The organism is Nonomuraea cavernae (assembly GCF_040655715.1).
Lineage (GTDB): Bacteria > Actinomycetota > Actinomycetes > Streptosporangiales > Streptosporangiaceae > Nonomuraea > Nonomuraea cavernae_A.
On record NZ_JBFAKL010000027.1, the window covers coordinates 1 to 110,971 of the forward strand.

Here is a 110,971-nt window from a genome sequence, read left to right on the forward strand (position 1 = left end):
GTCCAGATTCCGGCAAACCCACCAAACCCGCGCTCTGATCAGCCACTACCGCCGACGAGGCGACCCATTACCGCGCGATCTACGGATGTAGTACCAGAAAGTGCTCTCCTGGATCGATCTCCCACAAGGGGCCGCGAGTGCGACCTGGTCGCCTGACGGAAAGAACATCCTGGCCACCAGCTATGACCGGCACCCCGACGAGATCGAGTTCGTGAACGCCAATACGCGCTACGGGACGAAAGGCGTGAGTCCACGTAGCGGGTTCTTCATCGTGGACGCGACCACGATGACGGCGCGGTTCAATTCAGTGCCACGAGGCGACAAGCAGGCGGCGCATCCGCGAAATGACTTCCGCTGGGCTTCGCCCAACCTCATCACCGGCGAAGCCAACGACGCACTCTCCTTCGACCTGGACGGCGAGGCCCGTGCCATGCCCAGCGGCCACGTTGAGCTGTCGGAGGATAAGGCAGGGCGAGCCGGGCTGTCACCGAACGGAAAGCTGCTGGCGGGACCCGCGGGAATGCCGACCAAGGTCATCGACAGAGCCTCCGGTTTCGAAGCCGGAACCCAACCCGTTCTCGAGTTGCTCGCATGGGCCGACGACGAGCATGTGATCGCCCTCGGCTGCGAAGACAGGTGTGCGAACGAATTCCGCAACGCCCTCGTACTGGTCAGTGTGGACGGCAGGGAAGTCACCCGGCTGTCGTCCTATCGCGAGGACGGCGGTTCGGACGCGACGTGGCACCCCATACTGACCCTCCGCTGACCCAGGCGCTCATTCCTGGTCGTCCTGCCTGTGTCGGGTGCACGAACGAGGTACGCGGAGGTCCGTCGCGGACGACGGCTGGCGCGGGGTCAGCTCAGCGGCTGACCGGGAATCAGCCCGGCGGTGGACGCCGCCGGGCGGGCGTGCTGCCTAACATCCAGCCGGACAGTCCCTCTCGGCCGGCCAGGAGGCCCCCGCATGCTCAACAACTCGGTCCGCTTCAGACGCGTCGCGACCGGCTCCTTGCTGATCGTCGCGCCGGTGCTCCAGCTGATCGCGGTCATCGTCGACCCGGGCACCTGGGGCGACGACCGCGAGGCGGTCAGCTTCGGCGACAACCCGGCGCTGGCCCAGTTGCAGTCGGTGCTCTACCACTGGAGCTGGGTGCTCACCGCCATCGCCGCGTTCGGCCTGATGCACCTGGTGCGTCGCAAGGCGGTCGTGTTCGGTCACATCGCCGGCACGATGACGATCGTCGGCTACATCAACCTGTCCGCTCTGCTGCTCACCGACCCGGTGGAGTGGTGGTTCGGCCAGCGCTACCCGGCCGAGGAGGCCCAGCGGCTCGCCGGCGAGGTCCTCGACCTGCCCGGCGTGGTCTTCGGCTTCACGCTGCCGTGGATCTTCTTCGCGCTGCTCGGCCTGCCGCTGCTGCTGGTCGCCGTGTGGCGGGCCGGCGCGGCGCACTGGTGGATCCCGCTCACGGTCGCGCTCTGCGGACTCACCGCGCAGTTCGTCCCGTACGGTCCGCTGACGGTCCCGCTGTGGGCGCTGCCCGCCCTGGCGCTCGGCGCGCTGGGCGTGCGGGTGCTGCGGATGGGCGACGACGGCTGGATGGCGTACTATCCGGCTCCCGCCCCGCAGCCCGCCACGGCCGGCTCCGCGGTGTGACCCCCCGGCGGTAGGCGCCCCGCCGCCTGCCGCCGGGGAGGTGGTGACGACTACGAACCGGTATGGCCCACGGCCCGGGCGTAGAAGGAGCGGTCCACGTAGCGATCCTCCGGCAGGATCTCCGTGTACTTCACCGTCTTGAAGGCGATGAACACCTTCTGCTCCTCCTCACCCGTGCCCTTGCGGATCTCCCAGTCGAAGGTGAGCGCGGGGGTGCGGGTCAGCGACTCGCGGGGCTGCTGGGTGCCGGCCACGATGGCGGCCAGAACGTTCTCCTTCTTGATGTAGTCGCCGTCCAGGTGGGTGTTGATGGTCCGGATGTAGGCGCGGACGAACGCCTGAAGCACCTCCGGCCGCTCCTCCAGCATCGACTTGCCGGTGTAGAAGCCGCCGAGCGGCTCGCCGGGCGCCTGCCCGCCGATCAGGACGTACTTGTCCGGGCTGCTCGCGGCGGTCAGCCAGTACGGGTCCAGCAGCCACGCGGTGTCGATGGCCTTGTTGGCCAGGGCCGTCATCAAGTCCGTCGGCGTAAGCTGCTTGATCTGCATGTCCTGCAGCGAGGTGCCCGCCTCGGTCAGCGCCTTGTTCATCGGGTAGGCGATGGCCGAGGCGGCTCCCACGGTGGAGCCGAGGGTCTTGCCCTTGAGTTCGGCCAGTTTCGGGTTCTGCGGGTCGGAGAAGATGTCGCGGCGGGCCCAGAGCCCGGTCTGCGGCTGGGACAGGTCGGCCGACTTGGGCTCGATGAAGTTGCCCAGGATCCACTTGATGGCCAGGCCCTGGTTCACCGCGTTGAACAGGCCGGCCTCGGTGCCTCCGTAGGAGATGTCGACCCGTCCGGCGGCCAGTTGCGGCATCGCGTCGGCGAACGGCAGCACCGAGAACTCGACCTTCAGGTTCTCCTTCTCGAACTCGCCCAGCTCCATCCCGACGAAGATCGGCGCGAGGCTGCTGGACCTCGACGCGGCCGTCATCCGGATGGTGGCGGGTTCCTTCAGCGGCTGGGGGGCGGGGGCGTTCGCCGCGCACCGCGCGACCTTCCGGGTCGGGTTCAGGTCGGCGGGATCGACGTACGAGTCCGCCCCGCAGCCCTCGACGGGCACGACGGCGCCCAGATCGGCGGGGGCCGCCACCGGCTCGTCGTCAGCGGCGCAGGCGGCCGTCGAGAGCAGCAGCGCCCCGACTCCCAGCGCCGCGGCCAGGACACGTAATTTCGACACAGGTTCCTCCAGTTGGGGGGCGTGAAGGCAGGACCGGGCAGCAGGGGCGCGTGACCGGTCAGGAGGGGATGATCGCGTTGTCGTCGGCCGCCCACCGGATGAACAGGCGCCCGATGAGCTTCACCAGCAGGGCGAAGAAGTAGCCGATGGCGGCGACGAGCACGATGCCGACGTAGCTCTGTTCGAGCAGCAGCAGGGTGCGGCCCTGCTCGATGAGGTAGCCGAGCCCCTGGTCGCTGATCACGAACTCGATGCCGACGAGCATGAGGACGGAGACCCCCGCGGCGATCCGCAGGCCCACGAAGATCTCCGGCAACGCGGCCGGGAGCAGCACGTGACGGAACATCTCCCACCGGTTGGCACGCAGCATCAGGGCCGCCTCGCGGTAGCCGGTGGGCACCGCCATGACCGCCGACATGACCGAGATCCAGACGAAGAAGTACACCGTCATCGCGATCAGGACGACCACCGACGTGTCGCCGAAGCCGAAGATGGTCAGGAAGATGGGCAGCAGCGCGAGTTTGGGCACCGTGTACCACGCCCAGGAGAACGGTTCGAGCGCCGCGCGCAGCACCCGCGACATGCCCATCAGGAAGCCGACCACCAGCCCGGTGACGGCGCCCAGCAGGTATCCGAGGATGACACGGCGCACGCTGGTGACGGTGGCGTCGACCAGCCGGCCGTCCTCCCACAGCGCGGCGATGCCCGGAACGAGCCGGCTCGGCGGCGGGTAGAGGAACGGGTCGACCCATTCGAGGGCGGCGCTGAGCTGCCACACCACCACGAACAGCACCGGCACCGAGACGCCGAGGGCTATCTTGGCCGCGCTCCAGCGGCGCCGGGTGCGCACCGGGTGCAGCTCCGCGACTCCGGGACGCCGGGTCAGCACGGTGCTCATGGCCGGTCCTTTCCTGCGTCGAACTGGGCGACGACCTCCGAGTGCAGGCTCGTCCACAGCTCGCCGCGCAGCTTGGCGAACAGGGCGTCGGTGCGGATCGCGCTGGACCGGGGGCGCTCGAACGGCACGTCGATGTCGGCGATGACGCGGCCTGGGCGCGCGCTCATCACGACGACGCGGTCACCGAGCAGCAGCGCCTCCTCAAGGCTGTGCGTCACGAACACGACCGTGCGCCGGCGGGCCTGCCAGATCGCCAGCAGCTCGTCCTGCAGCACCTCGCGCAGCTGGGCGTCGAGGGCCGCGAACGGCTCGTCCATCAGCAGGACCTCGGGGTCGATGGCCAGCGCGCGGGCGATGGAGACCCGCTGGCGCATGCCACCGGAGAGCGCTCCGGGGTAGACGTCGGCGAAGTCGGTCAGTCCTAGGCGGCCCAGCCAGTCGTCGACGATCTCGCGCCGATCGGCGGGCGGACGGCCGCTGAGCCGCAGCCCGAGCTCCACGTTCGCTCGCACCGTCTTCCAGGGATAGATCCCGTAGTCCTGGAAGACCATGGCGATCGGGATGCGGTGATCGCCGGACACCTCGATCGCCACCTCTCCTGAGGAGGGCGCGAGCAGTCCGGCGATGATCTTCAAAAGGGTCGACTTGCCGCAACCGGACGGCCCCACCACGCAGAGGAACTCGTCGTCCCCGATGGACAGGTCGACCGGTCCCAGCGCGTGGACGGCCGAACGCCCGGTGGTCACGAAGGACCGGGACGCCTCCCGGACGGTGATGCGGGGCGCCGCCGGCGGCCCCTCGCCAGGTGCACCTGAAGGGTTGAGCTGGCCGATGTGATCCATGGATCTCCCTGACGGTCCGTCGTCTGCGGAGGTGACTCGTCCAAGCTATCTTGTTATTATATAGAAGATAGTAATCTTGTGAGTTCAAGTCAACGATCAGGAGTCAAAATGGCGGTGCGCCTGCTGGAGGGTGTCCGGGTCGTGGAGTTCGCCCTCCTCGAAGCGGGAGGCGTCGGCACCGTGCTGGCCGACCTCGGGGCCGACGTGGTGAAGGTCGAACGCCCCGGCGAGGGCGACTACATCCGCAAGGTCGGCTGGCCGTTCGTCCAGGGCGTGTCCCTCATGCACCATCACCTCGGCCGCGGCAAGCGCAGCGTCACCATCGACATCCAGCGGCCCGAGGGCGCGCGCGTGGCCGAACGCCTCATCGGGGCGAGCGACGTCGTGATCGAGGGGATGCGCCCCGGTGTCCTCACCCGGCGCGGGCTCGGCCCCGCCGCGATGCGCGAGCGCCACCCGGCGCTGGTCTGGTGCACGGTGTCCGGCTACGGCACCACCGGACCGTACGCCGACCTCGCCGCGCACGGCGTCGCGTTCGACGCGTGGGCCGGTGGGCTCCGCCTCGGCACCACCGAGCAGGGCTTCTCCTCGGCCGAGCTGAACGTGCCGCTCGGCACCCGGGTGGCACCGCTGCTGGCCGCCAGCGCGATCCTGGCCGCGACCCTGCGCGCGGGCCGGACCGGGCAGGGCTGCGCGATCGACGTCGCGCAGTGCGAGGCCGCGGCCGCGGTGGACTGGCTCACGATCGAGGGGCACCGGGCGCACCTGCGGCCCGAGACGGAGGTGACCGGCAACCCCGCCGACGGCGGCGTGCGCCGCGAACCCGGCACGGCAGGAATGGGTGACAGCGTGCGCTACCAGGTCTACCGCAGCTCGGACGGCCACGTGCTGTTCATGGCGAGCGAGCGCAAGTTCTGGGAACGGTTCTGCCGGGCGGTCGACCGGACCGACCTGCTCGGTGACCGCGACGGCGAGGAGGTCGCCGACCACGCGCTCGGCGACCACCGGCTGCGGGCCGAACTCACCGAGGTCTTCCTGACCCGGTCCACCGCCGACTGGGTCGAGGTCGGCCTCACCGCCGACGTGCCGATCGCGCCCGTCAACTCGCCCGCCACGCTTCCCGCCGACCCCCACTTCGCCGCCCGGACGGCGTGGCTGCCCGCCCAGGAGTACGGCGCCGACCTGCTGCCGCTGCCGGTGCACCTGGTCGGCGAGGAGATGGCGCGGCCGGCGCCGGCGGCCACGCCCGGCCTGCACACCGACGAGGTGCTGGGCGAGCTGGGCGTGAGCGCCGGCGAACTGACCGCCCTGCGCGAGTCGGGCGTCCTCGGTTAGCGCCGTCGTCCGCGCGCGCGGCATCATGCGCGGGCGGCGTGCGCGCACAGGCGGCGTGCGCGCACAGGCGGCGTGCGCGCGCACGCACGGTGCGGGCACAGCACGATGCGGGCGCACGCACGGTGCGGGCGGCCGAGCTCAGAGCACCTCGATCGCCGCCAGCACCGGGTCGCCGACCCGGTGGACCTGCACGTCGATCTGCGCGGCGCACGCCGGGCAGTAGAAGTGCCTCAGCACGAACCGTTCCCCACCGGCGTAGACGGCGCCGAGCGGGCTGCGCCCCGCAGGGGACACGTCGTCGGCGACCAGGTGCTCGTGCACGTTCTCGTGCGCACCGCACAGTACGGTGGCGCACCTGGCGCAAGCCACGACCCCGTCCCGCTCGCCCTGCGCGGACACGGACGCGGCCGACGCAGGGGCAGCCGACGCCGACGCGGCGGACACGTCAGACGCGGCCGACGCGGCCGACGCGGCGGATGCGGCCGACGCGGCGGATGCGGCCGACGCGGCGGATGCGGCCGACGCGGCGGATGCGGCCGACGCGGCGGATGCGGCGGCGGGAAGCAGGTCCAAGGCCGCCGACAGGCGCCGCCCCGCCCTTCCGCCGGTCACCGGGGGCGCCGGTGAGCGGCCGATCCTGAGCCGCCGCCGTTCGGCGCGCAACCGCTCCGTGGCCGCCTCCTCGACCCACGGCTCCCCCGCGTCCGACGCCCTCAGCGCGTCCGTGGCGTCCGACGTGCCCGCCGCGTTCGGCACCTCCGTGGCGCCTGGCGCGGCCGGGGCTCCCAAACCGGGTGAAACCTGCGAGACGGTGGCGATGACGACGCCGTAGTCACGCCGGGCGCCGCGCACTGAGACCAGCCCGTTCATGACGTCGTCCAGGACCGCCGACGGCTCGCGCTCCAGCGGGTCACCGAGCCCACCACCGCCCTGCGACACGGAGATCAGCAGGTCGCCGGCGCCGATCTGGATCGTGGACGACGGCATCGGAAGGCTCCAGCCTTCCTCTGCCGGAAGGTCGTCCGATGCCGGGAGGTCGTCCACGCCGGTACGCGGCGTCACCGCGACGACGCTCTGCCCGCCGAACTCTCCCCCGCACACCCCGGCGGCGAGCGGGTGCTGGAGTCCCTGCCCGAACGACATCATCGTCATCGGCGTCCCGGTCCCGTACGGCGTCAGGGCGTGCAGGGTGCCGGCGCCGCCGCGGTACTTTCCGGGTCCGGCGGTGTCGGCCAGTTCCACGCGCCGCTCGTACAACAGCGGCAGGTAGGCCTCGTTGACCTCCACGTTGGCGCAGGACGCCCCCGGCGACGTGGTGTAGCCGGAGGAGTCGGCGCCGTCGCCGAGCCAGGTCGCCCCGCCACCGCCGGTGATCTCGTCGAGGGTCATGGTGGCGTACGCGGTGCCGTCGTCGCGCAGGCCGTGCACCGTTCCCCCGCCGCCGCCGGCGGCCTGACAGCTCGCCATCACCAGGGGCGCGAACTCCTCGGACGTCTCCAGCATCCGGGCGACGCAGGAGTTGACCGACACCCGGATCGCCTGGCAGGTGGCGGCGGTGCTCATCGCCACGCCGGCGGGCCACCGGGCGTGCACGACCGTGCCCTCCCGGCTGAGGATCCGCACCACCGGCCAGACGCCGCCGGGCACCCACGGAAGCCCTCCGCACAGGTAGATCAGCACGCTGCCGATCGCGAAGTTGGCGAGCGCCGGGTAGGCGGCGTTGATGGCGCCGGGGGCCTGGGGATCGCTGCCGGTGAAGTCCAGTTCGAGGTCGTCGCCGCGCTTGGTCATGGTGAGCCGGACGGCGTAGACCGCTTCGGGCTCGTCGGCCAGGCTGCCGTGCGGCCGGTACTCGACATGGCTCACGTGGCGCCATCGCCCGTCCGGTAGGGCGCGTAGCCGTTCCCGCAGCAGCAGTTCGGTCCGCTCCAGGAGGCGGTCCATCACCGCGCCGACCGTTCCGGCGCCGTACTGGGCGCAGAGCCGGTCCACCTGCTCGACGACGCTGCGGTTGGCCGCCACCTGGCCGAGCAGGTCCAGCCGGTTCAGCTCGGCCGTGCGCGAGCGGGCGAGGTACTCCCGCTCGATGTCGCGGCGCATCCGGCCCGCCTCGACGATCCGGACCGGCGGCATCGGGACCGCCTCGTCGAAGATCGACCTGGCGTCGTAGGTGATGCCGCCCGGATTGGGACCGCCGACGTCGGGCTGGTGCACGGTCGAACCGCACCAGCCCACCATCCGGCCCTCGACGATGATCGGCGCCACCACGACGACGTCGGGCTGGTGCAGCGTCCCGACGTACGGGTCATTGGTCACGAACTGGTCGCCGGGCCCGATGCCGGGATTGTCGGGGTACTGCTCCAGGATGTCGCGCACCACCAGGTGCATCGAGACGACCTGGGCCAGCACGTACCGGCCGCAGCAGACGACCCGGCCGTCGGGCGCCATGATCACCGTGTTGAGGTCGCGCGCCTCGGCCGCGAGCTGGGAGCCGGAGAGCCGGGCCAGGATCGAGGCGGCGTCGTCGTTGATCGCGTCGAGCCGATGCCGGAGCACCTCGAAAGTGATCTCGTCAACCATCGTCGTCCTTCCGGCGTCAGCCAAGGTGAAGGTGTCCATTGGTGTCCATGCGCGCCTGCCGCAGCGGTGGCACCACCACGGTGGTCTGCTCCGACTCGATGAACGCGGGGCCCTCGATCCGCGCGTCGGCGGGCAGCCGCCGCCAGTCGTAGACGGCGCAGCGGTGCTCGATCCCGCCGAACCAGGCCGGCCGCGCGCCGATAGGCTCGGCCGCGCCGGTTTTCCGGAGGACCGGGGGCGGCACCGGCACCGCGACCGTGAGGTCCACCCGGACGCTGACCACCTCCACCACCGACCGCGCGTCGGCCGACCCGGGGCCGACCAGTTCCTCGTAGCGTTCACGGAAGGTCGCGTCCAGGCGGGCGAGCTCGGCCGGGCCGGCGGCCGCCTCCACGGTCAGCTCGATGCTGCGTTGCTGCCGGTAGAAGCGCAGGGCGACGGTCCGGTGCGTGACCCGGCCCCGGCCGGACGCCGCCACGACGTCGTCCACCTCGGCGGACAGGCTCGCGGCGAGTTCTCCGGCGAGCTCCCCCAGCGTGGCCTCGATGAGGGGGCCCGCCCGGTGCAACGGCGTGGGGACGACGCCTCTCTCCGCGCCGATGTTCAGGTCGCTGGAGACGGCTCCGTACGCCGACAGTTCCGCGGCCAGATCCGGGACCACGACGTCGGTCGCGCCCAGCCCGTCGGCGTACCAGCTCGCGTACTGCGGGCCCGCCCCGCCGAAGGCGACGAGTGCGAACGCCGACGGATCGTGGCCCCGCTGGACGGTGGTCCGGCGGATGAGGTCGCGCATCTGGTCGGCGGCGATCCGGACGATTCCCTCGGCCGCGGCCACCACGCTGATCCCGAGCGGGTCGGCGATGTGCTCGCGGATGGCGGCCCGCGCCGCCGCGACGTCCAGCTCGACCGTGGTGCCGAGCCGGGTGATGTAGCCGAGCGCGGCCGAGGCGTCGGTGAGCGTGGGCCGGGTCCCGCCCCGCCCGTAGCAGGCGGGCCCCGGGTCGGCCCCGGCGCTGCGCGGACCGACCCGCAGGGTGCCGAGTCCGCGGTCGAGCCAGGCCAGGCTGCCGCCGCCGGTGCCGATCGACTCCACCTCGACCACGGGGATCGCCAGCGCGTGCCGGTGCACCATCGGCCGGGTCGCGCGCTGCGTCCGGCCGTCGATGATGAGCCCGACGTCGAAACTCGTCCCGCCGACGTCGGTGGCGATGACGTTGGGCCGGCCCAGTGTCCTGGCCAGCCCGGCCGTGGCGGCCAGTCCGGCCACCGGGCCCGAGCGCAACGTGTTGACCGGGGCCCGCAGGGTGTGCTCCACCGGCTCGGCTCCGCCTCCGGTGCGGAGGATCATCAGGACTCCGCCGAAGCCCTGCTCGCGCAGCCGTTCTCGCAGGGCGCGCAGGTAGGTGCCGACGGCGGGTGCGAGGTAGGCGTCGAGCACCGCGGTGGAGGTGCGTTCGTACTCGCCCACGACCGGGGCGATGGCGGCCGAGGAGGAGACGTGGACGCCCGGCATCTCCTCTCCGACGAGCGCGGCCAGCCGCCGCTCGTGCTCGGCGTTCACCGGTGACCAGAGCAGCGAGACGGCCACGGCTCCGACGCCGCGTGCGGCGAGCCGCCGGATCGCCGCACGGGCCTGTTCCTCGTCCAGCGGCCGGACGACCGTGCCGTTGACGTCGATTCGTTCGGCCACGCCGGCGATGTCGGCGCGGGCCACGAGCGGGTCTGGCTTGCGCCAGCGGGTCGGCATGCTGAGGTCGAGCTCGTCCAGGCCGTGGGTCTTGTTCGCCTTGGCGATCGGCAGGGTCGACTCGAAGCCGGCGGTGGTGAGCAGGCCGACCCTGGCGCCGGTGCCGGTGAGCAGGGCGTTGAGCCCGACCGTCGTGCCGTGTGTGAGGATCGCCGTCTGCCGCAGCAGGTCCGGCAGGGTGAGGTCGAGCGCGGCCGCGGCGCGGGTGATCGAGTCGAGCACTCCCTGCTCGACACGGCCGGGCGTGCTGAGCGCCTTGCCCACGCCGAGCCGCCCGTCGGAGAGGGTGACGACGGTGTCGGTGAAGGTGCCGCCCGTGTCGACGCCGATGAGGGCACGGACGGATCCGGCCGTCATGCCGGGGCCCCACCGGCGACCGGCAGGTTCACCCCGCTGACGAACGAGGAGGCGTCGGAGACGAGGAACTCCACCGTGGCGGCGACCTCGTCGGCCGACTGGCCGCGGCCGAGCGGGATGTTACGGGCGAGCCAGTCGGCCAGCGGGATCCCCTCGCGCTCGGCGAGCTTGGCCAGTCCGGGGTTGGGAAATCTCGGGTCGCCCGGGTCCACGCCGAGCGGGCAGACGGTGTTGCAGCGGATGCCGAGCGGCCCCAGCTCGCGGGCGAGCACGGCGGTGAGGTGGTTGACCGCCGCGCGGGCGACGCCGACCACGCCGGCGCCGGCCACCGGGGTGAGTCCGGCGTACGAGGAGAGGCTGACGATCGACCCGCCGCCGGCCGCGGTCAGGGCGGGCACGCAGGCCCGCGCGATCAGCCAGGTGGCGGTGAGATTCCAGGTCAGCCCGCGCTGCCAGGCGGCCGGATCCACCTCGGCGAGCGGCCCGTCGCCCTGCCCCTGCCCGGTGGCGCCGACGAAGGTGCAGCAGGCGTCGAGGCGGCCGAGTTCGGCCACCGCCGCCTCGACGAGCTCCGTCACGGACGCGGGGTCCGTCGGGTCGACCTCGAGCGCCGGGACGGGCCGCCCGCTGATCGCGGACACCTCGTCGGCGACGTCGCGCAGCGTGCCCGCGCCGGCCAGGCCGGTGCCGGTGTCGCCGGCGACGGGGCCGATCGCGTCCGCGAGAACCAGCCGGGCGCCGGATCGCGCGAGCCTCACCGCCACGGCCCGGCCCAGGCCGGGTGGCCTGGCCACACCGACCACCAGCACCGCTTTCTCACCAAGATCCACGGTCGCCTCCCATGCTGGAGCACTGTCATTCAATCTTATACATATTAGCTATCTTTCAAGCTAGAGTCCGGACATGAGATCACGCGGCAACACCGGAGACGCGCTGGACGTCAGCGGGCGTCCGCTGGCCCTGCGGGCCATCGACTGGCAATCACTGTTCGCTCCCGAGACCGTCGCGGTCATCGGCGCGACCGACACCGAGGGCAGCCCGCAGCGGGCCCAGTGGAACCAGGCCCGCGAACGCCTGCTGGCACGGGGTACACGAGCGGTCCACCCGGTTCATCCCACCAAGTCCGCCATCGGCGGGGTGCCCGCGTACCGCAGCGTCCTGGACATCCCCGAAGCCGTCGACGTGGCCATCGTGCTGGTCCGCGACCCGCTCCCGGTGCTGGTTGAGTGCGCCGAGAAGGGCGTGCGGTTCGCGTACGTCTTCGCCGCCGGCTTCTCCGAGCTCGGCACGGCCGAGGGGCAGGCCGCGCAGGAACGGCTGGAGGAGATCGCGCGCGGCCCGATGCGGATCATCGGGCCGAACACGAACCTCAATCTCATCGAACCGTGGCGGGACGGGCTGCCCGGCCGCAAGCTGGCCGTGGTCACCCAGTCCGGCAACCAGGGCCGCCCGATCGTGCAGGGCCAGGAGCTCGGCATCGGCATCCACGCCTGGGCGACCCTCGGCAACGAGGTGGATCTCGAGTTCGCCGACTTCGCCGCCCACTTCGCGCGGACTCCGGGCGTCGGCGCGATCGCCGCGTACGTGGAGGGGTTCGTCGACGGCCGCACCATGCGCCTGGCGGCGGACGAGGCCGTGCGGGCCGGCGTGCCGATCGTGTGCATCAAGGTCGGGCGCACGAGCCAGGGCCGGACCATGGCCAGAGCGCACACCGGGCACCTCACCGGCCCCGACGCCGTGCAGGACGCCGTGTTCCGCCACTCCGGCGTGATCCGGGTCGACGACATCGACGAGGCCATCGAGATCTCCGGCGCGTTCTGCCACGCCCCGCCCCTCGCCGGGGACCGCGTCGCGCTGTGCGTCATGTCCGGCGGGACGGGCTCGCACGTGGCGGACCTGTGCGGCATGGCCGGCCTGCCCCTGCCGCGACTGGAGGAGCGCACCCTCGCCCGGCTGCGCACCCTGCTGCCGGGCTACCTGCACATCGACAACCCGGTCGACACCGGCGGCGTGGCGACGGCCCGCCCCGAGGGCCGCAAGGTGCTCGAGGCGCTGATGGAGGACGCGAACACCGACGTCCTGCTCGCGCCGATCACCGGCGTGTTCCCCGGGATGAGCGACGCGATCACGCGGGACCTCATCGCGCTGCACGCCCAGGGCGGCAAGCCGATCGTGGTCGCCTGGACCTCGCCGATCCGCGACGCGGATCACCGGGCTCTCTGCGAGGCGGGCATCCCGGTGTTCCACTCGTTCCGCACCGCCGTCCGCGGCATCCGGGCGATGGCGGACTTCTGGGCCCTGCACCGCGACTACCGCAGCCCGTTCGCGGACGTGCCGCGCGAGGCCTCCCCCGCCGCCGCCGGCGCGCGGCGGCTGCTCGGCACCGGCACCGGCTCGGGCACCGGCACCGGTTCCGGTTCCGCCCTGGACGAGGTGGCGGCCAAGCGGTTGCTCCGCGAGTACGGCATCCCGGTGGTGGAGGAGACGGTCGCCGCGTCGGCGGACGAGGCGGTCGAGGCGGCGGACCGGTTCGGCTACCCGGTCGTCCTCAAGGCGCTCGCCACCGACCTCGCCCACAAGTCCGACCTCGGGCTGGTGCACGTGGGAGTCGGCGGCCCCGCCCAGGTACGCGAGGCCTACGCGCGGATCGTCGCCGACGCCGGCGCGGCGCCGGGCCTGCGGTTGACCGGCGTCGTGGTGCAGCCCCAGGTCACCGACGCCGTGGCCGAGATCATCCTCGGCGTCAGCCACCAGCCGCCCTTCGGCCCGACCGTCACGTTCGGCCTGGGCGGTGTGCTCACGGAGATCCTGGGCGACGTGTCGTTCCGGGTGCCGCCGTACTCTCGCTCCGAGGCGCTGCGCATGATCGGGGAGACCCGGGCGACGGCGGTGCTCGGCGGCGTCCGCGGACGACCGGCGGGCGACCTCGACGCGCTCGCCGACACGGTCATGCGCCTGCAGACGCTGGCCCTGGAGCTGGGCGACCAGGTGCGGGAGCTCGACATCAACCCGTTGCTGGTGCGCCCGCGCGGGCACGGCGTGGTGGCGGTCGACGCGCTCGTGATCCCGGCCTGACCCCGAGCGCGCCGCTCTCCGTCGCTACTCCGCCCAGTCGCCGGTGCGGTCGGCGCGGCCGGGCTGGCGGCCGATCCGCATCGGGGACAACGGGGCGTCGGCCAGCAGGATCCGCTGGAACGACCTGGCCGACGCCCGCAGGCGGGCCTTCCACCCGCCGGTGGCCTGGTCGGCGTCGTGCGCCGCCTCGAACTCGGCCCACCGTTCGAGGTCGGGCACCGCCCACAGCAGGAAGCACTCCGAGTCGTCGCCGAGCGCGGTCCGCCACGCGCCGGCGAGCACCCAGCCGAACCGTTCGTAGTAGGGGACGGCCTCCTCGCGGACCCGCTCCAGGAAGTCGGCCGCCTGACCGGGCGGCACCGTGATCTGCTCGTGCGCGTACACCTCGCCACGCACGCCCTCCGCGCACAGTTGCTCGATCGTACGCGTCCACGGCGCCGGCAGCAGCAACCGGTCGACGCCGCCGGAGCGCATGTCGGCGGCGGCCGCCCACCAGGACTCGAGCTTGGGATCCTGCAGGGCCGGATGACTCAGTTCGTGGCGGAACGAGGACGCCAGTCCGGCGAATCCGTCCTCCTCCCACAGGTTCACCACGCCGGGCCACCAAGCGGTCGAGCCCACGATGCCCCACACGCCGTAGCAGAGCTGGTGGCGCTCCTCCTGCGCGATCGGGCTGAAGTTGGCGGTCATGTGCTGCATGTACCGGGCCCGGTTGTGCCTGGTGATGGTGATGAACTCGTGGATGTAGATCTTGTCGTTGATGGGGGGACCTCCAGACCCTCGTGGGCGACGGCTCACCTCGGCCGCCGTCCGCGGTGTCAGGGCCGGCCCGCGACCGGCCGTATGACGGGCTCCACCTTGCACCACTTCGGCGACCCGGCCATCGGCGGGGCCCGGATCGGGCCGGCCGGGAGCGTCAGCGGTCCCCGTCGAACAGCAGGGCCTCCACCCGCCGCCGGTAGTCGCGGTAGATCTGCCGGTAGCGCTCGACGGCCCCTTGGCGGTCGCCCCGTTCGAGGAGTTGGAGGGTCTCCCGGTAGCCCTCCAGCCACACCTTCCACACGTCGCTCTCGGCGGTGAGGGCCAGCACCCGCAGGGTGCGGGTGACCACCAGGTCGACATGGGTCTGGAGCTCGCGGTTGCCGCTCGCCAGGATGACCACCGTGCTGAAGTCGGCCCCGGCGGCTGAGGCGACCGTCGCGTTGCCCTGCCGCAGCCCCTCGGCGAACTCGTCGAGTTTGACGCGCAGGGCGGCGAGGTGCTCGTCGGTGATGTTGTCCACGCCCCACTCGAAACCGGCGCAGGCCAGCACCATCATCACGTCGATCAGCTCGAGCGCGCTCTTCTGGGTCACCTGGGTGACCTGCCGGGTCCGGTTGGGCGAGATGTCGATCAGTCCCTCGGCGGCGAGCTGGGTGATCGCTTCGCGCACCGGGGTGATGCTCACGCCGAGCCGGGCCGCGATCTCCGCGTCCTTGATCAACGCGCCCGGTTTCAGCAGACCGCTGACGATCTCCTCGCGCAGCTGCCGCAGGACCGCTTCTTTCCGCGTCAGCGGTACCGCAAAGGACATGGCGACGCCCTCGCTCGGAGGAATCTGACGCGGCCATCCTACGAGTTCTTGACCGGCATGGTCCGCCCCGCCGGCTGGCCGTTAGTCGTTCACATCGCGGGTTCCGGGACTGTTGACGTAATGCAGAATGCATTTTACATTCATGGCACTCAGATGACATGTGCGTGATGTTCGCCCTGATCACCGCAGCGCAGGGCGCCCGCCCCACCTCCCGGCACGACGTGCCGCGCGACAGGGGCCAGATCTCCAGAAGACGGCTCCCCTCCGCGGGCCTCTCCCACCCCTCCGCGGGGCGATGCCCCGCACCCCTCACGGCCGGGTGGCGCCGTGAGACCGCCGCGCCCGCGCCGCACCACCGACGCATGACTCCACCTCACCCAGGAGGACGAATGTCCGCACCCAGCCACGACCCGCAACCCGCCTCCCCCACCGTGCCCTCCTCCGTCGATGTCGCCGTCGTCGGCGCGGGCTTCTCCGGGATGTACCTGCTGCACCGACTCCGCGAGCTGAACCTGTCCGCGATCGTGTTCGAGGCGGGCGGCGACGTCGGCGGCACCTGGTACTGGAACCGCTACCCGGGCGCCCGGGTGGACGTGGAGAGCCTGGCCTACTCCTACTCGTTCTCGGAGGAGCTGGAGCAGGAGTACGAGTGGCAGGAGCGCTACCCGACCCAGCCGGAGATCCTGAGCTACGCGCGGCATGTCGCCGACCGGTTCGACCTGCGCCGGGACATCTTCTTCGAAACACGCGTCACCGCCGCCTCCTACGACGAGCAGGCCAGGACCTGGCTGGTGCGCACCGGGCACGGGGACGAGGTCACCGCCCGTTTCCTCGTCATGGCCACCGGCTGCCTGTCGTCCTCGAAGCTGCCGGAGATCCCCGGCCTCGACCGGTTCGAGGGCCCCACCTACCACACCGCGCACTGGCCGCACGAGGGCGTCGACTTCACCGGCATGCGGGTCGGGCTCATCGGCACCGGTTCCTCCGGCGTGCAGTCGATCCCCGTCATCGCCGAGCAGGCCACCGCCCTCACCGTCTTCCAGCGCACCCCCGCCTACAGCCTTCCGGCCCGCAACCGGACGCTGCGCCCGGACGAGATCGCCGACATGAGGGCGAACTACCGGGCCTTCCGCCAGGCCCAGCGAGAGTCCGGTTTCGGCGTCCCGACCCCGATCCCGGAGAAGTCCGCGCTCGAGGTCTCAGAGGAGGAGCGCGACGCCACCTTCGAGCAGGCCTGGGAGAGCGGCAGCCTGGTCAACCTGCTGACCGCGTTCCACGATCTGAGTATCGACCAGGCGGCCAACGACACGGCGAAGCGGTTCATCCACCGCAAGATCCATCAGATCGTCAGAGACCCGCGCACCGCCGCCGACCTCTGCCCGGAGTACCCGGTCGGGACCAAGCGCCCGTGCCTGGACACCGACTACTACGAGACCTTCAACCGCCCGAACGTGCGGCTGGTCAACCTGCGCCGCACCCCACTCGTGGAGATCACCGACAGGGGCGTCCGCACCTCCGACGATGAGTACGCGTTCGACGCGATCGTCTACGCGACGGGGTTCGACGCGATGACCGGGGCGCTGACGAACGTCGACATCCGCGGCCGGGGCGGCGCCTCGCTCAAGGAGGCGTGGAGCGCCGGCCCCCGCACGTACCTCGGGATCGGCTCCGCCGGCTACCCGAACCTGTTCATGATCACCGGCCCGGGCAGCCCGTCGGTGCTCTCGAACATGGTCGTCTCGATCGAACAGCACGTCGACTGGGTGATCGACGCGATCGAGCACCTCGACCGGCAGGGGCTCAGGACGATCGAACCCACCGAGGAGGCCCAGGACGCCTGGGTGGACCACGTCAACCTCATCGCCGGCGCCACCCTCTATCCCAAGGCCAACTCCTGGTACATGGGCGCCAACGTGCCGGGCAAGCCGCAGGTCTTCATGCCGTACGCCGGCGGCGTCGGGGAGTACCGCAAGACGTGTGACGAGGTCGCCGCCCAGGGCTACAAGGGCTTCGCCCTGTCCACCTGACCGCCCGCGTCCTCGGAGGTGATCGCCCCTTGCCGCCGGGCGGTCACCCGGTGACGCTGAAGACGACCACCTCCACCCCCGTGCGCGGCACCCCACGAGCACCGGATCCATGACCCCCCTGGAGGACTCCATGTCCCGTCGTGACCTGATCGACCCCGAGAGCCGCATTCCCCTGGACGCGCTGCTCGGCATGCTGCCCGGCGGCTTCAACGCCATCCCCGACATCGTCCAGCGCCGAGCCACCGTCCAGGGCATGATGGCCGCCCTCGAAGTGCCCGAGAACCCCAACGTCACCAAGGAGGACCGCACCGTCCCCGGCCCTGACGGGGAGCCCGACATCACGGTGCGGATCTACCGCCCGGTCGGCGCGTCCGGCACGCTGCCCGGCATCTACTACATCCACGGCGGCGGCATGATCCTCGGTGACATCGACGGGGAGGACGCCAACGCCACGATGATCTGCGACCAGGTCGGCGCCGTCGTCGTCTCCGTCGAGTATCGCCTGGCCCCCGAGCACCCCCATCCGGCCCCGGTCGAGGACTGCTACGCCGGGCTGGTGTGGACCGCGAAGAACGCGGCCGACCTGGGCATCGACCCGGGCCGGCTGGCGATCTACGGCGCCAGCGCCGGCGGCGGGCTGACCATCGGCACCGCGCTCCTGGCGCGCGACCGCGGCGGGCCCGCGCTCACGTTCATGATGCCGATCTACCCGATGATCGACGACCGCAACGAGACGCCGTCGAGCCACGAGATCACCGACGTCGGCATCTGGGACCGCGCCGGCAACATCGAAGCCTGGGCCTGGTACCTCGGCGGCAAGGACCCTGACCAGTACGCGGCGCCCACGCGCGCCGAGGACCTGTCCGGCCTTCCCCCGGCCTTCATCGACGTCGGCACCGTCGACCTGTTCCGCGACGAGGACATCGCGTTCGCGCAGCGGCTGATGCGGGCGGGCATCCCGACCGAGCTGCACGTCAACCCGGGCAGCTACCACGCCTCGGAGACGTTCGCCGCCGAGGCGGCACTGTCCAGGCGCATCTGGGCCCGGCGCATCGACGCCCTCAAGCGCGCTCTCGCCTGACCGAGCCGAGCGTCCGGTGCCGTGGGTGGCCTGACGTGCCGCCCACGGCACCGGCGCTCCGCGTCAGAGCACGGGCGGGTCGAAGTCGAAGTCGAGTCTCCGGCTCTGCTGCGCGACCACGACGTCCGGGTGATCAGGCCCGAGGACCCGGATGTAGCGGCCCAGTGTGTCGGCCTTCAGCTCGTCCGCTTCGCCCTGGGCGTTGAGCAGCGCCAGGTCGACGACCAGGTTGGCGGCTCCGGCGAGCGTCAGGGGGTGGTCGGCGCCGAGCAGCGCGCGCAGCCGGTCGAGCGTGCTCTCCCCCAGTCTGCGGGCCTGTTCGTACTCGCCGACGGCCGCGAGGTCGCTGGCCAGGTTGATGGCGCAGGTGAGCGTGAAGTGGTGCTCGCGGGTCAGCCTCCGGTCGAGGCCCGCCAGCGCCCGCCTGTCGAGGTCCACCGCCTCTTCCGCGCGCCCGTTGATCCGCAGCAGCAGGGCGAGGTTGGTGTCACAGCCGAACTTGAACGGGTGCTCGTCGCCGTACATCAGCGGGTAGCGCGGCGTCATGTCCGCCAGCAGGTTGAGCGCCTCGCCGACGTCGCCCGCGGCCCGCTGCGCGTTGGCCAGGCACAGGCCGGCCGCGAGCGTGTCGGGGTGGTCGAGGCCGGTGCCCCGGACCTGCAGCTCGAAGGTGCGCTGGGCGAGGTCCAGAGCCTCGTCGCCCAGGCCGGCCCGCCGCTTGGCGATGGACAGGTCCTTGGCGGTGCGCAGGGTCCACGGGTGCTCGGCGCCGAGTTGCTCCACGCCGAACTCGTAGGCGTCCTCGCCGATGTCACAGGCCTCCCGGTATTCGCCGTTGAGCCTGACCACCCGGGCCAGGCCGTTCCATGAGGCCAGCACGTTGACGATGCTCGCCCCGGATCCGGCCTGCCGTTGCAGGGCGAAGGCCCGGGCCTGCAGGTCGCGGGCGGTCCCGTACTCGCCGAGCAGCAGGTAGTCGAGCGCCAGGTTGTTCATCGCGCGCAGGGTGCGGCGGTGCTCGGGGCCGAAGACGGTCTCGTGCCGGCGCAGTGAGTCGATGTCGTGTTCGAGCGCCGCCGCGAAGTCGCCGCGGAAGCGCAGGTCGGCTCCGTGGCTGTTGATGAGCAGCAGCGTCTCCTCGTGGTCCTCGCCGAGGATCTCGCGCATCCGCCCCATGGTCCGCTGGTTGAGCTCGAACGACTCCTGGATGTTGCCCAGCTCGCGGATGATGATCGCCTGGTGACGCTCGGCCGACAGGACGCCCTGGTCCTCGTCGCCGCTGTCGGCGCGCCACTGCGCGATGAAGCGCTCGACGAGCTCGCGCGCCGACTTGAAGTCGCCCGAGGAGTAGAGGTAGCGCACGATGTCGAGGGCGAACTCGCGGATGTGCGGGTCGCGGCTGCGTTCGACCAGCGACGGCGTGACGTGCCCGAGCAGGCCGCCGTAGCGGGGCCAGGCGGCGATGTCGTCCGGCTCGTACGGCGCCGCCGCGGAGGCCAGCAGCAGGTGCGCCTCGCGCCGCATCGCGGTGCGCTCCGCGGGCGGCAGCTCGTCGCGGAGCAGCGCCTGCACCAGCCGGTGCACCTGGAGCGTGCGGTTCTCGGAGTCCATGCGAACCAGGGCGTAGCGGCCGAGCTCGCGCAGGACGCGACTGGTCTGGATGGGATCGGCCAGCGTTTCGGCCAGCCTCGACCGGCCGGCGAACTCGGGCGGCAGCCGGTCGAACAGGTCACGCGGGATCGGCTCGGGCCCGAAGAACGCGCAGCAGCGCAGCAGCTCGACCGCCACGGGCATCTTCGTGGTGAGCTGCGACACCGACAACGCCCAGGCCGCCGACATCGACAGCGGATAGTCGGCCGGCTTGTTGGCCCCGAGCAGCCGGGTGGTCTGCTCCTCCAGCAGCCTCAGGTAGTCGGCGACCGACATCCCGGCCTCGACCTGCAGCGCGCCCGCCTGCTCCAGCGCCAGCGGCAGATCGCCGAGCGCGTCGGCCAGCTGATCGGCCTCGTCGCCGCTGATCCCGCGCGGCACCCGCTTCAGCAGGAACTCGACGCTCTCCTCGCGCGGGAAGACGTTGACCGCGACGGTCTCGGCCACGCCCTGCCAGCCGTGGTTGCGCGAGGTGATCAGCACGTGGCCCGGCCCTCGGGGCACGATGGAGTTGATCTCGTCGATCTCGTCGGCGTTGTCGAAGATCAGCAGCCATTTCGCGTACGGCTCGCCGCGGCGAAGGGCGTCGAGCACGGCCTCGACGGCGTCCTCGACGCCGGCGGACGCGCTGATCGGCAGGCGCAGCTCCCGGGCGAGCCCGGCGAGCGAGGACTTGACCAGCATCGGCTGGTCGGCGGGAATCCACCAGACGAGGTCGTAGTCGCGGCGGAAGCGGTAGGCGTACTCGATCGCCAGCTGCGTCTTGCCGACGCCGCCCAGCCCGTGGAGGGCGTGCGGCACCACCGCGGTCACATCGGACATGAGGCCCGAACGCAGCTTTTCTAGCAGGTCGGTCCGCCCGGTGAAGTTCTTGTTCTTCTGTGGCACCCGTCCCCAGATGGCAGGAACATGTCCAGAGTCCGGCGAATAGTGCGAAATCGACACGATACTGCCCCAACTCAACCGAGTCTTTTAGATCAGCTTAGACTTCACGTCATCTTCGGTGAACCCTGTTGAGCCGGCCACTATCGCCATGTCACCATCGGCCGTGCGAAGATGAGATCCGCGTGGACATCTTTACAGGTCGAGGAGAGCTATGGGCGAGAAAAGCGCAGGCGAATACGGTGGCGGCCTCATCGACGTGAGCGGGATGAGCCTGAGCGACCTCGACGCGCTCGACCAGTCGAGCCTGGCGACGGCGTTGCGCCGTCTGGTCGAGGAGGCCGGCTCCGGTCCCGTGGCGGGCTTTCAGTCCGCGCTTTGAACGGCCTTGACACGCTCTAACCATGACGGACGAAACTATTGCGACAGCACTGGATTCTCTCTGGACAGCAATGGTCGGGATGACGCGTGAGGGATGCGGACTGGGACCGGCTCGCCAAACAGCTCCATCGGGGTGACTGCACACCCCTTCTTGGTGCGGGGGCGGGTTTCGGACGACTTCCCATCGGCAGTGAGTTGAGTTTATATTTCGCCGAGCGCTACACATATCCGTTCGCCGATCCGGATAATCTCGCCCGCGTCATGCAGTACGCCGCGTCGGTCAGCCAGGACACGGTGGAGTTGAAGCACGAGGTCTGCACCTTTCTCAAGGAGTACGTGCCCCGCTCCACCGTCCCGGCGATCGACCCGCACGAGGTGCTCGCCGAGTTCCCGATCGAGACGTTCCTCACCACCAACTACGACGACCTCATGATGCGCGCCCTGCGACACGCCCGGACCAGCCACAAGGATCCGACCAGCCACACCTCGACCTGGTGGGACATCACGGACGACGAGTCCCCCATCGACGAGCCGAGCGACCAGCAGCCGCTGATCTACCACCTGCACGGCCACTGGGACGATCCCGCCTCCCTGGTGCTGACCGAGGACGACTACCTGACCTACCTGGTCAACCTGGTCGAGGCGCGCGCCTCGGGGGCCCGCCTGTCGCTGCCGGCCACCGTGCTCGCCGCCATGACCGCCCGCCCGCTGCTCTTCGTCGGCTACAGCCTCCAGGACTGGAACTTCCGGGTGCTCTTCCACGGCCTGATCAGGAGCATGCCGATCAACAGGAGACGGCGTCATGTGAGCGTGCAGCTCATGCCCGATCTCAACACGTCCATGGCCGACGCCGACGTGCGCGCACAGGAGTATCTCGAACGCTATCTCGACGGCTGGAGCATCTCGATATTCATTGGTGATACGCAGGAATTCTTCGGTGAGCTGCGGCGCAGAATATGAGGACCGTCAGATGACAGAGCCCGCCCCGCACGTCCGGCCGTACGTGGGGCTACGCCCTTACCACCGCGATGAGAACATCCTGTTCTTCGGGCGCGACCGCGAGGCCCGAGAGGTCGCCACGCTCTGGCAGGCCGCCGGCCTGACGGTGCTCTACGGCGCCTCGGGAGTCGGCAAGACCTCGCTGCTGCACGCCGGGGTGCTGCCGCGGCTGGACCCCGAGCGGGCCGACGTCCTGCCCGTCGCGCGGGTCGCGCCCCGCCTGAGCGGCTCCCAGACCGCCGGCAACCCCTACGTCATGGCCCTGCTCTCGTCGTGGGCGCCCGAACGCGATCCGCGCGGCATGTCTGGCCTGACGATCTCCGAGTTCCTCGACTCCAGGCCCGAGCGCACCGACCGCTACGGCGACCCGGTGCCGATCCTCGCGGCCATCGACCAGGCGGAGGAGATGTTCCACGGCACCCCCGTCCTCGAAGGCGAGCGGGTGGTCTTCCTCGACCAGGTGGCGCGGGCCGTCCGCGAGCACACGGGCCTGCACGTGCTGCTGTCGCTGCGCGAGGAGTACCTCTTCCTCGTGCTGCCCTACGAACGCCCGATCGGTCAGGGCTCGCGGACTCGTTTCCACCTGCGGGCCCTCAGCCCGGACAGCGCCCTGGAGGCCGTACGAGGGCCGCTGCGGCACAGCAGCAGGACCATCACACCCGCCGCCGCCGAGATGCTCGTCGAAGACCTGCGCACCGCCGTCATCGTCGACGAGTCCGGCCACACGTCGACCTTCAGGCTGGACACCGTCGAGCCCGTCCAGCTCCAGGTCGTCTGCTCCGCGCTGTGGGAGTCGCTGCCGCCCGACGTGCACGAGATCACCGAAGACCACGCCCGGCTCTACGCCAACGTGGAGGAGTTCCTGTTCGAGTTCTTCAAGCGCACGGTCTCCGACGTCGCCGGCGAGCACGCGCGGCCGGCCGCCGAGATCCGGTTCTGGCTGCGCAACACCTTCATCACCGAGCACGGCACCCGCAACGCCGTCTACGAGGGGCTGGAGCAGACCCAGGGGATGCCCAACACGGTGGCGCGCGCGCTGGAGAACCGTCACCTGCTGCGCGCCGAGCACCGCCGGGGCATCCGGTGGTACGAACTCGCTCACGACAGGCTCATCGCGCCCATCTCCCGCTCCGACTCCCCCGAGTCCTACCTCCGGGCGGCCCGCATCTCGCTGGCCAAGCGCAACTGGGAGAGCGCCCGCCGACTGGCCGACGCGGCGATACGGGCCGCCGACACCGGCGAGACCTGGGTGCGGGCCGAGGCGGCCGAGATCTTCGCCGACGTGGCGGCGGCCAACGGAGAGATCGAGGTCGCGCGTCGCTACTACCAGGAGGCGGCCGAGATCTTCGCCGAGCGCCAGCGCTTCGACGGGGTCGCCCGCGCGCTCACCGCCGACGGGCTGCTGTGGCTCGCCCAGGGCGATCCCGCCCGGGCCATCGAACGCATCAGCGCCGCGCTCAACTGGGCGCCCAACGACATGTCCGCGCAGGTGGCGCTGGCCGAGGCGCTGCTGAAGTCGGGCACTCCCCGGGCCGCCGCCACCGTCATCACCGGGGTGCTCGCCCTGCTCCCGCCACACCTGCTCCAGCAGGCACAGAAAATGCTTCGGGAGTCGGCGTGAGGTGATTATGCTTGGCGCCCATGAGTCTCGACATGGAGGCTGGTCGGCTTTGCCTGAATGGCCACTGACTCTCGACGCGGCGGCATTGCTCGCCGCTGGTTGGCGGCCGACCCCGTTCAGGCAGTTCATCCTGAAAATCCACAGTAGATGCGATCTCGCGTGCAGCTATTGCTACATGTATGAGATGGCCGACCAGAGCTGGCGGTCACGTCCCCGGCGCATGTCGTCCGAGGTGGTCGCCGTCACGGCCGCGCGGATCGCCGAGCACGCGCGCGCCCACGGCCTCACCTCCGTGGAGGTGATCCTGCACGGCGGCGAGCCGCTCCTCGCCGGGGCGAAGGAGATCGACGAACTGGTCACCACGGTCCGCGCCGCGGTCGACGCCGAGGTCACGGTGAGCCTGCAGACCAACGCGACCCTGCTCGACGAGCCCTACCTGCGGCTGTTCGACCGGCTCGGGATCGGCGTCGGCGTGAGCCTCGACGGCGGGCAGGAGGCGCACGACCGCACCCGCCGCACCGCCGACGGCCGGGGCAGCCACCACAAGGTCACGGCCGGCCTGCGGCTGCTGACCGAGCCCCGGTTCCGCCACCTGTTCCGCGGTCTGCTCTGCGCGATCGACCTGCGCAACGAGCCGCTGGAGACCTATGAGGCGCTGCTCGCGTTCGGCCCTCCGGCGATCGACTTCCTGCTGCCCCACGGCACGTGGGCGCAGCCGCCACCGGGCCGCGCGCCCGCGGACCCGGCCACGCCCTACGCCGACTGGCTCATCACCGTCTTCGACCACTGGTACTCCATGCCCGCCCGCCCCACCGGCGTGCGGCTGTTCGACGAGATCATCCTGCTGCTGCTCGGCGGGGCGTCGGCCAGCGAGCAGATCGGCCTGTCACCGGCCGCCATGGTGGTCGTCGAGACCGACGGCGAGATCGAGCAGTCCGACATCCTCAAGTCCGCCTACGCGGGCGCGCCCAGCACGGGCCTGCACGTGTCCCGCGACAGCTTCGACGACGTCCTGCGCCTGCCGTCCGTCGCCGCCCGCCAGATCGGCGAGCTCGCCCTCTCCCCCACCTGCGTGGCCTGCCCGGTGGGCATGGTCTGCGGCGGGGGGCACTACGCCCACCGCTACCGGCCCGGCAACGGGTTCCACAACCCCTCGGTCTACTGCTCCGATCTGCTGCGGCTCATCAGCCACATCGGGAGCACCATCCAGCGTGACATCACCGCAGTAGTGAAGGACGCATCATGAACCTGGCAGAACACCGCATCCCGGCCGAGGCGTTCGACGAGCTGGCCGCGGGCGCCGGCGGGGTGGAAACAGTCGAACGGCTGATCTCCGCCCAGTACAGCAAGCATCTGCTGCTCCTGCGCGGCGTCCTCGAGGCGGCTCGCGGCGCGGGCCATCCCGCCTGGCCCCAGGCCCGCCGGGCCTACGACCTGCTGGCCAGCATCCAGTCGTCGCACCCACATGCGGTCGACGCCGTCCTGCGTCACCCCTCGGTGGGCGCCTGGGCGCGCCACACGATCGTGACGCTCGACACGCCCGAGCAGATGGCCGCGCTGGCGGCGGCCGCGGCGATCCGCGCCGGGGTGGCCTGCGAGGTCGACGTGGCGGTGATCGACCGGGTGATCAACCTGCCCTCCCTCGGGCAGCTGACCCTTGATCACGACGCCACCGTGGCGACGGTCCACTGCTTCCCCGGCGGCAGCGAGGTGACCACCGGCGGCGGGTTCATGCGGATCGGCGGCGACGCGCGCGGCTGGCGGGGGCTGCGCTCGCTGACGGCCGAGACCGACAGCCGGCGGCTCGATGTGCTGGTCGACGACCTCGACCCTCATCGCATGCCCGGCTCCGACGCGTTGCGCGGCCCCTTGACCACGCAGGAGGCCGGTCACTGGCAGGAGCTGCTGGATGACGGGTGGGGGCTGCTGGTCCGCAACCACCCGTCCGTCGCCGAGCAGGTGTCGGTGGCGATCAGCGTGTTCACGCCACTGGCGCCGCCGTCCGGCGGCATGTCCAGCGCCACCTCCCGCGAGACGTTCGGCTGCGTCGCCATGTCGACCCCGCCCGACGGCCACGCGCTGGCGGTCACGCTGGCGCACGAGACCCAGCACGCCAAACTGTCGGCGCTGCTCGACATCGTCCCGCTGACCAAGCCCGACGACGGCTCGCGCTACTACGCGCCCTGGCGCGACGACCCCCGGCCGGCGGCGGGTCTCCTGCAGGGCGCGTACGCCTATGTCGGCGTCACCGACTTCTGGCAGCGTCAGCGCCACCACGAGGACGGCGAGGCGGCGATCCGGGCCAACGCGGAGTTCGCCCGCTGGCGGTCCGCCGCCCGTCTGGTCACCACCACGCTGCTCGACAGCGACGCGCTGACCGGGCCCGGCGTGACGTTCGTCGGGGGCATGGCGCGCCGGCTCGACCAGTGGGCCGGCGAGCCGGTGCCCGCCGCGTCCACCATGCTGGCGGCCGGGGCCGCCGACCGGCACCGTTCTCTCTGGCGCGAACGCAACACCTGACGGGCTCCGCCCGCCTCCGCTGGTCGGAGCACCCTATCGGCCCGCTGGAGCGGCGATGCGACCTTCGGATGGGGGATGTCATGCTCCGAACAGCACGGCGGGTCCTTCGGGACGTACGCGAGCGCAGGAACATCGACGCCTACGTCATCGCGCTGCTGTCGGTCGTGTTAGCCCTCCTGACGCTGGTCGGCGAGAAGGTGGACGAACAGTACAAGTGGGCGGTGCTGCTGGCGGGCATCGGGGTGCTGGTGCACCGGATCACCGTGCCCGACGCCGGCGGCGCGACGGCCGAGCGCGTCCTCGGCGACCGGACCTCCCTCCAGCGGATCCCGCTGAAGGACCGGTTGAAGGCCAGCCGCGAGGTGTGGATGTTCGCCCCGTCGGGCGTCAACCTGCTGTCGGAGGACCACTGCGCGGCGATCCGGACGACAGTGCTCAACCGGCCCGACGGCGTGGTCAAGGTGGTGATCCTCGATCCCGGCGCGGAGGCGTCCCTCGGCATCGCGACCTTACAGCTGGACGGCGGGCTGGAGTTCCCGCTGCAGAGCCTGGCCGACAGCATCGCCACCACGCTGCTGCGGATGGACGCGATGGCGTCCTGGCAGGTGCTGGGGAGGCGGGAGTTCAGGCTGTTCGGCTACAACCCCGGCTTCAGCCTGGTCGCGTTCGACCCGGGGCGGGCCGGCGGCACGGTGATCGTGGAGACGCACGGCGTGGGCAACACCTCGACGCCGAGCAGGATGCACCTGGAGCTGACCCGCCAGTCCGATCCGCACTGGTACCAGTACTGGCTCGACCAGTTCGAGCACATCTGGCGCGCGTCGAAGCCGGTCGGCGACGACCCGCCTCCCCCGGACGACGGCCGCTGACGGCGCGCCGGCCGCGGCCACCCGGACGGTGGCGGGCTCCCTGAACGGCCGGGTCAGCGGCCACGCCACCCGGCATCCGACGGATCCCGCCAGCGCGTCAAGAACCGGGGCACGGCCGGACTGCGATAGATGAGGTGTGAGACCGTTCAGCTTCCGAAGGCGTGAGCCTCCTCCCGAGGTCAGCCCGGAACATGCCTCCGACATCGAGCTCATCGCCGCCATCGCCGCGCAGAGCACCTCCGCGCTGCGTGTCCTCCACCAGCGTCACGCCCCCTGGCTGCGCGCCAGGCTGGCCCGCCGCTGCGCCGACCACGACGTCGTGGACGACGCGCTGCAGGAGACGTTCCTGGCCGTGTGGCGATCGGCGGGCCGGTTCGAGGGCGGCAATCCGGCGGGCTGGCTGTGGACGATCGCCATCCGCCGGCTCGTCTCGGCGCTCCGCGGCCGAGGATCCCGCTGGATCGGCACCGGCGACACCGGCGTAGATCCGGTGTCGGCCTCGGCGGAGGACGTCGTGCTCCTCGCTGTCGAGCACGGTGACCTCGGCGGCGCCCTGACCAGACTCGCGCCCGAGTTGCGCGCGGTGATCGAGGCGACCGTGCTCGACGGTCTCACCACCAAGGAGGCCGCGCGCCTTCTCGGTATCCCCGAGGGAACGGTCAAGTCCCGCGCCACGCGGGCGAGGGCCCGGCTGCGTGAGGAGCTGTCATGAGCTGGCATATCCCTGATGACCTGCGAGGACGCTATCTCGCTGGAACACTGGAAACCGCCGCGGCTCTGTCCGTGGACGCCCACCTCGCGAGCTGCGCGCGGTGCCGGGCGGCGGTGCCGTACGAACAGGACTGGCTGGAGGGGTCCTGGGCGCGGCTGGAGACCGCGCTGATCCGGCCGCGGCCGAGTCCGGCCGCGCGCCTGCTGCGGTACGCGGGCTTGCCCGATCACGTGGCCAGGCTGGTGTCCGCGACCCCGACGATGAGCCGGGCCTGGGTGGTGGCGGTGGTGGCCGCGCTGGCGTTCGCGGTGCTGGCGGCGCGTCAGGAGGCGGACCTGCTGCCCGCGTTCCTGACGCTGGCTCCGGTGCTGCCGCTGACCGGGATCGCGCTGGGGTACGGGCCGCACGTCGATCCCGCCCACGAGCTGACGGCCGCCACCCCGCTGGCCGGGCCGCGGCTGCTCCTGACCCGGGCCGTGGCGGTGCTGGCGGTCGCGACCGCGCTGGCGGCGATCGCCTCACCGCTGCTGCCCGCGCCGCCCGGCCTGAGCGCCGCCTGGCTGCTGCCCGCGCTGGCCGCGGCCTCGGGCTGCCTGGCCCTGTCGACCCGGCTGCCGGTGCCGATCGCCGCGCTCGCCGTGGGCGGGCTGTGGCTCGCCATCGTCGGTGCCGGCCGGCTGACCGGCGGGTGGCTGGCCGCGTTCGGGCCTGTCGCCCAGATCGGGTACGGGGCGGCCGCCCTGCTGCTGATGTTCCGCCTCTACAGAATGAGCTTTCGATGATTCACATCAAGGACCTGAGCAAGAGCTATGGCCGTCGGCGCGCCCTCGACGGCCTTGACCTGACCCTGGGCATCGGCGTGACCGGCCTGCTCGGCCCGAACGGCGCCGGCAAGACGACCTTGCTGCGCTGTCTGGCCACCACCCTGGCCCCGTCCGGGGGCTCGATCGACGCCTACGGCCTGAACCCGGCGAACCCCGTACAACGGACCGTCCTGCGCCGGAGGTTGGGGTACCTCCCGCAGGATCCCGGCTTCTATCCCCATTTCACCGCGTTCGACCTCGTTGACTACGTCGCGATCTTGAAGGAGATGACCGACCGCGAACGGCGGCACATCGAGGTGCGGCGCGTGCTGGCCGAGGTGGGCCTGACCGAACAGGCGAGAGTGCGGACGGGCAGGCTGTCGGGCGGCATGCGACAGCGGCTCGCGCTGGCGCAGGCGCTGCTGGGCGAGCCTGACCTGCTGATACTCGACGAACCGACCGTGGGGCTGGACCCCGAGCAGCGGATGTCGTTCCGGGCGCTGGTGTCGCGGCTGGGCGAGAGCCGTACCGTCGTGCTGTCCACGCACCAGACGGAGGACGTCGCGGCGCTGTGCGAGCGGGTGGTCGTCATGCGGGCCGGGCGGGCCGTCTTCGACGGCACGCCAGGAGAGCTGGCGGGGGTCGCGACCGGGCAGGTGTGGCTCTCGGACGAGGCGCCAACGGCGTCCAGGGTGTTCTGGCGTACAGCGGACGGGCGATATCGAACGCTGGGTCAGCGGCCTCCGACGGGAGACGCGACGGCGCCCGGCGTCGAGGACGGCTATCTCGTGCTGCTCGGCGAGGAGGTGGCGGCGTGACGGCCACCCGTGGGATCGGTGGAGTGACGCGGCAGTTGTTGTGGTTCGAGACGCGGCGGCTGCTGCGGCATCCACTGGTGTGGGGCGCGACTCTGCTGGTGCTGGCGTTGCAGACGTACCTCAGCCGGGGTCAGCAACCCCACTGGGGCGTCGATCCCGTTCGCGCGACCGGGATGTCCACCTGCCTGGCGGCGGCGGTGCTGGTCGTGGCGAGCCTGGCCGCCTCACGTGACAGGCAGCACGGGATGCCGGAGAGCCTGGCGGGCCTGCCGGGGCGGGCCGAGCACCGGACGCGGGCGATCCTGCTGGCCACGCCGTCTGTCGCGGGGCTGGCGGCGGCGGTGGCCGTGTTCGGCTACCTGGGGATCCGGCTGCTGAGCGGGCCGGGGGCGGGGCGGTTCGACCTGTGGGAACCGCTGACGGCGATCGCGGCTTCCGCGTTCGCCGCGACGCTGGGAGTGGCCGTCGGCCGGTGGTCGCGGTGGCTGATCGCCGGCCCGATGGTGGTGGCCGTGCTCGGCTACCTGATCTTCACGAACAACCAGAACGGCTCGGCCGGGTGGCTGCTGCCGGTCATGCAGGAGTACCACCCGGACTGGGCCGACCGGCCGTCCGGGGTGCATCTGGTGTACGTGCTGGCGCTCGCGGTCCTCTTCGGCGGGATCGCGCTGCTGAGACCTCGGGTACGGCTCGCGCCTGCCGTGGTAGCGGTGGCGGCGCTGGGCGTCGCGGTGCCTTCGGGGGCCATCGCGGCGGCCGAGCCGCCGTTCGTGCAGAGAACGGCGGGCGCTTTCACGATCGACGACGTGGATCCGCGGGTGCGCGACCGCTACCACGGCCCGGACACCCACCGGTGCTCGGAGCGCCGGGGCATCACCTACTGTGCCTACCCCGGCTACGAGCCGTGGATCCCGCTGTGGGAGGAGGCCATGCGCCCGGCCGTGGACGCGTTGCCCGCCACCCTGCGCACTCATCTGCCACGCGTAAAGCAGACGGCCTGGACCTGGTACACCGGCGAAGACTCCGGCAACCCTCCGCTCAGGACGCCGATGACGTGGGGGCATCCTGACCAGCGCACCGCGCTGGCCACGGATCTGGCCCATTGGGCGACCGGTCTGCACGATTCGGTCTCCGCGCTGTCGAAGGTGAGCCTTGACGCGGAGTGCGACGTACGGGGACAGGCACGCACGCTCGTCGCACTCTGGGTCGCCGGCCAGGTGTCCCCGCCCGAGGCTCCTCGCCGACTCAAGATCGACGACCGTACGGAGCTCGTGTATGGCGCCAGGTGGGGCGCCGCCGAGGTCACCTACGCCGAACTCCTCCTCGCCACTCCTGGCGTCCGCGAGCGGGTGCACGCCCACTGGGACACCCTCATGAAGCCCACCACCACCATCGTCCAGGCCCTGACTCTGCTCGGCGTGGACCATGGTGCCGACGCCCCGATGGGAGCCACGCCATGTCGTTGATGTCGCCTGCCACTCACAAGAGCGGCGTTCCGGTGCGTACTCCCGCCCCTGCCCGGTGGCGCTCGGCCGTCGTCCTGGCCGGGCCGCTGGCCAGGGCCATCGGCTGGGGGCCGCTCGCGATGGTCACGGCGTTCGTGGCGGCCCTGCTGGCGCTGGTGGAGGCCGGAGAGCCGCTGGGGACGGGCGACGCGCTGCTGCTGATGCGCGTCGCGGGCACGCTGCTCGGCTCGGCCGCCGCCTTCGCCCTCGTCGACGCCATGTCCGCCCAACTGGGCGCGGCGGCCCTACCTCGCTGGGTACGGCAGGCGCTGAGGTGCCTGCTGGCCGGCGGCGTCGCGGTCGCCGTCTGGCTGGTGGCCTTCCGCTTCGCCCTGTCCCGGCTCCCCGAGGGTGCCCTCTTCCCGGTCGGCGACCTGCTGATCGAGATGGGGGTGTGCCTCGGGATCGGGTTGGCGTCCGCCGCGACGGCTCTGCGGTACGCGCCCGGACGGCAGGCGGCCATGGCGGCCGTCGTGGTCCAGTTCGCCCTGGTGCTGGCGACCATCCTGCTGCCGGACCAGTTCAGGCTGTGGCCGCCTACCTGCGGGTTCGGATACTGGGACCAGGCACACCGGTTCTGGCTGGCGGTGCTGCCTCTGCCGTACCTGTGGCTGGGGCTGGCCTGCCGCGACGTGCGGCGCTGACCCTCGACATCCTCCATGCGGACCTCGATTTCAGCCGGTTACGGACAGACAGTTACAAATAGGAGTTAGGGGGTAATGGCGGACATAAGGTGCATGAAACCACCATTCAGGAGGTGCACCCATGACGCACAACACGGATATCAGGCAGCATCCGGACATCATGGAGATGCGAGCCCGATACGAGGCAGCCGCCGCTAATCCCACCGCCCAGCTGACGGACGGGATCACGCTGCTCGCCGGCATATATCTGGCGGTGTCGCCGTGGATCGTCGGATTCAACGGCCTCAGCAACATAACGGTCAACAACCTGATCACCGGGCTCCTGGTCGCCCTCCTGGCGCTGGGCTTCAGCTCCGCCTTCGGCAGGACGTACGGCCTCGCCTGGGTCGTACCCATCGTCGGCGTCTGGACGATCATCTCGCCGTGGGTCATCAGCGGCCCGAACAACACCACCGGCGTCATCGTCAGCAACGTGGTGATCGGCGCGATCATCCTGCTGCTCGGGCTCGCGAACATGCAGACGAGCATGGCCGCCGCGAAGCGGCACACGCCGGGATTCGGCAAGGGCCCCACGCCGAGCACCAGTCGCTGACGAGTGGAGTCCGCCGAAGGCGCTCTCCTCTACCGTCCGGCCAGGGAACCTTCGGTCCTCGTGGACCGATCCTGGCCGGGAAACCCGGGAGTGCGCCCTCGGCGTACCATCGCCCACGCGTTCGCTTCACGACTCCTCCGCGCGCTCTCCGGTTGCCGGAAAGGGTCTGGAGGAATGCCGGATCAGCGCGACGGGCGGCTCGCCTCAGAGGAGTCCTCGCGGGTCTGATGACCGCGGCGGGCGTCGCGGTCGAAGATTCCCAGGATCTCGGCCGGGCCGCCAACTGAGCCGATGGCGTGCGGAAGCATGGTGGGGAACTCCGCGGCCTGGTTGGTCTCCACGCGATAGCGGCGGTTTCCCAGGAGCAGGACCGCGGTGCCGGACAGGACGACCAGCCATTCCCGGCCCGGATGGGCACGCAGACGCGAAGGGTTGTCCGGCGGCGGGTCCACCATGCGCTGCCGGATGACGATGATGCCGGGGTCCGCGCGCACCGTCCACCGCATCAGTTGACGGGCCGCGTCGTGGATCGGGCTGCTGACGACATCCTCAGAGGCCGTCTCGACCAGCTGGTCGAGAGAGGTGTCCAAGGCGCGGGCGAGTGTGGCGAGCTGGTCCAGAGCAAGGCGACGCTGACCGTTCTCGATCCGGCTGAGCGTGGACGGACTGAGCTTCGCACGGAGAGCCAGATCGTCGAGGGACCACCCCTGCGCCACCCGCAGAGCACGGATCCGTTTGCGCACCAGGCTGTCGAGTTCACCATCGTCTTGCGTCATAGGCAATATCTTATGCGTTTTGCTCAAGGGCGCCTAGCGTCGTCGTCAGGACGGACCCCGCCCGGGGCTCCGTCGGCTACGAGGAAAGGCCATGCCCATGCCCGCTGAGCACGCGACCGCCCAACTGCCACGCGAAACCGTCGACGCCGTGGTGATCGGCGGCGGCGCCGCGGGCCTTAACGGCGCGCTGATGCTCGCCCGCTCCCGCCGCTCGGTCCTCGTGATCGACAGCGGCACCCCCCGCAACGCGCCCGCCGATGGCGTGCACGGTCTGCTCGGCTTGGACGGCACCCCGCCGGCAGAGCTCCTGCGCGTCGGCCGAGAGGAAGTGCGCAGGTACGGCGGGCGGATCGTGGCCGGCGAGGTGACCTCCGCCGTTCCGGCCCAGCCCTCCGCCGACGGCGATCTCCGCTTCACCGTCACCCTGGCCGACGGCGGCACCCTGCGCGCTCGCCGGCTGCTGGTCGCCACCGGCCTGCGCGACCAACTGCCCGACGTTCCCGGCCTGGCTCAGCACTGGGGGCACGGCGTGGTGCACTGCCCGTACTGCCACGGCTGGGAGGTGCGCGACGAGCCCATCGGCATCCTGGCCGCCGGCCCGGCCTCCGTCCACCATGCTCTGCTGTTCCGGCAGCTGACCGACGACCTCGTGTACTTCACCCGGGGCACCGAACTGGACGAGGAGACCCGCGCGCGCTTCGCCGCCCGCGGCATCCGGGTCATGGACACCTCCGTGGCGGAGATCGAGTCCAGCGAGGACGGCATCACGGGCGTCCGGCTGTCCGATGGGCAGGTCGTGCCCCGCCGCGTCATCGCCGTGGCCACCACGTTGCTGGCCCGCACCGACGGCCTGGCCGGCCTGCGGCTACCGATGGAGGACCTGCCCCACGGCATGGGCCGACACTTCGCCGCCGGCCCCGCGGGCCGCACCTCCGTGCCGGGCGTGTGGGTGGCGGGCAACGCCGCCGACCTGATGGCACAGGTCGGCGCCGCCGCCGCGGCGGGCGCCCTGGCAGGCGCGCACGTCAACGCCGACCTGGCGACCGCCGACACCGACGCGGCCGTGGCCGCCTCGCGTCGTGGCGACACCGCCGCGTGAGCACACTCAGCGCGGCGCCGGCCCGGGGCGCCGGGCGGTGAATCGCCGCGCGGCTGCCGCGGCCCCGGCGGCGAGCGCGATCCCGCCCGCCACGCGCGTCGAGGTGCCGTCGATCTCGACCAGCACCGCCGGTCGGCCGGACTGGGCCGCCCGCAAAGCTCACCTGCTGCGCGTGCGCCCAGCTTCCGTGGAACGTCGTGGCAATCCGCAAACCGAGTGGAGGCCCACGGGAGGACCACTGCTTTCGGAGACGGGAGCCGGATGTCGCTCATGGGCCGGGGGCGAGGGCACCGGCGTCTGCCACGCGCGTGGCCGAGCCGCCTCCCGCTCCGCTTCGCCCGGCCGGTGATGCCGCCTGCGGCTCGGGCAGGCCGGCATGCCGGTCGCGGTATCGATGGAGAAGATACTGCGCCTGCCGTCCCGGGAACGGCGCGGATCCGCGGATGGGCCCGCCGGTGGCCCCGTCGTTTCCGGGTCTACGGCGTTGGCCATGGCTTGAGCATCTTTGTCGTTGAGGTCGCATGCCGGCGCCGCTGTCAGGGCTTGAGCACGTAGCGACCGCGCACCCCGCCCTTGGCCATGGCCCGGTGGGTGTCGGCGACCTGGTCCAGCGGCACGACCGCGTGCACCCGGGCCGGCAGTTCGCCGGACGCGGTGCGGGCCAGCAGGCCGCTCAATCGAGGGCCGTCGGGGTGGGTCACCACGACGGCTACGGTGATCCCCCGCTCAGCGGCCGGCACGGCGTTCGGCCGGACACCGACGAACGCGCCGCCGTCGCGGACCAGGGCGAGGCCCGGCTCCTGCAGTGCCGCGCCGTCGGCGACCGCGTCCCAGCCCGGCTCGGCATGCGTGGTGAAGCCGGCGCCGAGGCCGCGGACGAACTCCTCGTCCTCGGCTCTGGCCAGACCGGTCACCTGCCAGCCGCGAGCGGGCGCGAGCGCGGCGACGTAGCCCCCGACCGCGCCGGCCGCGCCGGTCACCAGCAGCCGGTCGCCGCCGGTTGGCGCATCGCCGAGCAGGTCGAGGATCTGGGCGGCGGCCAGCCCGTTGAGCGGCACCGTCGACGCCACCGCCAGATCCAGCCCGTCGGGTACGACGGCGAGACCGGCGACCGGCACGACGAGTTGCTCGGCGTAGGTGCCGAAGTCGCGGTCGAAGCCGTCCACCAGGCCGGCGACCCGGGTGCCGGCGGCCAAGTCCACGCCGGGGCCGGCGGCGACGACGGTGCCGGCGAATTCCCAGCCCAGGCCGGTGCGCTCGGGCTGGTCGATCAACCCCGCGGCGTGGAAGAAGCCGCCCGCGACCCCGAGGTCGACGGGGTTGACCGCCGCGGCGGCGATCCCGACCCGGACCTCGCCGGGCCCGGGCTCGACGACGGGAACGTCGATGATCTCGATCGAGTCGGGTCCGCTCGGGGTGCGGACAACGGCCGTCCGGAAGGTGGCGGTACGGGATGCGGCAGTGTTCACGGGTTCGCTCCTTGTGGCTGGTGATCGGTGGTTGCCTTGCACCACTGTGGGCTGGGTAACTCCCCAACAGGAAGTGGGCACTTCGAAGTGCGTAGGTCACCCCTCGGTAGGCAGGAGCGGTCGATGCCGACGATGACGGCGGCCCGCAGGGGCCGATGTCGTCGATCGGGGCCTCGATCGTCAGATCGCGCGGTTTTCGCGCCGGGGTGAGGATCGACGCGATCGCCGACACGTCGACCGGTCGCAACGCCGCGTGCGAGTCGGCGGCGACGTCAGGCGGGTGGGCGGCCTTCGAGGGGGTTGGCGGCGATCCGCCCCGCGACGTCGTTCCTGACCGATGCGGCGGCGGCGCTGTCCGGCTTGCGCCCCGCCTGGTCCTCGAAGCACGCCAGGAACTGCGCGCCGAAGCCCAGCCGAGGATAGCTGGCGAGCATCTCCGCCCTGGCGTCCGGCGAGAACTCCTCCGGCCGCCGTCCGACCACCTCCCAGCTTGTGGCGACCTGCAGCAGGTGGGACTCGGGGTCGGTGGCCGGGGACACGTCGTCACGCATGTGCAGCACAATGATCTCGGTGACCCTGGCGGCCCGCTCCGCCGGCCAGCCGGCCGCCACGCCGAAGACCCAGGCCAGCTGCCCTCCCGCCTCCTCGAACGGCAGCCGATGGCTGTCGAAGGCCTCCGTCAGCCCGAGGTCATGGAGCAACGCCGAGACGTAGTAGAGCTCGTCATCGAAGGCGATCCCGTGCGCCGTGCCGTACACCGCTCCCCACAGGTAGGAGCGGACGCAGTGGTTGAACAGCGCGGGCGAGTAGAAACGGGTGGCCACCGACAGCGCCGCCGCGGCGGCGGGAGTCTCCGGAAACATGGGTTCAGCTTTCATCTGGTCGTCAGGTCTCGATGTCCGACCTTGGCCGCATGCCGGCGGTGGTACTCAATGCGGGGTCGTGCTGATCAAGCCCGCGCCGTTGCGCCCAGCCGATCGCGCTACCCTGGCGGGTCGTCGACCTTGAGCTGGTCTCCCGTGTTGGAGACGAAGACGACCAGCAGTTTCGCCGGTTGCGTCCGGCTGGTGTTCTCCGTGAGCACATGGTGGGCGCCCGGCGGCTCGACCCAGTTCTCGCCTTGGCGGTACGTACGCACCGGCTCGCCACCGAGCCGGCTGCGCACAATGCCCTCGAGTACGTAGGCGTAGACGAAAGCGTTGGCGTGCCGATGCGGCGCCGCGCGTGCGGCGGGCGGGAAGTTCACGATCGCCGAGGTGAACGTCTTGCCCTTGACCTGTGGAAGAGCCTGCTCCAAGAGAGGCGATAGCGTCTCGGACGGTGGTTGCGAAACCGTGGCGGCCACTGGCACCTGGTCGGTCGCACGCACTGCTGTGGGCGCGCATGCGACGGACGCGGCCACCATGCCGGCAGCCAGAAGGCCACCGGCAAACCGTACTAGGACCATGACGGCTCTCCTATCCTGCTTGGACCTTCCAGGCGCAACGGGTGATCACTCGGCGTCTCGGATTCCGTCCCCGCACAGCCGAAGTGGTTCACCTGGGAATGGGTCTCGGTCAGGAGGAGTGATGATGACCATGTCCACGCTTTTCGGAGCCTAACCACGGGCGAATTCAAGCCTTGGTGATGGGCTGCTCAAATGCGGTGGTCTGCTCGAATGCAGCCGAGCCGATACACCGGCGACTGAGCCGGCTATTCGCCTTCCGTGACCCGGATGATCGTCTTGCCGGGGGTGCGCTGGGCGGGCGCGAACGCGGAGGGCGCCTCGGCGAGCGTCCGCACGGCCCCGACGATCGGGCGGAGCCGTCCGTCCCGGACCCGCTGTGCCAGGTCCGCCAGCCGGGCACGATCCGACTCGACGACGAAGAAGATCGCCTGCCCGTCACGGGGCCGGACCGTGGGGGCGAGACGATGGTGACGAGCATGCCGCCGGCGCGCACCAGCGCGGCCGAGCGGTCCAGGATGTCGCCGCCGATCACGTCGAACACCACGTCGACCTGACCGGCATCTTCAACGGGATCGGCCTGCAGGTCCAAGAAGGCAGCCACGCCGAGGCCGAGTGCTGTGTCCCTGTCGCCGGCCCTGCCGGTGCCGATCACTCGGGCTCCCGCCTCGCGTGCGAGCTGCACCGCGATGGAACCGACACCGCCCGCGACGCCGTGGATCAGGACGGTCTGGCCGGCGGTTAGGCGGCCGTGGTCGAACAGGCCCTGCCACGCGGTCAGTCCTGAGATGGGCAGTGCGGCGGCCACGGTGTGGTCGACGTCGGCCGGCAGCGGCGCGAGGTTGCGGGCCTCCACCGCCACGTACTCAGCCAGCGAGCCGTTGCGGGTCCAGTCGGTCAGCCCGAACACCCGCTGGCCGACGGTCAGGCCGGTTGTTCCGTATCCCAGCTCGGCGACGATGCCCGACACCTCATGCCCGGGCACACTGGGCGTCCGGTCGTGGCCGGCGCGATCGGTCCACGTTCCCGGCCAGTCGAGCTCTCCGGGGGTGAAGCCTGCGGCATGCACCCTGACGACGACGTCGTTCTCGGTGGCGTGCGGGTATGGCTCTTCCGTCAGGGAAAGCCCGGCCAGACCGGTGGCGCGGTCTCGAACGGTGATGGCTCGCACGACGGGGTCCTCGCTCGTGGTGGGGATGTCGAACAGGACGAACGTACCGACCTTCTCCTCCCGAACGCGTCCCCGCCACGATGTGACGCGCGGATCCGTTCTCAGAAGTGCGGCGCCGGACCCGCCCAGCGCAGGTGACCGCGGCCACGTTCACAGCGGCAGCCGTCTCACCTCCGGCCGGCGGCCCAACCCAGATCCGCAGAGACGTGGGGCTTGGCGGGTGTTCCGCGGCTGGGCCAGGCGATGCCGTCAACGGCGAGAAACGGCTCGCCGGCCACGGTCGCGGGGGTTGCCCCGGTGAACGCCATGACGTCCCGATGCAGGTGGGACTGGTCGGCGTAGCCGGCGTCGGCCGCGACTTGGGCCGCGCCTTCACCTGCGACCAGGCGGTGAGCGGCATGGTCGAAGCGGACCAGCTTCACGGCGCGCTTGGGCGGCAGGCCGAGCTGCGACCGGAACCGGGACCACAGCCGCTTACGACTCCACCCGACCTCGGCCGCAAGTCCGTCGACCCGGACCAGGCCACGGCTGCCGACGATCCGGCCCCAGGCCCGGACCACCTCCGGGTCCACCGGCGGCCCCGCCTCATGCCGGCGGGCGAGCAGCGCGTCCGTCAACGCGAAGCGATCCTGCCACGACGAGACATCGCCCAGTCGCTCACGGATCCGGGACACCTCCCGGCCCCACAGGTCCTCAAGGGACACGACGGCGCCGTCGAAGTCGGCCGGGGAGGCGCCCAAAACCGCGCGTGCGACCACCGGGGACAGGCGCACCTGCACACACTCGACGTTCTCACCCCGAGCCCAGAGCGCGCCACCGGCCCCGACCCCGGGCCCCGCGACGACACTTCCCCGCTGCTGCCGCCCGGCGGCATCGTCCATGACGGGCGAACCGGCGCCGAACTCCAGAAGCAGCGTCACGGCCGGGTGCGGGACCATCCGGAGCGCGTCCAGGTCACGGACACGGAACCCGGCCATGGTGACACCGGCCACCCGGCTGGGCCGTTGCGGGCAGGCCACACCCCACGCAGCCGCACCGTGCATGAACGTCCGCATCGTCCCATGCTAGCGAGCCGGCTGAAGGGAACATTCGTCCAATCCTCCGGCGCGTACCGGCGGCGACAGTGGGCTCATGACTGTTTCCGACGGAGGTCCATACGTGAACGGCGGCCCCCAGACCACCGAGAGTTCGATCCTGCCCCTGGACGACGGCGATATCCACGTGTGCCAGGACGGCCCCCGCGACGCCCCCGCACTCCTGCTCATCCACGGCTCCGCATCCTCGACCCGATCGTGGGACCCGATGGTTCCGCTGCTGACCGGATCTCACCGCGTCATCCGGATCGACCTGCTCGGGCACGGCCGGTCGGCCAAACCGGCCGACCGCAGCTACGCGCTCCCGGAGCAGGCACGCCGGGCCAGCGTGGTACTGGGCCGGCTCGGCGTCGAGCACGCCATCGTCGCCGGCCATTCCAGCGGCGGCGCGGTCGCCACCGCTCTCGCCGAACAGCGCCACGACCTGGTGACCGCGCTCGCGCTCATCAACACCGGCCCCAGCCTGGACGCCTTCATCGCACCGCGATCCGCCGCGATCGGCCCCTCGCAGTGGCCGCCGACCGACGAGCAGCTCCGCCAGTTCGCGAGCACCGGTTTCAGCCGCGCAGGCTTCCAGATCCCACAAGAGCTCCTGGACGAGGTGCGCGCCATGACCTACCACACGCTCACCACGACGATGCAGGCTACCAGCCACTACATGGAGCAGCAGGCGCTCCCGGATCGGCTGACGGCGCTCGGCAAGCCGCTACTGGTGATCTTCGGCGAGGACGACCGCAGATGGCGATCCTCATCCGCCTCCGACTACCGCGTCGTTCCGGGCGCGAAGGTCGAGTTGCTGCCCGGTCTCGGACACTCGCCCCTGCTCGAGGATCCGCCGCGGACCGCCACCTCCCTGCTGGCCTTCACCGCGATTCACGCCGTACGTGGGTGGACTGAATGACAAGGAGGGGCGCCATGCGGATTCTCGTCCGGCGCCGGCGTCGCCGGTCCGGCGCCGGCGTCGCCGGTCCGGTGCCGGCCTACTGGCGCGACCAGGTGTCCATGCGGAGCTGGTTGATCGAGATCTCCGGTAGACGGTCATCCGGTGGGTGCCGGTGGCGGGAGAGGGTGACGCTCGTCGGCGACGCGGGGCGTTGACTTTGTCGCAAGGTATGACGCATCATGTTGCTACAAAGCTTGCGACAAAAGAGGCGCTATGACCCGTGAACCGCTACCGGACACCGACCCGCCGGCGCGCACGACCGATCTGCGCATGGCGGGCGAGTGGCTGGCCCACCACGACCTGGCCGACACCCACCCGACCCCGCTGCTCGCCAGCCGGCTGGCGGTCCGCAGACGCGCCCGCCTGGCCACTTACGTCATCCTGGCCGCGCTGATCATCGTGAGCGCCCTCGCCGCCACTTCCACTTTCGGCGGCCTCCAGCCGCATCGCCCGCTGCCGCTGCTGGCCCTGGCCGCGTCGGTGGCCGGGCTACTGCTGGCACAGTCCCTGCTCGACCGGTGGGTGCGACGCGTCGACCAGCGGGCGGGCGCGACGCTGTCGCGCAGGGCCGCCCATCCGATCCAGCCCGGCTGGCGGACCGTGCTCGGCCGGCCGTTCGCCATTTTCGCCGTCGCCACGTTCGCCGGCGCGATGGTGCTGGTCGCAAGCGCCCTGGCCGTTCCCGAGCCCACCGTGCGGCAGCTGGCCGTCGTCGTGCTGATCGGCCTGCTCGGCGCGACGGCCATCACCGCCATGCAACTGCGCCACCTGCTCAGCTTCCCGGTCGTGGCGGAGGACGAGGAGTCGCTGACCGCCGACGTCATCATGCGCGTCGAAGACACCCGCGAGCTCACCACGCCGAACGTGCAGTGGACGCTGCCGGTGGTGCTGGTCGGCACCGCGCCCGGCTGGTGGAATGCCGCCGCGTTCGCCTACCTGGTCCTGAGCCTGGCCGCGTGCGTCGCGCTCCATGCCAGGACGCCGTCGTGCGCGACGGTGGCCCGGCGGGTCATGGGCGTCCGATGATCGTCATCGACGCGGCCTCACCGGTGCCGCCGTTCGAGCAACTGCGGGTACAGCTCGCCCAGCAGATCCAGGACCGCACGCTGGCCGTGGGCGCCCGGCTGCCGACCATCCGCCACCTCGCGGCCGACCTCGGCCTGGCCGTCAACACGGTCGGCCGGGCCTACCGGGAGCTGGAGGAGGCGGGGCTGATCGAGACGCGCGGGCGGGCGGGCTCGTTCGTGTCGGCCGGCGGCGAGGAGGGCCGGGAGCGGGCCCGCCGGGCCGCCGCCGACTACGCGGCCGTGATCGCCAGCGTCGGCATCGACGCGGGCGAGGCGATCCGCATCGTACAGGCGGCTCTGACGTCCGGCGCGGCGGCACCGGCCTCGCCATGACCGCGACCCGGACGCGGGGTCACCTCGCCGGGCGCACGACGCCGGCGCAGCGGCCGATCAGGCGGCGTCCGAGCCGCCGCATCGGCTCCCACCGTCGCGACGGTGAGGCCCTGGGAGCAGGTTCCCGCGTGACGGGGATGGACCGTTCGGAAGAGATTTTCTATGGTGCGGTCATGAAGGGCCGGTATCAGGTGTACTTCGAACGTGCCCGGATCCCGATCGCCGCAGTGGACGGGCTCGGCCGGGTGAGGGAGAGCAATCCCGCCTTCCGCTCCGTGGTGGACCGTACCGCCGAGGAGCTCGACGGTGTCCTGGCGGAGGAACTGCTCGCGCCTGGTGAGATCGACGCGCAGCGGCCCTTCTGGCGGATGCTGGCCTTCGGGCGGCTGGAGGTCTACCGGACGCGGTTGCGGCTCATGCGCGGTGACGGGGCCGTGATCCGCGCCCGGGTCAGCGCCTCCGTCGAACACCGCGCGGACGGCATGCCGTGGCGGGCGGTGGCCGTACTGGACGAGATCTCCTCCGCCGCACCCGTGCTGGGCCCGCTCCAGGGCGAGGTGCTGCGGCTGGTCGCCGCGGGCGCGTCCAACGCGGAGATCGCCCGGCGGCTGTACCTGACCCGCCAGGCGGTGGACTACCACTTGGTGCGGCTGCGCGCCAAGCTCGGCGCCAAGAGCCGGTCGGCGCTGCCCGGGCGGGCGTTCGTGCTGGGGCTGTTCGTGCCCGGCGTGTGGCCGCCGCTCCTGCACCCGCCCCTGGCCGGGGCGGGTGGGCCGGAGTGAGGTCACTGCACGCCGAGGAACTGAACCGCTGGGTCGTTACGGGCGGAGGTGCCCCAGACCGCGTCGTACTGAGTGGTGTCGTCGTGCAGGTAGTACAGCAGCCAGGTAGTAGTCACCCGGCGGGTGATGGCCTGCTGGGCGGCCCGGCTGATCGAGCCGCTGTCGCAGCCGATGCCGCCGGAGTCGGTGAAGCCGCAGTGGAAGCCGCCGACGATCGTGCGCAGTTGCTTGGGGGCGAGCTTGGCGTCGTAGATGGGGATCTGGTGGCCCGACGGGCCCGCGACGGTGTCCTGGGAGCCGGCGACCAGTTGCATGGGGACGGCTGTGGTCGCCGCGGCGGCCTTGGCGGAGGGGTTGGTCTCGGCGGCGGCCAGGTTCGTCACCGTCCGCACCGACGAGTTGCGCGCGGCGGCCAGCACGCTGGCGCCGCCGCCCATCGAGTGACCCGACAGTCCCAGCCGGTTGGTGCGCACGTGGGCGTTGAACCGCGAGCCGGAGGTGGAGTTCTGCGCCACCATCCAGGTCAGCGCGGCGTTCAGGTCGTCGGCGAAGGCGCTGTGGCTGGGGAACAGGCCGCCCTGTGAGGTCGGCATGATCGTGATGGTCCCCCAGGAGGCCCAGTGCCTGCCCAGGGAGGCGTACTTGCTGATGCTCTGGAAGAACCCGTGGCCGAAGGCCGTCACCGGGAACTGCCCGGAGGCGACGGCCGTGCCGCTTCCCGCCGAGGCCGCCGGGTAGTAGACCCTGGCGCTGAACGACCGGCCGGAGGCGGAGACGCTGACGTCGGCGTAGCCGACGGGGTACGCGCCCGGTGCGGACGGGTCGGCGGAGGCCCTGGCGGGGGCGGCCGTGAGGATGAGGAACGGGATCAAGAGGGTCGCGCAGATCCTGACCAGCCAGGAGCGCATGATGCTTCACCAGCTTTCGCGCGCAGGGAAACTGTTACCCGGATTTTGGAAACGATGATTCCCTTATGGCAACACTTGTGGATGCGGACTAGGCAAATGCCAAAGACTCGGCGTGTCAGCGGCCGGCGGGACAGCCCGCCGGCCGCTGGGCCCGGAGCAGGATCCGTCGATTGATCAACTCGGTGCACCGACACCACCGTCCGAGCCGAAGGCGTCAACACCCACACGAAAAAGATCACGCGACAGATGCGCGGCCGTACCGGGTTCACAGATGCACGGCCGGCACCTGCTCATCGCACCGCGCCTCCCCTGAAGAGGAGAGCGATGATGATCAGCACGGCGATCCAGCAGATGCTGAGGATGGCCGTGCGGTGTCGTGCGAACTCCTTGTCCCACGCGGTGGCGTCACCCGACAGGACCGACGAGAACACCATGATCGTTCGACCGGCCCCGAAGGACAGGCCGAGCAGCGGGGCCAGCCACCACGGCGTGCCGAGCAGGGCGACCGCCACCAGGGCGTGCGGGATGTGAGCGGGCACGTAGGTGCGCAGCCCGGTGCCCATTTCGAACCCGAACTGAAACGCGCCTTGCCCCTCCGCCCTGACGATGATGTCGCTGGGGACCTGCCGGGCGTTCTGCGGCAGCCGCCAGGGGACGATCCTGGTGTCGCAGCCGACGCACACGGCCAGGAAGCCGAGCAGGACCACCAGGCACGCTACGGGCGGGACAACGGCCTGCACGAGTGAGGCGGGCACCAGGAGCAGAACTCCGGTACAGGTGCCGCCGACCATCAGGCCTCGGTTGAAGAAGACCACATTTCGTGAACCCCGCCAGACCGACGAGGTCAGCAAAGCTGCTGAGTTGTGGCTTCAAACCGAACCCGAAGTCGAATACCCGGCCATGATTCCCACCGCGCATGCGCCGACGACGATCGCCGTGAGCCCGCCGACAAAGGCGGAACCCAGAGTGGCGGCGGCGGCGGCGATCGCGGCGGCGGCCGCCATCCACAGCGGAGAGACCAGGCGCCGCTTCAGACGTTCCGAGGCTAGATCGACTTGCAGCATGTCGTGACTTTCCCCTTGTTGACGCCGTTGACGTAGTTGTTGTAGTACCCGTCGAAGCAGGTGACCGCCTGGCCGGTGCTCATCTTCCACGACCAGCCCGCGTAGGTGCCGCAGGCGGCCTCCCAGTTGTATTTGCGGTATCCGCCCGTGATAGTCACCCGGTCCACGCGGTGGTACAGGTCCGAGGCGCAGTAAGACTTGCTGATATAGGTCCGTCCCCAGCAGGGGGTGTCGCCCGACACGTTCACGCCCATGCAGTCGGAGGGGTGCATGGACGTACGGGTGGCGGCGAACGCCGGTAGCCGGTCCGTGATCCACCCGAAGGCGGTCAGGGCCAGCGTCGCCGCACCGGCGAAGGCGACGCGGAGGAATCCGCGTCGCTCCATCTTCGGCACCAGGTGCCGGGGCTCGGCGGCGCCTGCCGGGGTGGTCGAAACGGGAACGGTGGCTCTGGGCTGGATGGTGAGTTCGGGGATCCGGTTGAGAAGCATGGACATGCGTGTCGACCTTTCAGAGGACGAATCAGCCGCTCACTGGCGGCAAAGGATGCTGAGAGCGTCAGCCGAACCGACCGGATCCGCGGAGATCAGGTCACCGGCCGCATCGAAGACGAGCAGGGCGGGCTGAAAGGAGATCAGCAGCGCCGAGGTCAGCTCTCCTGCCTGGACCACCTCTTTGGCGCCACGTTCACTCCAGACGTCCACGCCGTCCATGCTGATGAGCGCCGTCCGGTGGCCGTCGGCCACGAGCTGCTTCTCCAGTTCCAGCCAGGGCTCGAAGACGGTCTCGCAGGTGCCGCAGCTCGTCGTGAGCGCAAGGGCGATCGTGCGGCTCGTGGCCGAGGGCGCGGCCAGTTCGGGAAAGGTGTTCTGCGGGGTGACGGACCTGACGTGCTGATCCTTGATCTGCCTGATCTGCCCGAGCAGGCCGGCGTAACCGAAGGCGAGAAGCGCGATCGCGACCCAGGCCGTCACCAGCAGGGAGAGGAGGACTCCGGTCATCGGGCTAACCCCAGCTGACCTTCAAAGTGGTCAGCAGTTGCTCCTGACCGGCCTTCGTCACCCACGGGAGGACCCCCAGGTCGTCATCGATCATGCACACGGCGGTCTCTCCGGCATGGACGTACTTACGCCCGAGACCGCCGTCCTCACCGCCCAGCGTCTTCTTCCAGACCTCTCCACCCTGGACCGCCAGACCAGGCTCCGTTGACAGCAGGCCGGTCGCCTCCGCGCGCCTGTAGAGGGTGATCGGGCCCGCGTCGGTGACCTTCTGGCCGGTGATGGCCCACATCGTGATGCCGCTGCCGGGGTGGGGGTCGAGGGTCAATCCCTGCGGGACGTCCTTGACGACGAGTTGGTCGAGCAGCGCGACGATCGCCTTCAGCGTCGGAGCCTTGGTCTCGCTGTCCTTGGGGGGAATGGTGCCCGCGATCGTCAGGCTGTGATGCGTCGAGCGCAGGCCCGCGACCCAGTTCTCGTCGGCACGGTCGTAGTAGAGGGTGAGCGACTGGCCGCGGTAAGTGACCTGCTGAACCTGTCGCAGCCCGCCGTCTTCAATGAGGAAATCGAGAAAATCCGCCCTGGCCACGGTCACACCGACCGCCATCGTGCGACTGGTCAGCCGGAAACCCCATTGCCAGTCCTCTTGCATGGTCTCGCTGACACATGTCACCGAGACCCAGCGTCCATCGGGTGCGAGTCCTACATGTGTTCGTTCGACGCCCATGGGCTCTCTCTCCTCGCTCTGCGCGGCAGATCTGACGAGTCGAGTGTGAGGCCACAGGACTTCCGTTTTGTTTCTTCTAACTTTCCGCCGAAACGGGTCGCAGATTATCGAGCCGGGCCAAGATCTCGTTAACCCGTTCCTTCAACGACTCGAGGTCGGAGGCGAGGTCGAGGACCCGTTGCTCACGTTCAAGTGCGATCGCCATACGGCTGCACGGTTCTGGCGGGATCGCGTAACTCCTGCCCCTGAGTATCCATTCCTGAACCCGCAGTAATCTGGCTCCTGGCGCGATCCCCAATTCCGTGGACAACCGCTGGCGTATGGCGTCGAACTCGGCGAGCGCCTCGGCATGCGCTCCGGTGTTCCCGAGGGCTTCCAGGAGAATCGCATGGGCTTCCTCGTCGAACGGATCCTCCAGGCACAGGCCGCGGGCCAGGGTGACACCGGCGTCCGGGGCGACAGCGACGGCGAGCTGCGCGCACCGGCGGATGACCTGCCTTCGCTCGGCTTCCAGCACATCGATGTACGGAGCGTTCTTCCTGTGGTCAGGGACGTCGCTGAGAGGGCTGCCGGACCAGAACTCCAGGGCCCGCGCCAGCCGTTCGAACGCCTCCCGCCCGGCTAGCGCCTCGGCCTCCTTGACGAGACGCCGGAACTCGCCGAGATCTGTTTTCGCGGCGCCTGGCTCGAGGATGTATCCGCCCGCCGCCTTCCTGATGCCGACGGTCGCTCCGGTGATCTGTCTCAGCCATTTTCGTAGCTTGCAGATGCTGAGCTGCAGGGTCGCGGAGGGATTCCTTGGCGGACACATTCCCCAGATCTCGGAAATCAATGCGGGGGCAGGCGCCGGGTTCGGCCATCTGATGATGAGGATACCAAGCAAGGATCTGAGGACCGGTGACGTGATGTGATGACTTCCGTGCGTTGTCGCGACGCAAACCGTACCCAGACCACGCAGGACGATCGCGGCCGATGATGGGTCCGCCATCTATTCCCCCAGTAGAAAACCCTATTTTCGGTGGGGTCAGTAAACAGGCCGCCCGTAACGAGTGTCAAGGTATTTAGGTATTCCCAGCAGGCAAAACGGGTGATCCTCGGGGGTCGGCTGGGATGCCGAGGTGTTGTTGTTCCCCTGACATGACCATGAAGTCCCCGGAAGAAGCGATTGTTCACGACCCGTAATCTCCGAATGACTCCACGTGCTTTCCTGTCGTGCCATCCTCGACATCCCGCGGGAGCTGATTTCCTGCCTTTCCAAGCTGCCGAAGCGCGAGCGACGCCTTTCAAGGCGCCCTCGTCCCGCGGCAGATGGGCGACCTGATGTTGCCGGCGCCTACTTGCCCACTCCCGGTGCTCCGCTGATAGCCGCGATGGGCACGTGGCCGTTCTGGCCAGCAGGGCACAGATAACGCGTCAGCTCCTCCACCTCTGCCGTACGGCCGGTGAAGTCGCTCACCGCAGGAGGTAGCCGTGCCGGGGGTAGTCCTCCGGCGCCCCAGGTAGTGGGGGGTGACGAGGCTGACCTGCTCGTCTTCATCCAGGGTCCGGGGATCGATGGTGTCGTTGGCGATGTCACGCAACCCTCCCACGTCGGGCGGAGGCGGCATGCCGGAGTGGGTGCTGCACCGGCCGGAAGAGCCGCTGCCCGGCTGGCACGGCAACCACCTGATAGATCTGTCGGCCCGGCTCGACAAGCCCGACACCGCATGGGTGACCGACCTGACGGTGATGGCCACGCGGCGGGTGGCCACCGTGCAGGTGCGCTACGCCGGAGAGGTCATCAACCTCTCCGTTCCGCCCGGCGGTCTGGTCACCGTGCCGCATGCGATCCGCCACGTCCACGACAGTGCCGAGTTCCGGGGCTTTGACGCCTCAGGCGGCCTCATCGCCGTCACGCAGTACCGGCCGCTGACCGACGACGACCGTATGCGCAAGTGGCCCGATCCCTCGCTCTGGACCAGCTGACACCCAGCACGCCACCATGCGCATGGCAACCTGGAAATGCCTTCCCCGCCGTAGCTCACACATGGATGAGTCGTCCGGCGGTCTGAGTCGTTCTCATCCAGTGGAACGCCCGGCCTGGAAATCACGGTTTCCGTAGGTTTGATCTCATGACTGATCACCCCTTCGAGGTCATCTGCGAGATCGAGCCGCCGACCCGTCCGGACCTCAAACACGTCCGTCACCAGATCGGCACGCTCAGCAGGGTCGCCGGCTCCTTCCTCATCCCGGACAACCACATCGGCCGGGCCACGGTCTCCAGCGTCGCCGTCGCCCACGAGGTCCAGGCGATGGGCGGGCGGAGCATCGCCTGCCTCAACTCCCGCGACCGCAACCTGCTGGGCTTCCGCCGCGACCTGCTCACCGCCGCGGCGTACGGGGTGGAGCAGTTCCTGTTCGTGTACGGCGACAAACCCACCACGGGCAACCGGACCAGCGACCTGACTGTCCGTTCGATGATCGAGGAGGTCCGCGGACTCGGTGAGGACCCCGCCTTCGCGGGAAGCCCCGCCTTCCGGGTCGGCACCGCCGCCGGACTGCGCCCCCTGCCCGCCTGGAAGCGCGCGGCCGATTTCGTGCTCGTTCAGGTCAGTTTCTCTTTGGACGCGCTGCTGCGATGGCGGGAGGCCAATCCGGTGGACGTGCCGGTCTATGCCGGCGTGATGGTCATCGCCAGCGAGAACCACGCCCGCCGCCTGGCCGCCGCCATCCCGGACATCGACATCCCCGCCGAGCTGGTGGGAAGAGTGGCGACCGACCGGCTCGCCGGGGTCGAGGCGGCCTGTGAGCAGGTCCTGGCCATCCGCGACTCGGGTGCCTTCGACGGTGTGCATCTGATTCCCGTGGCTCGCTACCGCGAGGTGGAGTCCCGGTTGACTGGAACCCTCTGAGAGGTTGCCCGGGTAGGACGATCAAGGGTGGGGCCGGTCACGGAGTTGAGCCGCGTAGCGCACTGGTTACTACCGCCGGGGGCCGCGTTGCGCAGGGTGGTCAGCTCCGTGGAGATCAGGTGGTGAAGCCGCATGGCCGCGCTGACCTGCAGCGGCATGATGGCGCGGTCGATGCTGGCGTTATCGCCGCCGATGGCGATCGAACGCTCGCCCGAGGCCGACCCCCGCCGCGGCGCCTTCGGTGTGGCCTCCGGCGCGTCTGGGGCGGCGAGGGTAACCGGCTGGCCGGGATCAGCGCGGACGGGACCCCGTAACGCCAGAACGGCGATCACCAGCCCGGCTACGCCGATCGCCATGCTGGTGAACATGGCCACCACGCTGGCCCGCTGATCCAGGATGGCCAGCAGTTCGGGGGGCTTGTCCGTAGTCCTCTGCGCTACGGTGCAGTTGTTCCGTACTCGCGACCGCCGCTCCAGGACGACCGCGCCGGATGGGACGCCGGCGGGCTTCGGTAGTGACGCCGATCCGGAAAGGGATCGGCGCTCAGCCCGCCGGCGCCTGGTGTGCTTTCTGAGAGGGTGTCTTCGAACTCATATGCGGTTTTGAGGAACCGAGGGATCGGTTCGAGATCAGAGAAGACGTTAGATAGCGATATCGCGAGGAGGCCGGTAGAAGCACACGTCATCGCAGGTCATCGGGTATGACGTTCTGATTTCACCACAACGAGCAGACCCGCCGTGATCAGCCCGCCGGCGTGCAGGCAGAGCGTCGGGACAATGCCGAGCCGTTCGCCGAGCACGCCCGCCAGCGCCATTCCGAGCAACGACGTGGCAGCCTGGGCGCTGATGAGAAGCCCGAACACCGCGCCCAACCGGTCGTCGCTGGTGGCCGTTTGGGCGAATGTGGTGAGTCCCGCCATCGCCGCCGCGGCCGGTATCCCGGCCAGGGCGATCAGCGCGATGGCCGGCCATAGCTCATGCGTCAGAAGTGGGTAGGTGAACAGTGCCAGGTCAGCCAAGCCGAAGACGACCGTCCCCCATCCGAACAGCGCCCGCGGCGTGGCGTTTCCCGGGCGGGCGGCGACCGCCAGACCGCCGGCGATACCGCCGACCGCCTGCGCCGACAGGAACAGCCCGTACGCGTCCCCTTTTCCGCCGAGCACATCTGCCACGAACGGTGCCGCGAGCGTCGCGAAGATGCCCTCGCCCAAACCTGTGATCACCATGTATGCCATCAGCAGGCGCACGCTGCGGTTGTTTCTGGCCAGCCGCAGCCCGGAGACCCATTGCCCGCCCATTGTCGTCGCGGCCGTGGTGCGTCGAGCGGGCGTCCGCAGGCGGGCCAGCAGGAGTGCGGAGATCAGGAAGCCGGCGACGCCGATCCATACGACGGCGGCCAGCCCGCCCGCGCCGACCGCGACCCCGCCCGCCAGCGCGCCCAGCAGTCTGGCGGCCTGTCCGCTCTGCCCGTGCAAGGCGTTGGCCCTGACGAGCTGCGGGGCAGCCACGATCTGTGGCACGAGGGCTTTCTGGGCGGGGAACAAGACCGTGCTGAGCACGCCCGTCCACAAGGCGACGGCGTAGACGATCCACACCTGCCCCGGTTCACGTACCGCCAGCAGAGGCAGCAGCCCCAGCGCGAGCAGCACGTCCGTGATCACCAGCAGCCTGCGGCGGTCCCATCGGTCGGCGAGCACGCCCGCCAGTGAGCCGAGCAGAACGTCCGGTAACCGGGCGGCCAGCAGCATGGTGGCGCTGGACAGTGTGGACCCGGTGAGTACGTAGACGTGGTAGGCCAGGCCGGTGCTGATGACCCAGTCACCGGTCTGGGAGATCAGCCCGGCCGTGAGTAGTCGCCGGTAGTCCTGGTTCATTCCGAGCAGGCTCCGGATCCCGCCCGGCGCCTCCTCGGTCGACTTCTCCGGAGCAGCTCCCGTGGCCTCCCCTGCCGGTTCCTCTCCCGGCAAGGTGGCGTCCCTGGCGTCAGTCACCGGTGCCGGTGGTCGGGAGCGGAACCAGGAGGGTGGTCAGCAGGACGGGCCGAGCCCCCTCAGGCCGCTCGGACGGATCGGCGATCCGCGCCATCAACGGCTCCAGCAGACGTTCGATCGCGGCGTCGAACGAGGTGAGCTCGTCGCGTGTGACGTAGAGGTACGAGCTACCGATCCCACCGGCCTTCCGCCACTCATCCGGCTCGTCCATGCGGCGCTCCTGCCATTCGGCCAGCCGTGACAGCGCCCGTTCGGCGATGACCTGTTCTAGCAGGCCGCGGGCGGCCGATGCCTCGGGGGTCGACTCGGCGTCGGACCACTCCTGGGTCAGTGACGTCGCCTTCCACGGCCGCTCCCGTTCGTCGCGCGCCTCGGCCTGCTCCACAAAGCCGTACTTGGCGAGTTGCCGTAGGTGGTAGGAGGCCAGTGCCTGGCTGATGCCGACCTCGCGGGCGGCGTCCGCAGCGGTTGTGGCGCCGGCCCGCATCAGCAGCTCGTGCAGTGCCAGGCGGACGGGATGGGCGAATGCCCGCATGGCGGCCGGGTCGTCGAGCACCCGTCGTGGCCGCTTCCTCCAGGATTCCAAAGACATGCTTGGAATCCTGGGTCAATCACGATCAGATGTCAAGGAAACCTTTGGAATATGATGCAGACCGATCAAGGCGTGTTTGATGCACAGATACACATACGGATGTCCCGCAACCTGGCATCGGCTGACGGGGATCCGCACCGGACCGCTGAATGGCGGCAAGTCCACCCCGCCCTGGCTCCCGAACGCCACCGTACGTCGTAACACTGCTCAAGATCCGTTACTGCTCTGCACTGATCCGCCGAAATCGCTCCCCTGGCCAAGCGCCTTCGGCGAAGGGAGCCTGGATACCCATGCGTGCCTTCGCCCACCGGAACAGTCCGTCGAACGTCGTGATGGCCCAGAGGGCCAAGTCGGCATTGAGCAGTTTCACAATTGCGTCTTCGCCGGTCTCAGGAGCGATGAGCTTCCGCTGGACCAGCACCGCGTGAAGCCGATCGCGGACGTTCGGGTCGGCATGCATGAGGTAGTTGCGCCAAGCGCCCATGTAAGCGTGGCTGCCTGGTCGGTACTGAGCTCGAAGTACCTGGATCACGGCCACCGGCTGAGGGAGAAGGCGATCCTCTGCCCGCTCCGTGGCGGCCCTTCACGGCCCCATGGACGCCCGAGCCAGGGCAGACAACCGCGGGTGAAACACGGCGGCGAGCCGAATCTCACCCCCTGGGTGAGGCCGACAGAGCCATCTGCCGCAAGCAACCCACTCAAGATGACCCGCTTAACACCAACGTCCTAGGCGCTGGGTCCGCCGCACACAGCGGGGAGGAGGACAGCGATGAACGTTGGCGCAGGTAACGGCGCTGACCGAGGAAATGTTCCGAGTGTCGTACACCTCATTTCTGCATTCTGAAGTCTCGGAATGCGGCGAGGACGTCGAACCCGGCCAGACCGACCCGGCCCAGACCTTGTGGGTCGACTCCGGGCACCTCACGCTGGGACACCTGTCGGCCGTCCACATGGAAGGTATAGGTCGAGCCCTTCCTGGTCACCTTGAGCGTGTGGAAGTCATCGGGGTCGAAGCCGAACGGCCATGGGATGCGCTCCGCGCTGAACGCACCCTTCTCCATCACCAGGACGGTGAGCTTGCCCTCTGCGGTGAGCGGTTCGACGTAGTAGCCGATGTCGTTGCCCGGCTCCGTGTTGGAGAACAGCAAGCCGTACTTCGGGGTCTCGTCTCGGCGGCCGTACTCGAGCAAGCGCGCGCGGACCGAGAGCGTGAAGCTGGTGCTCATCGGCCGCTTCGTCCACATCAGGAACCCCCAGCCGGGGCCTGTGGGTCCTTCGGGGTATCGGATCAACTTGGCGCTGCGTGGACCGGTGATGTCCCACTCTGACACGTCACCCTTCGTATCCCAGCGTCCAGACACTGCAGGGCGTCGTGTGGGGGTTGTCGTCGGGGTGGGGGTTGGAGTGGTGGCCGACGAAGGGGTCGGGCTTGTGCTCGGAGTGGCCTTCCGGGCGGAGGCCGGCGGGGTCGTGCCGGTTGGCGTGGCAGACGTTGGCGTGACAGGAGCCGGCGTGGCTGAGGCCGGCTGGCCGAGCGTGGTGGTGACCGCTGGGTCTGCGACTGCGGGCGGGCTGGTTAAGGGCGCGGGCCACAGGATGTAGGCCGCACTCACCGTCACCGCCGCCGCCACCACCGCCACCGCAGGCCGTCCCCACGTGGAGGTACGGCGGGCAGCATGGTCTCGTCTAGGCGACGCCGGTGTGGTGTCACGGCGAGCCTCAGCAGGTCCGTTGTCCCTGCGAGAGTTGCCGCCGGGCACGCTGTCCCGGGGAGGTGTCACGGGTACGGCGGCTGGGGAGCCATCCATCAGCGCGTTCCAGGCCGTCTGGGCGTCAGGGCGCAGCGCGGGATCCTTCTGAAGACACGCCGTCAGCACGTCATGCAGCGGCTCACCGATGGCCCGGAGGTCAGGCTCGATGTTGAGCACCCGATGCATGACCGCAGGGATGGAGTCGAGGCCGAACGCGGGCGAACCGGTGGCGGCATAGACCATCGTCCCGGCCCACGAGAACAGATCCGAGGCGGACCCGATCCGCTCGCCCCGAATCTGCTCGGGCGACATGTAGCCGGGCGAGCCCACCACACTGCTGGCGGTGACGGAGGAGGCGTCCAGCGCCCTGGCGATGCCGAAGTCGATCACTCTAGGTCCGTCAGCGGCCAGTAACACGTTGGAAGGCTTGAAATCGCGGTGTACGATGCCCGCCCGGTGGATGGAGATCAGAGCGGTCATGGTCCCCACCGCGAGCCGTACCAGATCGTCGCCGGTCAAGGGGCCACGCGTGCGTACGGCCTGCTGGAGGGAGACGCCCTCGACCAGTTCGGAGACGATGTACGGCACGGCGCCCGCGAATCCGACGTCGAGCACGCGTGCCGTACAGAATTGGGCCACCCGGCGGGCCAGCTCGACCTCACGCTGGAAGCGCTGTACGGCGGCGGTGTCACCGGCGAAGCGGGCGTGCAGGACCTTGGCCGCGATCGCGGTGCCGTCGGGTGCCCGCCCAGCGAAGACGGCGCCCTGCCCGCCCTCACCGAGGAAACCGAGAAGCATATAGGGGCCCAGCGCTGTCGGATCCCCGGGGCGCAGTGGCTGCATGAAGGGGATCCTAGGGTGATCCAGGCGCGAACCAGCACCCGAATCCCTGACGGAACCGACATTTCCAGCAGATCACGCAACTCGTCGGGATAGTCGGTGACGATTCCGGTCACGCAAGCTCCAGTTCGCGGACCCGCGCCCGCTCCGGCCCCGAGGCCGGCCGCTCGGCCTCGCCGTGCACGATTCGGTGCCTGTTTACCCAGCCGCCCAGGGTGCTGGGGTTGATCCCGAACTCCCGCGCCACCGACGCGACCGTCCGTTCGCCCTCCAGCACCCTCCGTCCTTTACGTTGTAGATCAGAACAGAGCCTGCATCCTTCCCTACGAGCCCCGCGCGGCGAGCGAGCGCCAACGAAGGTGGCAGTTGAACATCACAGACCGCCTGGACCGCGCCGAGAGTGCCGGGACCTGCCGTCGCGTGGCGGTCCGAGCGGACAAGTGACGGCCGAGGCCACGGTCCAACGACGGTCCAGACAGCACAAAGGCCGAACTCCGTTCTCGGAATCCGGCCTCTGACCTGCTGCTATGTGGTGGGCGATACTGGGATCGAACCAGTGACCTCTTCGGTGTGAACGAAGCGCTCTCCCGCTGAGCTAATCGCCCGCCCTGTGCGGCACCGTGCGGCGCCGACGGGAAAACCATACCGCACTCTGGCACCCTCTGGCGAAGCGCGACCGGCGGCGAGTGACGCGACGGGCGGCTTCGAGTGAGGCGACCGGCGACGGAGGGTAGGGATTCGAGTGAAAGGCGGTGGTTGCCCATCGGCGTAGGGGCTCGTTGGCATACCATCGAGCTGTTCCGGTAGGCGCCCATCGTGATCCTTTCTCCAGAAACGCTCATGAAGGGGCCGACCGGGACGGGCTCGACAACTCGCAAAACCCTCGCAAATACAAACCGATTGATGCCGTTTAGCCAGGTAGATGCCTAAATGTCCAGCTGTGATATGCGTTACAGAAGGCCTCAGTAGCGGAATCTTTCCTACGGGTTTCTTCGTTCCGCGTCATAGCTCAGGACGAAGTCCGTCAGAGCAGTGAAAGCCCCGAAGAGGGGACCTTCGACGAAAAGGTTTGGCTGACGATGAACAGCACCACCGTCTCCGCCGAGCTTGGCCTTCGGCTTGTGGTCCCCGACCGTACTACCGTCCCCCTGCTCGCCGGCCTGAGTTACACAGCCGACGACCCGTACGCCATCCGCATGGCCTTCCACGTAGGGAACGACGAACCGGTCGAGTGGATCTTCGCCCGCGAGCTCCTCACCGTGGGCATCGTGCGGCGCGTTGGCGACGGCGACGTGCAGGTCTGGCCCGCACGCGCCGACGGCGAGCGCACCCTGCACATCAGCCTGACGTCACCGTTCGGCCAGGCGCTCTTCGAAGTGCCGCTCGCCCCCCTCACCGAGTTCCTCCATCGCACGTACGAGAAGGTGCCGGCGGGGCGCGAGGTCGACTTCATGGACCTCGACGCCGAGCTGACGAACATGCTCTGGCCGTCCTGACGGCCTATCCCGGAAGCGCGTCCAGCACTTTCCGCATCCGGGCGATCTCGATGCTCTGCCCCGAAGAGACGTCCCCGGCCAGCCGCCGCATGTTCGGGTCGCGTCCGCCGGTCAACTGCTCCCCCGCCATCTTCAGCGCGCCCTCGTGGTGCCTGATCATGAGCTCCAGGAACATCCGGTCGAAGGCCGTGCCCCGGGCCGCGCGCAGCGCGTTCATCTCCTCCAGCGTGGCCATGCCGTATCCGGCCGGGCCGTGCGCGTGCTCGGCGGGCAGCTGGCGGCCGAGGGACGACAGCCAGGACGACATGAGGGTGATCTCGGGGCGCTGGGCCATCGCGATCTGCTCGGCGAAGCGCCGGACGCCGGCGTTGGTCGTCCGCTCGGCGACCAGACCGGTCATCTCCAGCGCCTGACGATGATGCGGGATCATGCCTTCGGCGAAGCGGACATCGGCCGCCTCCGGCTGTGTGGCGCCCTGCCCGATGCGTTCGCCGGGCGTGGCCGTACGTGCCGGAGTGCCCGGGCCCTGTGGGACGATCACCGGTGCGTCGGTGCCGATCGGGGACGGCTGGTCCGGCTCCTCAGCGCAACCGGCCAGTACGAAAACCGCCACAATCGTGACAATCAGCGTGCGTGACCGGAATCGTACTGACATAGCTTCCATACTGAATCACAAGACTAGGGGTGCGGGCGTGATCTCTGTGAGGGTACGGGGGGCGGCGTTGTGCGCGGTCTTCCTGCTGGTGGCGGCATGTGGCGGAGGGCCGGGCGCGGCCGGGCCCGAATCGCCGGGCACCGGCCGGGCACCTGAGACGAATACTCCCGCCTCGGGGGACGTGATGACGAGCGACAACGTCAAGCTGGTCGCCAACGTGCCGCGCACCGCTCCACTCGACAAGGAGATGGACTGGAACACCGACCTCGCGTTCCAGGGCGACTACGCGTTCGTGGGCAACTTCGGCGGGTTCTCGATCTACGACATCAGCGACCCGACGGCGCCCAAGACGGTCAGCCAGGTCGCCTGCCCGGCGCAGCAGAACGACATCTCGGTCCACGGTAACCTGCTGATCCTGTCGGTCGACCAGCCGCGGAGCGGTGAGAGCTGCGACTCGGACGACAAGACGCGGACCTGGGAAGGGTTGCGCATCTTCGACATCAGCGACAAGAAGAACCCGCAGTACGTCTCGGCGGTGGCCACCGACTGCGGCTCGCACACCCACACGATGGTCCCGCAGGGCGAGACGCTCTACGTGTACGTCTCATCCCCTGGCCCTGAGCCGGACTCGACGACCTGCCCCGAGCCGCACCAGGTCATCCAGGTCGTGAAGATCCCGACGGACGATCCCAAGTCAGCGGCGATCGTGTCCAAGCCGAACATCTTCCCCGATCGGCAGCTGGGCGCGGGCGGCTGTCACGACATCACCGCCTATCCGGAGAAGAAGCTGGCCGCGGCCGCTTGCTTCGGCGACGGCGTGCTGCTCGACATCTCCGACCCGGTCGATCCCAAGGTGCTGCAGCAGATCCGCGATGAGGCCAACTTTCAGATCTGGCACTCTGCGACGTTCAACAACGACGCGACCAAGGTGATCTTCGGCGACGAGCTGGGCGGCGGTTCCCTGCCGACCTGCGACAGCAAGACGCCGCAGACCAAGGGCGCCAACGCGATCTACGACATCGTCGACGGCAAGCTGGAGCGGCGCGGCTACTTCAAGATGCCTCGCCAGCAGCAGAGGAACGAGAACTGCGTGGCCCACAACGGCTCGCTGATCCCGGTGCCCGGCAAGGACATCATGGTCCAGTCGTGGTACCAGGGAGGCGTGTCGATCTGGGACTTCACCGACTCGTCCGCGCCCAAGGAGATCGGCTACTTCGAGCGCGGGCCCTTCGAGGAGGACGGCGTGGCGGGATCCTGGTCTGCCTACTACTACAACGGCTACATCTACTCCGCCGACATCCGTAAGGGCCTGGACGTCATCTCCATCGACGATCCCCTGACGGATCCCGCCAAGAAGGTCACGATGAAGGACTTCAACGTGCAGACGCAGCAGTCCTACTGAGGCGCCTCGATCGTCCCAGGCCGCCACTTGCCGTAGGTGGTCGTGAACGACGAGGTGACGCGGGTGTTGGAGTTGAGCGCACGCCAGGAGAAGTCGAACAGGATCGGCCTGTCGTGCGCGTCCAGCCGCAGCTTCCAGGTGATCTGGCTATCGCCGAGTTCCTCCGTGGTCCACCCGCCGGTGATCTCGGACAGCTTGTCCTGCACGACCGCGGGGGCCTTGTCGGCGACCAGGGACCCGGAGTAGTCCCGCCCCGCTCCGTTCACCCGGGGCGTGAGGTTGACCAGGTCCAGCAGGACGCCGATCCCGCCGGTCACCGGCACCATGGCGGCGAACGCGAGCGCGGCCGAGTCCTGTTCGCCGGTCACCCGCCGCCCGTTGAGGTAGGTCACGTCGCCCTCCTCCGTCCTGATGAACACCACCTGGGCGGTCTCGCCTTCGGAGGAGGCCCGCATGCTGAAGTCGGTCGCGCTCCCGCCCAGGGTCCCGTAGGCGAGCTGGCCGTTCGCCGTGCCGTAGAAGGCGCTCTGGCTCAGCCCGCCGTCGTAGGAGAAGTCGGCCATGGAGGTCACGGTGACCGCGGCCTCCACCGCGGCGACCAACTCCGACGATCTGGTGGGCGGCGGGCCGACGGACGGTTGTCCCGTCTTGGTCGTAGATGGGCGTGACGTCTCCGCGGAGGGACTCGAAGTGGTCGAGGGCGGCTGGGTGGTCGCGGTGCCCGCCGGGGAGCCGTCGGACGCGCCGGCGACGATCTGGCGCCACAGCAGCCCGCCGGTTACCGCCGTCGCCGCGGCGACGGCGCCGGCGGCGAGAAGCACATGCCGGCGCGAGGGGCGCGGCGAGCCGGCTGCCACGGCGCCCTGTTCGAGCACGTCCATCTCGCCGGCCGGCCGGTCCTCGCCGAGCAGGTCGAGCAGCAGGTCACGGGCCGTGGGGCGGGCCGCCGGGTCCTTGGCCAGGGTTCGCGCGACCACACCGCGCAGGGGCTCGGCGAGCCCGGTCAGGTCGGGCTCGGCGCTCATGATCCGGTAGGCCACCGCCGCGATCGTGTCGGCGAGGAACGGGGGGCGGCCGGTGGCGGCGAACACCATGGTCGAGCCCCAGGCGAACACGTCGGCGGCCGGGCCGGTCGGCTCGTCTCCGAACTGCTCCGGAGCCATGTACGGCGGCGTGCCGGCGAGCCCGCCGCGGGTGGTGGTGAGCCCGGTCAGCCGGGCGATGCCGAAGTCGATGACGCGCGGCCCGCCGGGCGCCATCAGCACGTTGGCGGGCTTGAAGTCCCTGTGCACCACGCCCGCTCGATGGATCGCGGTGAGGGCGGTGGCCGTGCCGATGGCCAGCCGGGTCAGGGCCGCGCCGCCCAGCGGGGCGACGTCTGACAGCGGCGGGCCGTCGACGTACTCGCTGACGATGTACGGAGGGTCGTGGTCGAGGTCGGCGGCGATCACCCGGGCGGTGCAGAACTCGGCGACCTGGCGGGCGGCGGCGAGCTCCCGGGCGGAGGAGCGGTCGATGCCGCCCGTCATGACCTTGATCGCCACCCGCTCGCCGCCGGGAGCCTCGGCCAGGTAGACCACGCCCTGGCCGCCCTCACCGAGCCTGCCCACGATGGCGTGATCGCCTAATCGCCCGGGATCTCCCGGACGTAGCGCACCAGCGGCCACCCAGACCTCACATCTCGCACGAGTGATGCCACGCTATCTCAGGGGTTGAGGTCGGCGGCAGAGCGTTCGGCGAAGACCCGCATCGCCTTGGCGGTGATCGGGCCGGGCGCGATCGGCAGCTCGGTCTCGTCGACCAGCCTGATCGGCTGCACGTCGCGGGTGGTGGAGGTGAGGAACGCCTCCTCGGCGGTGTAGAGCTCGGCCAGGGGCACGTCGACCTCCTCGCCGCCGCACCATTCGAGCACCAGGGCCCTGGTCACGCCGGCCAGGCAGCCGGACTGGAGCGTCGGGGTGAGCAGCCGCCCGCCGCGGACGACGAAGATGTTGGAGCCGGTGCCCTCGCAGAGGTCGCCCGCCAGGTTGCCGAAGATCGCCTCGCCGCCGCCGCGCGCCTTGGCGTGGGCCAGGGCCTTGGCGTTGTCACCGTAGGAGGTGCTCTTGACGCCGGACAGCGCGCCGCGCTCGTTGCGCGGCCAGGGGACCACGGAGACGGCGGCCGCGGCGGGGAACGGCTTCTGCTCGTCGACGATCACCACGGAGGTGGTGCCCTGGTCGCCCCGGTCGGAGCCGAGCGGGCCGGGGCCGCTGGTGTAGGTGATGCGGATGCGGCCGAGCGGCCAGTCGGGCGCGGCGGCCAGGCACTTGCCGATGCCGTCGGCGATGGCCTCGACGTCGGGCTCGGGCAGGTCCATGCGCTGGGCCGAGAGCTTGAGCCGGTCGAGGTGCCGGGTGAGCGCGAACGACCGGCCGTGAACGATCTTCACGGTCTCGAACACGCCGTCGCCGACCATCAGTCCGTGGTCGAACACCGAGACGGTGGCCCGCGTGGGGTCGATCAGGTCCCCGTTGACCCAGACAGGGATAGTCATCAAGTGCCTCCTGAGGATGCCAATGAGATGAGCCTGGACGCTTTCAGCTCGGTCTCCAGCCATTCACGCGCGGGATCGCTGCCCCACGTGATGCCCGCGCCCGTGCCGAACCGGATCTCGCGAGCGGAGATCCAGAACGTGCGGATGCCCACGGCCAGCGCCGCCCGGCGACGGTCGGCGTCGACCCAGCCCACCGCACCACAGTACGGCCCCCGGGGCTCCGCTTCGAGTTGGTTGATGATGCGCGACGCGGATGACTTGGGCGCGCCGGTGACGGAGCCGGGCGGGAACGTGGCCGCGAACAGCTCGGGCCAGCCCATTCCCGGCGCCAGCTTCGCGCGCACCGTCGAGACGAGGTGGACGAGGCCCGGATGCTCCTCCACGACGCACAGCTCCGGCACCTCGACGGAGCCGACGGCCGCGACCCTGCCGAGGTCGTTGCGGACCAGGTCGACGATCATGACGTTCTCGGCGTAGTCCTTGTCCAGCAGGTCGGCCTCGGTGACGCCGGTGCCCTTGATCGGCCCGGACTCGACCACGTCGCCGTCGCGCGACAGGTAGAGCTCGGGTGAGGCCGACACCACGCTGAGCCCCGGCAGCTGGATCACGGCGGAGTAGGGGGCGGGGTTGCCGGTGGCCAGGCGGGCGGCGAGCGCCAGCGGGTCGGCGTCGCCGGGGACGGGCGCGGTGAGCACGCGGCACAGGTTGGCCTGGTAGACCTCGCCTCGCTCGATCTCGTCGCGGATGGCCTGGACGCCGCGCTCATAGGCGGCCCGGTCGAGCGAGCTGCGCCACTGGCCGGGGCGGGGGCCGTGCCAGGGCCGCCGGGGCGCGGGCAGCGGCGCGGGACGTACGCGATCGAAGCGGGCGCAGGTCACCTTGCCCTCATAGTCGACCACGACAGCCCACCAGCCCTCGCCGTCGAGGGCGGCGAGGTCGGTCGTAACGTCGCGGAGGCCCGTGGCGAGGAGACCGGCTACGTGGGCGAAACCGTCGTGCACGTCTCCCATTCTCCCAGCAACCGGACGAACTCCAGCGCCGCCGGAAGCGGTGTCCGGGGCAGGGCGGCGTAGACGCGGCGGGCGGGCGCCTGTCCCCGCAGTGGCCGCAGCACCAGGTCGGCGGGCACGGCCCGCGCCGCCAGCTCGGGGACCAGCGTCACCCCGAGCCCTGCCGCGACGAACCCGAACTTGCCCGTCCACTCGGCCACCCGCAGCCCGCTGCGCGGCGTGAACCCGGCAGCGGCGCACGCGGTCAGCAGCAGCGTCGGCTGCCCGCCCAGCGCGGCCTCGATCCAGGTCTCGCCCGCCAGGTCGCGCAGGTCGACGGTGTCGTCACCGGCCAGCCGGTGCGTGCGCGGCAGCGCGACCAGGAGCCGGTCGTCGCGCAGCGGCACGATCGCGCCGCCCTCGACGGGCAGCCCCGACGGGTAGTCGCTGATCACCGCGACGTCGAGGGCGCCCGCGTCCAGCCGGTCCACCAGCCTCCCGGTCAGCCCTTCGACCAGCCGCAGCTCGACGCCCGGGTGCGCCTCGGCGAAGCGCCGCAGCGTGTCCGGCACCAGATCGACGTTGGCCGTGGCGAACGCGCCGATCCGCAGGGTGCCGCCGCTGCCGCCGTGGATGGCGGCCAGTTCCTCTCCCGCGCGTTCGAGCCGGTCGAGGACGGCCACGGCGTGCCGGTGCAGCGACACCCCCGCGGGGGTCAGGCGTACGCCTCGGGCCAGGCGCTCGAAGAGCGGACCTCCGGCGGCGCGCTCCAGCGCGGCGATGCGCCGGGAGACCGCCGACTGGGTGTAGCCGAGCAGCTCGGCGGCGGCGGTGAACGATCCGCTCCTGGCGACCTCGTCGAAGAGGCGAAGCGCGGCGGCGTCAAAGGCATGCGTTTTTATCATGGCTGCCATGCAATCTAGTCGTTGGTGGAATACCTCGCATCCCTGTTCAATGAGCCACGTGATTGCATTTCTTGGACAGGGACGCATGGGCGTCCCCATGGCCCGGCGGCTCAGCGAGGCTGGGCACGCGGTGACGGTGTGGCGGCGCGGCACGGGGGTCTCCGCCGCCGAGGCGGTGGACGGGGCCGAGCTGGTGATCACCATGCTGCGCGACCCCGCCGCGGTGCGCGAGGTGCTGGCCGCGGCGTTGCCGGGGCTGCGGCCGGGGGCAACGGTGGTGGAGATGTCGACGATCGGCCCCGAGGCCGTACGCGAGCTGCGCGCCCTGCTGCCCGCCGGGGTCGGGCTGGTCGACGCGCCGGTGCTGGGCAGCGTCGGGCCGGCCGCCGACGGCACCCTGACGGTGCTGGCCGGGGGTGACGTGTCGGAGTGCCGGAAGGTGCTGTCGGTGTTCGGCACGGTGCGCGAGACGGGTCCGCTGGGGTCGGGCGCGGCGCTGAAGCTCGCCGTCATGAGCGCGCTCGTCCCGGCCCAGGTGCTGCTCGCGGAGACCTTCGCGTACGGCGAGGCGCACGGCGTGTCCCGCGAGGCGCTGGCGGACGTGCTGTCGGGCACCCCGCTGGGCGGCCTGGCGGAGCGGCTGCGGGTTCCCGCGGCGGAGACCCGTTACGCGCTCGGTCTGGCGGCCAAGGATCTCGCGCTCGCCGCGTGGGACGGCGCGTCGCTGGCCACGGCCGCCAGGAAGCGGCTGCGGGAGGCCGAGACGGCCGGGCTGGGCGACAGTGACCTGACGGCGATCGCGGGGCAGGTCACCGGCCGGCCCGCGCGCCGGACCGTACCGCTCAACCCGGCCACCGTGCCCGCCACCAACGGCGCCTACTCCCACGCCGTGCGGGTCGGCGACATGTTGTACGTTTCCGGGCAGGCCGCCTTCGACGAGCGCGGGGAGGTGGTCGGCGAGGGCGACATGGCCGCCCAGTCGGAGCACATCTTTCAGTGCGTGTCGCGGATCCTCGCCGACCAAGGGGCGACGTTCGAGGACATCGCCTTCATCAGGACGTACGTCACGGACATGGACCGGCTGATGGAGTACGGCGGGGTGCGCCGGAGGTATATCACCGGCACTCCCCCGGCCAGCACGACCGTGGAGGTGTCACGGCTGTTCAGGCCGGGGCTGCTGCTGGAGGTGGACCTGATCGTGGCCCTGCGCTGACCGCCCGGGTCACACACCGGAACCGGTCACACACCCGAGCCGATCACGAACATGCCGATCACGCGAACGGGCCGATCACGAACAGGCCGGTCACGCGAGCGGGCCGGTGACCGACTCGGCCGCCGCGACCACCGAGCCGTCCGCCACCAGGCGGACGGCCGACTCGATCTCCGGGGCGAGGAACCGGTCGGGCCCCGGGCCGGGGACCGCCTCGCGCAGCGCCTTCACCACCGCCGCCGTCGCCGGGGCGGGCTGGAGCGGGGCGCGCAGGTCGAGCGCGCGGGCGGCGGTGAGCACCTCGACGGCCAGCACGCGGGCCAGTCCGTCGACCGACCTGCGTAGCTTGCGGGCCGCCGACCAGCCCATCGAGACGTGGTCCTCCTGCATGGCCGAGCTGGGGATCGAGTCGACGCTGGCGGGCACGGCCAGCCGCTTCAGCTCGGAGACGATGGCGGCCTGGGTGTACTGGGCGATCATGTGGCCGGAGTCGACGCCGGGGTCGTCGGCCAGGAACGCGGGGAGCCCGTGGTTGCGGGCCACGTCGAGGAAGCGGTCGGTGCGGCGCTCGGACATCGAGGCGACGTCGGCGGCCACGATCGCGAGGAAGTCCAGCACGTACGCGAGCGGAGCGCCGTGGAAGTTGCCGTTGGACTCGACGCGGCCGTCGGCGAGCACGGCCGGGTTGTCGACGGCGCTGGCGAGCTCCCAGCGGGCGACGTTCGCGGCGTGGGCGATCGTGTCGCGGGCGGCGCCGGCCACCTGGGGCGCGCAGCGCAGGGAGTAGGCGTCCTGGACGCGGGTGCACGCCTCGGGGTCGCGATGACTCTCCATCACGCCGGAGTTTTGCAGAATTTTCACCATATTGGCGGCCGACAGGGCCTGGCCTGGCTGCGGCCTGAGCGCCTGCAACTCGTGGGCGAACACGCGGTCGGTGCCGAGCAGGGCCTCGACGCTCATCGCGGCGCTGACGTCGGCGGTCCGGATGAGCCCGGTCAGGTCGTCGATGGCCAGGATGAGCATGCCCAGCATGCCGTCCGTGCCGTTGATCAGCGCCAGGCCCTCCTTGGCGGCCAGCTCGACGGGCTCGATCCCGGCCTGCTTGAGCGCCTCGGCCGCCGAGGTGAGCTCCCCGGACGCGTCACGGACGACGCCCTCGCCCATCAGGGTGAGCGCCGCGTGCGCCAGCGGCGCCAGGTCACCGGAGCAGCCCAGGCTCCCGTACTCGTGGACGACCGGCGTGATCCCCGCGCTGATCAGCGCGGCCAGGGTCTTGGCGGTGGCCGGCCGGATGCCGGTGTGGCCGGTCGCGAGCGTGTGCAGGCGCAGCAGCATGAGCGCGCGGACCACCTCGGTCTCGACCTCCGGCCCGTTGCCGGCCGCGTGCGAGCGCACCAGCGAGCGCTGCAGCTGGGTGCGCAGCGCCGGGTCGATGTGCCGGGTGGCGAGCGCGCCGAACCCGGTGGAGATGCCGTAGGCGGGCGTCGCGCTCTCCGCCAGCTCGTCCACCCGCTGGCGCGCCGCCGAGACGGCCGCCATCGCGTCGTCGGTCAGGTGTACGGCGGCGCCGTGGCGAGCCACCCGGATGACCTCGTCGAAGGTGAGGGGTTCCGGACCGACGTTCACGACCTCGTTGTCGCCCATGTGCTTCACTCCTGCTTAGGTAACTGGCGTATGCGATGTTAGCTCCTTACCGGAGAACAACTCCGCCAGCCCTCCCCTGCCCGTGTCGGTCAGGACCACCGCCCTCGGCACCGTCCCCCTGACGTACCAGCCACGTTCGAGGAACACGCTGGTCAGCGCGGCGCCTAGCGCTCCGCCGAGGTGGGCGCGGCGCTCGGTCCAGTCGAGGCATTCGGGCGCGAAGCGCCGCCTGGCCGCGCGGGCCGCCGCCACGTCCACGCCGAGCCCGGACAGCAGCCGCTCCCCTTCGGCGGTCAGCTCGCCGTCCCGCCAGTGACCGCCCTCTCTGAGCCGGTCGAGCAGCAGCACGCCGGCCCGCCCGGCCAGGTGGTCGTAGCAGGTGCGGGCCTCCTCCAGCAGCCGCGCCTGCCGCGACTGGCGCAGGGACCGTACGGGAGGCCGGGCGCTCATCCGGGCCAGCACCTCCAGCACCTCGGCGACCTCGTGCCCGGCCAGCCGGTAGTAGCGGTGGCGGCCCTGCCGTACGACGTCCACGAGCCGGCCGTCGAGCAGGCGGGACAGATGGGCGCTGGCGGTGGCGGCGCTGACGCCGGCGAGCCGGGCGAGCTCGCCGGCGGCGAGCGCCCGGCCGCCGAGCAGGGCGGTCAGGATGGCGGCCCTGGTGGGGTCGGCGATGAGCGCCGCCACCGGGGCGATGTCGGCGTCGCGTGCGACGTGCTCCACTCCCATGCTCCGACGCTAACCCACGGACGTTTCGCCACGCGTCTAAGCATTCCTTGACAGGCAACCGTATGGTTGCTTATATGTCTACATGCATCCATACGGTTGCCTGAGGCGATGAGAGACATGGACGCGGTGTTCAAGGCCCTGGCCGACGCCAGCCGCCGAGAGCTGCTCGACAGCCTCAACCGGCGCAACGGCCAGACCCTGCGCGAGCTGTGCGCGGGGCTGGACATGACCCGGCAGGCCGTGACCAAGCACCTGTCCGTGCTGGAGGCGGCCGGGCTGGTGGCGACGGCCAGGCGCGGCAGGGAGAAGCTCCACTACCTCAACGCCGCGCCCATCAACGAGATCGCCGAGCGATGGATCGACCGCTACGACCGCGAACGGGCGCGCGCGCTCGCGGATCTGAAACGAGCACTGGAGGGCCCGGCCATGTCCGAGACCACGTTCGTCTACGTCACCTACATCAAGACCACACCCGACCGGCTGTGGGAGGCGCTGACCACCCCGGCCTTCATCAGCCGCTACTTCGACGACTCGGGCCCGCGCTCCGAGTGGACGCAGGGCGCCCCGATCGCCTGGAAGGCCGACACGGGCGGCGAGTTCAAGGACTGGGGCCAGCGGGTGCTGGAGGCCGAGCCCGGCAAGCGCCTCTCCTACACGTGGCACAACTACGAGCAGGAGCTGGCCGACATGTTCGGCTGGAGCGACGAGAAGCTCGCCGAGCTCAGGAAGGAGCCGATCTCGAAGGTCACCTTCGAGATCGAGCCCGCCGGTGAGGGCACCGTCAAGCTGACCGTGACCCACGACGGCTTCGCCCCGGACAGCGAGATGCTGAAGGGCGTCAGCCAGGGCTGGCCGGCCATCCTGTCCAACCTCAAGACCCTGCTGGAGTCGGACCAGATCCTCGCCTTCGGCTAGAGGAACGGATCAGTGGGGTCCACGGGGCCCGGTGCTGGTGGTCAGGACTGGGACGCCGCGGTGAGCTTCGCGAGATCAGGGGCGTAGACAGTCATCCAGTGCGGATGCAGCCGGTAGTAGACCACCTCGTCGTCCCAGTCGAAGGCGTCATCGCCATAGAAGTCCTTGAAGTAGGCGAGCAGGTCTGGCCAGTCTGGGGCCGGCTCGCCGCCCTGAGGGTTGAGGATCTCCACCGTGCCGTGCGTGAACACGCCCAGGTCCTCCCCGCGCATGTGCGCGACGCTGGCGGCGGGGCGAGCGGCGAGGTGGCGGGCCTTGGCGGCGCTGCGCGCCGTGCCGAAGTACCACTTTCCGTGCAGGAAGTGTCCGTCCACACCGCTGATCCGCGGCTCGCCCTTCGCCGTCACGGTGGACAGGGCAAGAGTGCACATCCCGGTCAGAATCTGGGTGAGTTGCTCCGCGGTCAGGGTTCTCTCGGTGACGATCGAGCGGAGGTGCGAGGTGGAGCGGGAGAGGGAGGCGTCGAGGAGGGCCTGGAGCTCTCTGAGCTCTTCTGGCGTGTCACGCATGTAGATCCTTATCTATCCGTAGGCCGGCCCACGTCCGTCATCGGCGCCGACCGGTGACACCCATACTCGACATAAAACCCGACACCTTGTGTCGTATTTCCTCACCGTGGCGACGATGCGCCGCATGGTGGGCGCGGAGCGCCGGTTTCCGTTGACGTCGGCCACGAACCTGGAGTGTCACTACAACAGAGGAGCCGGAGCGAGCCGCCGCGCTCGGCGGGTTCGCCCCCGTCGCGCTGGGCGTGCCCGACCGCGTCCAGCCCACGGGCAAGGCCGTGCTCGTCACCGCGTTCCCATGACGTCTGCCGTGAGCGGGTGATTTCGACGGGGGCCGATCATCAGTGGGCTTGGGAGCCACTTACCGGTCACCTGAGCATGATCTGAACCCGAGCTTCGGCGCCAGTTCCCGAGCGCACCAAGCCAGAGATGACCGGACTGCGGCGTTCGATGAGCACGACGTCGCGCCAGATGCCGTGATGGCGGCCGATGCGCTCGCGGGTGCCGATCACTTGGAAGCCCGGCCGGACCCCGCCCGACGCAGCTGTCCCCGCTGACGGGGACGCCGCGCAGCTGGTAGGGCACTCCCTGGGGGCGGTGGTCGCTCAGGCCATCGCGATCCGGCGGGCGGCCCTCGTTCGCAACCTGACCAGACCTGCCGGGAAGACGATCGGCGGCTACGGCGAAGTACGGGCGACAGGCAATTCTCCGACCAGGAAGACACCCGCCGATGACAGAGACAGCGACGTGACCGCGTGACCGCCAACGCGAGCGAGGAAGGGACCGATGCCGATCTTGGTACCGGCCTGCGATCGGAGCCGGAACGGTTCACGGCCGTGCATCACCGCTACTTCCGCGACATCTACCGCTACGCCGCTGGACGGCTGGATGCGCAGACGGCCGAGGACATAGCCGCCGAAACCTTCCTGACCGCCTTCGACCAGCGTGACGAGTTCGACCCAAAACGCGGCGGCCTGCGCCCGTGGCTCTTCGGCATCGCCACCAACCTGATAGCCCGGCACCGCCGAAAGGAGGCCCGCCACTACGCAGCGCTGACCCGCGTCGCTCCCGAACGAGACAGCGAGGGACCCGAGAACCGCGTCGTCACCTCGGTCACCGCCCAGCGCATGCAGCCGCACCTGGCCAAGGCCATGGCCGAACTGTCACCCGGTGAGCGCGACGTGGTGCTGCTCGTCGCGCTCGCTCAACTCAGCTACGAGGAAGTGGCCGAGGCCCTCGGAATCTCCTCGGGCACCGTGGGCTCGCGGCTCAGCCGCGCCCGCCTCAAACTTCGAAAAGTCATCAATCAGGAGGCCGTCCATGGATGACCTGCAGACCCTCGCTACGCTGCTGGCCGCACCTGACCCTTCCCCCCAGGCCGCTGAGCGCAGCCTGCGCCGGCTCCAGCAGCGGATGCGCCACGCGCCACGCTCGCCCCGAACCGGATGGCTCGCGGCCGGCATGGGCCTGGCCGCCGCCGCTGCCGCCGCAGCCATGGTCGTCTCCAGCACGAATGTGCCCACAGCCGTTCCCAACGAGCCGCCGTCCGCATCTGCTCAGTTGACGGCCGATCGGATTCTGCTTGCCGCCGCCGCCAGCGCGGAACTCCTGCCGGAGGGCTCAGGCGACTACTGGTACGTCCGATTCAGCTCGGGCGAAGGTCCTGGGTACGAAGAATGGACCGCCCACGACGGCCGTCGCTGGCTCAGAGGAGAGAAGACGGCTGGTCAGCTCATCGAACTGGGCGGGCCGCCGATCCCGTTCCGGCTGGGCGGCTTGGAGGTCAGTCTTGAGCAACTCCACGATCTGCCCTCCGAGCCCGCGGCGCTGACGGCCTGGATCAGCGATCGCGTGAAGCGCGGCGAGGGCAAGAATGCCGCCGGTCCGCTGGACGCCGCCGAAAGGGCTCAGGAGGTCCTGCACGGCCTGGTCTCCCTGGTCTCGGAGCTCCCGGCCCCGCCTGCGGTCCGAGCCGCGTCCTTCCGTGCTTTGGCCACCTATCCAGAAGTCGAACGCCTCGGTGCGGTCGACGGGGGGCAGGGCCTGCTGATCCCCGCCTCCCAAGCCGAGACTGAGCGCACACGAGTACAACTGGTCGTCGATCCCGACACCTCTCGGGTGCGGAACACCAGCTTCTTCGTCTCTGCTGACGGAGGGGTGGCCTTTGACGTGAGCAAGCCAGTGACCATCGAGGCGCGATGGACCGACACTCTCCCGGACAGCGACTGAATGTTCGATGTTCTTCGTCGACGCTGTGAACGATCGCGCCGCTCGTTCCGGATCAAGATCGTTCGTCCTCCGCTCGACGTCACCACCTGCGGGGGATTTCCAGGCGCTAGGCTCCCTGGGCGACAGGGCGATCGAGCGGAGGTCTTCCGATGGCAGCAGACGGCGTGGCGCTCGTGACCGGTGCGTCCCGCGGTCTGGGCGCCGTGATCGCGCGGCGGCTGGCGGCCGACGGGTGGGCCGTGGCGGTCAATTACCACTCCGACGTCGAGGGCGCCCAGCGGGTGGTCGCGGACATCCGCGAGGCCGGCGGCACCGCCGAGGCGTTCGGCGCCGACGTCACCGACGAGGCCGCGACGGCCGGGCTGGTCGCGCGGGTGGCCGCCCGGCTCGGGCCGGTGAAGGCGCTGGTGCTCAACGCGACCGGCCCGCAGCCGGCCATCGCGGTCGAGGACGTCACCTGGGACGACCACCTCGACCAGCTGCGTTTCTTCGTCAAGAGCCCCACCCTGCTGGTGCAGGCCGCCCTGCCCGGGATGAAGGCTCTCGGCGGCGGCCGGGTCGTCCAGATCGGCTCCGACATCGTCGACCGCCTCGTGCCCGGCATGTCGGCCTACGTCTCGGCCAAGGCGGCACAGTTCGGCCTCACCCGGTCGTGGTCGCGCGAGCTCGGCCCCCACGGCATCACGGTCAATCTCGTCGCCCCCGGCTGGATCCCCGTCGAACGGCACGCCGACGCCGGCCAGGACGAGCTCGACGCCTACCGGGCCCAGGTGCCGCTGCGCCGGATGGGCACCCCGGACGACATCGCCGCCGCCGTCTCGTTCGTCGCCTCCGACGCGGCCGCCTTCATCACCGGCGAACGCATCACCGTCAACGGCGGCCACGGCTAGAACGCCTGACCGCACCGCCATACTTCGACGCTCGCCCGAACGTTTCGGGGCCACCATCGGCACATGACAGACAATCCCGCACACCTCATCACTGAAGCCGTCGACCGCTGCCTCGCGCTCGCCGCCACCTGGCCGGCCTGGGACGGCAGGCCGATCATGACCGACGGGGCCAACGTGTGGACCCCGTCGAAGGCGGCCCGTCGCGTCCAGGACCACCTGGTCGACCACCTGGCCGAGGTGGAGGCGCTGCTCGCCGGCGCCGTCCCGCAGCCCGACGCCTGGCACGGCCGGATGGTGACGCTGGAGTCCGACTGGGCCCGCTTCACCGAGCTCGACCTCGACGAGGCCCGCTCCCGCTGGACCCGGCTCGGCCAGGCGTACCTGAACCGCTACGCGACGGCGCCCGACGCGTGGGACGTGCCCCGCGATCCCAACTGGACCCTGCGCCAGATCGCCGAGCACGTCGCCGAGATCACCTGGTACGCCGAACAGGTCGGCGAACTCCGGTTTGGGGACTCGGCCAGGATTCGCTAGAGTTCTCTCGTCACCACAATCTCGGTGGCGACGCGGAAGTGGCTCAGTGGTAGAGCATCACCTTGCCAAGGTGAGGGTCGCGGGTTCGAATCCCGTCTTCCGCTCGGAGCTTCCGGCACGGTGGAGTGGCCGAGAGGCGAGGCAGCGGCCTGCAAAGCCGTCTACACGGGTTCAAATCCCGTCTCCACCTCCAAGGACGATTAGCTCAGCGGGAGAGCGCTTCCCTGACACGGAAGAGGTCACTGGTTCAATCCCAGTATCGTCCACCATAGGTGTCTTACTAGAACCTTGGCCGCAGAGGGCTAGGGCCGCTGGTGAGGCCTTATGGTCCCTTGCAACGTCGTGCCTAGTTCCGGGTGCGGCGTTGTTGTGTTTGTGGGGCTTGTGCGCTGTGCAGAGGCATGCGTGGTCGTATGGCCGTGCTGGGGCGTGGGTGCCTGGCGGTGGTGTCGGTGGCGCGGCCTTGCCACACGCTGTAGGCGTCGAAGGGTTCGCGGAGTTCGTGTCGCTGAGGATCACCACGCGGTCGTAGTAGTGCGCCCAGCCGCGCACACCGAGCAGCACCGCCCGGCCGGCGGCATGCACGAACACGAACCCGTGGGCGGCGGCGTCGCGGCGTCGTCAAGGCTGGTGATCACTGGGCGGCTCCCGGGGTTAGGCGGCGTGGCATGGGCACGCGTCACCGCTGAGGAGAAGGCGTGGCGCGGCGTGGTCGGCGGGGCTGGGCTGTGCCAGCTCGACGGGTTGGGAATGGTCCGGGGGCCCAATTTCGGCCCAGATGACTTCCCGCCGCCTGGGGCGGGGTAGGTGGCCCAGCGGCGCGCCAGCGCGGTCGCGGCGCTCATGTGCCGGTCGGGTGTCATGGTTTTCGGTGGGGTGGGGTCGGTGTCCCACACGTCGATAATCAGGGCATCGGCGCGGCGGTGGACCCGGATGCTCACGGTGGCGATGGTGGCGGGGTCGATGTCGGAGTATCGGGGGGCGGGGTCGGGGTGCCCGGTGCGCTCGACCGCGCGGGCCAACAAATGGCCGGCGGCTTGTTCGGCGGCGGGTTCCAGGTGGGGCAGGCCCCACACGCGGGCAGCGATGCGGGCGACCTGCGCGCCGATGGTGATCGCGGTGTGCAGCGCCAACAGGGTGACTTCCGATGCCCGGACGGTGGGCGGCACGGGCGCGAACTTCTCACTCACGACTGCCCCCGATCCTCGGGGAACAGGAACGGTTCGGCGTCGCGGAGGAAATGCGCCAGGGTGGGTTGGATGGTGCAGGCCGAGCGTGTCCACCAGGGCCACCACCGCCGCGCTCGCAGGTGTGCGGGACGGCAGAGCCGGCACCGGCCCCGCGCATCTACGCGGTGCCGCTGATCGACGCCCAGCAGCGCGCCGGCCAGGCGCAGCAGCCACCGTTCGGCGGTGGCTTGGTCGACGATGATCGCGGGCACCTCGGAGGCGATCACCTGCCCGAGTAGTTCTTTCAGTCGGCGGTCGTGGACCTCATGCAACGTGAGAGGCGCGGTCATGCCGTGGCCTCGCTCTTGTGGGACATCACCAGGACATCGGCGCCGGTTTCTATCTCGATCAGGGCGCGCATCGCCTGATAGATCCCGTCGAACTCCGACAAGTGCTCAGACGTGGGGATCACCACAACGGTCACGTCGGGGCGGCACAGCGCTTGCAGGAGCTCACCGAACGCTGACCTGCGGTAGGCGTGCTGGTCGATGTAGATACCGACCAGGTCCAACCCGGCCCGCGCCGTGAACCCCCGCAGGGTTTCGGTGAGCGGCCCGCATAGGCGGCCATGACCAATGACGCATCCGGGCATGTGTCCGGCGTATTTCTGGATTCGCAGGGTGAGCGCGTGGTTACATTCGGCGCAAGGGGTTTCGGCGTATCCGATGGGGCGGTGAACCCATGACCGACGCGCGATGTTGCGCTTGTGGGACACGACTTGCGCGCGACAACGCCAGCGGGCGGTGCGCGGCCTGCACCACGGGCGCGCGTGCCGTCACGGGCGCGCCCGGCGGGCCGCCGAGAGTGCCTCGGGAGTTTTGGGACCACCCCGCCATACGGGCCGCGCTCGACGCAGGCACATGGGCCGGTTGATCGCTGCCTACCGCACCCATCCCCACCACGGCCGCCCCCTGCGACAAGAAACGGTGGCGGCGTGGGTGGGCATCACCCAACCCCAGCTCAGCAGAATTGAGAACGGGCCCGCCATGAGCGACCTTGGTCGCCTGGTGCAGTGGGCGCGACTGCTGCACATCCCGGCTGAGCGGTTGTGGTTTCGGGTACCGCAGCCGCGCACAGCGCTCTCACCAGCACAAACATCAGCCGTGGGACCGGCCCCAGCCCCACCTGCGGTCCCGATCCCGGTTTCGGTGGCGGCGCGGGCCACTGTCTCCGGCGGTGGCGGTGGTGATGTGGCGGCGGTGGCGGCGTGGCGCACGGTGGACGCCCAGATAGGCGGCGCGCATCTGTATGCGACCGTCACGGCCTATCTCCGCGACCAGGTGGCCCCGAGGCTGTTTGGCGGTCGGGGTGGTGAAGGGGCGGGGGTGTTCACCGCCGCCGCAAGCCCTTACCGAAATGGCGGGATGGATGTCCCACGACGCCGGACGCGACGACCAAGCAGCCCAGCATTTCGCGCGGGCCCGTGACCTGGCCGGTGTGGGCGATGATCCGCATTTGCGGGTTCACGTGCTGGCGAGTCTGGCGCATCTGGCCCACCACCGTGACCAGCCCGCCGCCGCCATCGGCTATGCCACCCACGGGCAGCAAGAACTCACCGTCGCCCCGCCGCACCCTGAGCTTGCGGCGCGGCTGTTCGCGTTGCAGGCGCGCGGGCACGCCGCCGCAGGCCAAGCACAGGAAACACGCGCGCTGCTCAACGACGCTGAGACCGCTCTACACAGCACCCACGGCGCGGCCCGGTCGCCGTGGGTGTCACCGTTCGACGCGGGTTCCCTCGCGGGTGATGCGGCCCGGTGCCTGCGCCTGCTCGGCGACCTGCCTTCCGCGCAACGCCACGCCGAGCGGGTGCTAGAGCTGCGGCCAGCCGGCCGTACCCGCTCCCGGGCGTTCGGTTCTCTCGCGCTGGCTGGTGTGCTCATCGAACGCGGCGAGTTGGAGCAGGCATGTGTGGTCGCGACCGACGTTCTCCACACCACGGGCTCGCTAGGCTCGTATCTAGTGATTCAGCAGTTGCGTCAGCTGCGTGACCAGCTCCACCCGCACCGCGCCACCGGGTGCGCGCGGGGCTTCCTCGACCACCTGGCCGAGACGCTACGGCAACGCGAATGGCTCTACCAACTCACCACCGACATAACCCAACCCAGGACCAGCCACAGCACATCATGACCAACCCCGACACCCGGCCGCTCTACGAACGCGACCCCGACGCCTACCGCGCCCACCTGGCCGAAGGCAACGCCAACCAGGCCCGCAAACGCGTCGCCGCCGATGCGCTCATCCGCGATGACCACGGCCGTGTGCTGCTCGTCGACCCCACCTATAAACCCAATTGGGATCTTCCCGGGGGCATGGCCGAGGCCAACGAACCACCCCTCGACGCGCTACGCCGCGAACTGGCCGAAGAACTCGCCCTGCACCTCCCCGCCTCCCGTATGACGTTGGTGTGTGTTGACTGGGTGCCACCTCATGGCCCTTGGGACGACTCAGTAATGATGATCTTCACCGCCGGAACCCTCACCCCCGACCAGGCCGCCGCGCTGCGCATCACTGACGCCGAGCTTGGCGCCTTCGAGTTCTGCACCCACGAGCAAGCACAGGCCCGGCTACGCCCGTACGTGTGGGCACGCCTGTACGCGGCCATCACCGCCGCCGACACCGGAACCGTCGCCTACCTCCACAACGGCCACCCTGTGAGCTAGCCCGCACGGTGTGAGGCTGCGGCGTACGCTGCCCTGGTGACAGACGCGGCTATTCCTGCGGTGACCGATTTCCAGGCACCGTTCATCGGGCACTTGCCGGGCTATCGGGCCGCGAGTGAGGAGGACAGCGCCAGGGCGGCCCGCGCAAGAGGTCTACGACGCCGCTCTGATGGCGCAGTGGCGATTGCGGCTGGATAGCTCCGACGCGCAGGACGAACGTTCGCCCGCAGGCGTACACCACGCTCCCGCGCCATTCGCCTATAGTCCGCTCACTGATCGCGTACTGTGCGGCGAGCTTCCACGCTGGCGTTCCCGCGCTGTAGGCGTTGATCAGGTTGGACAGCTCTGTCTCACCAATCCGGTCAGTGACCGGCCGCCGTGGCCCCGTCCGCTCAGAACGGACGCTCAGCACCACAGGAGACTCCGCCGGGTCCATGCTCTTGAGCCGATCTACCGCGCTGACCAACTCAGACAGTACGGCCACATGGTTCGAGTAAGTTCTAAGAAGGTCTACCACGCGTCAACGCAGGTCAGAGCAGGTTTCTGGCCTGCTTTTCGCTTTACGGGGCGGGAAGTCCGCCGCGCGCCGAATTCCCTGGATGCCCCGGCTCCGCGCTCGCACCCGGCCGCGAGCCCGTAGCATTCGGCTTTCCGGACGAGGAAGGGGCGCGGATGAGCGTGCAACTGGGCGTTTGGCCGCAGGACGTGCCACTCACCCTGGAAGCACTGGCCCAGGACCTGGCCGCGGGTGCGGCGCCGAGCGTCGAGCTGCTCCTCGGGTTCGGCCCGGACCTGGAGATGATCGAGACGCCGGAAGCCGGCGCGCTCCCGGAGCAACCGCATCCGGCGACGGCGGCGTTCTACGCCGAGCTGACCGCGCGCTTCCCCGACCTGGCCGAGGACAACTACCTCGACTCCCCGTGGTCGGAGCCGCTGACCGTCGGCAGGCACGCGGTGTTGATGAGCGTCGTCTTCTCTCGCTCGGGAGAGGTCTGCCGCCTGGTCAACCATCTGGCCATCGAGCACGAGCTGCACTGCTTCGCCCCCCGTGACCTGCCATCCCGCCCTCGAATGACCTCAGGGCCGTGATGGACGAGCAGCGGGTGGTGCGGGTGTCCAAGTACCTGGCCAAACACCTCCGGCACCAGCCGGACCGGATCGGGATCACCCTCGACCCGTACGGCTGGGTCGAGGTGGACGTGCTGCTGGCGGCAGCCGCCGCGCACGGATTCCCGATCTCCCGCGCGGAGCTGGAGCGGGCCGTCGCCGACAACGACAAGCGCCGGTACGCGATCGAGGGCGGGCGGATCCGGGCCAGCCAGGGCCATTCGGTGAGCGTCGATCTGGATCTGCCGGTGGTGGAGCCGCCAACGGTACTGTTCCACGGCACCGTCGCCCGGAGCATGGCCTCGATCACGGCCGAGGGGCTGCGGCCCATGAACCGCCACCACGTGCACCTGTCCCCCGACCGGGAGACCGCGGCCCGGGTGGGCGCGCGGCGCGGGACGCCCGTCGTGCTCGTCGTCGACGCCGAGGGGATGCGCGCCTCGGGACATGTGTTCTGGCGCAGCGCCAACGGGGTCTGGCTGGTCGACCACGTCCCGCCCGCCTTCCTGCGGGTGACGGGTGACGCCGGCGGCGTCCATGTCCGAGACCCACGGGGGCGATTGATGAAGCGCCACATCCTGACCGGCACGCCTGGAGCGGGGAAGACGGCGATCCTGCGTTGGCTGGAGTGTGACGGCTACACCGTGGTCGAGGAGGCGGCGACAGATGTCATCGCCCTGCGACAGGCCCAGGGCGAACCCCAGCCGTGGACGAAGCCGTCCTTCGTGGAGGCGATCAGCACCTTGCAGCGCCGACGGCAGGAACAGGCCGCGGCCCTTCCCGGCGAGGTGCAGGTCTACGATCGATCGCCCGTCTGCACCTACGCCCTGGCCACCTATCTCGGCCATCCCGTATCTCCGGCCCTGTCCCGCGAACTGGAACGCATCCAAGCTCAGCAGATCTACGCCAAGAAGGTGTTCTTCGTGCGGAACCTCGGTTTCGTCACACCGACCGACGCGCGATCGATCACCTTCGAGGAGTCGCTGCGTTTCGAGCAGGTCCACCTGGACACCTACGTCTCACTCGGCTACGAGTGCGTGCCGATCGCTCCGGGCCCGCTGCCGGACCGGGTGGCGGCGGTCAAGAAGCAGCTCGAAGCCGCATCATGACCGATGACTCCGAAGTGGTCCGCAGGTCTAGGGCGAATCGCGTGGCCTGCCGCGCTCGTGCTTGGCGATCAGGGTGTCGATCTGGACGCTGAGGCGGGCGCCGAGCGGCCAGCCGACGTAGTGGGTGAGGAAGATGGCGATCTCGCGGAGCTCGTCCGGGGTCAGCTCGCCGTTGCCCAGCGCGGCCGGGAGCTGGATGTCGAGGACGTCGTTGAAGCCACGGCCGGCGAGCACGCCGATGAGGAGCAGGCGGCGGTCGCGTATGGACAGGCCGGGCCGGGTCCAGATGTCGGCGAAGAGGTGGTCGGCGGTGATGCCGAAGAAGTCGCCGGGGGCGTCGTCGAGCTCCCAGCCGTAGACCTGGCGCATCATGTCCAGCCCGCGCCGCCGCCGTTCGTCGGTCATTTCCGGCTCCCATCCCAGCTCAGGTGGGTCATCGCCCACACGCTCTTCCGGCCCAGGTGGGTCATGTCCCGCCCGTCTCGCCGCTCAGGCCGGTCAGGTCCGGCTGTTCCAGGCCCAGGCCGGCGGCGAGGCGGGCGCGGGCGAGCGTGGCGAGCGGGGTGTCGACGCCCAGCTCGGCCGCGAGCTCCAGGGCGAGGTCGAGGTCCTTGTGGCCGAGGGCGAGGACGTTGCCCATGATCTCGTACAGCGGGTCGCCGGGGTCGAGGGGCGCGGTGGTGGGGCGGAGCATGATCGCGCCGGGGCCGCCCGTGACGGCGTCGGAGTGCCTGACCACCCGGCCGAGCTTGCGCAGCGAGACGCCGGCGGCCTCGGCCAGCCGCTGCGCCTCGGCGGCGGCGGCGAAGGAGGCGAAGTGCAGCAGGTTGCGGGCCAGCTTGGCGCGGGTGCCCGCGCCGACGGGGCCCATGTGCAGGACCAGGCCGGCCCAGGCGGCGAAGGGCCGCTCACAGCGGGCGAAGGCGGCGTCGGTGCCGCCCGCCATGACGGCCAGGGTGCCCTCCTGGGCGCCCATGAAGCCGCCGCTGACCGGCGCGTCGACGATCTCGATCCCGTACGGCAGCGCCCGCCCGGCGAGGTCGGCGGCGGTGCCGGCGCGGATCGTGGAGTGGATCGCGACGACCGTGCCGGGGGCGGCGGCGGGCAGCAGGCCGGTGACGACGTCGCGGACCTGGTCGTCGTCGCGCACCATGACGGAGACGTGCGTGCTGGCGGCGGCCACCTCGGCGGGGTCCTCCGCCGCGCGGGCGCCCGCCTCGACCAGCGGCGCCACGGCCTCGGGCCGGGTGTCGTGCACGGTGAGGCCGAGTTCGACCAGGTGGCGGGCCATGGGGGCGCCCATCTGGCCGAGCCCGACGAAGCCGTAGGTCATGACCGGAACACCTCGCCGCCGTCGACGTTGAAGATCTGCCCGGTGATCCAGGCGGCCTCGTCGGAGAGCAGGAACAGGCACATGCCGGCCAGGTCGTCCGGGGTGCCCACACGCTTGAGCGCCAGTTTGTCGCGGACGATCCGGTCGACCATGCCGGCGGGCACGACCGTCCGGTTGGCCTCGGTGTCGATGGGGCCGGGGGCGATGGCGTTGACCCTGATGCCCATGCCGCCGAGCTCGTGCGCGAGTTGCTGGGTCAGGGCGTTGACCCCGGCCTTGGCCAGGCCGTAGAAGCCGGAGTACTGCCAGGCGGCGGTGGAGGACTGGTTGACGATCGCCCCTCCCCCGCGCTCGGCCATGTGGGCGTGCACGGCGCGGGCGCAGAGGAGCGCGCCGTCCATGTTCACCGCCATGAAACGCTTGTAGTAGTCCCAGTCGACGGTGAACAGGAAGTCGAGCCGCATGGTGCCGAAGATGGCGGCGTTGTTGACCAGGTAGTCGATGCCGCCGAAGCGCTCGGCGGCGGCGTCCGCCATGGCGGCGACGGAGCCGGGGTCGGACACGTCGGTGCGCACGTACAGGCCCTTGATCTCGTCGGCGACGGCGGCGCCGCGCTCGCTGAGGTCGGCGACCACGACGGCGGCGCCCTCGGCGGCGAGCGCCCGCGCGTACGCCCTGCCAATGCCCTGCGCGGCACCGGTGACGATGGCCACCTTGCCGTCGAACCGGTTCATCGAACCCCCTCCGCGATCGCCTTGGTCTCCAGGTACTCCTCGAAGCCGGCCACGCCCATCTCCCTGCCGACGCCCGACTGCTTGTAGCCGCCGAACGGCATGTCGGCGGAGTACCAGACGCCGCCGTTGACGCTGACGGTGCCGGTGCGCAGCCGGCGGGCGACGGCGCGGGCCCGTTCGGGGCTGCCGTGGACGGCGCCGGACAGGCCGTAGGGCGAGTCGTTGGCCAGGCGGACGGCGTCGTCGTCGCCGTCGTGCGGCAGGATCACGAGCACGGGGCCGAAGATCTCCTCGGTGGCCGTGCGGGAGCCGGGGGCGAGCCCGGCGACCAGGGTCGGCTCGATCCAGAAGCCGCGGTCCCTGCCCTCGGGACGGCCGCCGCCGGTGACGAACTCGCCGCCCTCCTCGGCGGCGAGCGTGAGGTACGCCTCGACGCGGTCACGCTGGCGGGCGGAGATGACCGGCCCGCAGACGGTGCGTGCGTCGCGCGGGTCTCCGGTGCCCAGTTTGCGCATGGTGGCGGCGGTGAGGTCGGCGGCTTCGGCGTACTTCTCGCGCGGGACGAGGAGGCGGGTGGTGATGGCGCAGCCCTGACCGGCGTGGGTGACGGCGGCGAAGGCGGCGTAGCCGCAGGCGGCGGCGAGGTCGGCGTCGTCCAGCACGACGAAGGCGGACTTGCCGCCGAGCTCCAGGAAGACCTTCTTGACGGTGCCGGCGGCGGCGCTCATCACCGTGCGCCCGGTAGCGGTCGAGCCGGTGAAGGAGAGCAGATCGACGCGTGGGTCGGCGCAGAGCCGGGCGCCGAGGGCGTGGTCGGCGCCGGTGACGATGTTGACGACGCCCGGCGGCAGGTCGGTCTCCTCCCGGATGAGCAGGCCGAGCGCGGCGGCGCACCAGGGCGTGTCGGGTGCCGCCTTGAGGACGAGCGTGCAGCCCGCGGCGAGCGCCGGGCCGAGCTTGGCCAGGTTGAGCTGGTGGGGGAAGTTCCAGGGGGTGATGGCGCCGACGACGCCCGCGGGCTCGCGGACGACGCGGCGCTTGCTGGTCACGCCCATGGGCGCGGCCCGGCCGAGGTCGTGCTCCCAGAGGTAGTCCTCGGCGAGGTCGGCTACCCAGGCCAGGTCGGCGACGGGCGCGTCGAGCTGCGCGCCGTGGGTCAGGAAGCGGGGCGCGCCCGCCTCGGCGATGGTGAGCTCGCGCAGTTCCTCGGCGTGGCGGGTGAGCGCGCCGTGCAGCTGGCGCAGGCAGCGCACCCGGAAGGCGGGGTCGGCGGCCCAGGTGGTGGAGTCGAAGGCCTGGCGGGCGGCGGCGATCGCGTGGTCCAGGTCGGCGGGGGCGGCGTCGGTGGCCTCTCCCAGGGTGTCGCCGGTCGCCGGGTCGAGGGTGCCGAACCGGCGGGGGCCGTAGACCAGCTCCCCGCCGATCAGGAGGGGCGAGAGGTCGCCAAACAAGCGACCGGTTGTTCTGGACACCTGTCCAGACTACAGTTGCCCGCATGACGGAGCGCAAGGACTATTCCGGAGAATTCGATCCGAACTTCCGGTTCGAGGATCTGTCCAAAGAAGCCCTGGTACGGCTCGTCCGCGAGTACGCGCTGATCGTCCATCTGCTCGACCGGTCCGCGCTGATCACCGTCGGCCTGCGCTACGGGCAGCAGGTCGTGGAGGAGATCGCCATCGACGAGTGGCAGGGCGCCAGCCCCGTCTACACCCAGCGGATCCGCGAGATCATGCGGATCGAGGGCGACGGGGTGTCGGCCATCTTCAAGTGCCTGCAGCTCGACCCCGGTTTCGCCCAGCACTACATGGACGTGGAGTACGAGCTCGTCTCGGAGACCCACGGCTTCTTCCAGTTGCGCAGCTGCGGCGCGCTGCTGGACGTGGAGCCGTTCGGCGAGCGCGCGACCCGGGGCATGTGCCACCACATCGAGGACGGCACCTTCGACTGGACCGCCCAGGCGGTGAACCCGCGCGCCCGGATCCGGCCGGTGCACCGGCCGCCCCGGGCGCCCGCCGGCCGGGTGCCGCACTGCCGCTGGGAAGTGATCATCGCCGACGACACCGAGCCCGTCGGCGAGGCCGAGATCACGCGGATGACGCGGGGCACCACGGCCGCGAGGTTCAGGTTTCCGCCGATGCGCGACGGCACGCCGCACATCCCGGCCTGACCGGTCCACCACAACGCGACGCACGTCCCGGCCTGACCGGTTCGCCACAGCGCGACGCACATCCCCGCCTGACCGGCTCACCAGAGCGGGACCGGCGACTCGCCCCGCGGGTAGTAGCCGGGGATCCTCTCCCCGGAGGCGGCCCGGTCCAGGCGGCGCTTCATACCCTCGGACAGGGTGCCCGCCTTCATCATCTCGACGAACAGCGAGGTGACGTTGCCCAGGTCGAACCAGTCGCGCTGCCACGACCACCGGAAGTCTCCCCCGTAGCGGAACCAGCTGCCGCCGATGCCCGCCACCTCGTACGCGCCACCGCCCGGACGCTCGGCGTCGGCGATCTGCTTCCAGAACCCGACCACCTCGCCGGCGCGGTCGTCGACGAGGACCCTCTGGTACGGGTAGATCCAGCCGTCCAGACCGCCCATCTCCGACCCCAGGACCAGGTCGCGGATCTCGTCGCGGCCGACCGCCATGAAGTCCTGGCCGGGGCCGACGTTCCAGCCGTAGGTGGCGTCCTCGGTGTAGAGCTCGGCCAGCGGACGCCAGTCGCCCGCCTCCTCGCACCGGCGGTTGGCGTCGAGCCAGCGCTGGACCATCTCGTCGAGTTCACTGCGGGGGAAGCTGGGCATGGCGCGGTCACTCCTTCGGCTTGAGCAGGATCGCCTGGGTGGGGCAGTAGCGGACGGCGGCCTCGACCCGGTCGCGCAGCGTCTCGGGCGGGTGCGGGGCGAGGACGCGCACCTTGCCCTTCTTCGGCACCTCGAAGACCTCGGGCGCCTCCAGCTCGCACTGGGCGTGGCCCTGGCACAGGTCGAGGTCGACGCTCACCCGCACGGCCGCCTCCTGCGGTAGGTCACCCGGCACGGCCGGGCGAGCTGGACCACCATCTTGGAATGGTCGTTGCGGTAGGACGCGGGATCCTGGGCCAGGGCGAACTCCCAGTCGCGCAGCAGCACGGAGAAGATCGCCTTGAGCTGGATCATCGCGAAGTTGGCGCCCACGCAGCGGTGCCGCCCGGCGCCGAACGGCACCCAGGTCCACCGGTGCAGCAGGTCCTCCTCGCGTGGCTTGGCGTAGCGCGACGGGTCGAAGGCGTCGGGGTCGGGGAAGTCCTCGGCGATCCGGTTGGACACGGCCAGGGAGCAGCCGACCATGGTCCCCTCGGGGATGCGGTGGCCGAGCACCCGCTGCTCCGACCGGGCCACCCGGAGCAGCAGGATGAGCGGCGGGTGCAGGCGCAGCGCCTCCTTGACGGCCGATTCGAGGAGCGGGATCTCGCGCAGCGCCTGGAAGCTGACTTCTGAGCCGTCGGCGTACAGCTCGTCCAGCTCGGCGACCACCGCGCGCATGATCTCGGGGTGGCGCAGCAGCTCGATCAGCGTCCAGGCCGCGGTGCCCGAGGTGGTGTGGTGCCCGGCGAACATCATCGAGATGAACATCCCGGTGATCTGGTCGGCGGAGAACCTGCCGAGCGACATGAGCACGTCGAGCAGGTCGCGGTCCTCGCGGGCGGGCGCGGTGCGGGTGGCCATGATCTCCTCGACGAGGCCGACCAGCTGGACGCGGGCGGCGTCGCGCCGCCGGAAGCTGTCGATGTCGGCGTACGGGTCGACGTAGGCGATCGCGTCGGTGCCGCGCTCCAGGTCGTGGTAGAGCTCGGCGAAGCGCCGGTCGAGCTGCTCGCGGAACCGCTTGCCGATCAGGCAGGCGGAGGAGGTGTAGATGGTCAGCTCGGCGAACCAGTCGAGCAGGTCGATCTCCCCCTCGCTCCCCCAGCCGGCGACCATCCGGTCCACCTCGGCGGCGATCGTGGCGGCGTGGCCCTTGAGGTAGGAGCCCTTGAGCGCCTGGTTGTGCAGCGCCTCCCTGCGCTGCTCGGGCGTGGCGTCGAAGACGACCCCCTCGCCGAAGATCGGCGTCATGAACGGGTACGCGCCGGCCTGGTCGAGCTCCTCGTCGGGAGCGCGGAAGAAGAACTCGTTGGCCTCGGCGCCCGACAGCAGCACGACCGGCCGCCCGGCCAGCCGGAACTCCCCGACCGCGCCGCACTCCTCGCGCACCCGCCGCATCAGGCCGATCGGGTCGGCTCGCAGTTCCTCCAGGTGGTCGGGGCCGCCGGAGACGCGTTGGGGTTCCGTCATCGGTTCCTCGCCTCCGGCTGGACCTCGACCAGGGTCAGGTGGGTGCCGCGCGGCGTCTCGACGACGGCGGCGATCACCGCGGCGACGTTCTCCGGCTTGAGGAAGTACGGGTGGCGGGCGAGGCCCCACTTGACCCAGTCCTCCAGGACCTCCCCGGTCGTCTCGGGGTCCCAGTCCATCCCCATGCCGGTCATCGTGGGACCGGGGCGGACGAGCGAGACCCGCACGCCGGTGCCCTCCAGCTCCATCTGCATCGTCCGGGCCATGCCCTCCAGGCCGTTCTTGGCCGCCACGTAGGCGCCCATGCGGGGACGCGGGGCCCGTACGACGTCGGAGGAGACGAGGACGACGTCGCCCCGGCCGTTCTTCACCATGCCGGGCACGACCTGGGAGACCAGGCGGTGCGCGCCCACCAGGTGCACCTGGAGCTGGGCGGCGAATCCGGCGGAGTCGAGCTCGTGGACGCGTTCGGCGCTCACGTCGCCCGCGCCGGAGACGACGATCTCGGGGGCGCCGAGCGCCGCGGCCGAGGCGGCCACGAACCGTTCGACCGAACCGGAGTCGGCGACGTCCAGGACGTGCGCGAACACCTCGGCGCCGTCCTTGGCCAGGGTCTCGGCGAGCTCGCGGCACCGCTCGACGCGGCGGGCGCCCAGGGCGACGGGGTGCCCGCGGGCGGCGAGCAGGGTGGCGGTGGCGGCGCCGATGCCGGAGGAGGCTCCGGTGACCAGCGCGGGACGGCGTGAGGGGTGTGGTTCGAAGCGCGGCATGGCAGCTCGATCCTCAGGCGGGGGTGACGGAAATGGGCAGTCGGGCGAAACCACGGACGTTGACGGAGTGCACGCGCACGGCCTGGCCGGCGTCGAGCTCGAAGGAGCGGACCTGCCTGACGAACTCGGTCAGCGCGACGCGGGCCTCCAGCCTGGCCAGGTTGGCGCCCAGGCAGAAGTGCCGGCCGCCGCCGAAGCTGATCAGCGCGGAGGTGTCGCGGTCGAGGTCGTAGCGGCCGGGGTCGGGGAACACGCGCTCGTCGCGGTTGGCCGCGCCGATGAGGAGCACCAGCCGGCTCCCGGCGGGGACGGCCGTGCCGTACAGCTCGGTGTCGTGCGCGACGGTGCGGGCCAGGATCTGGCTGGACGGGTCGTAACGCAGCGTCTCCTCCACCCAGTCGGTCACCCGGGCCGGGTCCTTCCAGGGTTTGGCCAGCTCGGCGGGGTTGCGCCGGCCCCAGTAGAGCGCGTTGGCCAGCAGCTTGGTGGTCGTCTCGTTGCCGGCCACCACCATGAGGAACAGGAAGGCGATGATCTCCTCCTCGGTCAGCCGGTCGCCGCCCTCCTCGGCCGCCAGCAGCGCGGAGGTGAGATCGGCGGCCGGTCTCGCGCGGCGCTCGGCGACCAGCCGCTCGTAGTAGCCGACGAGGGTGAGCGCCGCCTCCATCCCGGCGGGCGGGACGTCGGTCAGGCCCTCCTCGCGGTGCACCACCAGGTCGGCCAGCCGGCGCAGCTCGTCGCGGTCGGCCTCGGGGACGCCCATCAGCTCGGAGATGACGTCCATCGGCAGCTTCCCGGCGAAGTCGGCCACCACGTCGAACTCGCCCGCGGCGACGGCGGGGGTCAGGTGGCGGCGGGTCAGCCGCAGGATGTCGCCCTCCAGCTCGCGCACCCGGCGCGGGGTGAACCCCTTGGCGACCAGGGCGCGCATCCGGGTGTGCGAGGGCGGGTCCATGGCCAGGAAGGACATCGTCCGGTGCGCGGCGGGCCCCCAGGCGCTGGGGTCGAGCGAGACGCCGTTGACGTTGGAGAAGCGCTGGTGGTCGCGGAAGGCGGCGGCCACGTCGGCGTGGCGGGAGACGGCCCAGAAGTCGAGGTCGTCGTTGCGGTAGAGGGGGGCCTCCCGCCGCAACCGGGCGTAGACGGGATAGGGGTCGTCGTGCACGGCGTAGTCGTACGGGCTGTAGGAGACCGGGTCCACGCGGGCTACCTCACGATCAGCTCGGCGACTTCGGCCAGGCGGTCGGCCGTCTCGTGGTAGGAGATGTGGCCCATCCCGGCCTGCACCAGGGCGCCCGCGTAGGCCACTTCGAGCGCGTTGAGCACCTTGCGGTCGGCGTCGGGGCCGAGCGCGGCGCGCAGCCGGCGGCGGATGGTCAGGCCGATGCGCAGCCGCAGCTCCTGCACGTCGGGGTCGTCGCCGAGCAGCGCGGCGGTGCAGGCGGCGGCGAGCCGCGGCTCGTCGGCGACCAGCAGCGCGATCTCGCGCAGCACCGCGACGGCCTGGGCCGGGTTTCCCGCCGGCTCCAGCGGCGGCAGCGCGCTCAGGCGGCGCCAGAACACCTCGGCGACGAGGTGGTTCTTGGAGGAGAAGTAGGTGTAGGCGGTGGCCGGTGCCACGCCTGCCCGGCGGGCCACGTTGCGGACGGTCAGCCCGTCGAAGCCGCTCTCGCGCAGCTCCTCGACGGCCGCGTCGGTCAGCCGGCGCACGGTGTCGGCCTGCCGGTGCGTCAGCCGCCGCCGGGTGGGCTCCGTCAGCGCATTGTTGGACACGTGTCCAGACGATAGTTCAGCCAGGGCCACGCGGCAAGGGCTCCCGCGTCCCCCGGGAGGTGGCGGGTGGTGACACGTACGGGGACGCCCGGCTCAACCTGGGCGTCTACCTGGCCGCGCTCGGGGACCACGCCGAGGCCTCGAAGATCTTCGAGAGCGAGACACGGATCCGCCCCGGCAACGTGAGCGAGGGCATCGTCCACGCGCTGCGGATTCTGCGCGACCTGCTGCCCGGCCAGGCGGAGGAGATCGACGCCCTGATCGGGACGCTGCGAGAGGTCACCTGACGGTTTGCCCACATTCACACGGGACACGTTCCAGGTAGAGCGAGCGCCCGGACGCCGGACGATGCCCGGCGTCCGACCGCTCACCGAGGAGTTCCGATGACTGATTCGACAACGCCCCGGGTCGGCTGGATCGGGACCGGCCGCATGGGAGCCGCCATGGCCGCGCGGCTCGCCGACGCCGGTGTGGACGTGACCGCCTGGAACCGCACCATCGCCAAGGCGGAGCCGCTCAAGGAGCACGGCGCGTCGGTCGCGGAGTCGCTCGGCGCGCTGCGCGACAGGGACGTGGTGTTCACCATGGTCTCCACGGCGTCCGTCCTGGAGAAGGTGTTGCTCGGCGACGACGGGCTGCTCACGGGTGACGAGCTGCCGGGGGTCGTGATCGACTCCTCGACCGTGTCCGTGGAGTCGTCGGCCGAGGTGCGCCGGGCCTGTGAGGAGAGGGGCGTGGCCTATCTGGCCGCGCCGGTCAGTGGCAACCCCAAGGTGGCGCGGGCCGGTGCGCTCAGCCTGGTGGTGTCCGGCCACCGGGAGACCTACGACCAGGTCGCCCATCTCCTGGAGCCCCTTGGGAAGTCGGTCACCTATGTGGGAGAGGGCGAGGCCGCCCGCCTGGTGAAGATCGCGCACAACCTGATGCTGGGCGTGGTCACCCAGACGCTGGCCGAGATCACCGTGCTGGCCGAGAAGGGCGGCGTCCAGCGGCACGCCTTCCTGGGGTTCCTCAACGACAGCGTCATGGGCTCGGCGTTCACCCGCTACAAGTCCCCGGCGTTCGTGCACCTCGACTACACGCCGACGTTCACCCCGATCCTGCTGCGCAAGGACTTCGACCTCGGCCTGACCGCCGCCCGCGCTCTGGACGTGCCGATGCCCGTCACCGCGCTCACCGCGCAGCTCATCCAGGCCAGCGTCGGCGCGGGCCGGGCGGACGAGGACTTCGCCGTCCTGCTCGACCTGCAGGCCGCCGCCTCAGGGCTGGACCTCGAACCGGAGGACGTCGCGGTGGACGACGGTCTCGGCCAGCGTTCATGACCACCCCAACCCGTACGGAAAGGAAGACACGATCATGCTCACCGAGCTCTACATCGGCGGCCAGGCGGTCCCGGCCGGCGACGGCGGCCGGTTCGACGTGCTGGATCCCGCCACGGGACAGGTCATCGCCTCCGTGGCCGACGGCACCGCCGACGACGCGATCTCCGCCGTCGACGCGGCGCACGCGGCGGCCGCCTCCTGGGCGGCCGCGGCCCCCCGGGAGCGGGCCGAGATCCTGCGCGCCGCCTTCGAGCTGATGACCGAACGGGCCGAGGACCTGGCCAAGCTCATCTCGCTGGAGAACGGCAAGGCGCTGCCCGACGCGCGCGGCGAGGTCACGTACGCGGCCGAGTTCTTCCGCTGGTACTCCGAGGAGGCGGTGCGCGGCGCGGGACAGCTCACCACGGCCCCGTCGGGCGCCAACCGGATCGTCGTGTTCCACCAGCCGGTCGGCGTCTGCGTGCTGGTGACGCCGTGGAACTTCCCGGCCGCGATGGCGACCCGCAAGATGGGGCCCGCGCTGGCCGCGGGCTGCACCATGATCCTCAAGCCCGCGAGTGACACGCCGCTCACCGCGCTGGCCATGGCCGAGATCCTGAGCGCGGCCGGGGTGCCGCCGGGCGTGGTCAACGTGCTGCCCGCCCGCCGCTCCGGCGCGGTGGTGTCGGCCATGCTGCGTGATCCGCGGGTGCGCAAGCTGTCCTTCACCGGTTCCACCGAGGTGGGCCGCGTGCTGCTGCGCGAGGCGGCCGACCAGGTGGTCAACACCTCGATGGAGCTCGGCGGCAACGCCCCGTTCGTCGTGTTCGCCGATGCCGACCTGGACGCGGCGATCGAGGGCGCGATGATCGCCAAGATGCGCAACGCCGGTGAGGCGTGCACGGCGGCCAACCGGTTCTACGTCGAGGCGCCGGTCGCCGACGAGTTCGCCAGGCGGCTGGCCTCCCGCATGTCGGCGCTGGTGGTCGGCCCCGGCACCGAGGAGGGCACCCAGGTCGGGCCGCTGGTCAACCAGGACGCCGTGGACAAGGTCCACAGCCTGGTGCGCGGCAGCCTCGACGGCGGCGCGAAGGCCCTGGTGGGCGGCGGCCGGCCCGACCGGCCCGGCTTCTACTACGACCCGACCGTGCTGGTGAACGTCCATCCCGACGCGCCGATCCTGCGCGAGGAGGTGTTCGGGCCGGTGGCGCCGATCGTCTCCTTCGACGACGAGGACGAGGCGATCCGGCTGGCCAACGACACCGAGTTCGGTCTGGTCTCCTACGTCTACACCGGCGACCTGGCGCGCGGCCTGCGGATCACCGAGCGGCTGGAGGCCGGCATGGTCGGGCTCAACCGCGGCCTGGTCAGCGACCCGGCCGCCCCGTTCGGCGGCGTCAAGCAGAGCGGCATCGGCCGCGAGGGCGGCCACGAGGGGATGCTCGACTACATGGAGACCAAGTACGTCGCCGTCAACTGGTGACCTGGCAGGACGACTCGACCGGCGGCCTTCTGTGAATCTCGATCCGTCGGTCGTCGCTGGATCACCCGCCCCATCGACGGCCGACGGGCGGTTGAGGCCCTTCCCCGACCCGCTGGAGTATCCCGTCCGGGTTCTCGTCTGACAACGCAGCGTGTCTGGGCCTCCTGGGGCGGAGTCAACGCGTCTACGCTGGCGGGACGCTCCGTGTCCCCTGGAGTCGTCCTCCGTCCCGAGGAGAATCAGTTGAGCGCGCTCGATCGCCGGACCTTTCTCGGCCGGGGCCTCGCCACCGCGGGTGGCGCGCTGGCCAGCGGCCTCGCCATCGACACCCTGGGCGCGCACGCCGCCTGGGCCGAGACCGGCCGGACCCCGCCGGATCCGCGCGAGGTGGGTTACGGCCCGCTGCGCCGCACGCCGTCGCGCAACACCGGCGAGGAGCTGCTGGCGCTCCCCGCCGGCTTCTCGTACGTGGTGCTGGGTAAGACCGGGACCCCGATGTCCGACGGGGTGGCGACGCCGATCGCGCACGACGGCATGGCCGCGTTCCCCGGCACCCGCCGCCACACCGTGCGGCTGATCCGCAACCACGAGGTGCGCACGCCACCGGGCTCGCCGCTGGGGCGGGTGCACGTGCCCGGTTCGGCGAGGTACGACGAACTGGGCGTGGGCGGCACCACCACGCTGGAGGTGGACCTGCGCAGCGGCGAGGTGGTGCGGCACTTCGTCAGCCTCAACGGCACGATCATCAACTGCGCGGGCGGCCGGATGCTCCACGAGCGCGGCTGGCTGACCTGCGAGGAGACGACAGTGGGGCCGGCCCAGGGCTGGCAGCGCAAGCACGGCTACATCTTCGAGGTGCCGCTGAACGGCCCGGTGCCGGGCCGCCCGGCCGCCTCGATGCCGCTCACCGCGATGGGCCGCTTCTCGCACGAGGCCGTCGCGGTCGACCCGCGCACCGGCTACGTGTACGAGACGGAGGACGACTCGGGCAAGCCCGACGGGTTCTACCGGTTCCGGCCCAGGGATCCGCGCAACCTGGCGGCCGGCGGGGTGCTGGAGATGCTCAAGATCAAGGGCGTCGACGGCTACGACTGCCGTGAGGGCCAGCGGACGGGCGCCCGGCTGCCGGTCGAGTGGGTGACGATCGACGATCCGGACCCCGACCTGGAGGGCGGCGCGCCGACCTGCACCCAGCAGGGCCTGGCCAAGGGCGGCGCGAAGTTCAACCGTCTGGAGGGCTGCTGGTACGGCGACGGCAGCGTCTTCTTCAACTCGACCAGCGGCGGCGACGCCAAGAACGGCGACGCTCCCGGCGCCGACGGCTACCGGGAGGGCTACGGCCAGGTCTGGCGCTACGTGCCCGGCCGGGGGCGCGGGGGCACGCTGGTGCTGGTGTACGAGTCGCCGGGCCGCAAGGAGCTCGACTCGCCCGACAATCTCACCTTCACGCCGCGCGGCGGCATCGTGCTGTGCGAGGACGACGCCTCCTCGGTCGACGCCGACCCGCATCCGCTGGCGCCGGGCCTGGCCAACGTCAACCGGCTGATCGGCCTGGACCCGCGCGGCGGGCAGCCGTTCGAGCTGGCGGTGAACATCGCCGATGACAGTGAGTTCGCGGGCGCCTGTTTCAGCCCCGACGGCTCCACGCTGTTCGCCAACCAGCTGGGCAGCACCGCCGAGCTGGACCCGCCTGGCCGCACGTACGCCATTCGTGGTCCCTGGTCACGCGGGCCACTCTGATGAGGACCGAGCAGTAAAAATTTACCTGACCCGGATTCGCCGCCATCCAAGGAGCTTCCAATAGTCAAACCACGCAAAGTAGATAATTAACTCAAAAGCACCCAAAATTTCGCGGCATTCTGTGTCGTATGCGTAACCGGAAAGCCCGTCTGACTCTCTGCGCCGGCGCCATCGCCGTGGCCGCCGGGTTCGCGACGCCTGCCCACGCGCAACCCGCCGGCCCGGCGACCACGGTCGCCGCCGCCCAGGCGTCCGCGCAGGCGCCCGCCGCGAGCGCGCCCTCCGTATATGGCCGCGCCGCCTACCTGCTCGACGCCGCCACGGGCAAGGAACTGCTCGGCACGAACGCCGACGCCCGGATGCCGATCGCCAGCCTCACCAAGACGATGACCGCCCATGTCGTGCTCCGGTCCGCCAAGCCGACGGACATGGTGGAGATCGAGCCCGAGGACGTCAGCTACGCCGTGAACGGCGGCGGCACCAGCGCCTACCTGCGCGCCGGCGACCGGCTCCCCGTCGGGGAGCTCCTGTACGGCCTCATGCTGCCCTCGGGCGCCGACGCCGCCCACGCGCTGGCCCGCACCTACGGTCCCGGCGTCACCGGGTTCGTGGCCGAGATGAACGACACCGCCCGCCGCCTCGGCATGACCGACACCGAGTACGTCAACGCCGACGGCCTGCCCATGCCCGGCGGCGACGGCTACTCCACGGCGAAGGACCAGGCCCTGCTGGCCGCGAAGGCGCTGGAGAACCCGCAGCTGAGGCAGATCACCTCCACCCGCGCCCACACGGTGGAGCAGACCGCCGACCACCGCTCCTATACCTGGACCAACACCAACAAGCTGCTCGGCGAGCCCGGAGCCCTCGGCCTGAAGACCGGCTTCACCCGCGCCGCCGGCTACAGCCTGGCCTTCGCCGGCGAGCGAGACGGCCGCCTGCTGATCGGCGTGCTGCTCGGGGAGTCGGTCTCCAGCCGCCGCTTCGACACGGCCAGGGCACTGCTGGACTGGGGAGCGCGCCAGGCGTGAAGCCCTGCCGCGCCCGCCGCTCCACCTACCGTGCGCCGAGGACCACGCACCGGCCGAGGGCCCGGTGCGCCGCTGACGCGGCCTGGCCGCCTAGCATGGCGCCAGGAACGGAGCGGCATGAAGGTGATCATTTTCGGCGCGACCGGCATGGTCGGCCAGGGCGTGCTGCGCGAGTGCCTGGCCGACGACCGGGTCGAGGTGGTGCTGACGGTCGGGCGCGCGCCCACCGGGCAGGCGCATCCCAAGCTGCGCGAGATCACCCACGCCGACCTGCTCGACCTCGGCCCGATCGAGGGCGACCTGGCCGGCCACGACGCCTGCTTCTTCTGCCTCGGCGTCTCCTCCACCGGCATGAGCGAGCGGGACTACCGGCGGATCACCTACGACTTCACCCTGGCCGCCGGCACCACGCTGGCCCGGCTCAGCCCCGGCTCCACCTTCGTCTACGTGTCAGGGGCGGGCACCGACGCGCGGGGGCGCACCATGTGGGCCCGGGTCAAGGGCGCCACCGAGAACGCCCTGCTGGCCCTGCCGCTGGAGGCGTACATGTTCCGCCCGGGCTACATCCAGCCCCTGCACGGCATCACGTCGAGGACGAGGTGGTACCGCCTGGCCTACGTGGTGACGGTCCCCTTCTACCCGGTGCTGCGGCGGCTCCTCCCCTCGGCCGTCACCACCACGGAGCAGATCGGCAAAGCCATGATCACCGTCGCCGAACGCGGCGCCCCCAAGCGCATCCTCGGTCCGGCCGACATCAACGCCCTCTGACCCGCACCATCACCCCCGCCCCGGCCGCCACCACCGAACAGACCGTCTGCCCGTAAGCCGCGAACAGGTCGTCACGGGCGTCGAAGTAGCCGAGATCGGCCAGCACATGCCCGGACAGGTCGCACGTGGAGCAGGTGGCGCCGTCCCAATCGATCGCGGTGCGGGCGACGGCGTCGAACAACGTCTCTCCGCCGTCGTTGGTGAAAGCGCCGCCGTCGCACAGCGAGCCGAGATCGCCGAAGATCTCGGAGACCGGCACCCAGCGCCCTTCCGTACGGAACTCCGGCCAGGCCAGCACGACCCGCGCCGGGATCAGCGGCCGCAGCCGGGGAAAGCGCGGATGCCAGAAGCGGCCGTCCACCAGCAGCCCTCTGACCCGCGTCGGGATGCCGCCCGCGCGGGCCACGGCCTCCAGGACCGCGAGCCGCTGGCTGCACGAGCCCCGGCCCAGAGCGAGCGTCGTCGAGGCGGGTTGCCGTTCGTCGAGCCCGTAGACGGGACGGACCCGGGCGGCTACCAGGCGGTGGGCTTTGCCGAGTGTGGCGCCCGCTTCGGCCGCCAGGGCGAGCACACGAGGATGGCGCCAGTCCAGGATCCGTGTCGGGGACGAACTGCCGGCGGAGGACGGGAGTGGGCCGGTGGGTGTGGGACGGCGCCAGGGCGCGAGGAGGCGTGAGAGCACAGCATGATTGTGGAATAACCGGGCGCGCTACCGCGCTGAGCTGATTGTCAAAAGTTCAACAGTCAAAGGTGGTGACTATAGTGCAGTTCGGGATCTTCAGCGTGGGCGACGTGACCATGGACCCCACCACCGGCAGGACGCCGACCGAGCATGAGCGCATCAAGGCCATGGTGACCATCGCGCTCAAGGCGGAGGAGGTCGGGCTCGACGTCTTCGCGACCGGCGAGCACCACAACCCGCCGTTCGTGCCCTCCTCCCCCACCACCATGCTCGGCTACATCGCCGCCAGGACCGAGCGCCTCATCCTCTCCACGGCCACGACGCTGATCACCACCAACGACCCCGTGAAGATCGCCGAAGACTACGCGATGCTGCAGCACCTGGCCGACGGCCGGGCGGACCTCATGCTCGGACGCGGCAACACCGGCCCCGTCTACCCCTGGTTCGGCCAGGACATCCGGCAGGGCATCCCGCTGGCCATCGAGAACTACGCGCTGCTGCACCAGCTGTGGCGCGAGGACGTCGTCGACTGGAAGGGCCGCTTCCGCACCCCGTTGCAGGGCTTCACCTCCACGCCGCGCCCGCTCGACGGGGTGCCACCGTTCGTGTGGCACGGCTCCATCCGCAGCCCCGAGATCGCCGAGCAGGCCGCCTACTACGGCGACGGCTTCTTCGCCAACAACATCTTCTGGCCCAAGGAGCACTTCATCCGCCTGATCACCCTCTACCGCCAGCGCTACGCCCACTACGGCCACGGCACGCCCGAGCAGGCCATCGTCGGGCTCGGCGGTCAGGTGTTCATGCGCGAGAACTCCCAGGACGCGGTCCGCGAGTTCCGCCCCTACTTCGACAACGCCCCGGTCTACGGTCACGGCCCGTCGCTGGAGGAGTTCACCGAGCAGACGCCGCTCACGGTCGGCAGCCCGCAGCAGGTCATCGACCGGACGCTGATGTTCCGCGAGTCGTTCGGCGACTACCAGCGCCAGTTGTTCCTGATGGACCACGCCGGGCTGCCGCTGAAGACCGTGCTGGAGCAGCTCGACATCCTCGGCGAGGAGGTCGTGCCCGTGCTGCGCAGGGAGTTCGCCGCCGGCCGGCCCGCCGAGGTGCCGGGCGCCCCGACCCACGCCTCCCTGCTGGCCGCCCGCCCCTCCGAGCGCGCCGCCGGCTGACCCCGTACCGACCAGAAGGAGAACGCATGAACCTCGTCGTCGTCACGGCTGGCCTGACCCAGCCGTCCTCGACCCGCCTGCTCGCCGACCGGCTCGCGGAGGCGACCACGCGGCGGATCGAGGAGGCTGGCGGCGCCGTCGAGGTACGCGTGATCGAGCTGCGTGACCTGGCCGGCGACATCGCCAACACCTTCGTGACCGGGTTCGCCGCCGCCCGGCTGCGGGACGCGATCGACGCGGTGACCTCGGCCGATGGCCTCATCGCGGTCACGCCGATCTTCACCGCCTCCTACAGCGGCCTGTTCAAGTCGTTCTTCGACGTCATCGGCAGCGACGCGCTGGTGGGCAGACCGGTGCTGATCGCCGCGACGGGAGGCACCGCCCGCCACTCGCTCGCGCTGGAGCACGCGATGCGCCCGCTCTTCGCCTACCTGCGCGCCATCGTGACGCCCACCGCCGTCTACGCGGCCTCCGAAGACTGGGGCGGAGACGGTGACGCCTCCACCGGCGTCCTGTCGGACCGCATCGCCCGCGCCGCCGGCGAGCTGGCCGATCTGCTGGCACACCGGCACCCCGTCCAGGACCCGCCGGAGCCGTTCGAGGATGTCATACCGTTCGAGCAGCAACTCGCCGCCCTGCGCCCCTGACCGGCGAGACCACCGCGCAGCGTCTTCGCCGATCAGGACCGCCGCCCCGCTTCCAGGAAGCCGGTCAGGCGCGCCTCGGAAGGCCGGTCAGGTACGCCCTTTCTCCAGGAGGTCGGCCAGGGCGTCGGCGACCGCGTCCACCTGCTCGGCGATCCAGGCCCATTGCCCGTTGGGATTGCACTCCAGGAACACCCACTCACCGGCGGCGGTGAGGGCGAAGTCGAACGCTCCGAACAACAACCCGAAGCTCGCCATGTAGCGATGGATGGCCCGTCCGACCTCGGCCGGGCAGGGAATCCGGGTGTAGACGAGCGCGTCGTAGTCGGCCCGCCAGTCGAGGGGCCCGCCGTCGATGCGCACGGCGAAGACCCGCCGGCCGACGACCGTGACCCGCACGTCGGCGACCTTGTTCACCTGGGCCTGGAACATGTGGGCCGTGCCCGCCACCGAGTCGTCGAGCGACGTGGAGGCGACCGGGCCGACCCAGATCATCCCGTCGCGGCCGTCGGCGGCCGGCAGCACGGCGTGCCGGAGCGGTTTGTAGACGACCGGCGCGAATTTGTCGGCGAAGGCCCGCGCCTCGTCCGCCTCGTTGGTGATCAGCGTCTCTGGCACGGTGAAGCCGCACGCCGCCGCGGTGCCGAGCTGGGCGGGCTTGTGCTCGGCGGCGTGATTGCACCACGGATGGTTGACCCAGAGGCAGTCGGGCAGGGCGGCCAGCACGCCGCCGAACCCGAGGCCGGCCTCGTTCACGGCGAACCTGGCGATCCGCTCCTGCCCTCCGGCGCGCTCCCGGTAGGGGGTGGGACGGCGCCACCACGCCGCCCGCACCCCGCGCAGCTGCACCTCCCGGCTCGCGGTGCGGACCCGGCCGGACATCCCGTGGCTGCCGAACCTGGCCGACATCCCGGCCGCGGCACCGAGGAAGTCGGCCGGATCGAGACGCGTCACGGGCACCCCCCGCTCGAACAACCGCTGAGTGACCGGGTCGGCCGTGGCGTCGTCGACACTGGTGACGACCAGGACGGGAGCGTCGGTCACCGGTCAGTCGCTGGCGTAGTCGAGGGTGCTGTCGTCGTCCCTGGTGCGCTTCTGGCCGTCGGACGCGGCCGTCTTGGTGGGTCTGCTGGTCACCTGGCCGCTCCCGTGCCTGCCCGCCTCGATCGGCCGGCCGGCCGGGTCGAAGTATCGGCCGGTCTGGGACACCGGGTCCAGCTCGACGTGCGGCACGTCCACGGGGGCGGACGGGTCGAACGCCGTCACCCTGGTGACTCCCCATGGGACGGGGTGCGTCGCGACGCTCATGGCATCAGGCTCCTTGGTTGCGGGGTTGACCAGAACCCCTGAATTCGTTGCCGGCCGAACATCAAACGTTTGGCGTTTCATAGAGTGATCGCGCGAACACGCCAAGTCAAGAGGCCTCGGCATCCATGTTTCCCCCGCGACGGCCGAGGAGAGACAGGGAGTGTGATGGACCAGCTCGGCAAGCCGAACTTCCGCCAGATCGCCTACCACCTACGTCAAGACATCGTTGACGGGCGGCATCCGCCGGGAACCCTGCTGCCGCCCGAGCCCGAGCTGGCGCAACGCTTCGGGGTGTCGCGGAGTCTGGTCAACCGGGCCCTGCAGCTCCTCGCCGCCGAAGGCAAGGTGACCGCCAGGCAGGGCCGGGGCACGATGGTCACCTGGCTCCCCCCGTTGTTACACTCGCCCGCCCGCTATCCCCGTGAGAAACGCGAGGGCCAGGAGGCCCGCGGCGCCTTCGACGCCGAGATCCGGGCCCTCGGCCTCGAACCCCAGCACGAGATCACCACCGAACGCACCAAGCCTCCCGAGCACATCGCCGAGGTTCTCGGACTGTCACACGGCCGGGTCAACTGCCTGGTGCGCCGCCGCAGACTGCTCGCCTCCCGCATCCCGGTCCGGCTCAACGCCTCCTGGATCCCCCTGGAGATCGCCGGCGGCAGCACCCTGGAAGACCCGTCCGCCGTCCTCGTCGGCGGCATCAAGTCGGCCCTCGCCGACCTTGGATTCAAGCAGGTGGCGGCCATCGAGCGCCTCATGGTCCGGCCCCCCAGCGAGGCCGAGGCCATCGCCCTGGAGATCAGTCCGGAGCGCAGCGTGCTCGACATCTTCCACGTCGGCAGGACCGCCGCCGGCCGCGCCGTGGAGGTCACGACGACGGTGACCCCCGCCGACAACCAGATCGTCGAGCACGAGTTCCGCCTGTCCTGACGGCCCGCGCGAGGCGCGTCAGCGTCCGGGCCGGATGGCGACCACGTCGTAGGTCGTGTCCGGGGTGGGCGGGGTGGTGAAGCGGGCGTTGGGCAGGTAGAGGCGGTCGCCGAAGGCGGCGACCGTGGTGGGCACGTCGAAGCGCGGGTCGGTCAGCCGGTCGACGACCCGTCCGGAGGAGCCGTCCAGGCTGAGCTTGATCACCGCGACCGTGTTGAGCCGGTTCTGCACCGCGTACAGGGTCCGGCCGTCCAGCAGCAGGCCGTCGCCGTTGCTGAGCACCTCGCCGCCCAGGTCGACCTCCGTGGTGACTCCGGTGGCCGGATCGACCTCGAACAGCTTGCCGGTGTTGGACTGCACGATGATGAGCGACCTGCGGTCGGGGCTCGCCACGATGCCGTTGGCGTTGGTGCCGGTGGCGTACTGGATGGCGCCGCTGAGCGGGATCTTGACCGCCTCGGCGGGCAGCGCCCCCTTGCGGCCGAGGGGCAGCTTGTAGAGGACGGGGCTGGCCGAGTCGGTGAACCAGGCGGCGTCCCGGGTCAGGATCACGTCGTTGACGAACGTGGGCGCGGTCGCCAGCGCGTACGACGTGAGCACCGCGCCGGTGCGGGTGTCGATCACCCGGGCGTTGCCGCCGGTGCCTCCGGCCACGAACAGCCGTCCCCGGTCGTCGGTCTTGAGCCCGAGCGAGGGAGTGCCCGGCCCCTGGCTGAAGACGGCTCCCTTACCGGTGCGCAGGTCGGCCCGGTAGATGTCGCCGGTGCCGCGCGACCCGAAGTAGGCGACGGGACCGGGACCGATCGCTATCCCCTCCGGCTGGAATCCGCCCGGCAGCGCGAACGTGTCAGGCAGCGTGGCGGCCCGCGCGGGCATGCCGATGAGAGTGACGAGCAGCGCGCAGAGCGCGGTCTTGAGGATCGCTGATCTCATGCGGCCCACGATCCCCCGGGACGCAGTGGCGGCAAAGACCCAGAGACCCGCTTCACAGGGACCTTGGAGGAAGCGCGGACGAGGGCCGGCCGCCGCGACGAATCGTTTCTCACGAGGGCGGCCTGGTCGCCTGGCGGAGGGCTCGGCGGCAGGCCTCGATGGCCGGGTGGCGGCTGCGGCCACGGCGTACGGCGGTGAAGAGGCGGCGCGCCCGTCGGCCGCCCGGCAGCGGGCGCAGGGGGACGGTGGGCGGCCGGCCGTTCCACACCAGATCGGGCAGCAGGGCGGCGGCGTGCCCCTGCTCGACGAGCCGCACGTGCAGCAGCAGATCGGTAGACTCGAATTGGACGTCGGGCTCGAACCCCGCGCCGCGGCACAGCGTCATCGCCCATCGGCCCGCGGCCGTGTCCGGGGGCTCCATGGCGAACGGATGGCCCGCCAGCGCGGAAAGACCGGCGAGGTCCGGCCCGGCGGGCACGGCGAGCCGGAGCGGGTCGTCGCACAGATCCTCGGCCTCCAGAGCGTCGGGCAGCGGGTTGGGGTCGCCCGGATACTCCTCGCCGATGACCAGGTCGAAGTCGCGGGCCAGCAGCGCGGGCAGTGCCCTCTCGGGTTCGGCCTGGGTGAGGTGCACACGCAACCGAGGGTGGGCGTCGCGGAGCAGGGTCAGCGCGGTCGGCACCAGGGCGAGGGCGCGGTCTGGAAGGCCGCGACGCGGAGCGTGCCGGTGAGGTCGGTGAGCGAGGTGGCGATGTCGGATTCGGCCTGTTCGAGGCGTTCGAGCACTGCCTCGGTGTGGGCGACGAGGATCTCGGCCTGCTCGGTCAGCCGGACCCGCCGGCCCACGGGCTCCAGCAGCGGCACCCCGACCTCGGTTTCGAGCAGCGAGAGCTGCTGGGAGACGGAGGACGGGCTGTAGGACAGGGCGGCGGCGACCGCCGCGAGGGTGCCCCGGTGCTTCAGCTCGCGCAGCAGGCGAAGCCGGTGCAGATCGAACATCGGTCGGCTTTCATGACGATTATCGTTCGGAAACATTCGCTGGACCGATCATAGGCGGAGCCGGAAGCATGGTTCTTCGTGAGCCTTTCCACCGATCAGTGGTTTGCGAGACCTTCCGCCCGAACCTGGACCTGCGTTCCCGTCCCCGCCGAGGTGCGGGAGTTCCACGCCTCGCTCGACGGCTACGCCCCCACGCCGCTGACCGAGTCGCCGGCCCTCGCCTCGGAGCTGGGGGTGGGGCGGGTGTTCGTCAAGGACGAGTCGTCCCGGCTGGGGCTGCCCGCCTTCAAGGCGCTGGGCGCGTCGTGGGCGGTTCACCGCATCCTGTCGCGGCGGGCGCCGGGGTCCGCACCCGTGCTGCTGGTCACCGCGACCGACGGCAACCACGGCCGGGCCGTGGCCCGGATGGCACGGCTGTCGGGGCAGCGAGCCCACGTGTTCGTCGCCGAGGGCGTGCATCCGGCCGCCGTGGACGCCATCTCCGACGAGGGGGCGCGGGTCACCGTGGTCGCCGGTAGCTACGACGAGGCCGTACGCCGGGCCGCCTCAGCCGCGGCCGAACCGGGGGCGGTGCTGGTCCAGGACACGTCCTGGCCCGGCTACGAAGAGGTGCCCGGCTGGATCGTTGAGGGGTACTCGACGCTGTTCGCCGAGGTCGACGCGCAGCTGAGCGCCGCGGGCGCCGACCCTCCGGGACTGGTCGCCGTACCGGTGGGGGTGGGGTCTCTCGCGCAGGCCGCCGTGACGCACTATCGCGCCAGCCCGGACGCCTCGAACGGGACGGCATGGCAGGACCGCACGAACGGCGCGACGCGGCACGACCACCGAGGGCGCCCGGCGGCGCTGCTGGCCGTGGAGCCCGACGTGGCGGCGTGCGTCCTGGCGAGTCTCACCGAGCGGCGGCCGGTGAGCGTGACGACCCGGCCCACCTCCATGGCCGGCCTGAACTGCGGCACGCCGTCCGGCCTGGCCTGGCCGTACCTGCTCGGCGGCCTGGATGCGGCGATCACCGTGACCGACGCCGACAGCGCCCGCGCGGCCCGCGACCTCGCCGCGCTCGGCGTCTCCTCCGGGCCGTGCGGCGCCGCGTCCCTAGCGGGCGTACGCGCCGCCCTGACCGGTGACGCGGCCGGTGAACGCCGGCCCGCGCTGGGTGTCGGGCCGGCGTCGACCGTGGTCCTGCTGAGCACCGAGGGCGCCGCCGCCAACCCCCACACCCAGGGAGATGACGTTTGACATCCTCCCGGCTCTGAAGGGCCGGGATTCCAACCGTCGCCGGTTGGGCTTCCTGCTTCACCGCCGGTCGCCCGCCCGAGAGAGGACTCTCGTTGAGGTCTTACACCGGCTCCACAGGCGTTTCGCCTCTCCGCAAGCCCTGCGGCGAGGGTGTTTCCGATCGTTCATCCGGTGGCTTGGGTGTCGCCACCGTCGAACACACTACCGAACCGTGCGGTGTCGTGCGGCGTTTTGACGGCGGTCCGCCTGACGGCGAATCGCCTGCCCCTGCCCTGCTCCGCAGGGTTCCGATTCCTCCCCCGCCTGAAGGCGGGGGTCTCCTCGGAGGTTCCCGATGAACTCCGAGCGTCCGGACGATCCGGTCGAGCTGCTCGCCCGCTTGGTCGCCATCGACTCCGTCAACCCCGATCTGGTGCCCGGCGGGGCGGGTGAGGCGGCGATCGCCGGCTTCTGCGGCGAGTGGCTGGCCGCGCGCGGGTTCGAGGTGCACCGGCTGGAGAAGCGGCCGGGACGCCCCTCGCTCGTCGCGGTCGCGCGCGGCACGGGTGACGGCCGTTCGCTGATGCTGAACGGCCATCTGGACACCGTCGGCCTGGCCGGTTACGACGGTGACCCGCTCCAACCGGTGATCCGCGACGGCAGGCTCCACGGCCGGGGCGCGTACGACATGAAGAGCGGCCTGTCGGCCATGATGATCGCCGCTGCCCGCGCCGCTGAGGGCGGCACGCTGCGTGGCGACGTACTCGTGGCCTGCGTCGCCGACGAGGAGTACGCCAGCGCCGGCACGGAGGAGGTGCTGGAGACGTTCACCGCCGACGCCGCCATCGTCACGGAGCCGAGCGACCTCGAGGTGACACTGGCGCACAAGGGGTTCGCCTGGTTCGAGGTGGAGATCGAGGGCCGGGCCGCCCACGGGTCACGGCTCGAGCTGGGCGTCGACGCCATCGCCAAGGCCGGTCACTTCCTGGTCGCCCTGGAGGAGCATGGCGAACACCTGGCCAGGGGTGAGGCGCATCCGCTGCTCGGCACCGGCACCGTGCACGCCTCGATCATCCGGGGCGGGGAGGAGGCCTCGACCTATCCGGCGCTGTGCCGGATCACCCTGGAGCGACGCACCGTGCCCGGTGAGAGCGCCGACAGCGTCCACGCGGAGCTGACCGCGATCCTGGACCGGCTCGCCGCCACGGTCTCCGGCTTCCGCTATCGCCTGCACCGCGGCCTGCACCGGGAACCGTTCGAGGCCGATCGGGAGGCGCCGATCGTGCGGACCGTGCTCCACCACGCCGAGCGGGCGCTCGGCCGCCCGCCCGTGATCCGCGCCGAACCCTTCTGGACCGATTGCGCCCTGCTGGACCAGGCAGGCATCCCGTGCCTGCTCATCGGCGTCGACGGCGGAGGAGCTCACGCCGCCGCGGAGTGGGCCGACCTCGCCTCCCTGCACCGCCTGACCGGCATCCTCACCGCCACCATCGCCGACTTCTGCTCCTGACGCACTCCCCCGCCCCGTACGGTCGGGCGTATGAGCATCGAAGATCGGCAGGCGCGCGTCGCGGAGAGGCGCCCTCGTCGCGTCGACCGGTGGCGCGGGGCCGGGCCGGGCCGGACGTCCTGGACACGCGGGCGGGTTCTCGCGTCGGTCGCCGTGCTGGTGGCGGGGCTGCTGGCGTTCCCCGGCGTCGTGCCCAACACCGTGGGCAATCTCGGCAGCCTGCTGGAGACCTTCCTGCCCTGGGCCGGCCTGGCCGTTCCCGTGCTGATGGTCCTGGCGCTGCTGCGTCGCTCGGCCACCGCGATGGCGTCCCTGGTGCTGCCCGTGGCGGTCTGGGCGACCGTCTTCGGTGATCGGTTGCTTCCGGCTGATCGGGGGGCGGCTCACGACCTGACCGCGCTCCAGCACAACGTCAGCGACGAGAACCTCGATCCCGGCGGAACCGCGCGAGCCCTGGCCCGGGCCGGAGCCGACCTCATCGGCCTGCAGGAGTTGACGCCCGACGCCCGGCCCGTCTACGAGGCCGTCCTCACGCCCGGCCATCCGCACCACGCGGTCGTGGGGACCGTCGGCCTGTGGTCCCGACACCCCCTGACGGACACCCGGCCGGTGGACATCAAGCCCGCGGAGGTCGGCGGAGACTGGAGCCGAGGGCTGCGGGCCACCGTGCGGACACCGTCCGGCGAGATCGCCGTGTACGTCGCTCACCTGCCTTCGGTCCGTATCCGGCCGCCGGACGGCTTCGGCTCCGGCTGGAGGGACGAGAGTGCCGCCGCACTGGGCATGGCCATCGCCGCGGAACGGCTGGACCAGGTCGTTCTGCTGGGCGACCTCAACAGCACCCTCGACGACCGGGGCCTGGCTCCGGTCACCTCCCGGATGACCCCGGCGGAGGAGGGTTTCGACTTCAGCTGGCCCGCCGCTTTCCCCATCGCCCGGATCGACCACATCATGACCCGCGCCGCGACGCCCGTCACCACCTGGACCCTGCCCGCCACCGGCAGCGACCACCTGCCGGTGGCGGCCCGCATCAAGCTCTGACGGTCACCGGCGGCCGGCCCGCCGAGCGGACGCCGGACGGGTCGTAGCCGTCTCGCCCGGACACATCCAGAGAAGGTCAGGAATAGAGGGTTTGGGAGAGTGAGGATCCCTGTTTCTGCAGGAATTCGCGCAGGGCAATGCTCAGGCGCCGGCCACGTTGCTCCAGTTCGGATGCGGGCACGACGACGCCGGAAAGGCTCACGGCGTAGTAGTCACCGTTGAACACGAATGCCGCGCCGGTGCACCCGTAGCCCGGCTGCCACTCCTCCTGCTCGATACTGAAGCCGCGCTCCGCGCACCGGGCCACATCCGCGGCGAGCCAGTCCATGTCGGTGATGGTGTCGCGAGTGAATCGGGTGAGGGGCGGCTTGACACCGGTCTCGGTGAGGCGGTCCGGCCAGAAGAGAGCGAGAATCGCCTTGCCCATCCCGCTGCAATGCATAGGCATCCGGGTGCCCAGCAGCGAATAGCGAACGAATCCGTCGGGTGAGTCGATTTTGTCGATGACCGTGATCATTCCGTCACGGAGCAGCCCGATGTGCGCGGTCACCCTGAATTCCTCGGTGAGGCCGCGGACCAGCGGGCGGATCAGGGACACGATATCGATCCGCCCGAGCGCCAGAGTGCCGAGCTCCGCGAGCCGGAGGCCGAGTAGATAATGTTTGCCGTCCGGGGAACGCCGGACGAACCCATTGCGCTCCATCACGCGCATCGTCCGCAGGCAGGTCGTCGAATTGATGTCACATACTTCGCACACCTCGCTGAGCGTCGCCTGCTCGACGGTGGCGAGGTATCCCAGGATTTCGAGGGCCCGTTCCAAGCTGCGTAGCTCGTATGCCATGTACTTCAGCCCCTCATCCACCGGTTGCCGCATCGACGATTATGTCAAAGTTGACCTCAGAGCCGCTGTAATCCTGGACAAGATGCCCGGCGCGCAGAACGACGACGCGGTCCGCGATCTCGCAGGCGAGCCGCAACTCCTGCTCCACCAGCAGGACCGTCGTCTCGGTCGCGGCCGACATCCGGGCGATGGTCGCGTAGAGCTGAGCCACGATCGACGGAGCGAGGCCCAGCGACGGCTCGTCGATCACAAGCAGCCGAGCGGGGCGAAGCATGGTACGGCCCAGCGCGACCATCTGCTGCTCGCCGCCAGAAAGGTTGGTGACCGGCTGGTTCCGACGCTCGGCCAGGACCGGGAAGGCGTCGAAGACCTCGTCGAGCCGGCGCAGCGCCGCGGGTTCGACGCCGAGAGTGAGATTGTCGAGCACGTTCAGACCGGTGATCAGACCGCGTCCCTCGTGCACGACGGCCATGCCTCCGTCACGCACCCGCCGGTGGCAGGGCGTCGCGTCGATGCGCCGGCCCTCCCAGTGGATCTCTCCACGGGACTTCACCAGGCCCAGCACCGATCGGAGCAGCGTCGTCTTGCCGGCGCCGTTGGTGCCCGCGATCGCGAGCTTCTGTCCCGCCGGAACGGTGAGGTCGACGTCGAACAGGACCTGCGTGGAGCCGTACCAGGCACTCACCGAGTGGAGATCAAGCATCGCTACGTCCAAAGTAGGCGCGGAGAACGGCGGGGTCGGCGAGCACCTCGGCGGGCGTGCCGCGGGCGAGGACCTCTCCGTTGCTGAGGACGACGGACTCCCCGCACGCCCTTCTGACCATGTCGACGTCGTGCTCGACGAGCATCACGGTGGCTCCGGTGGTGCGTTGCGCCTGCTTGATCGCCTCGAGCAGCAACCGGCGGCTGGTGACGTCCAGTCCGGCCGCGGGTTCGTCGAGCAGAAGCAGGTCGGGTTCGGCGGCGAACGCCCGGCCCACGTCGACCAGCCGCCGCACCCCGAAGGGCAGGTCCTGGACGTCCCGGTGCAGCAGGTCGGACAGTCCCAGGACCGCCGCCACCTCCTCGACCACCGCCAGGTCGCGACGTGCCTGGCGGCGGCCGGTACGGCTGCCGCCGATCTGGCGCAGCAGCCCGACGACTCGAAAGCGCTCACGGCCGAGCAGCAGGTTGTCGAGCACCGTCATGCCTTCGAGCAGGCGCACCTGCTGGAAGCTGCGCAGAATGCCCGCCCGCACCCGCGCCACGGTTCCCGTGCCGGTCAGTTCCTCGCCCCGGAAGCGCACCGAGCCCTGCTGGGGTGTGATCACCGCTGAGATGACGTTCATGATCGTCGTCTTGCCCGCCCCGTTGGGCCCGATCAGGCCGAACAGCGAGCCTTCGGGCACGTCGAACGACACACCGCCCAGTGCTCGCACGCCGTTCACCGTGACACAGATGTCACGTACTTCCAGCACGGCCGGGGGCCGGCCGGCCTTGTCTGTGGCCATCACGACGGACTCCGTCCAGGAACCGAGGTCAGGAGAGGAGAAGGGGGGTCACCGCGGCGCCGCACCCGATCGCGGATCCGATCCAGCACGCTGGCGATGCCGCCGGGCATGACGACCAGCAGCAGCATCAGCACCGCCCCGTTGACGATCGGGTAGGCATTGGGAATGCCCAGGCGGGCGAACAGTTCGGGCATGAGTACGACATAGGCGGCTCCCAGCCACGCGCCGTGCACCCGCCCCGTGCCGCCCAGGATGAGCGCGACGAGCAGATTGAGGGAGGAGAACACGGTGAAACCGGCGGGCGTGACGCTCCCGGACACGTGCGCGAGCACGACGCCGGCGAGCCCGCCCAGCATCCCGCTCAGCATGAAGGCGGTCAGCTTGGTGCGAACCGTCGACACACCTGCCGACTCCGCGAGCAGGTTCGAGTTCTTCACCGCTGCCATCGAGCGGCCGATGGGGTTGCGTTGCAGGCGGATCACGAGCCAGGTCGCCAACAGCGCGATCACGGCCGCGAGCCCGTATCCGACCAGCGGGTCAGCGGTGGTGATCGTCCCGAACCCGCCGGGGTTCACCAGGAGCCCCTGAGTCCCGCCGGTGACCGAGGCGAAGGTCGTCACGACCCACTGGAAGAGCTCGACGAACGCGAAGGTCAGGATCGCCAGGCGCAGCCCGGAGACGCGCAGCGCCGGCAGCCCTACCAGGATGGCGGCGAGGCCGGCGATCACCGCGGCGACGATCAGTTCGACCCCGATCGACACCGCGGTGGTGCGCGACATCCAGGCCGCCGTGTACGCGCCGATGCCGATGAAGACCGCCTGGGCGACCGACAGCACGCCCGCGCGCCCGAACACGATGTCCAATCCGATGATCGCGGTCACGTAGATCAGGATCATCGTCGCCTGGTACAGGCTGAAGGAGTCGAGCAGCAGCGGGAGCACCACCAGCGGCGCGAGCAGGAGGACCGGGCGCAGCCGGCGGGCAGGTGATCGTCGGTCAGGCACGGGCTTCCCGCCCTTCGGAGAGGTAGCTCCGCGGCGCGAACGCGAGCACGACGATGATCAGTGTGAACACGGCCGGGGTCACGGCCTGCGCGCCGAGCAGGTAGACGACGAACGACTCGTAGATGCCGAGTCCGAAGGCGAAAGCCAGCGGGAGACCGAACCGGTTGAGTCCACCGAGGATCCCGGCGATGAACGCCTTCATCGCGAAAGGCGTCATATAGTACGCGTCGACGCTGGTCCGGCTGGCGACCAGGATTCCCGCGACGGAGGCGAGGATCGCGGCGAGCGCCCAGGTCGCCACTCGCACCCGGGCGGACGGTATGCCCAGCGACTCCGCGACCGCCCGGTTCTCGGCGACGGCGTTCAGCATCGCGCCCACCCGGGTACGACGGCGCACGATGGACAGGCCCAGTACCGACAGCAACGCCACGGTGATCGTCACCAGGTCGCTCAGGTTCAGGGCGAGCCCGCCGAGATCGAAGACCGTCCGGCTGCCGAGAGTCAGGTAGGACTGGGTCCGGCCCCCGAGCACGCTCTCGGCGATGGCCGTGGCCAGCAGGAGCAGGCCGAGCGTCGCCACCAGGTCGGAACCGACCTGCCGGTCCGAGGTCCGCTGCAGCACGAGCGCGTCGAACAGGACGGCGACGACCACCGCCGTAAGGACGGACAGCAGGATCGCGACCACCGGGTTCAGGCCCAGTTGCTGGTAGAGATACCAACTGAAGAAGGCCGCGATCATGCCGAACTGGCCGTGCCCGAAGTTGACGGCCTTACTCACCTGGTAGATCACCAGGATGCCCGCGAGGAGGAGGGCGTAGACCCCTCCGGTGGCGGCCCCGCCGATCAGCAGCGACAGTTCGGACATCAGCGTCCGACCATCCGAGAAGCCGGCCTGACCAGGCGGCGCGCCCGGTCAGGCCGATCAGCGACGCGCATGTCAGTTTCCGATCGCCGTGAACGGCTGCTCGGTCACCGTGCCGGTGTCCTTGATCCCCTCGATCCCGGCGGCCCGGACGCCCTGGCGCTCCTGGGGGCCGAAGGTGATGGCCGGAATGACGCCGGTCTCGAAGTCCGTCATCTTCTGCAGCGACGCCTCGAAGCACGACCGCGTGAGCGCCTCCGCCTGCTTCAAGGCCTCGGCCGTCACCAACGCCTGTACGTAACCGACGGTGTTCCAGCTCGTCGGCGCCTTCCCGCCGTGAGCGGAGGTCCAATCGGCCACGAACTGCTTCACCTTCGGATCGTCGGACTTCTCCAGGTTCGCCAGCTTGCTGGGGGCGACGAGCCCCTGGGCCACCGACCCGAACGCCTCGATCCATCCGGAGTCGAGCATGTCCGACTGCGCACCGATGCCGGGCTTGTAGCCGATCTTGTGCATAGCCGTGATCGCGTTGCCCACGTCGGGCGGGGTCGCGAGGAACAGGACGTAGTCGGCGCCCGCCTGCTTGAGCTGCTCGGCGATCGGGCGGTAGTCGGTGGTGTTCGGCTCACTGCGCACCACCGTCTTGAACTCCATCCCCGCGGCGTCGAGCACCTTCTTCGCGCCCGCCAGAGCGTCGTCACCGACGTCGCCGTTCATCGCCAGGATCGAGAAGCTCTTCACGTTCCGCTTCTCGATCAGGAACCGGGTCAACGCCTCGAACTCGTCGGAGAAGTTCGTCCACAGCATGTAGACATAGGGGTTCTGCATCGTGCCGATCTGGTTGGACGGCGCGTACGGCGCGACGGCGGGGATCTTCGACTGGTTGATGTAGGGCAGTCCGCCGACGAAGTTCTGGGTCCCGACCCCGCCCGTGATGGCGAACACGTTCTCCTGATCGACCAGCCGCCGCACATTCTGCAGCGCGACGTTGGGCTGGTACTGGTCGTCGAGGACGGTCAGCTTGATCTTCCGGCCCTGGATCCCGCCCTCGGCGTTGATCTTGTCGAAGTACCACTGCTGGCCGTCCAGCGCGGGCTTCGCGGCCGAGGCGCTCGGCCCGCTCAGGCCGGACGTGACCCCGAGTTTGATCTCGGATTCGGTCACCCCCGGGCTCTCCTCTTTCGTGTCGCAGGTGCTCGGCGCCGCACTGGCGGCGGTGCCGCCCGCCTCATCACGCTGTACGCCGCAGCCGGTCGCCAGCAGCATCAGCGACGCCGCGGTGACCGTGAACCCGGTCAGGCGTCGGTCTCGTCGGGGCACGATTCCTCCTCGAATCTGGTTGTACTCGGCCGGGTTGGCGTGGCCTACGGCCGCCGAGCGGCCGTCACAGGGTGATCTCGCTCCCGTGGATCGGGGCGGGCTGGGGGAGCCATCCGAAGCGCCGCTCGTAGGTCTCGGCGACGCCGATCAGCCGGTGGTCGCTGAAGTGCGGGCCGACCAGCATGACGCCGACGGGCAGTCCGTCGGCCTCGGCCGCGGGGATCGACAACGCCGGATGGCCGGTGGCGTTGTGCAGCGGGGTGTTGTCCAGCATCGTCCAGCCGCGCAACGCCTTCGCGAAGTCATCGGCGTCCGGGTCGATGCGATGCGCGTAGTGGCTGGCCGTCGGCATGGCGAGAACATCGACCTGGGCCAGGGCACGGTCATAGGCCGTCCGCAGAGCGGGGATGCTGCTCTGCGCCGTGGCGTAAATCGCCCCGAAGTAGCGATCGCGCAGGTACTCGCCTATCGCCGCGACCACCTTGAAGGACCCGGGCATCTCGTCGCCGTAGGCGGCCACGCCCTTGCCGAACGCCTCGCGCTGCTCGGGCGCGTAGTGACCGGAGAAGTGATACCCCTCCCCGTTTCCGTAGACGGTGGCCGCGACGCCTTCCAACAGGGCGGCGAACATGATCGACCCGGCCACCTCGTGCTCGGGAACCGAGATCTCGACCAGTTCGGCTCCGAGTTCGGCGAACCGTTCCCACACCTGCTCCGTCGCCCTGAGGGTCTCGTTCCGGCCCTCGTGACCGTCGTCGGGAAACCGCATCCCCTCCGTCAGGATGCCGATCCGGAGGCCACGAAGGTCGTCGCCCGCCGTCCTGACCGTCTCGGCGAACGGCAGATCCGGCACCGGCGCGGCCTGCCGCGGGTCGGACCGATGCGCGCCCGATACGGCGGCCATCGCGAGCGCCATGTCCGATGCCGTCCGGGTGAGCGGGCCGACATGATCGAACGTGCGGTCCAGAGAGGCGAGCCCGGTGTAGGGCACCAGCGAGAAGGTCGGCTTGAGACCGAGCACGCCGCACCAGGACGCCGGAAGACGGATCGACCCTCCCTGGTCGGTGCCGAACGCGATGTCGACGTGGGGGTGGAAGAGCACCGACGCCGAGCCGCCCGAGGATCCCGATGCTGTCCGGCCGAGGTCGAACGGGTTGCGGATCGGGCCGAACGAACTGGTCTCACCGCCGCCGGAGAACGCCAGCGCCTCCAGGTTGGTCATCGCCACGATGCGCCCTCCGGCGCGCAGCACCCGCTCGGTGAGCACGGCGTCGGACTGCGGCGTGCTGCTCTGCAGCACACGTGAGCCCACTGTCATGGGCACCCCCGCGACGGCGATGAGGTCCTTGAGCGCGATGCGCTTCCCGGCGAGCAGGTCGCTGGTGCGCTCGGCCTCGTCAGCGCGGACATCGACCCAGCGCAGCACCGCGTTGCACGGGTCCTCATCCGGAAGAGGGGGCCGGCCGGCGTTTCGCGGCCCGGCGACCACGCTGGGCCGCGGCACCAGGGGGCCGACCAGTTGCTGGAACCGTTCCACTCGCGAGAGAACGTCGCGGGCCAGCGCGTGGAACCCGTCCAGTTCTTCCTCGCCCACGGTGAAACCGACACGTTCGGCATACCGGTTGATCTCTTCGCGCCGAATGTCTCGAATCATCGCCTCGGCCTTCACATTGTGAAACTCGCATTCGATTGATGGCATTGAAGAGGTGCCGGTCACCGACTGTCAAGAGGGAGAACGCGAGAACCTTTCCTTGCAGGTCCCCACGCTGAGCAGCGAAGGTGGCGGTCAAGAAGATCACTTTCGGATACAGGACGATTGCTGTCGGCTACGCCCTTGACGCGATCCGAGTCGGTCCCTCATCCTTTACTCACTCATTTTGAATCGACATTTCACATAGCGAAAGCAGGGCGAGATGAGCGTCGATACCCCGGCCGACGAAGGGGGCCGGCCGAGCAGCGGCAGCCTTGAGGGGTTGCGGGTCGTGGAGGTCGCCACGATGCTGGCGGCGCCGTTCTCCGGGATGCTGCTCGCTGATCACGGCGCCGACGTGGTGAAGGTGGAGATGCCCGAGGTCGGCGACGGCATCCGGCAGTGGGGGCACAGGAAGGGCGACGTCGCCCTGTACTGGAAGGTCCTGGCGCGGAACAAGCGCACGGTGACCCTCGACCTGCACGAAGAAGCCGGCCGTGAGCGGCTCAGGCACCTCCTCGCCGACGCCGACGTCCTCATCGAGAACTTCCGGCCCGGCACGCTCGAGCGCTGGGGCCTGTCGCCCGATGGTCTGCGGGCCGCGAACGAACGACTGGTGGTGCTGCGGGTCTCGGGATGGGGCCAGGACGGGCCCTACGCCGACCGTCCCGGGTTCGGCACGCTCGTCGAGGCGTTCAGCGGATTCGCCCACATCAACGGCTGGCCGGACCGGCCCCCCACCCTGCCGCCGTTCGGCCTCGCCGACTCCATGGCCGGCATGATCGGCGCGTTCGGCATCCTGTGCGCCCTGCGGGAACGGGACCGGAGCGGCCGCGGGCAGGTGATCGACCTCGCCCTCTACGAGCCGATGCTCGCCGCCCTCGGCTCGCTGGTCATCGATTACGACCAGCAGGGCATCGTGCAGGACCGGATGGGCAATCGGACGCCCTTCAGCGCCCCGCG

General features: G+C 70.6%; 116 protein-coding genes and 4 tRNA genes (1 of these 120 cut by a window edge). 57 read left to right on the forward strand and 63 right to left on the reverse strand.

The annotated features are described in order from the left end of the window. Positions 1–100 precede the first annotated feature (100 nt). Together AB0I38_RS31290 and AB0I38_RS31295 are read left to right on the forward strand one after the other, a co-directional pair. Positions 101–766, forward strand: coding sequence for a hypothetical protein (locus tag AB0I38_RS31290; protein ID WP_358487627.1), 666 nt, complete (start codon positions 101–103; stop codon positions 764–766). Between the two features lie 198 nt (positions 767–964). After that, positions 965–1,657, forward strand: coding sequence for a hypothetical protein (locus tag AB0I38_RS31295; RefSeq protein ID WP_358487631.1), 693 nt, complete (start codon positions 965–967; stop codon positions 1,655–1,657). Between the two features lie 50 nt (positions 1,658–1,707). Here AB0I38_RS31295 and AB0I38_RS31300 read toward each other — a convergent pair whose 3' ends face one another. The 3 genes from AB0I38_RS31300 to AB0I38_RS31310 are packed head-to-tail and all read right to left on the reverse strand — an operon-like array spanning position 1,708 to position 4,614. Then, complete coding sequence (locus AB0I38_RS31300) at positions 1,708–2,874, reverse strand: ABC transporter substrate-binding protein (RefSeq protein WP_358487638.1); 1,167 nt, start codon at positions 2,872–2,874, stop codon at positions 1,708–1,710. Positions 2,875–2,932: 58 nt separating this feature from the next. Then, positions 2,933–3,772 (reverse strand): ABC transporter permease, encoded by an 840-nt coding sequence (locus AB0I38_RS31305; protein ID WP_358487643.1) that lies wholly within the window; start codon positions 3,770–3,772, stop codon positions 2,933–2,935. After that, a complete protein-coding gene (locus AB0I38_RS31310) occupies positions 3,769–4,614 on the reverse strand; it encodes an ABC transporter ATP-binding protein (protein WP_358487646.1) in 846 nt (281 codons plus the stop codon). Before AB0I38_RS31310 ends, AB0I38_RS31305 begins: the two co-directional genes overlap by 4 nt. Before the next feature lie 108 nt (positions 4,615–4,722). Here AB0I38_RS31310 and AB0I38_RS31315 point away from each other — a divergent pair, with 108 nt between their 5' ends. Then, on the forward strand, positions 4,723–5,949 hold the full coding sequence (locus tag AB0I38_RS31315) for a CaiB/BaiF CoA transferase family protein (RefSeq protein ID WP_358487651.1): 1,227 nt from the start codon (positions 4,723–4,725) through the stop codon (positions 5,947–5,949). A gap of 138 nt (positions 5,950–6,087) precedes the next feature. Here AB0I38_RS31315 and AB0I38_RS31320 read toward each other — a convergent pair whose 3' ends face one another. The 3 genes from AB0I38_RS31320 to AB0I38_RS31330 are packed head-to-tail and all read right to left on the reverse strand — an operon-like array spanning position 6,088 to position 11,463. Beyond that, a complete protein-coding gene (locus tag AB0I38_RS31320; protein WP_358487657.1) occupies positions 6,088–8,529 on the reverse strand; it encodes a hydantoinase B/oxoprolinase family protein in 2,442 nt (813 codons plus the stop codon). A 16-nt stretch (positions 8,530–8,545) separates the two neighbouring features. Further along, a complete protein-coding gene (locus AB0I38_RS31325; RefSeq protein ID WP_358487660.1) occupies positions 8,546–10,633 on the reverse strand; it encodes a hydantoinase/oxoprolinase family protein in 2,088 nt (695 codons plus the stop codon). Then, entirely contained in the window at positions 10,630–11,463 is an 834-nt protein-coding gene (locus AB0I38_RS31330) for an SDR family NAD(P)-dependent oxidoreductase (protein ID WP_358487664.1), read from the reverse strand. The genes AB0I38_RS31325 and AB0I38_RS31330 overlap by 4 nt, the downstream gene beginning before the upstream one ends. Positions 11,464–11,536: 73 nt before the next feature. Here AB0I38_RS31330 and AB0I38_RS31335 point away from each other — a divergent pair, with 73 nt between their 5' ends. Then, positions 11,537–13,708 carry an acetate--CoA ligase family protein gene (locus tag AB0I38_RS31335; RefSeq protein WP_358487669.1) on the forward strand — a complete coding sequence of 724 codons (2,172 nt, stop codon included), beginning with the start codon at positions 11,537–11,539 and terminating at the stop codon, positions 13,706–13,708. Between the two features lie 24 nt (positions 13,709–13,732). Here the strand turns inward: AB0I38_RS31335 and AB0I38_RS31340 are convergent, their stop codons facing one another. Both AB0I38_RS31340 and AB0I38_RS31345 read right to left on the reverse strand, forming a co-directional pair. After that, positions 13,733–14,506: an NIPSNAP family protein gene (locus AB0I38_RS31340; protein ID WP_358487676.1), complete on the reverse strand. Its 774-nt coding sequence runs from the start codon at positions 14,504–14,506 to the stop codon at positions 13,733–13,735. A gap of 118 nt (positions 14,507–14,624) precedes the next feature. Beyond that, positions 14,625–15,281: a GntR family transcriptional regulator gene (locus tag AB0I38_RS31345; protein ID WP_358487680.1), complete on the reverse strand. Its 657-nt coding sequence runs from the start codon at positions 15,279–15,281 to the stop codon at positions 14,625–14,627. A gap of 389 nt (positions 15,282–15,670) precedes the next feature. On the opposite strand from AB0I38_RS31345, the gene AB0I38_RS31350 reads away from it, so the two are divergent. Beyond that, a complete protein-coding gene (locus tag AB0I38_RS31350; protein WP_358487683.1) occupies positions 15,671–17,308 on the forward strand; it encodes a flavin-containing monooxygenase in 1,638 nt (545 codons plus the stop codon). 130 nt (positions 17,309–17,438) lie between these two features. Next, positions 17,439–18,389: an alpha/beta hydrolase gene (locus AB0I38_RS31355; RefSeq protein WP_358487690.1), complete on the forward strand. Its 951-nt coding sequence runs from the start codon at positions 17,439–17,441 to the stop codon at positions 18,387–18,389. A gap of 63 nt (positions 18,390–18,452) precedes the next feature. Here AB0I38_RS31355 and fxsT read toward each other — a convergent pair whose 3' ends face one another. Continuing rightward, positions 18,453–20,927 (reverse strand): FxSxx-COOH system tetratricopeptide repeat protein, encoded by a 2,475-nt coding sequence (gene fxsT / locus AB0I38_RS31360; protein ID WP_358487695.1) that lies wholly within the window; start codon positions 20,925–20,927, stop codon positions 18,453–18,455. Positions 20,928–21,135: 208 nt separating this feature from the next. Here fxsT and fxsA point away from each other — a divergent pair, with 208 nt between their 5' ends. From fxsA to AB0I38_RS31420, 12 genes are all read left to right on the forward strand, one after another. Beyond that, positions 21,136–21,303 (forward strand): FxSxx-COOH cyclophane-containing RiPP peptide, encoded by a 168-nt coding sequence (fxsA, locus tag AB0I38_RS31365; RefSeq protein WP_358487700.1) that lies wholly within the window; start codon positions 21,136–21,138, stop codon positions 21,301–21,303. Positions 21,304–21,497: 194 nt separating this feature from the next. Continuing rightward, entirely contained in the window at positions 21,498–22,262 is a 765-nt protein-coding gene (locus AB0I38_RS31370) for an SIR2 family NAD-dependent protein deacylase (RefSeq protein WP_358487705.1), read from the forward strand. Positions 22,263–22,272: 10 nt separating this feature from the next. Then, positions 22,273–23,922 carry an nSTAND1 domain-containing NTPase gene (locus AB0I38_RS31375; protein ID WP_358487708.1) on the forward strand — a complete coding sequence of 550 codons (1,650 nt, stop codon included), beginning with the start codon at positions 22,273–22,275 and terminating at the stop codon, positions 23,920–23,922. A gap of 7 nt (positions 23,923–23,929) precedes the next feature. Beyond that, positions 23,930–25,168 (forward strand): FxsB family cyclophane-forming radical SAM/SPASM peptide maturase, encoded by a 1,239-nt coding sequence (locus AB0I38_RS31380; protein WP_358487713.1) that lies wholly within the window; start codon positions 23,930–23,932, stop codon positions 25,166–25,168. After that, positions 25,165–26,442: an HEXXH motif domain-containing protein gene (locus AB0I38_RS31385; protein ID WP_358487717.1), complete on the forward strand. Its 1,278-nt coding sequence runs from the start codon at positions 25,165–25,167 to the stop codon at positions 26,440–26,442. Before AB0I38_RS31380 ends, AB0I38_RS31385 begins: the two co-directional genes overlap by 4 nt. 80 nt (positions 26,443–26,522) lie before the next feature. Next, a complete protein-coding gene (locus AB0I38_RS31390; RefSeq protein ID WP_358487719.1) occupies positions 26,523–27,311 on the forward strand; it encodes a hypothetical protein in 789 nt (262 codons plus the stop codon). A 136-nt stretch (positions 27,312–27,447) separates the two neighbouring features. After that, positions 27,448–28,023, forward strand: a complete 576-nt coding sequence (locus AB0I38_RS31395; protein ID WP_358487723.1) for an RNA polymerase sigma factor — start codon at positions 27,448–27,450, stop codon at positions 28,021–28,023. Then, a complete protein-coding gene (locus AB0I38_RS31400) occupies positions 28,020–28,805 on the forward strand; it encodes a zf-HC2 domain-containing protein (protein WP_358487727.1) in 786 nt (261 codons plus the stop codon). The genes AB0I38_RS31395 and AB0I38_RS31400 overlap by 4 nt, the downstream gene beginning before the upstream one ends. Continuing rightward, positions 28,802–29,644: an ABC transporter ATP-binding protein gene (locus AB0I38_RS31405; protein WP_358487731.1), complete on the forward strand. Its 843-nt coding sequence runs from the start codon at positions 28,802–28,804 to the stop codon at positions 29,642–29,644. The genes AB0I38_RS31400 and AB0I38_RS31405 overlap by 4 nt, the downstream gene beginning before the upstream one ends. Next, positions 29,641–31,110 carry a hypothetical protein gene (locus AB0I38_RS31410; RefSeq protein ID WP_358487734.1) on the forward strand — a complete coding sequence of 490 codons (1,470 nt, stop codon included), beginning with the start codon at positions 29,641–29,643 and terminating at the stop codon, positions 31,108–31,110. Before AB0I38_RS31405 ends, AB0I38_RS31410 begins: the two co-directional genes overlap by 4 nt. A 32-nt stretch (positions 31,111–31,142) precedes the next feature. Beyond that, positions 31,143–31,793, forward strand: coding sequence for a hypothetical protein (locus tag AB0I38_RS31415; RefSeq protein WP_358487737.1), 651 nt, complete (start codon positions 31,143–31,145; stop codon positions 31,791–31,793). A gap of 121 nt (positions 31,794–31,914) precedes the next feature. Beyond that, the gene (locus tag AB0I38_RS31420) at positions 31,915–32,385 is read left to right on the forward strand and encodes an SPW repeat protein (protein ID WP_358487741.1); all 471 of its coding nucleotides are present in this window, start codon (positions 31,915–31,917) and stop codon (positions 32,383–32,385) included. A 182-nt stretch (positions 32,386–32,567) separates the two neighbouring features. Here the strand turns inward: AB0I38_RS31420 and AB0I38_RS31425 are convergent, their stop codons facing one another. Continuing rightward, a complete protein-coding gene (locus AB0I38_RS31425; protein WP_358488129.1) occupies positions 32,568–33,161 on the reverse strand; it encodes a helix-turn-helix domain-containing protein in 594 nt (197 codons plus the stop codon). Positions 33,162–33,252: 91 nt separating this feature from the next. Between AB0I38_RS31425 and AB0I38_RS31430 the strand changes: the two genes are divergently transcribed. Then, positions 33,253–34,260 carry an NAD(P)/FAD-dependent oxidoreductase gene (locus tag AB0I38_RS31430; protein ID WP_358487744.1) on the forward strand — a complete coding sequence of 336 codons (1,008 nt, stop codon included), beginning with the start codon at positions 33,253–33,255 and terminating at the stop codon, positions 34,258–34,260. A 536-nt stretch (positions 34,261–34,796) separates the two neighbouring features. Here the strand turns inward: AB0I38_RS31430 and AB0I38_RS31435 are convergent. The 5 genes from AB0I38_RS31435 to AB0I38_RS31455 form a co-directional block, all read right to left on the reverse strand. Further along, positions 34,797–35,729: an NADP-dependent oxidoreductase gene (locus tag AB0I38_RS31435; protein ID WP_358487747.1), complete on the reverse strand. Its 933-nt coding sequence runs from the start codon at positions 35,727–35,729 to the stop codon at positions 34,797–34,799. A 272-nt stretch (positions 35,730–36,001) separates the two neighbouring features. Further along, positions 36,002–36,592, reverse strand: a complete 591-nt coding sequence (locus AB0I38_RS31440; protein WP_358487750.1) for a cyanamide hydratase — start codon at positions 36,590–36,592, stop codon at positions 36,002–36,004. A 119-nt stretch (positions 36,593–36,711) separates the two neighbouring features. Next, positions 36,712–37,176 (reverse strand): cupin domain-containing protein, encoded by a 465-nt coding sequence (locus AB0I38_RS31445; protein ID WP_358487753.1) that lies wholly within the window; start codon positions 37,174–37,176, stop codon positions 36,712–36,714. A 166-nt stretch (positions 37,177–37,342) separates the two neighbouring features. Beyond that, complete coding sequence (locus tag AB0I38_RS31450; protein WP_358487757.1) at positions 37,343–38,344, reverse strand: NADP-dependent oxidoreductase; 1,002 nt, start codon at positions 38,342–38,344, stop codon at positions 37,343–37,345. A gap of 167 nt (positions 38,345–38,511) precedes the next feature. Continuing rightward, a complete protein-coding gene (locus AB0I38_RS31455) occupies positions 38,512–39,399 on the reverse strand; it encodes an AraC family transcriptional regulator (protein ID WP_358487761.1) in 888 nt (295 codons plus the stop codon). A 76-nt stretch (positions 39,400–39,475) separates the two neighbouring features. Here AB0I38_RS31455 and AB0I38_RS31460 point away from each other — a divergent pair, with 76 nt between their 5' ends. From AB0I38_RS31460 to AB0I38_RS31480, 5 genes are all read left to right on the forward strand, one after another. Further along, positions 39,476–40,339 carry an alpha/beta fold hydrolase gene (locus AB0I38_RS31460; protein ID WP_358487765.1) on the forward strand — a complete coding sequence of 288 codons (864 nt, stop codon included), beginning with the start codon at positions 39,476–39,478 and terminating at the stop codon, positions 40,337–40,339. Positions 40,340–40,353: 14 nt separating this feature from the next. Further along, the gene (locus AB0I38_RS31465) at positions 40,354–40,536 is read left to right on the forward strand and encodes a hypothetical protein (RefSeq protein WP_358487768.1); all 183 of its coding nucleotides are present in this window, start codon (positions 40,354–40,356) and stop codon (positions 40,534–40,536) included. A gap of 58 nt (positions 40,537–40,594) precedes the next feature. Further along, positions 40,595–41,407, forward strand: coding sequence for a hypothetical protein (locus AB0I38_RS31470; protein ID WP_358487771.1), 813 nt, complete (start codon positions 40,595–40,597; stop codon positions 41,405–41,407). Further along, positions 41,404–41,781 carry a GntR family transcriptional regulator gene (locus AB0I38_RS31475; protein WP_358487779.1) on the forward strand — a complete coding sequence of 126 codons (378 nt, stop codon included), beginning with the start codon at positions 41,404–41,406 and terminating at the stop codon, positions 41,779–41,781. The genes AB0I38_RS31470 and AB0I38_RS31475 overlap by 4 nt, the downstream gene beginning before the upstream one ends. 173 nt (positions 41,782–41,954) lie before the next feature. Then, a complete protein-coding gene (locus AB0I38_RS31480; protein ID WP_358487783.1) occupies positions 41,955–42,563 on the forward strand; it encodes a LuxR C-terminal-related transcriptional regulator in 609 nt (202 codons plus the stop codon). 2 nt (positions 42,564–42,565) lie between these two features. Here the strand turns inward: AB0I38_RS31480 and AB0I38_RS31485 are convergent, their stop codons facing one another. The 8 genes from AB0I38_RS31485 to AB0I38_RS31520 form a co-directional block, all read right to left on the reverse strand. Continuing rightward, on the reverse strand, positions 42,566–43,471 hold the full coding sequence (locus AB0I38_RS31485; protein WP_358487785.1) for an alpha/beta hydrolase family protein: 906 nt from the start codon (positions 43,469–43,471) through the stop codon (positions 42,566–42,568). A 290-nt stretch (positions 43,472–43,761) separates the two neighbouring features. Next, complete coding sequence (locus AB0I38_RS31490; RefSeq protein ID WP_358487787.1) at positions 43,762–44,286, reverse strand: hypothetical protein; 525 nt, start codon at positions 44,284–44,286, stop codon at positions 43,762–43,764. Between the two features lie 54 nt (positions 44,287–44,340). After that, positions 44,341–44,535 (reverse strand): hypothetical protein, encoded by a 195-nt coding sequence (locus AB0I38_RS31495; RefSeq protein WP_358487791.1) that lies wholly within the window; start codon positions 44,533–44,535, stop codon positions 44,341–44,343. Continuing rightward, complete coding sequence (locus AB0I38_RS31500; protein WP_358487794.1) at positions 44,517–45,032, reverse strand: hypothetical protein; 516 nt, start codon at positions 45,030–45,032, stop codon at positions 44,517–44,519. The genes AB0I38_RS31495 and AB0I38_RS31500 overlap by 19 nt, the downstream gene beginning before the upstream one ends. 33 nt (positions 45,033–45,065) lie before the next feature. Further along, positions 45,066–45,536: a hypothetical protein gene (locus AB0I38_RS31505; RefSeq protein WP_358487797.1), complete on the reverse strand. Its 471-nt coding sequence runs from the start codon at positions 45,534–45,536 to the stop codon at positions 45,066–45,068. 4 nt (positions 45,537–45,540) lie between these two features. After that, positions 45,541–46,260 (reverse strand): hypothetical protein, encoded by a 720-nt coding sequence (locus AB0I38_RS31510; RefSeq protein ID WP_358487801.1) that lies wholly within the window; start codon positions 46,258–46,260, stop codon positions 45,541–45,543. Between the two features lie 76 nt (positions 46,261–46,336). After that, positions 46,337–47,143, reverse strand: coding sequence for an AfsR/SARP family transcriptional regulator (locus AB0I38_RS31515; RefSeq protein ID WP_358487805.1), 807 nt, complete (start codon positions 47,141–47,143; stop codon positions 46,337–46,339). A 450-nt stretch (positions 47,144–47,593) separates the two neighbouring features. Beyond that, positions 47,594–47,716: a hypothetical protein gene (locus AB0I38_RS31520; RefSeq protein ID WP_358487808.1), complete on the reverse strand. Its 123-nt coding sequence runs from the start codon at positions 47,714–47,716 to the stop codon at positions 47,594–47,596. 113 nt (positions 47,717–47,829) lie between these two features. On the opposite strand from AB0I38_RS31520, the gene AB0I38_RS31525 reads away from it, so the two are divergent. The 3 genes from AB0I38_RS31525 to AB0I38_RS31535 all read left to right on the forward strand — a co-directional run bounded on the left by AB0I38_RS31525 (position 47,830) and on the right by AB0I38_RS31535 (position 49,541). Further along, positions 47,830–48,225: a hypothetical protein gene (locus AB0I38_RS31525; protein ID WP_358487811.1), complete on the forward strand. Its 396-nt coding sequence runs from the start codon at positions 47,830–47,832 to the stop codon at positions 48,223–48,225. Between the two features lie 146 nt (positions 48,226–48,371). Further along, positions 48,372–49,151 carry a methylenetetrahydrofolate reductase gene (locus tag AB0I38_RS31530; RefSeq protein WP_358487815.1) on the forward strand — a complete coding sequence of 260 codons (780 nt, stop codon included), beginning with the start codon at positions 48,372–48,374 and terminating at the stop codon, positions 49,149–49,151. 132 nt (positions 49,152–49,283) lie between these two features. Continuing rightward, a complete protein-coding gene (locus tag AB0I38_RS31535; RefSeq protein ID WP_358487818.1) occupies positions 49,284–49,541 on the forward strand; it encodes a hypothetical protein in 258 nt (85 codons plus the stop codon). A gap of 301 nt (positions 49,542–49,842) precedes the next feature. On the opposite strand, the gene AB0I38_RS31540 is transcribed toward AB0I38_RS31535, so the two are convergent. From AB0I38_RS31540 to AB0I38_RS31565, 6 genes are all read right to left on the reverse strand, one after another. Beyond that, the gene (locus AB0I38_RS31540) at positions 49,843–51,141 is read right to left on the reverse strand and encodes an MFS transporter (RefSeq protein WP_358487823.1); all 1,299 of its coding nucleotides are present in this window, start codon (positions 51,139–51,141) and stop codon (positions 49,843–49,845) included. After that, positions 51,134–51,733, reverse strand: coding sequence for a helix-turn-helix domain-containing protein (locus AB0I38_RS31545; RefSeq protein WP_358487826.1), 600 nt, complete (start codon positions 51,731–51,733; stop codon positions 51,134–51,136). Before AB0I38_RS31545 ends, AB0I38_RS31540 begins: the two co-directional genes overlap by 8 nt. Before the next feature lie 217 nt (positions 51,734–51,950). Beyond that, on the reverse strand, positions 51,951–52,271 hold the full coding sequence (locus AB0I38_RS31550) for a hypothetical protein (protein ID WP_358487829.1): 321 nt from the start codon (positions 52,269–52,271) through the stop codon (positions 51,951–51,953). A gap of 289 nt (positions 52,272–52,560) precedes the next feature. Then, on the reverse strand, positions 52,561–54,327 hold the full coding sequence (locus tag AB0I38_RS31555; protein WP_358487835.1) for a protein kinase domain-containing protein: 1,767 nt from the start codon (positions 54,325–54,327) through the stop codon (positions 52,561–52,563). Between the two features lie 109 nt (positions 54,328–54,436). Beyond that, positions 54,437–54,601: a transposase gene (locus AB0I38_RS31560; RefSeq protein ID WP_358487840.1), complete on the reverse strand. Its 165-nt coding sequence runs from the start codon at positions 54,599–54,601 to the stop codon at positions 54,437–54,439. Between the two features lie 253 nt (positions 54,602–54,854). Next, positions 54,855–54,929: transfer RNA gene (locus AB0I38_RS31565), tRNA-Val, on the reverse strand. A gap of 474 nt (positions 54,930–55,403) precedes the next feature. On the opposite strand from AB0I38_RS31565, the gene AB0I38_RS31570 reads away from it, so the two are divergent. Continuing rightward, on the forward strand, positions 55,404–55,820 hold the full coding sequence (locus AB0I38_RS31570; RefSeq protein ID WP_189127954.1) for an SsgA family sporulation/cell division regulator: 417 nt from the start codon (positions 55,404–55,406) through the stop codon (positions 55,818–55,820). Positions 55,821–55,824: 4 nt separating this feature from the next. Here the strand turns inward: AB0I38_RS31570 and AB0I38_RS31575 are convergent, their stop codons facing one another. Then, positions 55,825–56,433 carry a DUF305 domain-containing protein gene (locus AB0I38_RS31575; RefSeq protein WP_358487843.1) on the reverse strand — a complete coding sequence of 203 codons (609 nt, stop codon included), beginning with the start codon at positions 56,431–56,433 and terminating at the stop codon, positions 55,825–55,827. Between the two features lie 79 nt (positions 56,434–56,512). Here AB0I38_RS31575 and AB0I38_RS31580 point away from each other — a divergent pair, with 79 nt between their 5' ends. Continuing rightward, positions 56,513–57,877, forward strand: coding sequence for an LVIVD repeat-containing protein (locus tag AB0I38_RS31580; protein ID WP_358487846.1), 1,365 nt, complete (start codon positions 56,513–56,515; stop codon positions 57,875–57,877). Here AB0I38_RS31580 and AB0I38_RS31585 read toward each other — a convergent pair. From AB0I38_RS31585 to AB0I38_RS31600, 4 genes are all read right to left on the reverse strand, one after another. Continuing rightward, a complete protein-coding gene (locus AB0I38_RS31585) occupies positions 57,871–59,487 on the reverse strand; it encodes a serine/threonine-protein kinase (protein WP_358487850.1) in 1,617 nt (538 codons plus the stop codon). The two genes, AB0I38_RS31580 and AB0I38_RS31585, sit on opposite strands and share 7 nt — an antisense overlap. Before the next feature lie 95 nt (positions 59,488–59,582). Further along, a complete protein-coding gene (locus AB0I38_RS31590) occupies positions 59,583–60,413 on the reverse strand; it encodes an aminotransferase class IV (RefSeq protein ID WP_358487855.1) in 831 nt (276 codons plus the stop codon). After that, the gene (locus tag AB0I38_RS31595; protein WP_358487859.1) at positions 60,413–61,423 is read right to left on the reverse strand and encodes a chorismate-binding protein; all 1,011 of its coding nucleotides are present in this window, start codon (positions 61,421–61,423) and stop codon (positions 60,413–60,415) included. The genes AB0I38_RS31590 and AB0I38_RS31595 overlap by 1 nt, the downstream gene beginning before the upstream one ends. Beyond that, complete coding sequence (locus AB0I38_RS31600; protein ID WP_358487862.1) at positions 61,390–62,307, reverse strand: LysR family transcriptional regulator; 918 nt, start codon at positions 62,305–62,307, stop codon at positions 61,390–61,392. The genes AB0I38_RS31595 and AB0I38_RS31600 overlap by 34 nt, the downstream gene beginning before the upstream one ends. Positions 62,308–62,365: 58 nt before the next feature. On the opposite strand from AB0I38_RS31600, the gene AB0I38_RS31605 reads away from it, so the two are divergent. Then, positions 62,366–63,520, forward strand: coding sequence for a Rid family hydrolase (locus AB0I38_RS31605; protein ID WP_358487868.1), 1,155 nt, complete (start codon positions 62,366–62,368; stop codon positions 63,518–63,520). A gap of 90 nt (positions 63,521–63,610) precedes the next feature. On the opposite strand, the gene hutH is transcribed toward AB0I38_RS31605, so the two are convergent. Next, complete coding sequence (gene hutH / locus AB0I38_RS31610) at positions 63,611–65,161, reverse strand: histidine ammonia-lyase (protein ID WP_358487872.1); 1,551 nt, start codon at positions 65,159–65,161, stop codon at positions 63,611–63,613. 15 nt (positions 65,162–65,176) lie between these two features. Then, complete coding sequence (locus AB0I38_RS31615; RefSeq protein WP_358487876.1) at positions 65,177–65,890, reverse strand: ArsR/SmtB family transcription factor; 714 nt, start codon at positions 65,888–65,890, stop codon at positions 65,177–65,179. 108 nt (positions 65,891–65,998) lie between these two features. On the opposite strand from AB0I38_RS31615, the gene AB0I38_RS31620 reads away from it, so the two are divergent. Further along, positions 65,999–66,805 carry an ArsR/SmtB family transcription factor gene (locus AB0I38_RS31620; protein ID WP_358487880.1) on the forward strand — a complete coding sequence of 269 codons (807 nt, stop codon included), beginning with the start codon at positions 65,999–66,001 and terminating at the stop codon, positions 66,803–66,805. A 41-nt stretch (positions 66,806–66,846) separates the two neighbouring features. Here AB0I38_RS31620 and AB0I38_RS31625 read toward each other — a convergent pair whose 3' ends face one another. Then, the gene (locus AB0I38_RS31625; RefSeq protein WP_358487884.1) at positions 66,847–67,374 is read right to left on the reverse strand and encodes a pyridoxamine 5'-phosphate oxidase family protein; all 528 of its coding nucleotides are present in this window, start codon (positions 67,372–67,374) and stop codon (positions 66,847–66,849) included. Between the two features lie 752 nt (positions 67,375–68,126). Between AB0I38_RS31625 and AB0I38_RS31630 the strand changes: the two genes are divergently transcribed. The 7 genes from AB0I38_RS31630 to AB0I38_RS31660 all read left to right on the forward strand — a co-directional run bounded on the left by AB0I38_RS31630 (position 68,127) and on the right by AB0I38_RS31660 (position 71,293). Beyond that, the gene (locus AB0I38_RS31630; protein WP_358487888.1) at positions 68,127–68,699 is read left to right on the forward strand and encodes an RNA polymerase sigma factor; all 573 of its coding nucleotides are present in this window, start codon (positions 68,127–68,129) and stop codon (positions 68,697–68,699) included. Next, a complete protein-coding gene (locus AB0I38_RS31635; RefSeq protein ID WP_358487891.1) occupies positions 68,692–69,600 on the forward strand; it encodes a CU044_5270 family protein in 909 nt (302 codons plus the stop codon). The genes AB0I38_RS31630 and AB0I38_RS31635 overlap by 8 nt, the downstream gene beginning before the upstream one ends. A gap of 149 nt (positions 69,601–69,749) precedes the next feature. Further along, positions 69,750–70,490 (forward strand): SDR family oxidoreductase, encoded by a 741-nt coding sequence (locus AB0I38_RS31640; protein ID WP_358487894.1) that lies wholly within the window; start codon positions 69,750–69,752, stop codon positions 70,488–70,490. Positions 70,491–70,553: 63 nt separating this feature from the next. Continuing rightward, positions 70,554–71,024, forward strand: a complete 471-nt coding sequence (locus AB0I38_RS31645) for a hypothetical protein (RefSeq protein WP_358487898.1) — start codon at positions 70,554–70,556, stop codon at positions 71,022–71,024. 32 nt (positions 71,025–71,056) lie between these two features. Further along, positions 71,057–71,128, forward strand: a tRNA-Gly gene (locus AB0I38_RS31650). 15 nt (positions 71,129–71,143) lie between these two features. Further along, positions 71,144–71,217: transfer RNA gene (locus tag AB0I38_RS31655), tRNA-Cys, on the forward strand. A 1-nt stretch (position 71,218) separates the two neighbouring features. Then, positions 71,219–71,293: transfer RNA gene (locus tag AB0I38_RS31660), tRNA-Val, on the forward strand. 246 nt (positions 71,294–71,539) lie between these two features. On the opposite strand, the gene AB0I38_RS31665 is transcribed toward AB0I38_RS31660, so the two are convergent. From AB0I38_RS31665 to AB0I38_RS31675, 3 genes are read right to left on the reverse strand one after another with little or no spacing between them, the layout of a single operon-like run. Then, a complete protein-coding gene (locus tag AB0I38_RS31665; protein ID WP_358487902.1) occupies positions 71,540–72,214 on the reverse strand; it encodes a hypothetical protein in 675 nt (224 codons plus the stop codon). Then, positions 72,211–72,543 carry a hypothetical protein gene (locus AB0I38_RS31670; protein ID WP_358487905.1) on the reverse strand — a complete coding sequence of 111 codons (333 nt, stop codon included), beginning with the start codon at positions 72,541–72,543 and terminating at the stop codon, positions 72,211–72,213. The genes AB0I38_RS31665 and AB0I38_RS31670 overlap by 4 nt, the downstream gene beginning before the upstream one ends. Then, positions 72,540–72,968, reverse strand: coding sequence for a hypothetical protein (locus AB0I38_RS31675; protein ID WP_358487908.1), 429 nt, complete (start codon positions 72,966–72,968; stop codon positions 72,540–72,542). Before AB0I38_RS31675 ends, AB0I38_RS31670 begins: the two co-directional genes overlap by 4 nt. 145 nt (positions 72,969–73,113) lie before the next feature. Here AB0I38_RS31675 and AB0I38_RS31680 point away from each other — a divergent pair, with 145 nt between their 5' ends. The 5 genes from AB0I38_RS31680 (at position 73,114) to AB0I38_RS31700 (ending at position 77,129) form a co-directional block, all read left to right on the forward strand. Beyond that, positions 73,114–73,680 (forward strand): helix-turn-helix domain-containing protein, encoded by a 567-nt coding sequence (locus AB0I38_RS31680; RefSeq protein WP_358487912.1) that lies wholly within the window; start codon positions 73,114–73,116, stop codon positions 73,678–73,680. Next, complete coding sequence (locus tag AB0I38_RS31685; protein WP_358487914.1) at positions 73,622–74,380, forward strand: hypothetical protein; 759 nt, start codon at positions 73,622–73,624, stop codon at positions 74,378–74,380. The genes AB0I38_RS31680 and AB0I38_RS31685 overlap by 59 nt, the downstream gene beginning before the upstream one ends. After that, positions 74,377–74,913 carry an NUDIX hydrolase gene (locus AB0I38_RS31690; RefSeq protein WP_358487920.1) on the forward strand — a complete coding sequence of 179 codons (537 nt, stop codon included), beginning with the start codon at positions 74,377–74,379 and terminating at the stop codon, positions 74,911–74,913. Before AB0I38_RS31685 ends, AB0I38_RS31690 begins: the two co-directional genes overlap by 4 nt. A 672-nt stretch (positions 74,914–75,585) precedes the next feature. Beyond that, positions 75,586–76,002, forward strand: coding sequence for a hypothetical protein (locus AB0I38_RS31695; protein WP_358487923.1), 417 nt, complete (start codon positions 75,586–75,588; stop codon positions 76,000–76,002). Beyond that, entirely contained in the window at positions 76,002–77,129 is a 1,128-nt protein-coding gene (locus AB0I38_RS31700; protein WP_358488133.1) for an RNA 2'-phosphotransferase, read from the forward strand. The genes AB0I38_RS31695 and AB0I38_RS31700 overlap by 1 nt, the downstream gene beginning before the upstream one ends. Positions 77,130–77,156: 27 nt before the next feature. Here AB0I38_RS31700 and AB0I38_RS31705 read toward each other — a convergent pair whose 3' ends face one another. From AB0I38_RS31705 to AB0I38_RS31720, 4 genes are all read right to left on the reverse strand, one after another. Continuing rightward, on the reverse strand, positions 77,157–77,534 hold the full coding sequence (locus AB0I38_RS31705; protein ID WP_358487926.1) for a carboxymuconolactone decarboxylase family protein: 378 nt from the start codon (positions 77,532–77,534) through the stop codon (positions 77,157–77,159). 61 nt (positions 77,535–77,595) lie between these two features. Then, positions 77,596–78,462 (reverse strand): NAD(P)-dependent oxidoreductase, encoded by an 867-nt coding sequence (locus AB0I38_RS31710; protein WP_358487930.1) that lies wholly within the window; start codon positions 78,460–78,462, stop codon positions 77,596–77,598. Then, complete coding sequence (locus AB0I38_RS31715) at positions 78,459–79,196, reverse strand: SDR family oxidoreductase (protein WP_358487933.1); 738 nt, start codon at positions 79,194–79,196, stop codon at positions 78,459–78,461. The genes AB0I38_RS31710 and AB0I38_RS31715 overlap by 4 nt, the downstream gene beginning before the upstream one ends. Beyond that, positions 79,193–80,647 (reverse strand): aldehyde dehydrogenase, encoded by a 1,455-nt coding sequence (locus tag AB0I38_RS31720; protein ID WP_358487938.1) that lies wholly within the window; start codon positions 80,645–80,647, stop codon positions 79,193–79,195. The genes AB0I38_RS31715 and AB0I38_RS31720 overlap by 4 nt, the downstream gene beginning before the upstream one ends. 44 nt (positions 80,648–80,691) lie before the next feature. Here AB0I38_RS31720 and AB0I38_RS31725 point away from each other — a divergent pair, with 44 nt between their 5' ends. After that, on the forward strand, positions 80,692–81,363 hold the full coding sequence (locus AB0I38_RS31725) for a hypothetical protein (RefSeq protein ID WP_358487941.1): 672 nt from the start codon (positions 80,692–80,694) through the stop codon (positions 81,361–81,363). A 77-nt stretch (positions 81,364–81,440) separates the two neighbouring features. Here AB0I38_RS31725 and AB0I38_RS31730 read toward each other — a convergent pair whose 3' ends face one another. From AB0I38_RS31730 to AB0I38_RS31755, 6 genes are read right to left on the reverse strand one after another with little or no spacing between them, the layout of a single operon-like run. Then, positions 81,441–81,992, reverse strand: coding sequence for a nuclear transport factor 2 family protein (locus tag AB0I38_RS31730; protein WP_358487947.1), 552 nt, complete (start codon positions 81,990–81,992; stop codon positions 81,441–81,443). Between the two features lie 7 nt (positions 81,993–81,999). Next, the gene (locus AB0I38_RS31735) at positions 82,000–82,197 is read right to left on the reverse strand and encodes a ferredoxin (protein ID WP_358487951.1); all 198 of its coding nucleotides are present in this window, start codon (positions 82,195–82,197) and stop codon (positions 82,000–82,002) included. Then, on the reverse strand, positions 82,188–83,504 hold the full coding sequence (locus AB0I38_RS31740) for a cytochrome P450 (RefSeq protein ID WP_358487954.1): 1,317 nt from the start codon (positions 83,502–83,504) through the stop codon (positions 82,188–82,190). Before AB0I38_RS31740 ends, AB0I38_RS31735 begins: the two co-directional genes overlap by 10 nt. Further along, positions 83,501–84,274, reverse strand: a complete 774-nt coding sequence (locus tag AB0I38_RS31745) for an SDR family oxidoreductase (protein WP_358487957.1) — start codon at positions 84,272–84,274, stop codon at positions 83,501–83,503. Before AB0I38_RS31745 ends, AB0I38_RS31740 begins: the two co-directional genes overlap by 4 nt. A gap of 13 nt (positions 84,275–84,287) precedes the next feature. Continuing rightward, positions 84,288–85,475 (reverse strand): cytochrome P450, encoded by a 1,188-nt coding sequence (locus AB0I38_RS31750; protein WP_358487961.1) that lies wholly within the window; start codon positions 85,473–85,475, stop codon positions 84,288–84,290. A 5-nt stretch (positions 85,476–85,480) separates the two neighbouring features. Further along, the gene (locus tag AB0I38_RS31755; protein ID WP_358487970.1) at positions 85,481–86,047 is read right to left on the reverse strand and encodes a TetR/AcrR family transcriptional regulator; all 567 of its coding nucleotides are present in this window, start codon (positions 86,045–86,047) and stop codon (positions 85,481–85,483) included. 59 nt (positions 86,048–86,106) lie between these two features. On the opposite strand from AB0I38_RS31755, the gene AB0I38_RS31760 reads away from it, so the two are divergent. From AB0I38_RS31760 to AB0I38_RS31785, 6 genes are all read left to right on the forward strand, one after another. After that, the gene (locus tag AB0I38_RS31760; protein ID WP_358487973.1) at positions 86,107–86,334 is read left to right on the forward strand and encodes a hypothetical protein; all 228 of its coding nucleotides are present in this window, start codon (positions 86,107–86,109) and stop codon (positions 86,332–86,334) included. 96 nt (positions 86,335–86,430) lie between these two features. Beyond that, the gene (locus tag AB0I38_RS31765) at positions 86,431–87,369 is read left to right on the forward strand and encodes an NAD(P)-dependent oxidoreductase (RefSeq protein ID WP_358487978.1); all 939 of its coding nucleotides are present in this window, start codon (positions 86,431–86,433) and stop codon (positions 87,367–87,369) included. Positions 87,370–87,403: 34 nt separating this feature from the next. Then, positions 87,404–88,831, forward strand: a complete 1,428-nt coding sequence (locus AB0I38_RS31770) for an NAD-dependent succinate-semialdehyde dehydrogenase (protein ID WP_358487983.1) — start codon at positions 87,404–87,406, stop codon at positions 88,829–88,831. Between the two features lie 243 nt (positions 88,832–89,074). Next, positions 89,075–90,571, forward strand: a complete 1,497-nt coding sequence (locus tag AB0I38_RS31775; RefSeq protein ID WP_358487986.1) for a PhoX family protein — start codon at positions 89,075–89,077, stop codon at positions 90,569–90,571. 128 nt (positions 90,572–90,699) lie between these two features. Then, a complete protein-coding gene (locus AB0I38_RS31780) occupies positions 90,700–91,599 on the forward strand; it encodes a D-alanyl-D-alanine carboxypeptidase family protein (protein WP_358487990.1) in 900 nt (299 codons plus the stop codon). 117 nt (positions 91,600–91,716) lie between these two features. After that, the gene (locus AB0I38_RS31785) at positions 91,717–92,367 is read left to right on the forward strand and encodes an NAD(P)H-binding protein (RefSeq protein ID WP_358487992.1); all 651 of its coding nucleotides are present in this window, start codon (positions 91,717–91,719) and stop codon (positions 92,365–92,367) included. Here the strand turns inward: AB0I38_RS31785 and AB0I38_RS31790 are convergent. Then, complete coding sequence (locus tag AB0I38_RS31790) at positions 92,354–92,938, reverse strand: transglutaminase domain-containing protein (protein ID WP_358487998.1); 585 nt, start codon at positions 92,936–92,938, stop codon at positions 92,354–92,356. The genes AB0I38_RS31785 and AB0I38_RS31790 overlap by 14 nt on opposite strands. A 191-nt stretch (positions 92,939–93,129) precedes the next feature. On the opposite strand from AB0I38_RS31790, the gene AB0I38_RS31795 reads away from it, so the two are divergent. Beyond that, positions 93,130–94,221, forward strand: a complete 1,092-nt coding sequence (locus AB0I38_RS31795) for an LLM class flavin-dependent oxidoreductase (protein ID WP_358488004.1) — start codon at positions 93,130–93,132, stop codon at positions 94,219–94,221. A 26-nt stretch (positions 94,222–94,247) separates the two neighbouring features. Next, complete coding sequence (locus AB0I38_RS31800; protein ID WP_358488008.1) at positions 94,248–94,868, forward strand: FMN reductase; 621 nt, start codon at positions 94,248–94,250, stop codon at positions 94,866–94,868. Between the two features lie 87 nt (positions 94,869–94,955). Here the strand turns inward: AB0I38_RS31800 and tgmB are convergent, their stop codons facing one another. Next, positions 94,956–95,909: an ATP-grasp ribosomal peptide maturase gene (gene tgmB, locus AB0I38_RS31805; RefSeq protein ID WP_358488011.1), complete on the reverse strand. Its 954-nt coding sequence runs from the start codon at positions 95,907–95,909 to the stop codon at positions 94,956–94,958. 3 nt (positions 95,910–95,912) lie between these two features. Further along, entirely contained in the window at positions 95,913–96,173 is a 261-nt protein-coding gene (gene tgmA / locus AB0I38_RS31810; RefSeq protein ID WP_358488015.1) for a putative ATP-grasp-modified RiPP, read from the reverse strand. Between the two features lie 165 nt (positions 96,174–96,338). On the opposite strand from tgmA, the gene AB0I38_RS31815 reads away from it, so the two are divergent. Continuing rightward, entirely contained in the window at positions 96,339–97,103 is a 765-nt protein-coding gene (locus AB0I38_RS31815) for a GntR family transcriptional regulator (RefSeq protein ID WP_358488140.1), read from the forward strand. Between the two features lie 18 nt (positions 97,104–97,121). On the opposite strand, the gene AB0I38_RS31820 is transcribed toward AB0I38_RS31815, so the two are convergent. The 3 genes from AB0I38_RS31820 to AB0I38_RS31830 form a co-directional block, all read right to left on the reverse strand. Then, positions 97,122–98,036: an SMP-30/gluconolactonase/LRE family protein gene (locus tag AB0I38_RS31820; protein ID WP_358488019.1), complete on the reverse strand. Its 915-nt coding sequence runs from the start codon at positions 98,034–98,036 to the stop codon at positions 97,122–97,124. 109 nt (positions 98,037–98,145) lie between these two features. Then, a complete protein-coding gene (locus AB0I38_RS31825) occupies positions 98,146–98,718 on the reverse strand; it encodes a LysR substrate-binding domain-containing protein (protein ID WP_358488024.1) in 573 nt (190 codons plus the stop codon). After that, positions 98,703–99,035: a LysR family transcriptional regulator gene (locus tag AB0I38_RS31830; RefSeq protein WP_358488027.1), complete on the reverse strand. Its 333-nt coding sequence runs from the start codon at positions 99,033–99,035 to the stop codon at positions 98,703–98,705. The genes AB0I38_RS31825 and AB0I38_RS31830 overlap by 16 nt, the downstream gene beginning before the upstream one ends. A gap of 78 nt (positions 99,036–99,113) precedes the next feature. Here AB0I38_RS31830 and AB0I38_RS31835 point away from each other — a divergent pair, with 78 nt between their 5' ends. The 3 genes from AB0I38_RS31835 to AB0I38_RS31845 all read left to right on the forward strand — a co-directional run bounded on the left by AB0I38_RS31835 (position 99,114) and on the right by AB0I38_RS31845 (position 102,801). Further along, positions 99,114–100,271, forward strand: coding sequence for a pyridoxal-phosphate dependent enzyme (locus AB0I38_RS31835; RefSeq protein WP_358488030.1), 1,158 nt, complete (start codon positions 99,114–99,116; stop codon positions 100,269–100,271). Between the two features lie 334 nt (positions 100,272–100,605). Continuing rightward, complete coding sequence (locus tag AB0I38_RS31840; protein WP_358488034.1) at positions 100,606–101,760, forward strand: M20/M25/M40 family metallo-hydrolase; 1,155 nt, start codon at positions 100,606–100,608, stop codon at positions 101,758–101,760. A gap of 30 nt (positions 101,761–101,790) precedes the next feature. Then, on the forward strand, positions 101,791–102,801 hold the full coding sequence (locus AB0I38_RS31845) for an endonuclease/exonuclease/phosphatase family protein (protein WP_358488039.1): 1,011 nt from the start codon (positions 101,791–101,793) through the stop codon (positions 102,799–102,801). A gap of 76 nt (positions 102,802–102,877) precedes the next feature. Here AB0I38_RS31845 and AB0I38_RS31850 read toward each other — a convergent pair whose 3' ends face one another. The 7 genes from AB0I38_RS31850 to AB0I38_RS31880 all read right to left on the reverse strand — a co-directional run bounded on the left by AB0I38_RS31850 (position 102,878) and on the right by AB0I38_RS31880 (position 109,972). Further along, the gene (locus tag AB0I38_RS31850; protein WP_358488044.1) at positions 102,878–103,675 is read right to left on the reverse strand and encodes an IclR family transcriptional regulator; all 798 of its coding nucleotides are present in this window, start codon (positions 103,673–103,675) and stop codon (positions 102,878–102,880) included. Then, a complete protein-coding gene (locus AB0I38_RS31855; RefSeq protein ID WP_358488047.1) occupies positions 103,656–104,345 on the reverse strand; it encodes an ABC transporter ATP-binding protein in 690 nt (229 codons plus the stop codon). Before AB0I38_RS31855 ends, AB0I38_RS31850 begins: the two co-directional genes overlap by 20 nt. Next, complete coding sequence (locus tag AB0I38_RS31860; protein WP_358488052.1) at positions 104,338–105,132, reverse strand: ABC transporter ATP-binding protein; 795 nt, start codon at positions 105,130–105,132, stop codon at positions 104,338–104,340. Before AB0I38_RS31860 ends, AB0I38_RS31855 begins: the two co-directional genes overlap by 8 nt. Further along, positions 105,132–106,136, reverse strand: coding sequence for a branched-chain amino acid ABC transporter permease (locus AB0I38_RS31865; protein WP_358488058.1), 1,005 nt, complete (start codon positions 106,134–106,136; stop codon positions 105,132–105,134). Before AB0I38_RS31865 ends, AB0I38_RS31860 begins: the two co-directional genes overlap by 1 nt. After that, entirely contained in the window at positions 106,129–107,001 is an 873-nt protein-coding gene (locus AB0I38_RS31870) for a branched-chain amino acid ABC transporter permease (RefSeq protein ID WP_358488064.1), read from the reverse strand. Before AB0I38_RS31870 ends, AB0I38_RS31865 begins: the two co-directional genes overlap by 8 nt. Positions 107,002–107,073: 72 nt before the next feature. Then, complete coding sequence (locus tag AB0I38_RS31875) at positions 107,074–108,318, reverse strand: ABC transporter substrate-binding protein (protein WP_358488067.1); 1,245 nt, start codon at positions 108,316–108,318, stop codon at positions 107,074–107,076. Positions 108,319–108,382: 64 nt separating this feature from the next. Next, positions 108,383–109,972 (reverse strand): amidase family protein, encoded by a 1,590-nt coding sequence (locus tag AB0I38_RS31880; RefSeq protein ID WP_358488070.1) that lies wholly within the window; start codon positions 109,970–109,972, stop codon positions 108,383–108,385. 259 nt (positions 109,973–110,231) lie between these two features. On the opposite strand from AB0I38_RS31880, the gene AB0I38_RS31885 reads away from it, so the two are divergent. Then, a protein-coding gene (locus AB0I38_RS31885) for a CaiB/BaiF CoA transferase family protein (RefSeq protein WP_358488074.1) crosses the window boundary here: on the forward strand, positions 110,232–110,971 show its 5' portion. It continues 445 nt past the right edge of the window; only the first 740 of its 1,185 coding nucleotides appear in the window; its start codon is at positions 110,232–110,234; its stop codon lies off the right edge, out of view.

Bases quoted from the DNA above. Each gene is read 5' to 3' on its own strand.
- AB0I38_RS31480 (WP_358487783.1), top strand. From the start codon at position 41,955: ATGAAGGGCCGGTATCAGGTGTACTTCGAACGTGCCCGGATCCCGATC.
- AB0I38_RS31355 (WP_358487690.1), top strand. From the start codon at position 17,439: ATGTCCCGTCGTGACCTGATCGACCCCGAGAGCCGCATTCCCCTGGAC.
- AB0I38_RS31295 (WP_358487631.1), top strand. From the start codon at position 965: ATGCTCAACAACTCGGTCCGCTTCAGACGCGTCGCGACCGGCTCCTTG.
- AB0I38_RS31310 (WP_358487646.1), bottom strand. From the start codon at position 4,614: ATGGATCACATCGGCCAGCTCAACCCTTCAGGTGCACCTGGCGAGGGG.
- AB0I38_RS31715 (WP_358487933.1), bottom strand. From the start codon at position 79,196: ATGAACCGGTTCGACGGCAAGGTGGCCATCGTCACCGGTGCCGCGCAG.
- AB0I38_RS31780 (WP_358487990.1), top strand. From the start codon at position 90,700: ATGCGTAACCGGAAAGCCCGTCTGACTCTCTGCGCCGGCGCCATCGCC.
- AB0I38_RS31700 (WP_358488133.1), top strand. From the start codon at position 76,002: ATGGACGAGCAGCGGGTGGTGCGGGTGTCCAAGTACCTGGCCAAACAC.
- AB0I38_RS31315 (WP_358487651.1), top strand. From the start codon at position 4,723: ATGGCGGTGCGCCTGCTGGAGGGTGTCCGGGTCGTGGAGTTCGCCCTC.
- AB0I38_RS31635 (WP_358487891.1), top strand. From the start codon at position 68,692: ATGGATGACCTGCAGACCCTCGCTACGCTGCTGGCCGCACCTGACCCT.
- AB0I38_RS31465 (WP_358487768.1), top strand. From the start codon at position 40,354: ATGCGGATTCTCGTCCGGCGCCGGCGTCGCCGGTCCGGCGCCGGCGTC.
- AB0I38_RS31555 (WP_358487835.1), bottom strand. From the start codon at position 54,327: ATGCAGCCACTGCGCCCCGGGGATCCGACAGCGCTGGGCCCCTATATG.
- AB0I38_RS31690 (WP_358487920.1), top strand. From the start codon at position 74,377: ATGACCAACCCCGACACCCGGCCGCTCTACGAACGCGACCCCGACGCC.
- AB0I38_RS31615 (WP_358487876.1), bottom strand. From the start codon at position 65,890: ATGGGAGTGGAGCACGTCGCACGCGACGCCGACATCGCCCCGGTGGCG.
- AB0I38_RS31855 (WP_358488047.1), bottom strand. From the start codon at position 104,345: ATGCTTGATCTCCACTCGGTGAGTGCCTGGTACGGCTCCACGCAGGTC.
- AB0I38_RS31390 (WP_358487719.1), top strand. From the start codon at position 26,523: ATGCTCCGAACAGCACGGCGGGTCCTTCGGGACGTACGCGAGCGCAGG.
- AB0I38_RS31535 (WP_358487818.1), top strand. From the start codon at position 49,284: ATGGCCGCGCTGACCTGCAGCGGCATGATGGCGCGGTCGATGCTGGCG.
- AB0I38_RS31400 (WP_358487727.1), top strand. From the start codon at position 28,020: ATGAGCTGGCATATCCCTGATGACCTGCGAGGACGCTATCTCGCTGGA.
- AB0I38_RS31570 (WP_189127954.1), top strand. From the start codon at position 55,404: ATGAACAGCACCACCGTCTCCGCCGAGCTTGGCCTTCGGCTTGTGGTC.
- AB0I38_RS31425 (WP_358488129.1), bottom strand. From the start codon at position 33,161: ATGACGCAAGACGATGGTGAACTCGACAGCCTGGTGCGCAAACGGATC.
- AB0I38_RS31640 (WP_358487894.1), top strand. From the start codon at position 69,750: ATGGCAGCAGACGGCGTGGCGCTCGTGACCGGTGCGTCCCGCGGTCTG.
- AB0I38_RS31495 (WP_358487791.1), bottom strand. From the start codon at position 44,535: ATGCTGCAAGTCGATCTAGCCTCGGAACGTCTGAAGCGGCGCCTGGTC.
- AB0I38_RS31830 (WP_358488027.1), bottom strand. From the start codon at position 99,035: ATGTTCGATCTGCACCGGCTTCGCCTGCTGCGCGAGCTGAAGCACCGG.
- AB0I38_RS31745 (WP_358487957.1), bottom strand. From the start codon at position 84,274: ATGCCGCGCTTCGAACCACACCCCTCACGCCGTCCCGCGCTGGTCACC.
- AB0I38_RS31305 (WP_358487643.1), bottom strand. From the start codon at position 3,772: ATGAGCACCGTGCTGACCCGGCGTCCCGGAGTCGCGGAGCTGCACCCG.
- AB0I38_RS31455 (WP_358487761.1), bottom strand. From the start codon at position 39,399: ATGCGGACGTTCATGCACGGTGCGGCTGCGTGGGGTGTGGCCTGCCCG.
- AB0I38_RS31375 (WP_358487708.1), top strand. From the start codon at position 22,273: ATGACAGAGCCCGCCCCGCACGTCCGGCCGTACGTGGGGCTACGCCCT.
- AB0I38_RS31420 (WP_358487741.1), top strand. From the start codon at position 31,915: ATGACGCACAACACGGATATCAGGCAGCATCCGGACATCATGGAGATG.
- AB0I38_RS31870 (WP_358488064.1), bottom strand. From the start codon at position 107,001: ATGTCCGAACTGTCGCTGCTGATCGGCGGGGCCGCCACCGGAGGGGTC.
- AB0I38_RS31485 (WP_358487785.1), bottom strand. From the start codon at position 43,471: ATGCGCTCCTGGCTGGTCAGGATCTGCGCGACCCTCTTGATCCCGTTC.
- AB0I38_RS31705 (WP_358487926.1), bottom strand. From the start codon at position 77,534: ATGACCGACGAACGGCGGCGGCGCGGGCTGGACATGATGCGCCAGGTC.
- AB0I38_RS31525 (WP_358487811.1), top strand. From the start codon at position 47,830: ATGTCACGCAACCCTCCCACGTCGGGCGGAGGCGGCATGCCGGAGTGG.
- AB0I38_RS31845 (WP_358488039.1), top strand. From the start codon at position 101,791: ATGAGCATCGAAGATCGGCAGGCGCGCGTCGCGGAGAGGCGCCCTCGT.
- AB0I38_RS31765 (WP_358487978.1), top strand. From the start codon at position 86,431: ATGACTGATTCGACAACGCCCCGGGTCGGCTGGATCGGGACCGGCCGC.
- AB0I38_RS31320 (WP_358487657.1), bottom strand. From the start codon at position 8,529: ATGGTTGACGAGATCACTTTCGAGGTGCTCCGGCATCGGCTCGACGCG.
- AB0I38_RS31510 (WP_358487801.1), bottom strand. From the start codon at position 46,260: ATGGGCGTCGAACGAACACATGTAGGACTCGCACCCGATGGACGCTGG.
- AB0I38_RS31335 (WP_358487669.1), top strand. From the start codon at position 11,537: ATGAGATCACGCGGCAACACCGGAGACGCGCTGGACGTCAGCGGGCGT.
- AB0I38_RS31600 (WP_358487862.1), bottom strand. From the start codon at position 62,307: ATGATAAAAACGCATGCCTTTGACGCCGCCGCGCTTCGCCTCTTCGAC.
- AB0I38_RS31850 (WP_358488044.1), bottom strand. From the start codon at position 103,675: ATGCGGCAACCGGTGGATGAGGGGCTGAAGTACATGGCATACGAGCTA.
- AB0I38_RS31680 (WP_358487912.1), top strand. From the start codon at position 73,114: ATGGGCCGGTTGATCGCTGCCTACCGCACCCATCCCCACCACGGCCGC.
- AB0I38_RS31820 (WP_358488019.1), bottom strand. From the start codon at position 98,036: ATGAGATCAGCGATCCTCAAGACCGCGCTCTGCGCGCTGCTCGTCACT.
- AB0I38_RS31325 (WP_358487660.1), bottom strand. From the start codon at position 10,633: ATGACGGCCGGATCCGTCCGTGCCCTCATCGGCGTCGACACGGGCGGC.
- AB0I38_RS31385 (WP_358487717.1), top strand. From the start codon at position 25,165: ATGAACCTGGCAGAACACCGCATCCCGGCCGAGGCGTTCGACGAGCTG.
- AB0I38_RS31695 (WP_358487923.1), top strand. From the start codon at position 75,586: ATGAGCGTGCAACTGGGCGTTTGGCCGCAGGACGTGCCACTCACCCTG.
- AB0I38_RS31840 (WP_358488034.1), top strand. From the start codon at position 100,606: ATGAACTCCGAGCGTCCGGACGATCCGGTCGAGCTGCTCGCCCGCTTG.
- AB0I38_RS31405 (WP_358487731.1), top strand. From the start codon at position 28,802: ATGATTCACATCAAGGACCTGAGCAAGAGCTATGGCCGTCGGCGCGCC.
- AB0I38_RS31505 (WP_358487797.1), bottom strand. From the start codon at position 45,536: ATGACCGGAGTCCTCCTCTCCCTGCTGGTGACGGCCTGGGTCGCGATC.
- AB0I38_RS31500 (WP_358487794.1), bottom strand. From the start codon at position 45,032: ATGTCCATGCTTCTCAACCGGATCCCCGAACTCACCATCCAGCCCAGA.
- AB0I38_RS31670 (WP_358487905.1), bottom strand. From the start codon at position 72,543: ATGACCGCGCCTCTCACGTTGCATGAGGTCCACGACCGCCGACTGAAA.
- AB0I38_RS31800 (WP_358488008.1), top strand. From the start codon at position 94,248: ATGAACCTCGTCGTCGTCACGGCTGGCCTGACCCAGCCGTCCTCGACC.
- AB0I38_RS31880 (WP_358488070.1), bottom strand. From the start codon at position 109,972: ATGATTCGAGACATTCGGCGCGAAGAGATCAACCGGTATGCCGAACGT.
- AB0I38_RS31730 (WP_358487947.1), bottom strand. From the start codon at position 81,992: ATGCCCAGCTTCCCCCGCAGTGAACTCGACGAGATGGTCCAGCGCTGG.
- AB0I38_RS31445 (WP_358487753.1), bottom strand. From the start codon at position 37,176: ATGGTCCTAGTACGGTTTGCCGGTGGCCTTCTGGCTGCCGGCATGGTG.
- AB0I38_RS31710 (WP_358487930.1), bottom strand. From the start codon at position 78,462: ATGACCTACGGCTTCGTCGGGCTCGGCCAGATGGGCGCCCCCATGGCC.
- AB0I38_RS31590 (WP_358487855.1), bottom strand. From the start codon at position 60,413: ATGACTATCCCTGTCTGGGTCAACGGGGACCTGATCGACCCCACGCGG.
- AB0I38_RS31785 (WP_358487992.1), top strand. From the start codon at position 91,717: ATGAAGGTGATCATTTTCGGCGCGACCGGCATGGTCGGCCAGGGCGTG.
- AB0I38_RS31740 (WP_358487954.1), bottom strand. From the start codon at position 83,504: ATGACGGAACCCCAACGCGTCTCCGGCGGCCCCGACCACCTGGAGGAA.
- AB0I38_RS31645 (WP_358487898.1), top strand. From the start codon at position 70,554: ATGACAGACAATCCCGCACACCTCATCACTGAAGCCGTCGACCGCTGC.
- AB0I38_RS31545 (WP_358487826.1), bottom strand. From the start codon at position 51,733: ATGTCTTTGGAATCCTGGAGGAAGCGGCCACGACGGGTGCTCGACGAC.
- hutH (WP_358487872.1), bottom strand. From the start codon at position 65,161: ATGGGCGACAACGAGGTCGTGAACGTCGGTCCGGAACCCCTCACCTTC.
- AB0I38_RS31595 (WP_358487859.1), bottom strand. From the start codon at position 61,423: ATGGGAGACGTGCACGACGGTTTCGCCCACGTAGCCGGTCTCCTCGCC.
- AB0I38_RS31430 (WP_358487744.1), top strand. From the start codon at position 33,253: ATGCCCATGCCCGCTGAGCACGCGACCGCCCAACTGCCACGCGAAACC.
- AB0I38_RS31620 (WP_358487880.1), top strand. From the start codon at position 65,999: ATGAGAGACATGGACGCGGTGTTCAAGGCCCTGGCCGACGCCAGCCGC.
- tgmA (WP_358488015.1), bottom strand. From the start codon at position 96,173: ATGAGCGTCGCGACGCACCCCGTCCCATGGGGAGTCACCAGGGTGACG.
- AB0I38_RS31345 (WP_358487680.1), bottom strand. From the start codon at position 15,281: ATGTCCTTTGCGGTACCGCTGACGCGGAAAGAAGCGGTCCTGCGGCAG.
- AB0I38_RS31350 (WP_358487683.1), top strand. From the start codon at position 15,671: ATGTCCGCACCCAGCCACGACCCGCAACCCGCCTCCCCCACCGTGCCC.
- AB0I38_RS31815 (WP_358488140.1), top strand. From the start codon at position 96,339: ATGGACCAGCTCGGCAAGCCGAACTTCCGCCAGATCGCCTACCACCTA.
- AB0I38_RS31725 (WP_358487941.1), top strand. From the start codon at position 80,692: ATGACGGAGCGCAAGGACTATTCCGGAGAATTCGATCCGAACTTCCGG.
- AB0I38_RS31860 (WP_358488052.1), bottom strand. From the start codon at position 105,132: ATGGCCACAGACAAGGCCGGCCGGCCCCCGGCCGTGCTGGAAGTACGT.
- AB0I38_RS31440 (WP_358487750.1), bottom strand. From the start codon at position 36,592: ATGTTTCCGGAGACTCCCGCCGCCGCGGCGGCGCTGTCGGTGGCCACC.
- AB0I38_RS31770 (WP_358487983.1), top strand. From the start codon at position 87,404: ATGCTCACCGAGCTCTACATCGGCGGCCAGGCGGTCCCGGCCGGCGAC.
- AB0I38_RS31475 (WP_358487779.1), top strand. From the start codon at position 41,404: ATGATCGTCATCGACGCGGCCTCACCGGTGCCGCCGTTCGAGCAACTG.
- AB0I38_RS31685 (WP_358487914.1), top strand. From the start codon at position 73,622: ATGTCCCACGACGCCGGACGCGACGACCAAGCAGCCCAGCATTTCGCG.
- AB0I38_RS31380 (WP_358487713.1), top strand. From the start codon at position 23,930: ATGCTTGGCGCCCATGAGTCTCGACATGGAGGCTGGTCGGCTTTGCCT.
- AB0I38_RS31625 (WP_358487884.1), bottom strand. From the start codon at position 67,374: ATGCGTGACACGCCAGAAGAGCTCAGAGAGCTCCAGGCCCTCCTCGAC.
- AB0I38_RS31530 (WP_358487815.1), top strand. From the start codon at position 48,372: ATGACTGATCACCCCTTCGAGGTCATCTGCGAGATCGAGCCGCCGACC.
- fxsA (WP_358487700.1), top strand. From the start codon at position 21,136: ATGGGCGAGAAAAGCGCAGGCGAATACGGTGGCGGCCTCATCGACGTG.
- AB0I38_RS31470 (WP_358487771.1), top strand. From the start codon at position 40,595: ATGACCCGTGAACCGCTACCGGACACCGACCCGCCGGCGCGCACGACC.
- AB0I38_RS31460 (WP_358487765.1), top strand. From the start codon at position 39,476: ATGACTGTTTCCGACGGAGGTCCATACGTGAACGGCGGCCCCCAGACC.